The organism is Pseudorhodoplanes sp. (genome assembly GCF_059499825.1).
The window spans coordinates 398,554-493,572 of sequence record NZ_JCABZI010000010.1; the positions used below are offsets into that span (position 1 = coordinate 398,554).

General features: G+C 63.9%; 85 protein-coding genes (1 of these 85 only partly in view). 44 read left to right on the forward strand and 41 right to left on the reverse strand.

All coding sequences use genetic code 11. From position 1 onward, the window contains the following. Window positions 1-109: the end of a class C beta-lactamase gene (gene ampC / locus AC5I5I_RS15620; RefSeq protein ID WP_495974622.1), read on the forward strand. 1,061 nt of this gene lie to the left of the window's left edge; only the last 109 of its 1,170 coding nucleotides appear in the window; the start codon falls outside the window, past its left edge; its stop codon occupies window positions 107-109. 47 nt (window positions 110-156) lie between these two features. Here ampC and AC5I5I_RS15625 read toward each other — a convergent pair whose 3' ends face one another. Next, window positions 157-543, reverse strand: a complete 387-nt coding sequence (locus tag AC5I5I_RS15625; RefSeq protein WP_495974624.1) for a carboxymuconolactone decarboxylase family protein — start codon at window positions 541-543, stop codon at window positions 157-159. A gap of 98 nt (window positions 544-641) precedes the next feature. Between AC5I5I_RS15625 and AC5I5I_RS15630 the strand changes: the two genes are divergently transcribed. Next, on the forward strand, window positions 642-1,619 hold the full coding sequence (locus AC5I5I_RS15630; protein WP_495974626.1) for a Gfo/Idh/MocA family protein: 978 nt from the start codon (window positions 642-644) through the stop codon (window positions 1,617-1,619). Window positions 1,620-1,626: 7 nt separating this feature from the next. Here AC5I5I_RS15630 and AC5I5I_RS15635 read toward each other — a convergent pair whose 3' ends face one another. Both AC5I5I_RS15635 and AC5I5I_RS15640 read right to left on the reverse strand, forming a co-directional pair. Next, window positions 1,627-2,595: a Bug family tripartite tricarboxylate transporter substrate binding protein gene (locus tag AC5I5I_RS15635; RefSeq protein WP_495974628.1), complete on the reverse strand. Its 969-nt coding sequence runs from the start codon at window positions 2,593-2,595 to the stop codon at window positions 1,627-1,629. A 33-nt stretch (window positions 2,596-2,628) separates the two neighbouring features. Continuing rightward, complete coding sequence (locus tag AC5I5I_RS15640; RefSeq protein ID WP_495974630.1) at window positions 2,629-3,516, reverse strand: NAD(P)-dependent oxidoreductase; 888 nt, start codon at window positions 3,514-3,516, stop codon at window positions 2,629-2,631. A 139-nt stretch (window positions 3,517-3,655) separates the two neighbouring features. On the opposite strand from AC5I5I_RS15640, the gene AC5I5I_RS15645 reads away from it, so the two are divergent. From AC5I5I_RS15645 to der, 7 genes are all read left to right on the forward strand, one after another. After that, window positions 3,656-5,128, forward strand: a complete 1,473-nt coding sequence (locus AC5I5I_RS15645; protein ID WP_495974632.1) for a sulfatase family protein — start codon at window positions 3,656-3,658, stop codon at window positions 5,126-5,128. Window positions 5,129-5,141: 13 nt separating this feature from the next. Beyond that, window positions 5,142-6,122, forward strand: coding sequence for a Bug family tripartite tricarboxylate transporter substrate binding protein (locus tag AC5I5I_RS15650; RefSeq protein WP_495974634.1), 981 nt, complete (start codon window positions 5,142-5,144; stop codon window positions 6,120-6,122). 146 nt (window positions 6,123-6,268) lie between these two features. Continuing rightward, window positions 6,269-6,436 (forward strand): hypothetical protein, encoded by a 168-nt coding sequence (locus AC5I5I_RS15655; RefSeq protein WP_495974636.1) that lies wholly within the window; start codon window positions 6,269-6,271, stop codon window positions 6,434-6,436. 74 nt (window positions 6,437-6,510) lie between these two features. Further along, window positions 6,511-7,002, forward strand: a complete 492-nt coding sequence (locus tag AC5I5I_RS15660) for a hypothetical protein (protein WP_495974638.1) — start codon at window positions 6,511-6,513, stop codon at window positions 7,000-7,002. 285 nt (window positions 7,003-7,287) lie between these two features. Further along, window positions 7,288-7,881 (forward strand): tetratricopeptide repeat protein, encoded by a 594-nt coding sequence (locus AC5I5I_RS15665; protein ID WP_495974793.1) that lies wholly within the window; start codon window positions 7,288-7,290, stop codon window positions 7,879-7,881. 4 nt (window positions 7,882-7,885) lie between these two features. Beyond that, a complete protein-coding gene (locus AC5I5I_RS15670) occupies window positions 7,886-8,410 on the forward strand; it encodes a hypothetical protein (protein ID WP_495974640.1) in 525 nt (174 codons plus the stop codon). 42 nt (window positions 8,411-8,452) lie between these two features. After that, window positions 8,453-9,829 (forward strand): ribosome biogenesis GTPase Der, encoded by a 1,377-nt coding sequence (der, locus tag AC5I5I_RS15675; RefSeq protein WP_495974642.1) that lies wholly within the window; start codon window positions 8,453-8,455, stop codon window positions 9,827-9,829. 57 nt (window positions 9,830-9,886) lie between these two features. Here the strand turns inward: der and AC5I5I_RS15680 are convergent, their stop codons facing one another. Together AC5I5I_RS15680 and AC5I5I_RS15685 are read right to left on the reverse strand one after the other, a co-directional pair. Further along, the gene (locus AC5I5I_RS15680; RefSeq protein ID WP_495974644.1) at window positions 9,887-10,885 is read right to left on the reverse strand and encodes a methyltransferase; all 999 of its coding nucleotides are present in this window, start codon (window positions 10,883-10,885) and stop codon (window positions 9,887-9,889) included. Between the two features lie 59 nt (window positions 10,886-10,944). Further along, window positions 10,945-11,931: a Bug family tripartite tricarboxylate transporter substrate binding protein gene (locus tag AC5I5I_RS15685; RefSeq protein ID WP_495974646.1), complete on the reverse strand. Its 987-nt coding sequence runs from the start codon at window positions 11,929-11,931 to the stop codon at window positions 10,945-10,947. A gap of 200 nt (window positions 11,932-12,131) precedes the next feature. Between AC5I5I_RS15685 and AC5I5I_RS15690 the strand changes: the two genes are divergently transcribed. After that, on the forward strand, window positions 12,132-13,721 hold the full coding sequence (locus AC5I5I_RS15690) for a winged helix-turn-helix domain-containing protein (protein WP_495974648.1): 1,590 nt from the start codon (window positions 12,132-12,134) through the stop codon (window positions 13,719-13,721). 197 nt (window positions 13,722-13,918) lie between these two features. On the opposite strand, the gene AC5I5I_RS15695 is transcribed toward AC5I5I_RS15690, so the two are convergent. Next, window positions 13,919-14,896, reverse strand: coding sequence for a LysR family transcriptional regulator (locus AC5I5I_RS15695; RefSeq protein ID WP_495974650.1), 978 nt, complete (start codon window positions 14,894-14,896; stop codon window positions 13,919-13,921). A gap of 162 nt (window positions 14,897-15,058) precedes the next feature. On the opposite strand from AC5I5I_RS15695, the gene AC5I5I_RS15700 reads away from it, so the two are divergent. The 5 genes from AC5I5I_RS15700 (at window position 15,059) to AC5I5I_RS15720 (ending at window position 20,695) form a co-directional block, all read left to right on the forward strand. Then, window positions 15,059-15,994, forward strand: coding sequence for a dihydrodipicolinate synthase family protein (locus AC5I5I_RS15700; protein ID WP_495974652.1), 936 nt, complete (start codon window positions 15,059-15,061; stop codon window positions 15,992-15,994). A 113-nt stretch (window positions 15,995-16,107) separates the two neighbouring features. Continuing rightward, a complete protein-coding gene (locus AC5I5I_RS15705) occupies window positions 16,108-17,091 on the forward strand; it encodes a Bug family tripartite tricarboxylate transporter substrate binding protein (protein ID WP_495974654.1) in 984 nt (327 codons plus the stop codon). Window positions 17,092-17,366: 275 nt separating this feature from the next. After that, window positions 17,367-18,359, forward strand: coding sequence for a Bug family tripartite tricarboxylate transporter substrate binding protein (locus tag AC5I5I_RS15710; RefSeq protein ID WP_495974656.1), 993 nt, complete (start codon window positions 17,367-17,369; stop codon window positions 18,357-18,359). A 155-nt stretch (window positions 18,360-18,514) separates the two neighbouring features. Next, window positions 18,515-20,125 (forward strand): N-acyl-D-amino-acid deacylase family protein, encoded by a 1,611-nt coding sequence (locus AC5I5I_RS15715; RefSeq protein WP_495974658.1) that lies wholly within the window; start codon window positions 18,515-18,517, stop codon window positions 20,123-20,125. A 135-nt stretch (window positions 20,126-20,260) separates the two neighbouring features. Then, complete coding sequence (locus AC5I5I_RS15720) at window positions 20,261-20,695, forward strand: response regulator (RefSeq protein ID WP_495974660.1); 435 nt, start codon at window positions 20,261-20,263, stop codon at window positions 20,693-20,695. A 30-nt stretch (window positions 20,696-20,725) separates the two neighbouring features. Here AC5I5I_RS15720 and AC5I5I_RS15725 read toward each other — a convergent pair whose 3' ends face one another. From AC5I5I_RS15725 to AC5I5I_RS15735, 3 genes are read right to left on the reverse strand one after another with little or no spacing between them, the layout of a single operon-like run. Further along, window positions 20,726-21,055 (reverse strand): cupin domain-containing protein, encoded by a 330-nt coding sequence (locus AC5I5I_RS15725; protein ID WP_495974662.1) that lies wholly within the window; start codon window positions 21,053-21,055, stop codon window positions 20,726-20,728. Then, complete coding sequence (locus AC5I5I_RS15730; RefSeq protein ID WP_495974664.1) at window positions 21,052-21,762, reverse strand: ABC transporter substrate-binding protein; 711 nt, start codon at window positions 21,760-21,762, stop codon at window positions 21,052-21,054. Before AC5I5I_RS15730 ends, AC5I5I_RS15725 begins: the two co-directional genes overlap by 4 nt. 11 nt (window positions 21,763-21,773) lie before the next feature. After that, window positions 21,774-22,514, reverse strand: coding sequence for an SDR family NAD(P)-dependent oxidoreductase (locus tag AC5I5I_RS15735; RefSeq protein ID WP_495974666.1), 741 nt, complete (start codon window positions 22,512-22,514; stop codon window positions 21,774-21,776). Between the two features lie 137 nt (window positions 22,515-22,651). On the opposite strand from AC5I5I_RS15735, the gene AC5I5I_RS15740 reads away from it, so the two are divergent. After that, window positions 22,652-23,680, forward strand: coding sequence for an alpha/beta hydrolase (locus AC5I5I_RS15740; protein ID WP_495974668.1), 1,029 nt, complete (start codon window positions 22,652-22,654; stop codon window positions 23,678-23,680). Between the two features lie 4 nt (window positions 23,681-23,684). On the opposite strand, the gene AC5I5I_RS15745 is transcribed toward AC5I5I_RS15740, so the two are convergent. The 4 genes from AC5I5I_RS15745 to AC5I5I_RS15760 form a co-directional block, all read right to left on the reverse strand. Continuing rightward, window positions 23,685-24,344: an FMN-binding negative transcriptional regulator gene (locus AC5I5I_RS15745; protein WP_495974670.1), complete on the reverse strand. Its 660-nt coding sequence runs from the start codon at window positions 24,342-24,344 to the stop codon at window positions 23,685-23,687. A 12-nt stretch (window positions 24,345-24,356) separates the two neighbouring features. Beyond that, the gene (locus AC5I5I_RS15750) at window positions 24,357-24,740 is read right to left on the reverse strand and encodes a response regulator (protein ID WP_495974672.1); all 384 of its coding nucleotides are present in this window, start codon (window positions 24,738-24,740) and stop codon (window positions 24,357-24,359) included. A gap of 157 nt (window positions 24,741-24,897) precedes the next feature. Beyond that, window positions 24,898-26,391, reverse strand: a complete 1,494-nt coding sequence (purF, locus tag AC5I5I_RS15755) for an amidophosphoribosyltransferase (protein WP_495974674.1) — start codon at window positions 26,389-26,391, stop codon at window positions 24,898-24,900. A 27-nt stretch (window positions 26,392-26,418) separates the two neighbouring features. Beyond that, entirely contained in the window at window positions 26,419-27,087 is a 669-nt protein-coding gene (locus AC5I5I_RS15760) for a CvpA family protein (RefSeq protein ID WP_495974676.1), read from the reverse strand. Window positions 27,088-27,319: 232 nt separating this feature from the next. On the opposite strand from AC5I5I_RS15760, the gene AC5I5I_RS15765 reads away from it, so the two are divergent. Continuing rightward, the gene (locus AC5I5I_RS15765) at window positions 27,320-28,666 is read left to right on the forward strand and encodes a serpin family protein (RefSeq protein ID WP_495974678.1); all 1,347 of its coding nucleotides are present in this window, start codon (window positions 27,320-27,322) and stop codon (window positions 28,664-28,666) included. Between the two features lie 153 nt (window positions 28,667-28,819). Here AC5I5I_RS15765 and AC5I5I_RS15770 read toward each other — a convergent pair whose 3' ends face one another. The 3 genes from AC5I5I_RS15770 to radA all read right to left on the reverse strand — a co-directional run bounded on the left by AC5I5I_RS15770 (window position 28,820) and on the right by radA (window position 32,180). Further along, entirely contained in the window at window positions 28,820-29,674 is an 855-nt protein-coding gene (locus tag AC5I5I_RS15770) for an MBL fold metallo-hydrolase (RefSeq protein ID WP_495974680.1), read from the reverse strand. A 9-nt stretch (window positions 29,675-29,683) separates the two neighbouring features. Continuing rightward, window positions 29,684-30,673 carry a Bug family tripartite tricarboxylate transporter substrate binding protein gene (locus AC5I5I_RS15775; RefSeq protein ID WP_495974682.1) on the reverse strand — a complete coding sequence of 330 codons (990 nt, stop codon included), beginning with the start codon at window positions 30,671-30,673 and terminating at the stop codon, window positions 29,684-29,686. Window positions 30,674-30,776: 103 nt separating this feature from the next. Then, complete coding sequence (gene radA, locus AC5I5I_RS15780; RefSeq protein WP_495974684.1) at window positions 30,777-32,180, reverse strand: DNA repair protein RadA; 1,404 nt, start codon at window positions 32,178-32,180, stop codon at window positions 30,777-30,779. 139 nt (window positions 32,181-32,319) lie between these two features. On the opposite strand from radA, the gene AC5I5I_RS15785 reads away from it, so the two are divergent. Continuing rightward, window positions 32,320-33,513: a multidrug effflux MFS transporter gene (locus AC5I5I_RS15785; protein WP_495974686.1), complete on the forward strand. Its 1,194-nt coding sequence runs from the start codon at window positions 32,320-32,322 to the stop codon at window positions 33,511-33,513. A 61-nt stretch (window positions 33,514-33,574) separates the two neighbouring features. On the opposite strand, the gene alr is transcribed toward AC5I5I_RS15785, so the two are convergent. From alr to AC5I5I_RS15800, 3 genes are all read right to left on the reverse strand, one after another. After that, complete coding sequence (gene alr / locus AC5I5I_RS15790; protein ID WP_495974688.1) at window positions 33,575-34,738, reverse strand: alanine racemase; 1,164 nt, start codon at window positions 34,736-34,738, stop codon at window positions 33,575-33,577. Between the two features lie 78 nt (window positions 34,739-34,816). Then, a complete protein-coding gene (locus AC5I5I_RS15795; RefSeq protein ID WP_495974690.1) occupies window positions 34,817-36,319 on the reverse strand; it encodes a replicative DNA helicase in 1,503 nt (500 codons plus the stop codon). Window positions 36,320-36,578: 259 nt separating this feature from the next. Then, window positions 36,579-37,835 carry a cyclopropane fatty acid synthase gene (locus AC5I5I_RS15800; RefSeq protein ID WP_495974692.1) on the reverse strand — a complete coding sequence of 419 codons (1,257 nt, stop codon included), beginning with the start codon at window positions 37,833-37,835 and terminating at the stop codon, window positions 36,579-36,581. 234 nt (window positions 37,836-38,069) lie between these two features. Here AC5I5I_RS15800 and AC5I5I_RS15805 point away from each other — a divergent pair, with 234 nt between their 5' ends. Further along, complete coding sequence (locus tag AC5I5I_RS15805; RefSeq protein WP_495974694.1) at window positions 38,070-38,723, forward strand: hypothetical protein; 654 nt, start codon at window positions 38,070-38,072, stop codon at window positions 38,721-38,723. A 52-nt stretch (window positions 38,724-38,775) separates the two neighbouring features. Here AC5I5I_RS15805 and rplI read toward each other — a convergent pair whose 3' ends face one another. From rplI to rpsF, 4 genes are all read right to left on the reverse strand, one after another. After that, a complete protein-coding gene (gene rplI, locus AC5I5I_RS15810) occupies window positions 38,776-39,396 on the reverse strand; it encodes a 50S ribosomal protein L9 (RefSeq protein ID WP_495974696.1) in 621 nt (206 codons plus the stop codon). Window positions 39,397-39,431: 35 nt separating this feature from the next. Beyond that, complete coding sequence (locus tag AC5I5I_RS15815) at window positions 39,432-40,379, reverse strand: DUF2232 domain-containing protein (RefSeq protein ID WP_495974795.1); 948 nt, start codon at window positions 40,377-40,379, stop codon at window positions 39,432-39,434. 154 nt (window positions 40,380-40,533) lie between these two features. Continuing rightward, window positions 40,534-40,782 carry a 30S ribosomal protein S18 gene (rpsR, locus tag AC5I5I_RS15820; protein WP_495974698.1) on the reverse strand — a complete coding sequence of 83 codons (249 nt, stop codon included), beginning with the start codon at window positions 40,780-40,782 and terminating at the stop codon, window positions 40,534-40,536. Between the two features lie 2 nt (window positions 40,783-40,784). Further along, entirely contained in the window at window positions 40,785-41,282 is a 498-nt protein-coding gene (gene rpsF / locus AC5I5I_RS15825) for a 30S ribosomal protein S6 (protein WP_495974700.1), read from the reverse strand. A gap of 325 nt (window positions 41,283-41,607) precedes the next feature. On the opposite strand from rpsF, the gene fabD reads away from it, so the two are divergent. The 7 genes from fabD to gmk all read left to right on the forward strand — a co-directional run bounded on the left by fabD (window position 41,608) and on the right by gmk (window position 48,516). Next, complete coding sequence (gene fabD, locus AC5I5I_RS15830) at window positions 41,608-42,555, forward strand: ACP S-malonyltransferase (RefSeq protein ID WP_495974702.1); 948 nt, start codon at window positions 41,608-41,610, stop codon at window positions 42,553-42,555. Window positions 42,556-42,616: 61 nt separating this feature from the next. Continuing rightward, window positions 42,617-43,354 carry a 3-oxoacyl-[acyl-carrier-protein] reductase gene (fabG, locus tag AC5I5I_RS15835; RefSeq protein WP_495974704.1) on the forward strand — a complete coding sequence of 246 codons (738 nt, stop codon included), beginning with the start codon at window positions 42,617-42,619 and terminating at the stop codon, window positions 43,352-43,354. A gap of 283 nt (window positions 43,355-43,637) precedes the next feature. Beyond that, window positions 43,638-43,877, forward strand: coding sequence for an acyl carrier protein (locus tag AC5I5I_RS15840; RefSeq protein WP_086090566.1), 240 nt, complete (start codon window positions 43,638-43,640; stop codon window positions 43,875-43,877). A 112-nt stretch (window positions 43,878-43,989) separates the two neighbouring features. Next, the gene (gene fabF, locus AC5I5I_RS15845; protein WP_495974707.1) at window positions 43,990-45,249 is read left to right on the forward strand and encodes a beta-ketoacyl-ACP synthase II; all 1,260 of its coding nucleotides are present in this window, start codon (window positions 43,990-43,992) and stop codon (window positions 45,247-45,249) included. Window positions 45,250-45,624: 375 nt separating this feature from the next. Continuing rightward, window positions 45,625-46,899 carry an endolytic transglycosylase MltG gene (mltG, locus tag AC5I5I_RS15850; RefSeq protein WP_495974709.1) on the forward strand — a complete coding sequence of 425 codons (1,275 nt, stop codon included), beginning with the start codon at window positions 45,625-45,627 and terminating at the stop codon, window positions 46,897-46,899. Between the two features lie 61 nt (window positions 46,900-46,960). After that, window positions 46,961-47,848, forward strand: a complete 888-nt coding sequence (locus AC5I5I_RS15855) for a YicC/YloC family endoribonuclease (RefSeq protein WP_495974711.1) — start codon at window positions 46,961-46,963, stop codon at window positions 47,846-47,848. Further along, window positions 47,845-48,516 (forward strand): guanylate kinase, encoded by a 672-nt coding sequence (gmk, locus tag AC5I5I_RS15860; RefSeq protein ID WP_495974713.1) that lies wholly within the window; start codon window positions 47,845-47,847, stop codon window positions 48,514-48,516. The genes AC5I5I_RS15855 and gmk overlap by 4 nt, the downstream gene beginning before the upstream one ends. 2 nt (window positions 48,517-48,518) lie before the next feature. Here the strand turns inward: gmk and rsmA are convergent, their stop codons facing one another. The 6 genes from rsmA to lptF form a co-directional block, all read right to left on the reverse strand. After that, the gene (gene rsmA / locus AC5I5I_RS15865) at window positions 48,519-49,364 is read right to left on the reverse strand and encodes a 16S rRNA (adenine(1518)-N(6)/adenine(1519)-N(6))-dimethyltransferase RsmA (protein WP_495974715.1); all 846 of its coding nucleotides are present in this window, start codon (window positions 49,362-49,364) and stop codon (window positions 48,519-48,521) included. Then, entirely contained in the window at window positions 49,364-50,383 is a 1,020-nt protein-coding gene (gene pdxA / locus AC5I5I_RS15870) for a 4-hydroxythreonine-4-phosphate dehydrogenase PdxA (RefSeq protein WP_495974717.1), read from the reverse strand. The genes rsmA and pdxA overlap by 1 nt, the downstream gene beginning before the upstream one ends. Before the next feature lies 1 nt (window position 50,384). Beyond that, on the reverse strand, window positions 50,385-51,287 hold the full coding sequence (locus tag AC5I5I_RS15875; protein WP_495974719.1) for a peptidylprolyl isomerase: 903 nt from the start codon (window positions 51,285-51,287) through the stop codon (window positions 50,385-50,387). 144 nt (window positions 51,288-51,431) lie between these two features. After that, window positions 51,432-53,918 (reverse strand): LPS-assembly protein LptD, encoded by a 2,487-nt coding sequence (locus tag AC5I5I_RS15880; RefSeq protein WP_495974721.1) that lies wholly within the window; start codon window positions 53,916-53,918, stop codon window positions 51,432-51,434. Next, complete coding sequence (gene lptG, locus AC5I5I_RS15885; RefSeq protein WP_495974797.1) at window positions 53,918-54,970, reverse strand: LPS export ABC transporter permease LptG; 1,053 nt, start codon at window positions 54,968-54,970, stop codon at window positions 53,918-53,920. Before lptG ends, AC5I5I_RS15880 begins: the two co-directional genes overlap by 1 nt. Before the next feature lie 49 nt (window positions 54,971-55,019). Next, window positions 55,020-56,339 (reverse strand): LPS export ABC transporter permease LptF, encoded by a 1,320-nt coding sequence (gene lptF, locus AC5I5I_RS15890; protein WP_495974723.1) that lies wholly within the window; start codon window positions 56,337-56,339, stop codon window positions 55,020-55,022. Window positions 56,340-56,700: 361 nt separating this feature from the next. Between lptF and AC5I5I_RS15895 the strand changes: the two genes are divergently transcribed. The 5 genes from AC5I5I_RS15895 (at window position 56,701) to AC5I5I_RS15915 (ending at window position 62,096) form a co-directional block, all read left to right on the forward strand. Further along, window positions 56,701-58,197, forward strand: a complete 1,497-nt coding sequence (locus AC5I5I_RS15895; RefSeq protein WP_495974725.1) for a leucyl aminopeptidase — start codon at window positions 56,701-56,703, stop codon at window positions 58,195-58,197. A gap of 21 nt (window positions 58,198-58,218) precedes the next feature. After that, the gene (locus tag AC5I5I_RS15900) at window positions 58,219-59,610 is read left to right on the forward strand and encodes a S10 family peptidase (protein WP_495974727.1); all 1,392 of its coding nucleotides are present in this window, start codon (window positions 58,219-58,221) and stop codon (window positions 59,608-59,610) included. Continuing rightward, window positions 59,607-60,059 carry a DNA polymerase III subunit chi gene (locus tag AC5I5I_RS15905; protein ID WP_495974729.1) on the forward strand — a complete coding sequence of 151 codons (453 nt, stop codon included), beginning with the start codon at window positions 59,607-59,609 and terminating at the stop codon, window positions 60,057-60,059. The genes AC5I5I_RS15900 and AC5I5I_RS15905 overlap by 4 nt, the downstream gene beginning before the upstream one ends. A gap of 416 nt (window positions 60,060-60,475) precedes the next feature. Next, complete coding sequence (locus AC5I5I_RS15910) at window positions 60,476-60,871, forward strand: hypothetical protein (protein WP_495974731.1); 396 nt, start codon at window positions 60,476-60,478, stop codon at window positions 60,869-60,871. 238 nt (window positions 60,872-61,109) lie between these two features. After that, window positions 61,110-62,096, forward strand: a complete 987-nt coding sequence (locus tag AC5I5I_RS15915) for a tripartite tricarboxylate transporter substrate binding protein (protein WP_495974733.1) — start codon at window positions 61,110-61,112, stop codon at window positions 62,094-62,096. Window positions 62,097-62,176: 80 nt separating this feature from the next. Here the strand turns inward: AC5I5I_RS15915 and AC5I5I_RS15920 are convergent, their stop codons facing one another. From AC5I5I_RS15920 to AC5I5I_RS15930, 3 genes are all read right to left on the reverse strand, one after another. Continuing rightward, entirely contained in the window at window positions 62,177-64,054 is a 1,878-nt protein-coding gene (locus AC5I5I_RS15920; protein WP_495974735.1) for an ABC-F family ATP-binding cassette domain-containing protein, read from the reverse strand. Between the two features lie 427 nt (window positions 64,055-64,481). Further along, the gene (locus AC5I5I_RS15925) at window positions 64,482-66,617 is read right to left on the reverse strand and encodes an amidohydrolase (protein WP_495974737.1); all 2,136 of its coding nucleotides are present in this window, start codon (window positions 66,615-66,617) and stop codon (window positions 64,482-64,484) included. 189 nt (window positions 66,618-66,806) lie between these two features. Then, complete coding sequence (locus tag AC5I5I_RS15930; RefSeq protein WP_495974739.1) at window positions 66,807-67,766, reverse strand: Bug family tripartite tricarboxylate transporter substrate binding protein; 960 nt, start codon at window positions 67,764-67,766, stop codon at window positions 66,807-66,809. 155 nt (window positions 67,767-67,921) lie between these two features. On the opposite strand from AC5I5I_RS15930, the gene AC5I5I_RS15935 reads away from it, so the two are divergent. Continuing rightward, window positions 67,922-68,707, forward strand: a complete 786-nt coding sequence (locus tag AC5I5I_RS15935) for a cyclase family protein (protein ID WP_495974741.1) — start codon at window positions 67,922-67,924, stop codon at window positions 68,705-68,707. Between the two features lie 116 nt (window positions 68,708-68,823). Here AC5I5I_RS15935 and AC5I5I_RS15940 read toward each other — a convergent pair whose 3' ends face one another. Then, entirely contained in the window at window positions 68,824-69,048 is a 225-nt protein-coding gene (locus AC5I5I_RS15940) for a hypothetical protein (protein ID WP_495974743.1), read from the reverse strand. 294 nt (window positions 69,049-69,342) lie between these two features. Continuing rightward, window positions 69,343-69,546: a hypothetical protein gene (locus AC5I5I_RS15945; RefSeq protein WP_495974745.1), complete on the reverse strand. Its 204-nt coding sequence runs from the start codon at window positions 69,544-69,546 to the stop codon at window positions 69,343-69,345. 236 nt (window positions 69,547-69,782) lie between these two features. On the opposite strand from AC5I5I_RS15945, the gene ndk reads away from it, so the two are divergent. The 5 genes from ndk (at window position 69,783) to AC5I5I_RS15970 (ending at window position 76,563) form a co-directional block, all read left to right on the forward strand. Beyond that, window positions 69,783-70,205, forward strand: a complete 423-nt coding sequence (gene ndk / locus AC5I5I_RS15950; RefSeq protein WP_495974747.1) for a nucleoside-diphosphate kinase — start codon at window positions 69,783-69,785, stop codon at window positions 70,203-70,205. 119 nt (window positions 70,206-70,324) lie between these two features. Continuing rightward, on the forward strand, window positions 70,325-71,101 hold the full coding sequence (locus tag AC5I5I_RS15955; RefSeq protein WP_495974799.1) for a TerC family protein: 777 nt from the start codon (window positions 70,325-70,327) through the stop codon (window positions 71,099-71,101). Window positions 71,102-71,164: 63 nt separating this feature from the next. After that, complete coding sequence (locus AC5I5I_RS15960; protein ID WP_495974749.1) at window positions 71,165-73,261, forward strand: molybdopterin-containing oxidoreductase family protein; 2,097 nt, start codon at window positions 71,165-71,167, stop codon at window positions 73,259-73,261. A 78-nt stretch (window positions 73,262-73,339) separates the two neighbouring features. Further along, window positions 73,340-76,084 (forward strand): cation-transporting P-type ATPase, encoded by a 2,745-nt coding sequence (locus AC5I5I_RS15965; RefSeq protein ID WP_495974751.1) that lies wholly within the window; start codon window positions 73,340-73,342, stop codon window positions 76,082-76,084. Window positions 76,085-76,359: 275 nt separating this feature from the next. Next, window positions 76,360-76,563, forward strand: a complete 204-nt coding sequence (locus AC5I5I_RS15970) for a cold-shock protein (RefSeq protein WP_495765319.1) — start codon at window positions 76,360-76,362, stop codon at window positions 76,561-76,563. Between the two features lie 66 nt (window positions 76,564-76,629). Here the strand turns inward: AC5I5I_RS15970 and purN are convergent, their stop codons facing one another. Together purN and purM are read right to left on the reverse strand one after the other, a co-directional pair. Further along, window positions 76,630-77,295, reverse strand: a complete 666-nt coding sequence (gene purN, locus AC5I5I_RS15975; protein ID WP_495974753.1) for a phosphoribosylglycinamide formyltransferase — start codon at window positions 77,293-77,295, stop codon at window positions 76,630-76,632. 6 nt (window positions 77,296-77,301) lie between these two features. After that, window positions 77,302-78,375, reverse strand: a complete 1,074-nt coding sequence (gene purM, locus AC5I5I_RS15980) for a phosphoribosylformylglycinamidine cyclo-ligase (RefSeq protein ID WP_495974755.1) — start codon at window positions 78,373-78,375, stop codon at window positions 77,302-77,304. Between the two features lie 143 nt (window positions 78,376-78,518). Here purM and AC5I5I_RS15985 point away from each other — a divergent pair, with 143 nt between their 5' ends. From AC5I5I_RS15985 to ppx, 5 genes are all read left to right on the forward strand, one after another. Beyond that, window positions 78,519-79,064 (forward strand): CDP-alcohol phosphatidyltransferase family protein, encoded by a 546-nt coding sequence (locus AC5I5I_RS15985; protein ID WP_495974757.1) that lies wholly within the window; start codon window positions 78,519-78,521, stop codon window positions 79,062-79,064. A 34-nt stretch (window positions 79,065-79,098) separates the two neighbouring features. Beyond that, complete coding sequence (locus tag AC5I5I_RS15990; protein WP_495974759.1) at window positions 79,099-80,211, forward strand: AI-2E family transporter; 1,113 nt, start codon at window positions 79,099-79,101, stop codon at window positions 80,209-80,211. A gap of 1 nt (window position 80,212) precedes the next feature. Beyond that, on the forward strand, window positions 80,213-80,890 hold the full coding sequence (locus AC5I5I_RS15995; RefSeq protein ID WP_495974761.1) for a P-loop NTPase family protein: 678 nt from the start codon (window positions 80,213-80,215) through the stop codon (window positions 80,888-80,890). Between the two features lie 106 nt (window positions 80,891-80,996). Beyond that, window positions 80,997-83,204, forward strand: a complete 2,208-nt coding sequence (locus AC5I5I_RS16000; protein WP_495974763.1) for an RNA degradosome polyphosphate kinase — start codon at window positions 80,997-80,999, stop codon at window positions 83,202-83,204. Between the two features lie 76 nt (window positions 83,205-83,280). Further along, window positions 83,281-84,795, forward strand: a complete 1,515-nt coding sequence (gene ppx, locus AC5I5I_RS16005; RefSeq protein WP_495974765.1) for an exopolyphosphatase — start codon at window positions 83,281-83,283, stop codon at window positions 84,793-84,795. Between the two features lie 7 nt (window positions 84,796-84,802). Here the strand turns inward: ppx and hpaD are convergent, their stop codons facing one another. From hpaD to AC5I5I_RS16025, 4 genes are all read right to left on the reverse strand, one after another. Beyond that, window positions 84,803-85,651: a 3,4-dihydroxyphenylacetate 2,3-dioxygenase gene (hpaD, locus tag AC5I5I_RS16010; RefSeq protein WP_495974767.1), complete on the reverse strand. Its 849-nt coding sequence runs from the start codon at window positions 85,649-85,651 to the stop codon at window positions 84,803-84,805. A 106-nt stretch (window positions 85,652-85,757) separates the two neighbouring features. Continuing rightward, window positions 85,758-87,824 (reverse strand): S9 family peptidase, encoded by a 2,067-nt coding sequence (locus AC5I5I_RS16015; protein ID WP_495974769.1) that lies wholly within the window; start codon window positions 87,822-87,824, stop codon window positions 85,758-85,760. 16 nt (window positions 87,825-87,840) lie between these two features. Further along, window positions 87,841-88,986 carry a ribonuclease D gene (gene rnd / locus AC5I5I_RS16020; protein WP_495974771.1) on the reverse strand — a complete coding sequence of 382 codons (1,146 nt, stop codon included), beginning with the start codon at window positions 88,984-88,986 and terminating at the stop codon, window positions 87,841-87,843. Window positions 88,987-88,996: 10 nt separating this feature from the next. After that, a complete protein-coding gene (locus AC5I5I_RS16025) occupies window positions 88,997-90,673 on the reverse strand; it encodes a thiamine pyrophosphate-dependent enzyme (RefSeq protein WP_495974773.1) in 1,677 nt (558 codons plus the stop codon). A 149-nt stretch (window positions 90,674-90,822) separates the two neighbouring features. Here AC5I5I_RS16025 and aspS point away from each other — a divergent pair, with 149 nt between their 5' ends. Next, window positions 90,823-92,619, forward strand: a complete 1,797-nt coding sequence (gene aspS / locus AC5I5I_RS16030) for an aspartate--tRNA ligase (protein WP_495974775.1) — start codon at window positions 90,823-90,825, stop codon at window positions 92,617-92,619. 6 nt (window positions 92,620-92,625) lie between these two features. Here aspS and AC5I5I_RS16035 read toward each other — a convergent pair whose 3' ends face one another. Next, on the reverse strand, window positions 92,626-93,891 hold the full coding sequence (locus tag AC5I5I_RS16035) for a DUF2254 domain-containing protein (RefSeq protein ID WP_495974777.1): 1,266 nt from the start codon (window positions 93,889-93,891) through the stop codon (window positions 92,626-92,628). Window positions 93,892-94,003: 112 nt separating this feature from the next. Here AC5I5I_RS16035 and AC5I5I_RS16040 point away from each other — a divergent pair. Continuing rightward, window positions 94,004-95,019, forward strand: a 1,016-nt coding sequence (locus AC5I5I_RS16040) for a malic enzyme-like NAD(P)-binding protein (RefSeq protein ID WP_495974779.1), incomplete at its 3' end; no start/stop codon positions are given.

Genomic DNA, 95,019 nt, shown 5'->3' on the forward strand with positions numbered 1-95,019 from the left:
GCGGGTCGGCATCGTCATTCTGGTGAACAAAAGCATCCCCGCGCCGGCGCGCATCACAGCAGCTCTATCGGTTTTGGACGCGCTGGCGCAGGACCGTAGGGCGCAATAGGCGAAGTGCGTTGCGGCGATCGCATCGGCGTCCGATCGGGGCCTGTGTCAGGTCATAAGCTTGTGTTCGCGCAACACCTCGGCTGCGATCCGGTGGGCTTCATTGGCGGCGGGAATGCCGCAATAGAGCGTCAGCAGCAGCAGCACCTCCTGAATCTCTTCGAGCGAGCAACCGTTCTTCACCGCCCCGTTGAGATGGACGCGCAATTCGTTCATGTGGCCGGACGCCGCCATCATCGCGACCATGACCAGCGACTTCATCTCCGGCTTCAGTGCGGTCCGGCTCCACACGTCACCGTACGAATAGGCGTTGATGATATGTTGCAGCGGCTTGCCCAGTTCGCCGAAGGCCGCCATGCGCTTCTCGACGGCGTCGCGGCCGAACATCTCGGTGCGCAGTTTAAGGCCGCGTTGGTATTGCTCGTCGCCGTCCATGTCCGTTCCTTGCTCGCGGTTGATCCGATCGCCGGACACTGCGTATAGAAAGGCTGCGACTTTTACCACATCCCCGGCGTACCGACGCGAGTCCTGCCATGATCAATGCCGCCATCATCGGCCTCGGACGCTGGGGCCGCAACATCGTCGAGTCCGTTCAGGGGAAAAGTCGGCGGTTGCGGTTCGTGCGTGGCGTCGACAGCAATCCGGATGCCGTTGCCGATTTCGCCAGAGCCAACCGCCTGACCTTGTCGCGCGACTTTGCCGACGTCGTCGGTGACCCCGGCATCGATGCGATTTTTCTCGCCACACCGCATTCGCTTCATGTCGAGCAAGTCGAGGCGGTGGCGGCTGCGGGCAAACCGGTCTGGTCCGAAAAGCCGCTGGCGCTGACCAGGCGCGAGGCCGAGCGCGCAATTTTGGCCTGCTCCAAGGCCGGCGTTCCGTTTGCGCTGGGCAACAACAAGCGCTGCTTTCCCGCCATGCTGGAGCTCAAGACGCTGGTCGCGACCGGCGCGCTGGGCGACGTCCTGCATGTCGAAGGCCATTTCACCAACGAACATTCGACCCGCGTCACCGGCGGATGGCGCGACGATCCGGATGTCTCGCCCGGTGGCGGGATGACCGGCGCCGGACTGCATGTGATCGATGCGCTGGTCAATCTCGCGGGGCCCATCGCCACCGTCGACGCCAAATTATTTTCACGCAAACCGCCGCCGGATCCGCGCGATGTCGCCGCCGCCTTCGTTGAGTTCGAAAGCGGTGCGACCGGACAGGTCGCGACGGTGCGTGCCGGTCCGATGTTCTGGCGCGTTCATGTCTTCGGGACCGGCGGCTGGGCCGAGGCGCGCGGCGAAACGACGATCACCGTCGCGCCGATCGGGCAACAGCCGGTGACCCGAGAGCTTCCGGCAGCCGACTCGCTCGGGGTCCTGATCGAGGCATTTGCCGACACGATCGAGACCGGATCGCCGTTTCCGGTGCCGACCGGAGAGATGCTCGACGTGGCCGGCGCGTTCGAGGCGACTATTCAATCAATCAGGACCGGTGCACCCGTGTCGGTGACCAGAAGCTAGCGCGACGTTACTGTTGCTGAATGCCTGCGGCCTCGCGGGTCTTTGCGAAGCTTTGGTATTGATTGGTCAGGAACGTACCGAACTCCGCCGGTGTCGAGCTTTTGACGACGACGCCCGCGCGTTCGAGCCGTACCTTCACATCCGGATCCGCAAGCGCCTCGTTGAGCACCGCATTCAACTTGGCGACGATTGGGGCAGGGATGCCTTTCGGCCCGAACATGCCGTACCAGGTGGTGACGTCATAGCCGGGCACGAGCCCGGATTCGACCGCGGTCGGCACTTTCGGCATGGCCGGGAAGCGTTCCGCGCCGGTCACGGCCAGGGCTTTGAGCTGGCCGGACTCAACCTGCTGCAACACCGCCGATACCGTATCGAAAAGAATATCGGCATGTTTGCCGACCACGGCATTCATTGCCTCCGGTGTGGTCTTGAACGGCACGTGCAGCAGTTCGACCCCTGCGGCCTGTTTGAACATCTCGCCGGCGAAATGCTGGGTTGCGGCAAAGCCCGGGCTCGCGAAAACCACCTTGTTCGGGTCGGCCTTGGCGACGGCAATCAGCTCCTTCACGTTGTTCGCTGGAAAGTCGGGCCGGGCGACGATGGCAAGGCTCGCGGTCGCGACCATGCCGATCGGCGTGAAGGCGGTCAGAGTGTCATAGCGCATCTGCTTGCGCGTCACCGCGGCGATGACCTGTCCGGCGGTCATCAGGGCGATCGTGTATCCGTCCGGCGCGGCATTCGCGACGAATTCGTTGCCGAGAATGCCTCCGGCGCCCGGCTTGTTCTCGACCACCACCGGCTTGCCAAGCTTCTTCTGCATGTACTCGGCAAGGATGCGTCCGACGATGTCGGTGCCGCCGCCCGGACCGAACGGGATGATCATTTTAATTGGCTGGGTCGGAAAATCCTGCGCAGCCGCGGGCGCGGAAAAACCGAAGACGCACAGCATCGCTGCAAAGAGAGCGCGATTGAGCATGGATCCTCCTCGCGCCTCGTTCCGGTCGAGGGTTTATCCCTTGCTACCGCGACGGCGCACTTCGTTGATGATCGCGCTGTTGTCCATCTCGGCTTCTCCGGCCCGCACGCAGGCTTCGAGAACGCCAGCATGGACTTCCAGCATCGACAATGTTTGCCCGGCGGACGCCGCCTGGTCCAGCATTAAATGGCAGTCCTTCAGCGTCTGTTTCACGCGGCCCTCGGGTGAGAAGTCGCCGCGCAACATCTTTGGTCCCTTCGTCTCCATCACCTGCGAATAGGAGGCCCAACCTTTGGCCACCTCCAGAAACGCTTCGGGATCGAGACCGAGTTTTTCGGCAAAGACCAGGCCCTCGGCCAGTGCAAGCCGATTCAGCCCGAGAATGAGATTGACCGCCAGTTTGGCGCGGCCGCCATCGCCGGCTTTGCCGATATGAAAGCTGCGCGCGAACAGCGCTTCGAGAATGTCGGCGAGAGCGGCAGCGATGTCGGGGTCGCCGCCGATCAGCGCGACGCCGTCGCCCCGCCTGACCTGTTCGCTGGTGCCGGAAACCGGCACGTCGAGAAAGCGGATGCCGTGTTTGGCAACCCGCGCCGCGAGCGCAGCGATGCGATCGGGATCGGCTGTGGTCGTGCAGACGATGGTCACATCCGGTGTCTGCTCGCGGACCGGAAGAATGTACGTGTCGACGACATCCTCGACCTGGTCTGTCGAAAATACAGCGAGCAGGATACAGCGGGATGGCGTGGCCAGCATTGCCGCGATGTTGTCTTCGGAAACGCCGCCGATCTCCTCAAGCCGTGTCCGGCGGGCCGGGTCGATGTCGAAGCCCCGGACCGGAATGCCTGCGGCGATGAGGCGCGCGGCATAGACCTCGCCCATCAGCCCAAAACCGATGATTGAAACGGGGAGGGATGTCATCTGGATGCTTTCCCGAATGCGGCTCTTGCGACCGTGAGTTCTTTAGCGCGGATCGAACGGCGCCGCACTTTCCATTCGTCGTCCAGTTTGATACGCGCTGTGGTGTAGGGATCGCGGTCCCGTGCCGGAGTGGAGAAGCGTGAAGCCCGCCAACACCGTTATCATCATGTCCGATGAGCATCAGGCGCGGGCGATGGGTTGTGCCGGACATCCCTTCGTGCGAACTCCAAATCTGGATCGACTGGCTGCCCGCGGCACGCGCTTTACCAATGCCGTCACGCCGAGCCCGATCTGCGTTCCCGCCCGCGCGGCGTTTGCGACCGGGCAGTACGTGAACCGCACCGGTTACTGGGACAATTCCATCGCCTACGATGGCCGTGTGCGTGGCTGGGGGCACGCGCTCCAGGAAGCGTCAATTCCGGTCGAGTCGATCGGCAAGCTCCATTATCAGAAAGCTGACCTGCCGACAGGATTCGATCGCGAACACATTCCGATGCATCTTTACAAGGGTGTCGGAATGGTCTGGGCATCGATCCGCGACCCGCTGCCGACCAGGCGCCCTACCAACAAGCGAATGCTCGGAGACTATATAGGGCCGGGAGAATCCGATTATACGCGCTACGACGGCGCAGTGACCGATCTCGCGATCGACTGGCTCACGAACAGGGGCGCGACCATGCATCAGCCGTGGTGCCTCTATGTCGGTCTCGTTGCACCGCATTTTCCGCTCGTTGCGCCGCAGGAATTCTTCGATCTCTATCCGCCGGATACCATGCCCGGGGCGAAGCTGCTCCCGCGCAACGGCCATGCGCTTCATCCGTGGATACAGGATCACGAGAGGTTCTGGAGTCAGGACGAGACGTTGAAGGATGACGCGGAGCGGCGCACCGCCATGTCGGCCTATTACGGCCTCGTCTCATGGCTCGATTCGAATGTCGGGCGAGTGATTGGCGCGATCGAGCGAGCCGGGCTGCTGGATGAAACGCGCGTGATCTATGCCTCAGACCACGGCGACAACCTCGGCGCTCGCGGACAATGGGGAAAGTCCAATCTCTATCGCGAATCCGTTGACGTGCCTTTGATCATGGCAGGACCGGGGATTGGTTCTGGCGTCTGCGAGACGCCAGTCAGTCTCATCGATCTGTCGGTGACAATCATCGATTCCGTAGGCCTCAACCCGGCGCAGGCGGTTCCAGACGCTCAGGGCCGCTCGCTATTCCAGATTGCCTCAAAGCCTGCTGATCCCGAACGCGTGGTCTTCAGTGAATATCATGCCGTTGGATCGAACACAGCCGCTTTCATGGTGCGAAAGGGGCGATGGAAGTATCATCATTACGTTCGCCACGCGCCGGAGTTGTTCGATCTCGACACTGATCCGGAGGAGACGACCAATCTCGCGCCGCTGGCTCGATATTCCGAAATCGTTGCGGACATGAAACGGCAGCTAGCTGCGATTTGCGATCCTGATGATGTTGACCGTAGGGCCAAGCGGGATCAAGCTGCCTTGATTGACCGTCTTGGTGGTCCGGACGCTGTGTTCGAACTTGGTAAGGGGGCTGCGAGCGGAACGCCGGCCCCGAATGGCGCAGCGGCTGGTCAACCGCGCGCGTGAGGAGTTGTTGCGTATGAAACGCCGGGATTTTCTGAAAGGCGCCATCGCCGGTTCATCGATCATTGCGTCGCCGGCGCTTCGGTCGCACGCGTTCGCGCAGGAGAGCAATTGGCCGAAAGAACGAACGATCAGATGGCTGATTGGGCTCCCGCCCGCCGGCACGACCGACCCGTTGACGCGAGCGATCGCGGCGCAACTGTCCGAGCGGCTCGGCCAGAAGATCGTGATCGAGAACAAGACCGGTGGTCTGCAAACGATTGCGACACGTGAGGTCACCAATTCGTCCGCGGATGGTTACACACTTCTCAGTCTTGGCGGGCCTCAGGTTTATGCCGACAAGACGGTGCCCGTTATCGGCCGTGGCCTCGATCCGGTCATCAGGATGGTGACGCAGCCGATGATCATTGCGGGAATTGCGAGCCGTCCGACACCTGACCTGAAAGCTGTGATAGCGGCAGCCAAGGCGAAGCCTGAGGATTGGAGCTACGCAACCGCGGGCTACGGTTCATCGCATCATGTGGCGGGGGAACTGCTCAATGCGGTCGCCGGGACCAAGATCCTGCACGTCGCATACCGCGGCGGTGGCGCCGCGATTCAGGATGCGATGGCGGGCCACGTGCCATTAATCGTCATCGGGGCGGGCCCGGTTATCCCGCATATAGCCGCTGGGAAAATGCGGGGTTACGCATTGACCACGTCCAAACGCATATCTTCCCTTCCGGACGTTCCGACGATGCAGGAGTTGGGCTTCGCGGACTTCGACCTCGCGCAATGGCATGGCGTAGCTATCAAGGCGGGCACGCCGCGTGCCATTACCGAACGGTTCAATTCGGAGATGAAGGCGATCCTCGCGACCCCTGAACTGGGAAAGCTGATGGATTCGCTTGGCGCCGAGAATGGGGCCGGTTCGCCCGAAGACTGGGGCGCGTTTTACGCGGCTGACATCGCAAAATACGAAACCCTGATGAAAAAGCTCGATATCAAGATTGAGTAAACTTGAATCGTGCATTTTGCTGTCGCGGCGGGGATGCTCGCCAACTATGGCGCGCGATATCGCCCGACAGCGTTTTGAGCGCGCATCGTGGTGAGATATGCTGGCGGGAATCACAGCATCACGATTCATCCCGTATCCGGACGCCCATGACCTTCATCGCCGATTACATGAAAGCGATCGATATTCTTGCGGTTGTCGCCGTGGTGGCGATCGGTGCGGCGTCGTTCGCGCGGACCGGCGTGGTCTGGCTTTTGGGTACGGCGATCGTTCTGGGGATCTGGTGCGCGAGCCGGATTTTCGGATGGTTTCCGTGATCGGCGACGCGTTGATGCAAGCCGGGCTGTCGTTTCGAGATGATGTGCGACACAAGGAAGTGAGAATGACGACAATGCGAAAAGCTGTACTCGCCGCGGTGGTGTCATCGATTGTCGCTTGCGGATCGACAGCTGCGTCCGCTGCGTTTGTCTGCCCGGTCAAAACACCCGGCGCCAACGCCGCTCAGGATCAGATGATCGCCAAGGCGATACCGGCAGGCGATGCGCTCGACGAGGTGACCAAGCTGAATGCCGCAGTCGGCGACCTGCGTGCGAAGGGCATCTCCAGTGCGATTGTCGTCGACAGCCTGATCGCGTCCTATTGTCCCACGGTCGCGCGCAACACTGCCCTGAGCGATGACCAGAAGCGCGCGCGCGTGGCGCGCTTTGCGTCCCGGATCGTGCGGGTCGTCTATGCCCTCGACAGCGCCGACGCGGTGATCCTCGACGTGCCGTTCCGGCCGGCGGCGATCGATGCGATCAATGCGAAGGCGGCGGCCGAGCGGATCTCCCCGGAAGCCTGGGTGGCGAACGCCATCGATCGCGACCTGAAGGTGGCGCGATAGCGGCCGGGCGGCGGCGGACTTAAGGAGCCGCGCGTTAGACCGGCGAGCATGTGGGGACAGGCCGCTCGGCGGTGCTCCGGCCATGCTCGCGGCCGAGGAACCATGTTTTTACGAAGGTTAACGGCCGGGGCGTGCGGATTTTGCCTTGCCCGCGCCATATCGCTGATTTACGCGACTGCGGTCGAGCCGGTATAGAAGCGGGCTCAATGACGCCCCGGGGGCAAGCGCTTGGCCGATATCTTTAACGAAGTCGATGAGGAAGTCCGCCGCGAACGGATGAAACGGATGTGGGACCAATATGGTCTCTACATCCTCATCCTGGTGGTTTTGTTCGTGGCCGGCATCGCCGGCTGGCGCGGCTGGGAATACTATCAAAATCAAAGGGCTGCGGAGTTCGGCGCACAATTCGAAGCAGCGTCCGCGCTGGCCGAGGCGGGGAAGCTCGCCGAAGCCGAGAAGGATTTCGCCCGGATTTCCGCGGACGGCAACCGCGGCTATCGCGTGCTCGCCCGCCTGCGCGAGGCCGAAGCCATCAGCGCCCGCGACCGCTCCGCCGCCGTCTCCCAATTCGACGCGATTGCCGCCGATACCAGCTTCGATCAGCGGTTCCGCGACCTCGCGGCAATCCGGTCCGGGCTGCTGCTGGTCGACACCGCGTCGCTCCCAGATATGGAAAGGCGTCTCGAAGCCGTCGCTGCAACAGGCCGCCCGTTCCGCCATACCGCGCGTGAATTGCTGGCTCTTTCGGCCTTCCGGGCCGGTGACCCGAAGGCTCTGCAGCGCTGGGCTGACCTGATCGCCGGCGATGCGGAAAGCCCGGCACAGATGCGCGCGCGGGTCGAGTCGCTGACGCTTCTGTCAGGCCTCGCGAAGGGGTAGCGCGATGGCCGCTCCGCGCCGATGCATGCTCGTACTGGCCGCGATCGGTTTCGCGTTCGGCCTGTCCGGCTGTGCGAGTGGCGAGCTGGAACTGGACCCCGCATACTGGTTCCCGGACGGGAAGAAGAAGCTTCCCGGCGAGCGCCGTGAGGTGTTCCCGGGCGGCGTGCCGGGCGTAACGCAAGGCGTTCCGCCGGAATTGATCCGGGGGAATCCCGACAATCCGACCAATCTGCCCGAACAGGCGCTGGCGCCGGCTCAGCAGCAGCAGCCCGCGGCGCAGGAAAAGCCGCGTCCGCAGCCAAAGAAAGTCGCGCGGCCGAGGCCTGTTCCGCCGCCCGAGCCGGAAGCGGACGCACAGCCGGCCCCTCGAACGGCCGCGCCGCGCCCAGCGCAGCAGCCGCAACAACAGCAGCCGTCCGGGGTCTGGCCGGCGCCGCAGGCTCAGCAGCAGCAACCCCAGCAACAACAGGCTCCCGCTGCCGGCGCATGGCCGGCACCGCCGGCCTCGGGGACCTTCACGCGGTAAAGAAAGCGCGCATGCACGTGCGTGCGCCGCTAAGATCGTCCCATGATTCCAAAAGTCGTGATTGTCGGCCGGCCCAATGTCGGCAAATCGACGCTGTTCAACCGGCTGGTCGGGCGGCGGCTCGCGCTCGTCGATGATCAGCCCGGCGTCACCCGCGACCGCCGTGAAGGCCTTGGCCGGCTTGGAGATTTGGACTTCACCCTGGTCGATACCGCGGGCCTGGAAGACGCCGCGCCGCAAAGCCTGTCCGGGCGCATGCAGGCGCAGACCCGCACCGCGATCGCCGAAGCCGACGCGATCCTCTTCATCATCGATTCCCGCGCCGGATTATTGCCGGCGGATCAGGCCTTTGCCGAGGTGGTCCGGCGATCCGGCAAGCCCGCGATCCTGGTCGCCAACAAGGCCGAGGGCAAGGCCGGCGCCGCCGGCGCGCTGGAAGCCTATGAACTCGGCTTCGGCGAACCGGTCGCGGTATCGGCCGAACACGGCGAAGGTCTGTCTGATCTGTACGATGCGCTGCAGACCGTCTTGGATGATTGGCATTCTTCGGCCGGGACGGATGGCGCCGACGCTGACGACGACCAGTCTCTCGCCCGCCCGGTCCGGGTCGCGGTGGTCGGCCGGCCGAATGCCGGCAAGTCGACCCTGGTGAACCGGCTGCTCGGCGAGGAGCGCCTGCTCACCGGACCGGAAGCCGGTATCACCCGCGACACCATCTCTGTGCCTCTCACCTGGGAAGGGCATCACTTTCTTTTTCACGACACCGCCGGCATGCGGCGGAAGTCGCGGATCGACGAGAAGGTCGAGAAGCTCGCGGTGTCCGATGCGCTGGAGGCGATCCGCTTCGCCGAGGTGGTGATCGTGCTGATGGATGCGGAGCGTCCGTTCGAGGAGCAGGACATGCGCATCGCCGACCTGGTCGAGCGCGAGGGCCGCGCGCTGGTCATCGGCATGAACAAGTGGGACCTGAAGGGCGCCGCGCGCGGCTCCGCCGGCAAGCTGCGGTCGGAAGTCGATCATTGGCTGCCGCAGGTGAAGGGCGTGCCGATCGTTGCGCTGTCGGGACAGAGCGGCGAGGGCATCGACCGGCTGATGCGTGCGGTGCTCGATGCGTATGCGGTCTGGAACAAGCGCGTGCCGACCGCCGCGCTCAATCGCTGGTTCGAGGACACCATCGCCTCGCATCCGCCGCCCGCGGTGTCGGGCCGCCGCCTGAAACTCAACTACATCACCCAGACCAAAGCTCGCCCGCCGAGCTTCGTGATCTTCTGCACCCGCGCCGACGCGGTGCCTGAGCAATATCTGCGTTATCTCACCAACGGCCTGCGCGAAGCCTTCGATCTGCCCGGCACGCCGATCCGGATCACGCTGCGCGAGAAGGTCAATCCGTATGCGGGGCGGAAGACACGGCAGAGGTGAGGGGGAAGAAATCTTCGTCGACTTGTTCAGCCGACGCAGAGGCGAGGCTCAGACGGGCTAGTCGCGGTTTATCGTTCCTTCGAGCAAGCAGAACGGAGTCGTTGTCGATGTGACGGAATCCAACCGGAAGCCCGCAGCGGCAAAGATCGATGAGAACTCGTCGCGTGTGCGTTCCCGACCGCCATTCATCACCATCATTGTCAGGTCCATCAACGCTCCGTCCGGCGAGGCTTCGGTATCAAGGACATACTCCGCAACAAGCAGGCGGCTCTCCCGCTTCATCGCCCTGCGGCACGATTTCAGGATCTCAATCGAAGCCGTGTCGCTCCAATCGTGCAGGATCCACTTCAACAGATAGGCATCGCCGCCTTCCGGCACGCTGTTGAAGAAATCGCCCGCCACAAGCTGACATCGGTTTGCTATCTGCGGATCGGGCGGTCCGGAGCGGGCAATAACGTGCGGCTGATCGAAAAGGGTGCCGCGAATTGCCGGATGGCGTTCCAGAATTTTCGTAAGGAAGATGCCGTCACCCCCGCCGACGTCGACGACACGTTCGAAGCGTCCGAAATCGTATGCATCGAGTACGGCTTGAGCGAACCGACCGGTGCCGGATGCCATGGCGCGGTCAAAAACGCCGGCCTCTTCCGGATGCCGGGACCGGTATTCCCAGACGCTGCAGCCGTGCACATGATCGAATGCCGTATCGCCGGTTCGGATGGTATGAAGAAGGTCTCCCCAGGCCTGCCAGACATTCGGCCGGCCGAACAATTCAGCCATCGGTGCGCAGGTCCCGCTAACGTCCCGGCGGAGAAGCTCACCCATCGCGGTCAGCACAAAACGACCTGCACCGGCGTTCTGCACCACACCTATGCTGGCCAGCACGCGCATCAGCCTGCCGAGCGCATCGGGATGGGCTCCGACGGCGCGCGCGATCTCGGCCGTGCCGGCAGGCCGATCGCGAAGCTGATCCGCAAGCCCCAGCGCCGCCGCGACGGAAATCGCCTGGCTGGCTTGGAAACCGTGGATCAGTCGCACGAGTTGGGCTCTGTGGTTCATGGCGGCAATGTTCCCGGGAAGAGGAGCGCCTGCTTTCTCTTCACCTCACTCGGCTCCGGTCAGCGCCCTTCCAGGTCCTTCACCAGCGGCAGCCAAATCGCGCGTTGCTGGTCGACGAACGCGGTTGCCTGCGCCGGCGAAACGATGCTGATCGGCACACCGAGTTCGGCGAAACGTTGCTTCACCGCCGGGGAAGCCAGCGCCTGATTGAGGCTCTCATTCAGCCGCCGCACGATCGGTTCGGGTGTCTTCGCTGGCGCGGCAAGACTCATGAAGCCGATGGCAGTCAAGCCCGGCAGCGTCTCCGCGACGGCTGGCACGTCGGGAAAATCAGGATCGCGCTCCGTGGACATCACGCCGATGAGTTGCAGATCGCCGGATTGCAACGGACCGCGCAGACCGAATGCGGCTTCAATGGTCGCGTTGACGCGGCCACCCATGATATCGCCGACAACCGCCGGCGTACCGCCCTTGTTGTATGGCACGAGTGTGAAAGGCAATCCGCCCTTTTTCTGCAGCAGCAAGCCGGCATAGTGCGGAAGCGTGCCGGCGCCGTTGGTGCCGATCACGATCTCGCCCGGCTTCGATTTCATCCGGGCGACCAATTCCGGGAACGACTTGATGCCGAGCTTGGGCGGCACTGCCAGGAACATCACGCCACGGCCGACGATCATTCCGACATGGGTAAAATCGCGGCCCATATCGAGCGGCAGCTTGTCCATTTGCGCAGGCAGAATCGTAAAGATGCCCGCAGCGCCGCCAAGCAGCGTGTAACCGTCGGCCGGTGCCTCCGCCACCGCCTGCGCTGCAAGCAACCCGCCGGCTCCGGGCCGTGGCTCGACCAGAATCTGTTGGCCGAGACTGCTTGACATCTGATCGGCAATCACACGCGTGACGACATCTAGGGCGGTACCGGGAGGCACCGGCAGGACGATCTTGATCGGTCTGGTGGGATAGTCGGCTTGCGCGGCTGAAGGGTCCGCAGCGAGCGACGTTGCGAGCAGCATTGTGATAACGGCCGTGCCGGCGAGGCGGAGTCTGGTCACGTCTTCCTCCTTCTGAGGACAGCAGGATGATTCTGTTCGCCTTTTTGTTCGTGTACTTGCCGGAGTTGGCTGAGGCCCCGACCTTCAGCCCAATTCAGCATAGCCGGTTTGACTTGACCTGAAGGATGGCTGAAATTTCTCTCAAAAAGTGCCCAAACGAGACGGCATCGACCTTCCAAGCTGTGATCAACGGGAAACCCATGTCCGGGCCGCGCTATACGTTTGACCGATGGACGCTCGATTGCGTTCGCGGAACGCTGGTCGGCGAAGCAGGAGACATCTTTCTACGACCCAAGAGCTTCGAAGTGCTGCGGTATCTGATCGAGAACGCGGGCCGCCTGGTTTCGCGCGAAGACGTGCTCGGTACGGTGTGGGCAGATGTGACCGTGTCCGAAGAGTCGCTGACGCAGTGCGTAAGCGAGGTGCGGCAAGCGCTCGGAGATTCGGACCAACGTGTCATCAAGACCGTGCCAAGGCGTGGCTATTTGTTCGCAATTGCGGTCAATGGCGCCGGTGATGCCGAAGCCGCCAATCAAGGTGCGCCGCCGGAGACCGCGAACGACGCAGTTCTGCCGCCGCGTCCCGGCCATCACATGATCGAAGGGCCGTCTATTGCCGTGCTGCCGTTTGCGAACCTGAGCGGCGACCCGACCCAGGATTATCTGAGCGACGGCATCACCGAGGATGTGATCAGCGGTCTGTCGCGATTTTCCGATCTGTCTGTCATCGCGCGAAATTCGTCGTTCAGCTATAAGGGCCGGCCTGTCGATGTGCGGGAGGCCGGTCGCCAGCTTGGCGTGCGATATCTTGTCGAAGGCAGCGTACGCCGCTTCGATGACCGGATCAGGATCACGGCGCAGCTTGTCGACGCGCAATCCGGCGTGCAGCGGTGGGGCGAACGCTTCGATCGCGCACTCGGTGACGTATTCGCCGTCCAGGACGAAATCACGCGATCGATTGTCGCGATCGTCGTCGCCCATCTCGGCAATGCAGAGATAGATCGGGTCTCGCGCAAGCCAGCCGGTTCGTGGACGGCGTACGATCTGACTTTGCGCGGCGACCAGGCGCAAACCTTGGCAGAACAATATTGGGACGCGAAGTTCGTCTATGAAGCGCGCCGGCTTTATGCGGAAGCCCTCAGAATCGATCCGGAGAATTCCAAGATTTGCGCCAAGCTCGGACATACTTATGTCCGGGCCTATGCCGATCCGACGTCTCCCGATCTGGGCAATCAAAACGACCTCGCGCACGGCGTCGATCTTGCACGCCGGGCTGTCGGTTTCGATCCGAACATGCCGCTTGCACGCGCGCAACTTGGCTGGGCCTATGCCTGGCTGCGCCAGCCGGATGCCGCTATCGCGGAATTCGAGAAGGCGCTCGCTCTCAACTCAAGCTTCGTCGATTATCGTTTCCCGCTCATTCTCACCTTCGCCGGTGAGCCGGAACGAGCGCTGGATGTCACACGCGACTATGTCCGCCTTGACCCGTTTTATGGATCGATGCTTCCGGTCATCCGCGGCATCGCGCTCTACATGCAGGAGCGCTACCCCGAAGCTTTGGCCGCGCTTCGCGAGTGCAGAGGCCGCGCACCCCATGTGCCGGGTCAGGCGGTACTGGCGGCTACGTTGCACAGGCTCGGGCAACATAATCAAGCGAAGGTGGTGGTCGCAGACATCCTGAAACGGCTGCCCCAACTCACCTCTGCGCGCTGGCCGATGTCCTCCGTTTTCAGCAATTCGCGCGACGCAGAGAGTTTGTTCGAACCGTTGCGTCAGAGCGGGTTTCCATAAGAGGCGCAGGGCGAGGTTCGCTTGCGTCGGAGGCGCAGGCTTGGGTGCGTCAAACCCAGACGGCGCCGGCGCCGAGCGCGGCTCCGCGGGCAAGCCTCGGCCGGAAGTCGATCACCATGCGGGGCGGAAAACGAGGCGGTGAGACGGGTCGTGCACGAGCAAGCGTCAGCGCGGACGCGAGCGTCTCGCATCGGACCCTAACGATTACGCGTCCTCGCAGGCCGGCGTGCGCGGACGGCCGGAGCAGTTTTCGCGGATCCGCGCTCTCGCAAATCCGGGACCGTCACGCCCGCGTTCGCAACCTCACGGATCAGTTGCATCACCGTCTGACAGGCGAGCGTGGTCTTGCCGCGGGGAGACATCGCAAGCGCGACATGACGGGTGACGGTCGGCGCGACAATGCGCGACGCCTGCAAGGGCAGGGTGCGCGAAGCGCCGGCAACCGCAAGCGGCCCGAGCAATGCATAGACGCCGCCCTGCGCGACGATGTTCGTCTGCATGCTGAGCGAATCCGCTTCCAGCACCACGTTCAGCGAGACCTGCCGCTCCAGCGCAAGCTCCTCCAGCTGATTGCGCCAAGCGCTCGGGCGGCAGAACGAGACCAGCGGCAATTCGTGCAGCGACGAAAACTCGACGCTGGCCTGCGCCGTCAGCTTGTCGCCAGCGGCGCTGACCAGATAGGTCGGCGCAGCAAACAGATAAGTGTCGCCGTTTTTCGGCACCGGGCTGGTGCGGAAGAGGATGGCGAGATCGACACTGCCTTCGTCGAGCCAGGTTTCGAGTTGCGCGCCCTGACCTTCGCGCACCGCGACCTGGACTTGCGGATATTGCCTTTTCAGCCGGGCGAACACCGTGGTGAGCAAGGGATGCGCGGTGGAGGGCAGGCTGCCGATCCGGACGCGGCCGATCGGCGTTCCCGCGGCCGTGCGAATGTCGCTGGCCAGTTCGTCCGTCGTGGCAATCCATGCGCGGATACGCGGCGCGATGCGCTCGCCCAATTCAGTCAGCTGCACGCCGCGGCCGGTCCGCCGGAACAGGCGGCCGCCGCATTCCTGTTCGAGCTCACCGATGAGTCGGCTGATTTGTGGCTGGCTGGTGCCATACGTCGCCGCGACCTTGCTGAGGCTACCGAACTCGGCCGCATCGATGAAAATCTTCCAGGTCGCCGGGTCCATTGCGCCGCTCCAGAAATACAAAATCAGTATATCTGAAAGAATGGATTTGCGTCTTCTGGAATATCGAATTGGGCCGTAGGGTTTCTTCGCAAGCCGCCGCACGGCCGGGACGGCAACCAGCCCGGTCAAGGCGCCAACCAATTCGCAACAGGAGGAACCGCCATGAAAGCACTCGACCTGAGAGGCCTTGTCCCCGCGCCTGTCACCCCGTTCACCCGCGATGGCGCGGTGGATCATGTCGCGATCAAGCGGCTCGGTGCCTGGCTCGGCAGCTTCAAGGACGTGAAGGGGCTCACTGTTCTCGGCCATGCCGGCGAGGGCACGTTCATGACGCAGGACGAGCAGGCCGCCGTCATCGAGAGCTTTGTCCAGTCCACCAACGGCCGTGTACCGGTGATCGCCGGTATCACGCTCGAAGGCACCAAGGTCGCGGCTGCGGAAGCCAAGCGCGCGGTGAAGGCAGGCGCGCAGGCTGGGCTCGTCTATCCGTCACACGGCTGGCTGCGTTTCGGCTACCAGAAGGGCGCGCCGCAGGATCGCTATCGCGCGATCTATGAAGAGAGCGGCCTTCCTCTGATCCTGTTCCAGTATCCCGACGCCACCAAGGCCACCTACAATCTCGAAACGCAGCTCGATATCGCTGCGCAGCCGGGCGTGTTTGCGATGAAGAACGGCGTGCGCAACATGCGCCGCTGGGATACCGAAATCCCGGTGATCCGCAGGGAGCGTCCGGACCTCCAGATCCTCACCTGCCACGACGAGTATCTGTTGCACACCATGTTCGATGTGGACGGAGCGCTGGTCGGATACGGCAGCCTGACGCCGGAGCCGCTGATCGAGATGATCCATGCGGGCAAGGTCAAAGATTACAAGCGCGCCCGCGCAATCCACGACCAGCTCCTCCCGGTCACCCGCACGGTCTATCATCGAGGATCGCATATGGAGGGTACGGTGGCGCTCAAGCACGGGCTGGTCACGCGCGGCATTCTCGAACACGCGACCGTTCGTTCGCCGTTGCTGCCGCTCGAGCCCGGCGCGGAAATCGAAATCGCCGACGCGCTTCGTTCGGCGGGACTTGTTACCGACAAGGCGGCCTGAAGACGACTCCAAGGCGCCGCAAAGAGCGCCGGTACGGATCTCGCTGGCATGGCGTCCATGGATGCCGTGCCGGCAACTCCGATCCCACAATAATTTTCACAAGGGAGGACAGCATGATTTCACGCCGAAACTTTCTGTGCGCAACCGCAGCTTTCGCCGGCACGACTGCGATCGGCCCGACGGTGCTGGCGCAGCCCGACAAATTTCCAAGCCGCCCGATCCGGATCATCGTTCCGTTCGCCGCGGGTGGAGGCGTCGACGTGTACGCCCGCCTGCTGGCAGAAAAGATGGCGCAGCAGACCGGGGCGGTGTTCGTGATCGACAACCGGCCGGGCGGCAATGCGACCATTGGCGGCAATGCCGTCAAGACCGCAGCGGCCGATGGGTATACCATGCTGTTCTCCGCTGCCACGCATGTGATGGCGCGTCACGTCCTCAAGAATGCTCCGTACGATCCGCTGTCGGATTTTGCCGCGATCGCCCGTGTCGGGGAGGCGCCGATGCTTCTGGTCATGGCACCGGACCGTAAGCCCGCAACCGTCGGCGAACTGATCGCCGCCATCAAGAAAGATCAGCGTCAATGGACCTTCGGCACCGCCAATCTCGGTGCGCCGGGACATCTGGCGACACTCGCCTTCAATCAGTCGGCCGGACTCGACACGCAAATCGTGGCGTATCGCGGAACGGCACCAGCACTTAACGATGTCGCAGGCGGCCATATCCAGCTTCTGATCGATCCGGTGCTGGCGTTGCTGCCGATGGCCCGCGACAAGAAGGTCACCGGTCTTGCGGTGACATCGGGCAAGCGTACGCGGCTCGCTCCGGACATTCCGACGATTGCGGAAAGCGGCCTTGCCGGTTTCGATCACGCTTCATGGTACGGGCTGTGGGGGCCGAAGGACATGCCGCCCGAGCTTGTTGCAACCATCAACCGGATGGCGAACAACGCAGTGAAGCAGCTTGATTCGGACGGGCGTCTCGCGCAACTTGGGATCGAGCCGGTCATCGAGCAGCCACAGCAGTTCGGGGACTATGCCGCGAAGTATGTTGCTAGGAATTCCGAGTTGCTGGCGAAAGCCAGGTTCGAGCCGGTTTGAGCCAAGCCGGCGAAAGCCTATCGTGAGATGCCGGGCCGGGCCGCATGCAGGGCCCGGCCTTTTCATTTCTGGACGCCTTCAATTCCCCAGTCCTTTCACGCGCCGCCTTGCAACCCAAAGTGCGCCTGATCCCGGCACCGCGCGCGGCGCGCCGCGACAATGGTAAGCTTTGCAGGCCGCGTCCCGCATGCGATCATTCGGCCAGACCCGGCGCAGAACCGGGTGCCGGAGGAGCGATCCAGGGCTCAAAACAAAAGAGATCACCGGAGTTACGCATGTCATTTCTGAAGCGCCCGCTTGGCCACAGTCTTCCCATCGCCCTTTCGGCAGCCTTTCTGTTCGGGGCCGCGGCTGCGGGCCCGGCGCTGGCGCAGGGCTATCCGGAGCGCCCGGTGCACCTTTATGTGCCCTATCCGGCGGGCGGCCCGAACGACGTGATCGCACGGCTGCTGGGGCAGGAACTGTCAAAGTCGCTCGGCCAGCAGATCGTCATCGAGAATCGCGCCGGCGGTAGCGGCAATATTGCGATCGAGGCGCTTGGCCGCGCGCCGGCCGACGGCTATGCGATCGCGCTCCCGGCGATGGCCTACGCCACGAATCCGTCGCTGTTCTCGAAAGTCGGTTATTCCTTCGATCAGTTCGCGCCGGTCTCGATCGTCACCAAGGGCCCGCTGGTGCTGGTGGTGCATCCCTCGCTCGGCGTGAAGTCGGTGAAGGAACTGATCGACCTCGCCAAGTCCAAGCCCGGCAAGCTGGACTACGGCTCCGGCGGCAATGGCTCGTCGCTGCATCTGGCGGCGGAAATGTTCAAGCAGCAGGCCGGGGTCGACATCCAGCATATTCCCTACAAGGGCACCAACGACCTGATATCCGATCTGCTCACCGGACGGGTGCCGATCGCATTCATGTCGCCGCTGATTGCGCAGACCCATGTCAAGGACGGCAAATTGCTCGCGCTCGGCGTGACCTCGCCGCAGCGCTCGCCGAGCTGGCCGGATACGCCCACGGTCGCTGAAGCGGGCGTGCCCGGCTATGCGGTCGAGGCGTGGTATGCTGTGATTGCGCCGAAGGATACGCCGAAGGACGTGGTCGAGAAGCTGAGCCAGGAGATCGCCAAGGCGGTGCAATCGCCAGCAGTGAAAGAGAAGTTCGCAGCGCTCGGCAATGAATCCGTCGGCAGCAGCAGTGCCGAGGCGCAGAAATATATCGCCGAGGAAGCCGACCGCTGGGGCAAGGTGCTGAAGGCGGCGGGCATCCGCGCGGACTGATTGCTCATTCCAGCTGGAGACGTATCGCGCCAAATGTGTGATCGCCCGCGAAAGCGGGCGATCCAGTCTATGACGTAGCTTTCACGGCTGACTGGAGGCCCCGCCTTCGCGGGGCATGACCGAAGCCCGGTTTTCTGTTGTGGAGATGATCCGACGTGACTTCCGATATTCTGATCAGGGGCGGCCTGGTATTCGACGGCGCCGACAATCCCGGCGTCAAGGCCGACGTGCTCGTGCGCGACGGCGTCATCGCGAAGATCGCACCCTCGATTGCGGCGAATGCCGCGCGCGTGATCGATGCCGAGGGTCTGGCGGTGGCGCCGGGCTTCATCGACATCAAGACGCATTCGGATTTCACGCTGCCGATCAACCCGAAGGCCGAAAGCAAGCTGCGGCAGGGCGTCACCACCGAGATCATCGGCCATTGCGGATTCTCGGTCGCGCCGGTGCTCCCCGGTAAGGTCGAATTGCTGCGCGACTATTTAAGTCCGTCGGCGCCGTGGCTACCGTTCCGCGAACTCTCGTTTCCCGATTATCTCGATACGTTTCCGGCGACCGCGCTCAATCCCGGCATGCTTGTCGGGCACAACACGTTGCGGTTGATGGTCATGGGCATGGACCAGCGCGCGCCGACGGCTGATGAACTGGCGGCGATGATCGCGCTGCTGGAAGACGGGCTGAAGGCTGGCGCGTTGGGTCTGTCGTCGGGCCTGTTCACGTCGCCCGGATCGTATGCCGCGCCGGACGAGATGATCGCGCTGTGCAACGTGGTGAAGCGCTACAACGGCGGTTACTTCACCCATATCCGCGACGAGTCGAACCATGTGATCGAAGCGGTGGAAGAGGCGATCCACATCGCCGAGACGTGCAAGATCCATGTCGAGATCGTGCATTTCAAATGCTCCGGCATGGACAATTGGGGCAAGGCGCAGCGGTGCCTGCAGATGATCGCCGACGCCAAGGCGCGCGGCGTCGATGTCGATTGCGACTCGCATCCCTATACGGCCGGATCGAACCCGCTGAAAAACCTGATGCCGCAATGGGTGCAGGCTGGCGGCGTCCCGGCGATGCTGGAGCGGCTGCAGCTGAAGGAGACCCGCGACCGCATCCGCGCCGATATCGAGCGCGATGGATTGAACAACTGGGGCCGGATTCCGGACTGGGATTGCGTGCAGATCTCGATCACGCCGAACCTGCCGCAATATGCCGGGCGCACCATCGCCGATCTGGCGAAGGAACGCGGCCACGATCCGATCGACGTGGTCTGCGACTACATGATCGAGGACAAGGGCGCGACCCGCGTGCTGGTGATCTCGATTTCGGAAGACGATATCCGCGCCATCGTGAAATCGCCGCAGGCGTTGGTCGGCTCCGACGGCAATTGCGTCGCCGACTACGGCATTACCAGCCAGGGCATGCCGCATCCGCGCTTCTACGGCACGTTCCCGCGCATCCTGGGGCATTATGTGCACGAACTCGGTGTCATTCCGATCGAGCGCGCGATCCACAAGATGACCGGTCTCACAGCGAAGGCGCTGCGGCTGAAGGATCGCGGCCTGCTGAAGGAAGGCTATCGCGCCGACATCGTGCTGTTCGATCCGGCGGACTTCAAGGATCAGGCGACCTATGCCGATCCGCATCGCTACCCCACCGGCACACGGACCACGGTGCTGGTCAACGGCGAGGTCGTGATCGAGAACACCAAGCATACCGGCGCGCTGCCCGGCAAGGTGTTGCGGCGTGACGAAGCTGGGGCGGTTGGCTGACCGCGTGTCTGCGAGACTGTGATCGGGCGGTAGCGGCGTCCGGCCGGTCCGCCGCAATGCTCGCCTGAAATAATCTGCTAGAAAAAATGACTCGTTCTGTCCGAGGCCAATCGACGCGATCGGCGTTGTCGGGGCATGAGCCAATACGCCTTTTCGAGCGATTCCGCGCTACCGCATTCCGGCACCTCCATTGCGCTGATCGACGATGATGCGCTGCTGCGCAACGCCCTTGCGCGGCTGCTCGAAATGACCGGGATGACGGTCGAGCAATACGAGTCGGGGGAGCAATTTCTCGCTCACGCCGAAACCACCAGTACCGATTGCGTTGTCATCGACGTGCAGCTTGGCGACATGAATGGTATCGAGGTGGCGCGGCACCTTCAGGACGCAGAACCGGATTTTCCGATCGTGTTCATCACCGGCTCGATCGATCCGGTATTCGAGCAGCAGGCCGACGAAATCAACGGCGCCGCGTTTTTGCGCAAGCCCTTCCTGCGCGACACGCTGATCGACGCGATCATGGCGTCTATGGCGGCCCGGCAGAAGGCGGCTCGGGACGGCGGGCTGTAGGCAGCCGGCGCGCTCTCGGCTGGCGCGCGCTCAGTCGGCCAATTCCACATACATCCGCCGCCACGGCTGGTCGTCGATCAACCGCCAGCGATGACCGGTGCCGGTCGTGTCTTCTGCCAGCAGCACATCACCGGGTTTCAGCACGAAGGTTTCGCCGTCGCGGGTGGTGAGTTCCAGCGTGCCGGAAAGGGTGACGACATATTGCCGGCAAGGCGCAACATGCCAGTCGAGGGCTGAGCCCGCAGCGGTTTCCTCGACATGCACAGCCTTTGAAGCCTGCAAGGCGCCTGTTGCCAGCGTGATGGGCTCGACATGGGAGCGGCCGTCCGGACCGGTGAACAGGCGGATGCAACGGATCATGACCCAATCCATTTCTCGATGAGACGTGGGAGCGTCCCGTTCTCGCGCAGCCGCGCCTGAGCGGTGTCGATCGCCTGTCTCAGCGTCTCGTTGCCGAGACCGGTCGCGATCGCGAGATCCTCGCTGGTGATCCCTTTCTGTACCACGCGCAGATGCGGGCGGTCTTTCACAAACCAGTTCATCACCGGCGCCAGCTTCATCACCGCCGCGATCCTGCCGGCATCGAGATCGTCCAGCATGGTTGCGATGTCGTGATAGGCGTAAACCCGCACATCGCCCACGCGGCCTTCATCTTTCAGGCGCTGCGCCACCGGTTGCGACGTGTTCCCGTCCTGCACCGCGAGCACGAGACCGCGGAGATCGTCGATCGAGCGAAGGTGTGGTGTGGCCGCGATGTTGCAGACCAGGCTCTGGCCTGAATGAATGTATGGCTCGCAGAACAGGGCCTTGCGTTCGCGGCCGGGTGTAACGGTCGTGCCTGAGGCGATGCAATCCATGCGCCCGTCGGCGAGGCCATCGAAGATGTCGTTGAAATTGCTCCCTTGAAAGACCACCAGCCGCCATTGCAAGCCGAGCTCCGCGGCGATCGCCTGCATCAGTTCGATATCGAAACCGCTATCCTTGCCGTCGCTGACGAATTCAAACGGCGGGTCCGGCAGGGCCGATCCCACGCGCAGCACCCCTGGTGTAATGGTCGGTGCCGTCATGCCATGGAGCGCTATTGCGGTTCCTGAAAGGTCAGGAACCGCTTCTTCGGATACGCATAAACTTTGCCGCTGTCGGTGCAGGACGGCAGGCAAAGCGCGACGATTTTTTCAGCGACCTGTTCAGGCGTTTCGAGCGACATCGGGTCCTCGCCAGGCATCGCCTGTGCGCGCATCCGGGTGCGGATCGGCCCGGGCGTGAACAGGTTGACGCGAAGATTGGTCTTGACGGTTTCGGCTGCCCAGGTCTGGACCATGGTATTGAGCGCGGCCTTCGACACTGCATAGGGCCCCCAATAGGCGCGCGCCATCCACGACACCCCGGATGAGAGGAACACCGCGCGTCCCGCGTCGCTCTTGAGCAGCAGCGGCTCCATGCAGCGGATCAGGTGCCAGTTGGCGGTGACATTCACCGCCATCACATCGTCCCAAGCCTTCGGCTCGACATGAGAGAGCGGCGACAACGGACCGAGAATGCCGGCATTGCCGACCAGCACATCGAGCGTCTGGAAGCGCTCGAACAGCGCGCCGCCGAGCCGCGCGATGCCCTCGTAATCCTTCAGGTCGAGCGGTACCAGCGTGGCGCTGCCGCCGGCAGTCTTGATCTCGTCGTCGAGCTCTTCCAGTCCGCCGACGGTACGGGCGACCGCGATGACATGCGCGCCGGACTGCGCGAGCGCGAGCGCCACCGCGCGGCCAATGCCGCGCGAGGCGCCGGTGACGAGAGCTGTGCGGCCGGAGAGGGGCGGGGTCAAGGCAGGTTCCGCTATCTGTGGAATTGGGAGGCCGCATCCATAGTAGAGACATTCACAAAACACAAACCAGTGACATGGGAGGACAAGGCGGGCGAGGGCGCTTGTTGCCCCCGCCGCGTTCATGGAGGGGAGCGCCAATGTATGTGACCACCACGGGGACACCGGTCGACGAGTTGCGCAACGGACCCGGTGTGTCGCATATCGATCCCGCAGACCCGGCCGCCCCCTATTACGATCTCCTGAACCGGCTGCGGCACCCGCTGACGCTACGCGAATTGATGATCCAACCGGTTCGCACCGGCTATATCGGCGGCCCCAAGCTCGATCCGGCGACGCTGCCGCCGAGTGCCGCAAGCCTTTATCCGCAGGTCGCCGTGACCGAACGGATGATCCCCTCGGCGATGGGCCCGGTGCGCTGCCAGGTCTATACGCCGCCCCTATCCGGCGCGCCGATGCCGATGTGCCTCTACATCCATGGCGGTGGCTTCACCGTCGGCAGTTCGGATGACACCGCCTACATCACCAGCCGGCTGGCGATGGAGAACGGGCTCGTGGTGCTCAGTGTCAATTACAGGCTGGCGCCTGAATGGCCGTTTCCCGCCGGCCTCGACGATTGCCTCGCCGCGCTCACCTGGATGCAGAGCGATGGCGCTGCGGTCAATGGCGATCCCTCTCGCATCGCGGTGGCCGGCGATTCCGCAGGCGGCAATCTCGCGGCTGCGCTGCCTCTGAAGGCGCGCGACGAAGGCGGTGTGGCGCCGCAGGCGGTCCTGCTGCTATGCCCGATCACCGACTTCGAATGCGAGCAATTCGAGTCCTTCGAACGGCTGGCGCCGCTCGGGATCGTCTATGACACGGCGTTTGTCGGCTATGTCCGCGGGGCCTATGTCGTGTCACGCCGTAACCGCGACCATCCGCATGTCAGCCCCGCACGCGGCGATCTGCAGGGCTATCCGCCGGCACTGATCGTGTCCGGCGATGCCGATCCGATGATCGACGACAACACCGCTTTCGCCGCCAACCTCGCAACGGCCGGGGTCGCGGTCGAGCATCTCATCCGTCCGCGCATGCCGCACGGCTTCTATTTCTTTCCGCATCTGCTGCCGGATGGAGAGATCGCGTTCGAGGCCGCGCGCGCGTTCCTGACGCGGCATTTCGGCGGCTAACGGGCTACCGCGACGCATCGCGGCCTGAAGCATCGTGGTTCTGCATCATAGCGCCGACATCGCGCGCCTGCGGATCGAACGAAGCGGACAGCGCGGCGGCGACTGCGGCGCGGTCGGCCTCGCTGCGGTTCTGGCTCAGTTTCAGCTTGCCTTCAAGCGCTTCGATGCTGAACCGGAGGCCGACGATGCCCTTGAGCTGGCGCTCCATGTAATCGGCCGGCGCGTCGCCGACATGCCAGGGCTCAGGGAAGCCGGCCTCGTGCCGGTCCGACAATTCGCCGACATGTGCATGAAGCGCGTCGCGTTCGTCGAACACCTCGATATGCCCGCGGGCGCAGATCGCGACATAGTTCCAGGTCGGCACCGCCTTGCCGTGCTCCGCCTTGGACGGATACCAGGACGGCGAAACATATGCGTCCGGTCCCATGAAGATGGCGAGCGCGGGTTTCGAGAAGTCGCTGTCGCGCCATTGTGGGTTGGCGCGCGCGACATGGCAGCGCAACTGTCCGAGCGGCCCGGCCGATGTGTCGAGCATGACCGGAACATGGCTGACGATGGGCCCATCTGCGCCGATCGTGGTGAGGCTGCAAAAGCCGATCCGCCGGATTTCGTCCTGCAGGATCGCGGGATCGGTCTCGCGGAAGGCCGGCGGGATGTAGAGCATCGCGTGGCCTGTTCAGTCCATCGTCACGCCCGGCAGGTCGACGCCGAGTCCGGCTGCGACCGCAAAAATCTGCTCGGTGCGGTAAGGTTTCTGGATGAATTCGCTGCGCGGCAGCAATTCCTGACGCTCGGCATTGCCGCTGGCATAAATCACCGGTGCATCCGGCTTCAGCGCCCGCACCTTGCTTGCGAGCGACCACCCGTCCATGCCCGGCAGTCGGATGTCGGTGAACAGCAGATCGAGCACGCCGATATCGTTCAGGCGCAGCAACGCTTCCTCGGCGCTGCCGGCATCGACCACCTGAAAGCCCGACATCTCGAACTCGAACGCGATCATCTCCCGGAGCAGGGCTTCATCCTCGACCACGAGGACAAGTGGGCGGCGGTCCGGACTCATGACATGGTTTGACTCAGGTGAGGGAGGGCTGTGGCGCCCGAGGGAGCAGAGCATACCTCCATTGAGGCAGAGGTGTAAGCCCGGTCACGTGAGAGCGAAGCCCCTGCCGCCGCGGGATTCGCTCGTTCCGGCTTCACGAATTCGTGCGGCCGGGGCGTCAGCTGGCCTCGGCCAGCAGCGACAATTGCCGCGGCGTGTGCGCCGCCGCACTCAAGTCGGTCAGCGGCGTCGGATATTCGCCGGTGAAGCAATGGTCGGTGAATTGCGGTCGCAGTGGATCGCGGCTCTCGTAGCCCATCGAGCGATAAATGCCTTCGACCGACAGGAAGGCGAGCGAATCCGCGCCGATGAACTGACGCATCTCTTCCAGCGTGTGGGTGGCAGCGAGCAGCTTGTCGCGGTCCGGCGTATCGATGCCGTAATAGTCCGGATGCGTGATCGGCGGCGAGGCGATGCGGAAATGCACTTCGATGGCGCCGGCATCGCGCATCATCTGAACGATCTTGGTCGAGGTGGTGCCGCGCACGATCGAATCGTCGACCAGCACGATGCGCTTGCCGGCCACGACCGCGCGGTTCGCATTGTGCTTCAGCCTCACGCCGAGCTGACGGATCTGCTGCGTCGGCTCGATGAAGGTACGGCCGACATAGTGATTGCGGATGATGCCGAGATCGAACGGGATGCCGGATTGCTGCGAATAGCCGAGTGCGGCCGGCACGCCGGAATCCGGGACCGGCACGATCACGTCGGCGTCGGTGGGCGCCTCGCGCGCCAGCTCGCCGCCCATGGTCTTGCGCACTTCATAGACGGACCGGCCACCGATGAAGGAGTCCGGCCGCGAGAAATAGATGTATTCGAAGATACAGGGGCGCGGCGCGGTCGGCGGGAACGGCTTGTGCGAATGCGCGCCCCTGTCGTCGAACACGATGACTTCGCCATTCTCGATGTCGCGGACATACTTGGCGCCGATGATGTCGAGCGCGACCGTCTCCGAGGTGAGGATCGGGCAGCCATCGAGCGTGCCCAGCACCAGCGGCCGGATGCCGAGTGGATCGCGGGCGCCGACCAACTTCTTGTTGGTGAGACCGACGAACGAATAGGCGCCTTCCAGCGCCCGCAGGCCGTCGATGAAACGGTCGACGAAGCGGGCCTTGCGCGAACGTGCCACCAGATGAAGGATCACCTCGGTGTCGGTGGTCGACTGCATGATCGCGCCCTCGTGGACGAGTTCGCGGCGCAGCGTCAGTCCGTTGGTCAGGTTGCCGTTATGGCCGATGGCGAGGCCAAACGGATCGAGTTCGGCGAAAAGCGGCTGCACGTTGCGCAGCAGCGTCTCACCGGTGGTCGAGTAGCGCACATGGCCCACGGCCGACATGCCCGGCAGGCGGTCGATCACGTCCCGCTTCGAGAAATGGTCTCCGACGAGCCCGAGCCGCCGCTCCGAATGGAACCGGTGGCCGTCGAAGGAAACGATACCCGCGGCTTCCTGGCCGCGATGCTGGAGCGCGTGCAGTCCCAGCGCGGTGATGGCAGCGGCGTCGGGATGGCCGAAAATTCCGAACACGCCGCATTCCTCGCGCAGGCGGTCGGCATTCATGTCTAGGGCCAGGGAACGGTCTGGGGCAGGGCCGGTATCCGTTGAGACTGTCATCGCGCGGTCCAAACCCTTCATCTCCCGCTAACGCGCGGGCGCGGCCCTCGTTTCGATCAACTGACGCATGTCCGTACGGTCGGTACGGGCATAGCCTTCCCCGGAATTCCTGGCCGGCCCGGGAACGGTCGAATCGGACTTCTGTCCGGGCGCCGCCGGTTCCTCGCCGCCTTCACCATCCTTGGGACGCTTCAGCCGCTTCAAGATGGTGCTTTCAGGGTCATCCGGCAACATCGACTTAAGCCAATCCCCGGTGCCAGCCAGCATGACCCGCGATTTTGCATCGGTTACCCATGTCGGTTGCGACTTCTGCGGAACCAGCCAGTCGAAAAACAGGTAGGCGACGACCACGATGACCAGTCCACGGCCGAGCCCGAACAGAAAACCCAGCGTCCGGTCGAGCGCACCGATTCGGCTGTCCAGGATCATGTCCGAAATCCGCACAGTGATGATCGACACGATCAGCAGGGTGCCCAGAAACAGGCCGCCGATGACGACGCCGGCGGCGACATACTGGTTGTTGAAATAGCTTTCCGCGAACGGCATCAGCCGCTTGTAGAAATACAGCGTCGCCCCGGCGGCCGCGATCCACGCCGCGATCGACAGGATTTCGCGCATGAAGCCGCGAATCATGGCGAGCAGCCCGGAGATCAGCATCACGGACAGTAAGATGATGTCGAGCAGCGTGATCGGCATGGTTTTGCAGGCTTCTGGTCCGGGGCGGACGGGCGCGCCTGTATAGCCGCCCGCCTGAGCCACGTCACCCGTCTTTCTGCCCCGATTCCGTCATGAACCACAGCGCGTTTTCGCGTCACTGATGAAATGGCGGTGTGTGATTTCGCTTACGCCCCGAGGGTTTCGCGGCCGGGTCGGTTCGGCCACAATGATCGCGGCTCGGGGCTCCGCCCCGGACCGGGTGGAGGATGCGATGACGGGCAGGCATTTGGCAGGCTGGATCGGGGTGTTGCCGGCATTGTCGCTTGCACTCACGGCCGCGCCGGCGGCGTCGCAAGGCGATGTCCGCGCACTCACCCAGGCTTACAACCGGTCGGGTCAGGACCTGTTTCGGGCGCTGGCGGCCACGCCGGGAAATGTCGTGATGTCTCCGCTGTCGATCGGTACGGCGATGGCCATGGTGCTCGCGGGGGCGCGCGGCGAGACCGAGGCGGAGATGCGCCAGGTGCTGCGCCATACGCTCGAGGGCCCGTCCATCGGCGACGCCAATGCGAAGGCGCTCGCAACCTTGCTGGCAACCGGCGCTCCATCCTGCCCGGACGGATTCAAGCTCGACGGGCGGCTGTGCCAGGCACCCGCGCCGAAGGACGAAGGCCAGCCATGTCCGCACGATGCCAGTCGCAACGGGGCACTTTGCGTCACGGATGCCAAAGACCCCAAGGCCACGCTGCGGATCGCCAATGCGCTGATGCTGGTCAATCCGTCAGCGACCGTCGCTGACGCTTTTCGCGAGGCGATCCGGACAAAATTCGCAGCCGAGACTTTTCCGGGCGCCGACCTCGCCACCGTCAATGACTGGGTGAAGGAGAAGACCGCGGGCAAGATCCCGACCATCCTCGACAAGCTCAGTCCGAACGATTCCCATGTGCTGCTGAACGCGGTCTATTTCAACGCGCCCTGGGCGCATGCTTTTGCGAAGACCGCGACGCGTGACCGGGACTTCCACCTGACCGCGACCGAAAAGGTCGATGTGCCGACCATGCTGCAGAGCGCCGCCTTCGCCATCGAAAAAGGCGACGGCTTCCAGGCGATAAGGTTGCCTTACGCGCAGGACGGCCTGTCGATGATCGTGCTGCGGCCGGACGAGATCGACGGGCTCGACAAGGTGATCGCGGGCTTCGATGCAGCAAAGCTCGACGCCCTGATGGAGGGGATGCGCGCGGCTCAGGCGCGGCCTGTCGTGCTGTCGCTGCCGAAGTTCAGGTTTGAATTTTCCGCCGAACTGATTCCGCCTTTCAAGGCGCTCGGCATGCGCAAGGTGTTCGACCCGGCGCACTCCGATCTGTCCGGCCTGACCGGGCTGCCGCGCGACAAGGCGCAATCGACCATCGACCAGATCGCGCATCGCGCTGTGATCGAGGTGGCGGAGGCGGGGACCGAAGCCGCGGCCGCGACGGCCGTCGTTGTCACCACCCGCACCATGGCGCCCACCCAGCAGCAGGAGCGGTTTACGGTCGACCGGCCGTTCATGTTCCTGATTGCCGACGACAAGACCGGCGCGGTCCTGTTCGTGGGGCGGGTCAGCGATCCGCGGAAGTAAGCGCCGTCATCCTGAGGCGCGAGCGAAGCGAGCCACGAAGGATGGACGGCCGACGCGGCGCTTCCTTTGTCGTCGCGTCCTGACCGTTGCCCTTCGAGGGCCGCCTATGCGCGGCCTCCACCATGGTGACGATTCAGAGACAGCGGCTCCGCTTCACGCCACCTCGATCTCCGTCAGATCCTCGCCGATCACGATCCTGCCGGAAAAGTCGCGCGCGACTTCCTCGGCGAGAAGCTGCAACGCGCTCTCGTCCTTGCGCGGCAGATGATGCGTGAGAACGAGCGTCTTCACGCCCGCAGCGGCAGCGACCTTTCCGACGCTGTCGCCCGCAGCCAGCGTGTATTGCGCCACGCGCCGGAAATGCTCGTTCTTGATTTCGGCCGTGGCCATGTAGCAGCACTGCACCAGCACGTCGGCGCCCTGCGCGATGCGCCGGAGGCCCGCACAATCGACCGTGTCTCCCGAAATCGCTATCACCTTGCCTCGGGCCTCGAAGCGGTAGCCGTAGCAGGTCCAGCGCCGCAGGAACGCTTCAGGGAATCCGAGTCCGTTGCCGTGCTCGACCAGATCGGCGCTGACGCGCCAGCGCCCGGTGTCGAGGACGAGCCCGGTGCTCACGTCCTCGGCGATCACCGGCTTCCAGCCGCCGAAGGTCGGCTCGCCCATCGAGCGCCATTGCCAGTCCTTGTCGAACACCTGCGTGAGCATGGCGTCGGAGATGCGCAGCGTATCCGGTGGACCATAAATGTGGAGCGGGCCTTTGCGGCCGTGCATCCAGGTCGCGAGCATCACGTCGTAAAGATCGCCGATGTGGTCGTAATGATGATGCGTGATGAAGACCGGACCCAGCGTGTCGAGCGGCACGCCGGCCTTCACCGCCTGGAGCACCACGCCGCGGCCGGCATCGAAGAGAATATTCTCCTCGCCGAGGCGGATCAGCGTCGTGGTTGCGTTACGCCTCGGATCGGGACGTGGACCACCGGTCCCGAGCAACACCACCTTGAACATGTGCGAACGCTATTGGTCGAGTGAGAAGCCGGTCGATTTGATGATCTCGCCCCAGAGCTTGTAATCGTTGGCGATGACTTTTGCGAATTCCTCGGGGGTATCGGTCACGACCTGAATGTCGAGATTGGTGATCTTCTCCCGGATCTGCGGATTTTTCAGCGCCGCCACGATCTGCGCGTTAAGCTTTGCGATCAGCGGCGCCGGCGTTTTGCCCGGCGCGAGGAAGCCGTACCAGAGTTCGGCATCTTCCATCGGGCCGAGATTGAGGTTCAGTTCCTTGAAGGTCGGCACGTCCGGCAGCGAGGGAGAACGCGCACTGCCGGTGACGGCGAGCAGGTTGATCTTGCCGCCCTTGAACAACTCCATGGTCGCGACGGTGGTGTTGAAGGTCGCCTGGATCTGTCCGGCCTGCAGGTCGATATTCACGGGTGCCGAGCCCTTGTAGGGGATATGCTGCATGTCGGTGCCAGTGGCGCGGTTGAACATCTCACCGAGGAAATGCGAGGGCGTACCGGCCGACAGCGAGCCGTAATTCACCTTGCCCGGATTGGCGCGCACCCAGGCGATGAAATCCTTCACCGATTTCGCCGGAACATCGTTGTTGGTCGCGAGTGCAAACTGGAAATTGCCGAGCCGGGTGATCGGCGCGAGATCCTTCATCGGATCGAAATTCAGCTTCTTGTAGACGAAGGGTGTGAACGCGGTGGTGACGATCGGTGCCGACAGGATGGTCTTGCCGTCGGGCTCCGCCTTGGCGACATATTCGGCGGCAATGCGCCCACCGCCGCCGGGGCGATTGTCGACAACGATGGGCATGCCGGTGTCGACGCGCACCTGTTCGGCGATAAGCCGCGTCAGCACATCAAGGCCTGAGCCAGCCGGAAAGCCAATCACGATTTTCAGTGGCTCCTGCGCTTGCGCAGCCGTGACGTGTGCGATCCCGAGCGACAGTGCGAGAGTCAGCGGGGCGAGAAGCCGGGCGCGGCGGAAGCGGATCATCGCTTGCTCCATGGTTGCAATTCGCAAATAACAATGAAAGGCGATGATCCGTAAGTAAAGCCGCAACGGGGTGCAGCCCCGGCGGACTGAGGCTAGTTTTACGTCAGGCCTCGCGCTTCAGGCGATTGCCGTTGCCGCGCGCGGCGATGTCGGCGACCAGCGACGCAAGGTTGCCGTGGGTGCTGAGCGCAAGCCCCGCATCGGCCGGGGCATCGGCGCGGCCGGGATCGGGCAGGAAGGCGCGTTGGAAGCCGAGCTTGGCGGCTTCCTTCATCCGCGCCGGGCCCTGCGCCACCGGACGCAACGCGCCAGACAGCGAGACTTCGCCGAAATAGACCGCATCGGCGGGCAGGGGAGCGCCCGCGAGCGACGATACCAGCGCCGCAGCTGCAGCGAGATCGGCGGCGGGTTCGTTGATGCGAAGTCCGCCGGCGACGTTGAGATAGACGTCGTGGGTGCCGAGTCGGACGCCGCAATGCGCTTCCAGCACCGCGATCACCATGGAGAGGCGGCTCGGATCCCAGCCGACCACTGCGCGGCGCGGGGTGCCGAGCGATGTCGGTGCGACCAGCGCCTGGATTTCGACCAACACCGGACGCGTCCCCTCGATGCCCGCGAACACCGCGGTGCCGGGCGAGCCGAGGTCGCGTTCTGAGAGAAATAACTCGGACGGGTTCTGCACTTCGCGAAGACCCAGACCCGTCATCTCGAACACGCCGATCTCATCGGTCGGGCCGAAACGATTCTTCACCGCGCGCAGGATGCGAAATTGGTGCGAGCCTTCGCCCTCGAACGACATCACCGCATCGACCATGTGCTCGACCACGCGGGGGCCGGCGATCTGGCCGTCCTTGGTGACGTGCCCGACCAGGATCACGCAGGCGCCCGAGCGCTTGGCAAAACGGATCAGCATCTGCGCGGAGGCGCGCACCTGCGTCACCGAGCCTGGCGCGGATTCGACGCTGTTGGTCCACATGGTCTGGATCGAGTCGATCACCACCAGGCGGGGCAATTCGCCCTGCGACAGCGTCGCGATGATGTCCTCGACCGACGTCTCCGAGGCGAGTTCGACCGCGGCATCGGACAGCGCCAGCCGCTCCGCGCGCAGCCGCACCTGCGCCACCGCCTCTTCGCCCGAAATATAGACCGAGCGGTGCTTGAGGCGCGCCATCGCGGCTGCGACCTGAACCAAAAGGGTGGATTTGCCGATGCCCGGATCGCCGCCAACGAGCAGGACCGAACCGCGCACGAGCCCGCCGCCAGTGACACGGTCAAACTCGCCAATGCCGGTCGCAAGCCGCGGTGCGTCATCGCTCGCGCCTGACAGCGGCTGCAGTTGGAAGGCGCGTCCGCGGCCGGACAGCCGTGCGCCGGCCTTGCCGACGGGAGCCTCGGCGGATTCCTCGGCGATGGTATTCCACTCGCCGCAGGACTCGCACTTGCCCTGCCAGCGCGAATAGGCCGCGCCGCAATTCTGGCAGATGAAGGAGAGGCCCTTGCGACTCATGAGGACTATCGGTGGCGGCAGGGCCCGCGCATGTCAACCGGACAGCCGGGACAGAACGATTTGACCGCGGCCGCGCAGTCCATCACAGGAAGCGGCCCACCACCGTAGCGCCGGTAATGTAAATAGGCTTCGAATTGCCATGACTGTCTCCGATCGGACGTCGCCCAGTCTCGTTTTCATTCTGGGCTCCCTGAGCGCGATTCCGCCTCTGGCAATCGACATGTATCTCCCGGCGCTGCCGGTCATCGCCCGCGGTCTCGGCTCCGACGAAGGTGCGATCCAGTTCAGCCTGATGGCGTTTTTTGCGGGACTGATGCTCGGACAGCTTTTCTACGGACCGCTGGCCGACAGGTACGGCCGCAAGCCGCTGCTTTACTTCGGCCTGACGGTATTCGTGGCTGCCTCTTTGGGGTGCAGCTTCGCTGCCAACGCGCGCGAGTTCACCATGCTGCGGTTCGTTCAGGGCCTGGGCGGGTCCGTCGGCATGGTCATGGCCTTCGCGATCGTCCGCGACCTCTACACCGGCTTGAAGGCGAGCCATCTGCTATCGCTCGTCGTCATGGTGCTCGGCGTCACCCCGATCGTCGCGCCGCTGTTCGGCAGCGCGATCATTGCGATTGCCTCCTGGCAGGTCATCTTCCTTGTGCAGGGCGCATTGGCCGCGATCCTGATGGTGTTCGTGTCGCGCCATCTGCCGGAAACCCGGTCTGTCGAATTGCGCCAGAATGCCCATCCGGCGTCCACGTTGCGAAACTACGCATCGCTCCTGGTCAACAGGCGCTATATCCCTTTCGTCCTCGTCGTCAGCATCGCGCAGGCCGGTTTCTTTGCTTATCTGTCGGCGTCCGCGCCGCTCTTTATCGAAACCTTCGGACTATCGCCCTTCGCATACAGTGTCGCCTTCGCGCTGAATGCTTTCGGCATGATGGCGGGTGCGCGCGCGAGTGCGTTCGCGGCGCGAAAGGTCCGCGCCGAGCATGTCGTTCGCATCGCGCTCGCGGTCTACCTCATGTCTGCGCTGCTGCTGCTTGGAATGAGCGTGGCAGGGATCGCATCGCTGATTCCGTCGGCAGCGGCCCTGTTCGTCATTATCACGATGCTTGGATTCCTCATGCCGCTCACCGGCATGCTGGCCATGGAATCGGTGGGTGCGATTGCGGGAACCGCCGCGGCGCTGATGGGCGCCTTTCAGTTCGGAGCCGGCGCCGTGTCGAGTGCGGCCATGGGCGCGCTCTCGGACGGTTCCACATTGCCGCTGGCGCTCTGCATTTTCGTGTGCGGGCTTGTTGCAACCTTGCTTTCGCTGCTGGCTTTCCCGAAACATCCAGCCTGAAAGGATGCCGGATAAGAACGCGGCACAGGTTCGCCGGCTCGAAACCAAGAAGCGGGACTATTCACCCGCCCTTGTAGACGCGCGCATAGCGCCGTCCGAGGCCGGTCAGCACCTCGTAGCCGATGGTGCCCAGCATCTCGCCGACAGCGTCGACGTCGCGCCTCTCGCCGATGACGCTTGCGAAATCGCCGCGCTTGACGCTACCGGCCGGCAGGTCCGTGACGTCGAGTGCGATCAGATCCATCGAGATGCGGCCGACGATCGGGCAGGGCTTCCCATTGACGAGCAAGCTACCGCCGGCCTTCTGGTCGCTGCCGCTTTGGCCGCGCGAGAAGCCGTCGGCATAGCCCATGGTTACGATCGCAATGCGCGAGGGCCTGCGCGCGGTCCAGGTCGCGTCATAGCCCACGGTCTCGCCGAAGCCGATATCGCGCAGCTTGACGATTCGGACCTTCAGGTCGACCACCGGCTTCATCGGATTGGATTTGCCGGGTGTCGGATTGACGCCGTACAGCGCCGCGCCTGGCCGCACCAGGTCGAGATGCGCGGAGCCGCCCAGGAAAATCCCGGACGAATTCGCGATCGAGGCCGGGATGCCGCGGAACAGCGCGCGCACATTGCGGAAGGCCAGCATCTGCTCGGCATTGCGCTGGCTCTCGACGAATTGCGCCGCCACGAAGTGGCTCATGATGAGCTTGATGCCGTGGTGTTCGGTGTTGATGCGCGGCGCGATCGCCGCGGCTTCCTCCACCGATATGCCAAGCCGGTTCATGCCGGTATCGACATGGAGCGCGAATCCGCCCTCCCACCGGGCATTGCCGGAGAAGGCATCCCACTCGGCAAGTTCCGCGGTCGAGCCGATGACGGGACGGAGATTATGGTCGGCGAAGACCTGCCCGGTGCCCTGCGGCAATCCGTTGAGAATGTAGATGGTTGCCCGCGGCGCGGCCTTGCGCAGCCGTTTGCCCTCGGCCAGATCGGCGACGAAAAAGGTGTGACAGCCTACGTCCACAAGCTGCTTCGCGACGGGCTCGAGGCCCAGCCCGTAGCCGTCGGCCTTCACCACCGCCGCACATTCAGCCGGCACCGCGGTCGATCGCAGCGTCTTGTAGTTTGCCGCGAGCGCCGACAGGTCGACGGTCAGGATGCCGCCGGCCTCATCGGCGGGCGGTCCCGCAGTGATGACCGGGTCGGACAGCTGGGACGCGGGCGTCGGTGACAGCATCGGGTCGTTCTGCCGCAAGTTGTGGAATCTGGCTGAGGTCAATAAGCCAGCACGCCCGCGAAAGCAAAATTATGGCAATCAGTCCCCGATACGATCGGGCAGCCGGTCCTCCGGCGCGAGATCGCTGAAGCGGGTGACGCTGCCGTCGAATTGCAGTTGTACGGTTCCGGTCGGGCCGTGGCGCTGCTTGCCGATGATCACCTCGGCCTTACCGTGCATCATCTGCATTTCGACCATCCACTTGGCGTGCTCTTCGGTGCCCGGCCGTGGCTCCTTGTTCTGCAGATAATATTCCTCGCGGTAGACGAACAGCACGACGTCGGCGTCCTGTTCGATCGAGCCGGATTCACGCAGGTCCGACAGTTGCGGCCGCTTGTCGTCGCGGCTTTCGACCTGTCGCGACAATTGCGAAAGCGCGATCACCGGCACGCTCAGCTCTTTGGCGAGGGCCTTCAGGCTGGTGGTGATCTCGGTGATTTCCTGGACACGATTTTCCTGTCCGCGCTTGCCCGAGCCCTGCAGCAGCTGGATGTAGTCGATCACCAGCAGGTCGAGGCCGCGCTGGCGCTTCAGCCGGCGTGCGCGAGCGACCAGTTGCGCGATCGACAGGCCGCCGGTCTCGTCGACGAAAAACTTCATGTTTTGCAATTCGAGCGAGACGTCGCGGATGACCTCGAAATCCTGCTCGCTGATGCCGCCGCGCCGGATCGTGCTGGACGGAATGCCGGTGCGCTCGGCGATGATACGGGTGGCGAGCTGTTCGGCCGACATTTCCAGCGAGAAGAAGCCGACGATGCCGCCATTGACGGTGGTGATATGGCCGTCCGGCCGCACCTCGCCCTGCCAGGCCTTGGCGACGTTATAGGCGATGTTGGTCGCGAGCGCGGTCTTGCCCATGCCGGGACGGCCGGCGACGATGATCAGGTCGGAATGCTGCAGGCCGCCCATCTTGGCGTCGAGGTCATTCATCCCGGTGGCGATGCCCGACAATTTCCCGTCACGCTGATAGGCCTTCGCGGCCATGTCGACGGCGGTGGTCAGCGCCTGTGAAAAGGCCTGGAAGCCACCCTCGTAGCGGCCGCTTTCGGCGACTTCGTAGAGCCGGCGTTCGGCCTCCTCGATCTGCTTGGCGGGCTCGAAGTCGACGGGCGCGTCATAGGCCTCGTTGACCATGTCCTCGCCGATCACGATCAGCGCGCGCCGCACCGACAGATCGTAGATCGTGCGTCCGTAATCCTGTGCGTTGATGACCGTGGTCGCTTCGGCGGCGAGGCGTGCGAGATACTGGCTGACGGTGAGCCCACCGATATCGACGTCACCCGGCAGGAACGTCTTCAGCGTAACCGGGCTTGCGACCTTTCCGGCGCGCACCAGTTGCGACGACAGGTCGTAGATTTTCTGATGGACCGGCTCGTAGAAGTGCCGCGCCTCCAGAAAGTCCGAGACGCGATAAAACGCTTCGTTGTTGACGAGGATCGCGCCCAGCAAAGCCTGCTCGGCCTCGAGATTGTGCGGGGCGGCGCGATAGAGCGGTGTCTGATCCGTGGCCAGTCGGCGCGCGGTCGAATCCAAAGGTGCCATCGGTCCAGCAAGGGTTTGTTATCAGTGAGTCTTTTTAGTCGGCCCAAATTTCGGCACGCATCGCAACGAACACACGCTTATGCACTGCTCTACTATACGCGGCACCTCCGAGATTGCAGCGAACCCCGACGGCATTGCTGTAGCACCGTGCTTGCGGCGCGTCTGCGGCAATTGCGGATGTCCCCATAACTCACCTGCGGCGGCGCGTCGGAGTCAAAATCTCTTGACGGGGCGGTCGGGACTGCGCAGCGGCATACCGTCATTCGCCGGCCATGCGCAGGGGCGGCAGACTCTTTCGCTCGCGCCCACGCAGGCGTTCTTCCTCGCGCTCGATATAGTTGCGGGTGATCGGAACTGCATCGATGCGTTTTCCGAGCTGGATCTGGAACACCGTCAACCCCTGATGGCGGAACGCCATCTCGGAGGCGGCCAGGTAGAATTCCCACATCCTGACGAAGCGGTCGTCGTAGAGCCGCCTGGCTTCCTCGGCGCGGGCCATGAACCGTTCCCGCCAGTGCCTGAGGGTCTCGGCGTAATGCAGGCGCAGAATTTCGATGTCGCTCACGATCAGCCCGGCTCGCTCGATCGCGGGCAGGACCTCCGACAAGGCCGGGATATAGCCGCCGGGAAATATATATTTGTCGATCCAGGGATTGGTGACGTTCGGGCCCTCCGACCGCCCGATCGAGTGCAGCACCATGATTCCGTCATCCGAGAGCAGCTTCGCGCACTGATTGAAGAAGGTACGATAATGTCCGATGCCGACATGCTCGAACATGCCGACCGAGACGATTCGGTCGAAGCGCTCGGACAGGTCGCGATAATCCTGTAAACGAAACTCAACCAGATCCGCCAGCCGCGCTTCGGCGGCGCGGCCCTGCGCGAGCTTGAGCTGCTCCTGCGACAAGGTCACGCCGGTGACCCTGGCGCCGCAATGTTCGGCGAGGTAGAGGCCAAGCCCACCCCAGCCGGACCCGATATCGAGCACCCGGTGGCCGTCCTCGATCAGGAGTTTCGCAGCGAGGTGCCGCTTCTTGGCGAGCTGCGCATCGTCGAGCGGCTGGTTGGGGGTCTCGAAATAGGCGCAGCTGTATTGCCGGTCGGCGTCGAGGAACAGCGAATAGAGCCGGCCGTCGAGGTCGTAGTGATGCGCGACATTCTGCCTCGCGCGCCGGCGATGGTTGAACTGCTTCAGCCGCCGGCGGCTGTAACGCAGGGCGGCCTGGGGCCGCACGAAATAGGGGGTGGCTGAGTGCGGCGTTTGCGACATCAGCAGCGAGAGCAGGTCGGCGATAGTGCCATCCTCCAGCACGAAACCGCCGTCCATATAGGCTTCGCCGAGCCGCAATTCCGGATCGAGAAAGATCTTGGTCAGCGTACGGGGGCTCTCGAACCGCAGCGCGATTAGCTTTCCCGTGCCATCGCCGAACTGTAACGATTTTCCGCCGCGGACAGACAGGCGCAGGTTGCCGGTGCGCAGGAACCGTGTCAGAGCAATTTGAAGCAACCGTTCCATCGGCCGCCTCCATCCATGTTGACGAAGCCGTCCTTTCGACCGGCTATATCCCCGGGAACCTTTCGATTAGACCAAAGTCTGGCCGCTCTCGCAATGCGGTGATAACTGTTCGCCGCGCAGGGCATCCGCTTCGAAAATGGGCCACATTCCCCTATTAAGCGCCCGGTATTCCCTGTTCGGGTTCAGTCTGTGCGTGGGTGGCATGGCTGGTGTACGGCCGGCGGCGGCGGGAGCATGATGTTGCGACAGAGGGGCTGGCTGATTGGATTTGCTGCGCTGCTGGTGGTGGCCATGGCGCCTGGCGCCGTCGCCCAGCAGCGCGGAGCGCCAGTGCGCCCTGCGGCTCAGGGACCGGCCCTGCCGCCGACTGGACACCAGAGCGAGCCCGTCGATCTGAACGAAGGCAAGTCGCCGGCCGAATTATTCAATGCCGGCTGCGCGGTCTGCCATCAAAGCGCTGTCGGACTGGCGAAGGGCATGCGGGAACGCGAACTCGCCAACTTCCTGCGGCAGCATTACACGTCCAGCATGCAGCACGCCGGCGCGCTCGCGAATTTTCTTGCTGCGCGGGGTGGTCCGGCTGCGGCGCCATCGCGGCCGGCCGCAGTGGAGCGGCCGCAGGCTCCTGTGGGCCGGCGTCCGCCGGATGAGGACCGCAAGCCGCAGGAAGCCGCGCGGCCTCCCGAGCGTGAACCTGCCAGCAAGCGCAAACCGCCGGCGGCCGCCGCCGCCCCCGCCCGTACGCAACCGTCGCCGGCCCCTGCGGCGGCTGCCGCTTCAGCGGAGCCGGCTGTCGAGGCCGCCGCCGATGCCGCCGCGGACGCCAGCGCCCCGGCCAGCCCTGCGCCGGTCGAGGAAAAGCCGGCCGCGCCCCAGATCCCGCTCTGAATATCCTTCATGCCCGGCGGAATGCCGGGCATGATTCGTTCGAACCGGCGACTCAGGCCTTCTGGCCGGCTTCCGTCTCCGCGCCCTCGTCGGCGCTTTCCTCTTCGGCGTCGAGCGCCTCCGGATCGAAAAAGGACTGTGCCGCAACCAATGCCTGTTCGCGCTCGACTTCGGCATCCTCGCGCCGCACCGTCACGTCCTCACCGCGCTTGATCCGCTCGGCTTCCTCGGGATTACGCGCGACGATGATCGTGACCTTGACCTCGACCTCCGGATGCAGCGAGATCTCGACCTTGTGCTGGCCGATCATCTTGATCGGGGCATTGAGCGCGACCTGACTGCGCGCAACCGAGAAGCCGCCCTCGGTGACGAGCTCGGCAACGTCGCGGGCCGAGACCGAGCCGTAAAGCTGACCGCCTTCGGAAGCCTGGCGGATCGCGGTGAAGGTCTGGCCGTCGAGCTTGTCGGCGATCTTCTGGGCCTCGCCGCGGTTAGCCAGATTCTGGGTCTCCAGCTCCTTGCGCATGCCTTCGAAGCGTTCCTTGTTGGCCTTGGTGGCGCGCAGGGCCTTGCCTTTGGGCAACAGGAAATTGCGGGCGAAGCCGTCCTTCACGCGCACCGTCTCGCCCATCTGGCCAAGCTTTGCGACGCGTTCGAGCAGGATCACTTCCATGTCAGTCACTCCTTCAAGGGTTTTTCGGTTGTTACTCAGATGACGGCCGGGGGCGTGCCGCCGGGGGCGGACTTCCGGAAATCGAAGATGGAATCGGCGACGCCGAAGACCGCGAGCAGCACGCTGGCGGGCCAGAAAACCATCAGGATCAGGTAGATTGCGGACAGGATGAAAACGCGGTCACCAAGCGATCGCGTGACATCGTGCAGGATCGCGAGGCCCAGCAGGGCGTAGGCGATGATGAGCGCGCCGGAGACGATGCCGCCGATCATGCCGATCGCACCCGGCATGAACCAGACAAGCAGTGCGATCGCAAAAGCGGTGGGGGTGTGTTTCGGGAAGCGCAAAGCGGGCAGGTCGGGCCATGGCCGTTTCAGGCGGCCGGACACCATCGCGACGCGGCCCGCGATGTAGAGGTTCAGCGCATAGGCCATGGTGATCATGGCCGCAGAGAGCGGCGGCACGAAGCTCATGATCAATTCGCCGGCACGCTTGACGTCGATCTTGGTGAAATCGGGCGCGGCGCTTCCGTATTCCTTCGCCATGCGATCGAGCGTGAGCTTGAGCGCGGCCTCGAATTGCTGCTCGTCGATGCGGACATTCCACATCACGATCGCAACGATCACCGAGGCGACAATTGTGCACCAGACGACGAGCCGGCCAGCCGGGTACCATTCGACGCTGCCGTCTTCGTTGCCGCGCGCGAGCAAGGCGAGGTAGCCGAGCCACCAGGCCGGAAGACCCGCGCCGACCAGATAGATCGGAATCCAGAGCGGTTCGCCGAAGGCCAAAGCCAGCGCTGCTGCGGCCATGGCCACGGCGACCAGCGCGGTCCAGTGCGACCAGCCGAGCGCCGCAATCATCACCGGCAGCGGCGCGAGCAGCACCAGCAGGAGCGACAGCGGCGAGCGCGAAGCCATGGTCGCCATCAGCAATGCTGACGCCGCACCCGCTCCAAGACCCATCAAGGCTGTCGGTACCATCACGAGCTGTCCCGCTTGTTCAGCGGTTAGAGGCAAGTCACTCGTCGTGAGTTCGGCTTGCCCCAACCATCGGCGCCCGGATCGCTCCGGCCGCCTCGTTCATCGCTTGGCGTCGTTCCTATTTGAGCGGGAACGAGTGCCAGTCTTCAAAGACTTACTTGATCACGTAAGGCAGCAGGCCGAGGAAGCGCGCGCGCTTGATCGCCTGGGCGAGTTCGCGCTGCTTCTTGGCCGACACCGCAGTGATGCGGCTCGGCACGATCTTGCCGCGCTCGGAGACGTAACGCTGCAACAGCTTCACGTCCTTGTAGTCGATCTTCGGCGCGTTGGCGCCGGTGAACGGGCAGGTCTTGCGACGACGGAAGAAGGGGCGGCGTCCACCGCCGGAATTTTGCATCGACATGATTATTGCTCCGTCGCAGCAGGAGTTTCGCTGGCGTCGCGCGGGGCGCGATCGTCGCGGTCACGGCGCGGGCCACGGTCACGATCGCCGAAGCGTCCACCGCCTCCGCCACCACCGCCGAAGCCGCCACCAAAGCCACCGCCGAAGCCGCGGCCGTCGCGTTCACGATCATCGCGCTCGACCTTGCGCATCATCGCCGACGGGCCTTCCTCGTGTTCGTCGACGCGGATGGTGATGTAGCGCAGCACTTCTTCCGACAGGCGTTCCTGCCGCTCGATCTCTGCGATCGCCGCCGGCGGCGCTTCGAGATTCATCAGCGTGAAATGCGCCTTGCGGTTCTTGTTCATGCGATAGGACAGGGACTTCACGCCCCAATACTCGGTCTTCGCAACCTTGCCGCCGGCGCCTTCGACGATCGCCTTGAACTGGTTGGTGAGGTCGTCGACCTGCTGGCTGCTCGCGTCCTGACGCGCGAGAAATACGTGCTCGTATAACGGCATCATGCCTTCCTTCTGTTGGCGCTGTCCGGCGCAAAGCCCAAACGAGACTTCGAAAAGGTGCGGACCTTGAGGGGACGACCTTCGGAAAGCTCGATGCTCTGGTTGGCGGGGACACGGGACGACGGACCGACTGGTCCTGCCGCAGGCTCCCAGGGGGGCGCGCGGCCGTCCGTTCAGCCCCCGGCCGGGACGAGCGGAAGCGGGGGTTATAGGGGTTTTGGGCCGGATGGCAAGGCGGCTGTCCCCGCCCACGCTTGACTTGCCTGTCCTTGCATTGTCTTTCGGCCCGGATTTCGGGCGGGCGGGCCCGCGGAGGGAGCTTTTCGTGGCAGCGGCATTCGTATTTCCGGGGCAGGGCAGCCAGGCTGTCGGTATGGGAAAGGCGCTGGCGGACGGGTTTCCGGCGGCACGCGCCGTGTTCGACGAGGTCGATGCCGCGCTGAACGAAAAGCTGTCGGCGGTGATCTGGGAAGGGCCGGCCGAGCGGCTGACGCTGACCGAGAATGCGCAGCCGGCGCTGATGGCGGTGTCGCTCGCGGCCATGCGGGTGCTGGAGACCGAGGCCGGGCTCGATCTGGGCCGTGACGCCGCATTTGTCGCCGGTCATTCGCTTGGCGAATATTCCGCGCTTGCCGCTGCCGGCGCCTTCACCATCGGTGATGCGGCCCGGCTGCTGCGGATCCGCGGCAATGCCATGCAGAAGGCGGTTCCGGTCGGCGAGGGGGCGATGGCGGCCCTGCTGGGACTGTCTTTCGAGGAGGCGACGGCTGCGGCCGCCGAAGCGGCGCAAGGCCAGGTCTGCCAGACCGCCAACGACAATGGCGGCGGGCAGGTCGTGGTGTCGGGCAACAAGGCGGCGGTCGAGCGCGCGATCGAGATCGCCAAGGCCAAGGGCGCCAAGCGCGCGATGCTGCTGCCGGTCTCCGCTCCGTTCCATTGCGCGCTGATGCAGCCGGCCGCGGACGCCATGGCCGAGGCGCTGGCCAGCATCGAGGTGAAGAAGCCGGTGGTGCCGGTGGTGGCCAATGTGCTTGCCGCACCGATCGACGATCCGGCAGAGATCAAGCGCCGGCTGGTCGAGCAGGTGACCGGCACGGTGCGCTGGCGCGAATGCGTGGAGGCGATGGCCGCATCCGGAGTCACGCAGTTCTACGAAGTCGGCGCCGGCAAGGTGCTGACCGGATTGTTGAAGCGGATCGCTTCCGGGGCCACCGGTTCCGCCATCGGAACGCCGGACGATGTGGAAGCGTTCAAGGCCGCGCGTCGGAGCTGAACGATCAGTGAGCGCCGATTTTCGAATCGGGCATGCGACAACGAAAGACGAGAGGTTCACAATGTTCGACCTGACCGGGAAGACCGCTCTGGTGACTGGCGCGACCGGCGGAATCGGCGGCGCGGTTGCGCGCGCGCTGCACAAACAGGGCGCGACGGTCGCCATCTCAGGCACCCGCAGGGAGGTCCTCGATCAGATCGCGGGCGAGATGAAAGAGCGCGTGCAGGTGCTGCCGTGCGATCTTTCCGACAAGGACCAGGTCGAGGCGCTGGTGCCGCAGGCCGAAGAGGCGATGGGCAAGCTCGATATCCTGGTCGCCAATGCCGGCATCACCCGCGACAATCTTTTCGTGCAGTTGCGCGACGAAGACTGGGACACCGTCATCAACGTCAACCTGACCGCGACCTTCCGGCTGTCGCGCGCGGCGATCAAGACCATGATGCGCCGCCGGTTCGGGCGGATCGTCGGCATCACCTCGGTTGTGGGCGTCACCGGCAATCCGGGCCAGGGTAATTACACCGCCGCCAAGGCCGGCATGATCGGCATGATGAAATCGATCGGCAAGGAATATGCGAGGCGCGGCGTCACCGCCAATTGCGTCGCGCCCGGCTTTATCGCCACGCCGATGACCGACAAGCTGAACGAGAAGCAGCGCGAGTCGATCCTGCAAATGGTGCCGTCCGGCCGGCTCGGAACGCCGGACGATATCGCGGCTGCGGTGGTCTATCTGGCGTCGGACGAAGCGTCCTATGTCACCGGCCAGACCCTGCACGTGAATGGTGGAATGGCGATGATCTAAGTGGCGCTACGCACAGGATTTTCGCCGCGGCCGGGGCCTGCTGGCCTTGGCATTTGAAGTATGGTAGCCCGTTTGGGCCGGGGTTGGGGGCAGCTTCCGGGTGTGGGCTTGACGCAAAGTCTGCGACCCAATACACGCCGCCGTCATCTTGGTTTAGGGAATGGCCATGGGGGGCCTCGCGCTTGAGATGATCAAGCCGCTTGATCCGGTCAAGGGGTCGTGCCACGACACCTTCGATCGCGCCGCCGATTGAGCCCATCATTGGAAGCAAAGGTTCGAACAGATGAGTGACATCTCCGAGCGAGTGAAGAAGATCGTGGTGGAGCACCTCGGCGTCGAGCCGGACAAGGTCACCGAGCAGGCCAGCTTCATCGACGATCTCGGGGCCGACTCCCTCGACACGGTCGAACTCGTGATGGCGTTCGAAGAGGAATTCGGCTGCGAAATTCCCGACGACGCGGCCGAGACGATCCTCACCGTCGGCGACGCGGTGAAGTTCCTCGAAAAGAACGCCAAGAGCTGATCGCGGTCCGTCCGAATGTCCTGCGGCGCCGTCCGATGAGGACCGTGCGCCGAAGCGGCCGAAGTCTCACCAAGCCGGGACGGGGCAGAGCGGACGCGGCAGGAGCCGGATCATGAGGCGTGTCGTTGTCACAGGCATGGGAATGGTGACGCCGCTTGGTTGCGGCGTCGACGTCTCGTGGCAGCGTATCCTCGAAGGCCGCAGTGGGGCTCGCCAGATCGACACATTCGAAACGTCTGACCTTCCGTGCAGGATTGCCTGCATGGTCCCGCGAGGCGACGGCTCCGACGGCACCTTCAATCCCGATCAGTGGATGGAGCCGAAGGAGCAGCGCAAGGTCGACCCTTTCATCATGTACGCGCTGAGCGCTGCACGGCAGGCGCTCGACGATGCCGGCTGGAAGCCGTCGACGCCGGACGAGCAATTCGCGACTGGGGTGATGATCGGCTCAGGCATCGGCGGTGTCGGCGGCATCGCCGAGGGCGCGATCCTGGTCAAGGAGCGCGGGCCGCGCAAGCTGTCGCCATTCTTCATTCCCGGCCGCATCATCAATCTCGCCTCCGGCTATGTGTCGATCGAGTTCGGCCTTAAAGGCCCGAATTCTGCGGTGGTCACGGCATGCTCCACCGGCTCGCATGCGATCGGCGATGCGGGGCGCATGATCGCGCTGGGCGACGCCGATGTGATGGTCGCCGGCGGCGCGGAATCTCCGGTGGACCGGCTGTCGCTCGCGGGCTTTGCCGCCTGCCGCGCGCTGTCGACATCCTTCAACGACACGCCAACACGCGCCTCGCGTCCCTATGACCGTGACCGCGACGGCTTCGTGATGGGCGAGGGCGCCGGCGCGCTCGTGCTCGAGGAATACGAACATGCCAAACGGCGCGGCGCCAGGATCTATGCCGAGCTGATCGGCTATGGAATGTCCGGCGACGCCTTTCACATCACCGCGCCGTCTCCCGATGGCGAAGGCGCATTCCGCTGCATGAGCGCGGCGATCAAGCGCGCGGGCATTTCGCCGGGCGACATCGACTACATCAACGCGCATGGCACCTCGACCATGGCGGATGGGATCGAGCTTGCCGCGGTCGAGCGGGTCGTCGGCAATGCCGGCGCCAAGATTTCGATGTCGTCCACCAAGTCGTCGATCGGCCATCTGCTCGGAGCCGCCGGCGCTGTGGAAGCGATATTCTCGATCCTTGCGATCCGCGATCAGATCGCGCCGCCGACGATCAACCTGGACAATCCGGCGGTGGAAACGCCGATTGACCTGGTTCCGCATCAGCCCCGCAAGCGCGAGATCAAGGTTGCGCTGTCCAACTCGTTCGGCTTCGGCGGCACAAATGCATCGCTGGTGATGCGCGCGGTCGATTGAACCGCCTGGTTGCGGGCCTTCCCGGCATTGTCGGCCGAAAAGCGGGCAGAGGCTAACGTGCCCGCATGCCCCGCCGCGGACATGCGGCACCTCGCCGCCTTCATGACGCTATGGAGTTTTTTCACTATGGCGGGCCGCTTTGCCGTGCCACAGCAACGCCATACCGCGGGTATAACGAATCGCCGATAAGCTAGGGAAATGCATGCCCCGTGTCTGGACACCCGCCACCGCCGCCGAATAGTGATACGTTGCTGACTGGCTTTCGCGGAACAGGATCGGTCCTCGGTGCCAGCGTCTGCAATGTTTCAGACGGCCGCGCCGGTCCCGATAGACTTCGTCGGACGCACCTCACCACAATTCCGGACGTCGACTGCGATGGATGAGAACAGGCCAGCCCCGCGTTCAGCCCGCGCCGCCCTCGAGCCGGAGCGGCTTGCAACTCCGAAATCGCGTTCGCGCCGCGCGCGTCATCCGATCGTCATTGTCGGCAATGCGATCTTCACCTTCGTGCTGCTGCTCGCGGTCGTCCTCGGAGCTGCGGCCTATTGGGGCAACCTGCGGTTCCAGGAGCCGGGACCGCTGACCGAAGAAAAGCTGGTCAACATTCCGCGCGGGGCGGGAATTCGTGACATCGGAGAGATTCTGGCCCGCGAAGGCGTGATCCGCGATCCCTGGATCTTCATCGCCGGCGCCGCGGCAATGAAGGCGCGCGGCGCCGATCTCAAGTTCGGCGAATATCAGTTCGCGAAGGGCGCGAGCCCGCGCGACGTCGCCGAGACCCTTATCGAAGGCAAGGTGGTGCAACACCAGTTCACCGTCGCCGAGGGGCTGACCTCGGAGCAGATCGTTGCGCGTCTTCTGGAGAACGACAAGCTCATCGGCAATGTCCGCGAAGTACCGCGTGAAGGTTCGTTGCTGCCCGACGGGTATCGCTTCACGCGCGGGACTGCGCGCGACGACATCATCAAACGGATGCAGGCGGCCCAGGCGCGCGTGCTGAAGGAAGCTTGGGACCGCCGCGCGTCCGATTTGCCCGTCAACAGCCCCGAACAACTGCTGGTGCTTGCCTCGATCATCGAGAAGGAAACCGGAAAGTCGGAAGAACGCACCCGCGTCGCGGCGGTCTTCGTCAACCGGCTGAAGAGCAAGATGAAGCTGCAATCCGATCCGACCATTATTTACGGTCTGGTCGGCGGCAAGGGATCGCTTGGCCGGGGCATTCTCAAGAGCGAAATTACTCAGCCGACGCCCTACAACACCTATGTGATCGAGGGGCTCCCGCCCGGACCGATCGCCAACCCGGGACGCGCCTCGATTGAGGCTGCCGCCAACCCGGCGCGGACGCGGGAATTGTTCTTCGTCGCCGACGGCACCGGCGGGCACGCGTTTTCGGAGACCTACGACCAGCACCAGAAGCACGTCGCAAAATTGCGTGGTATCGAAAGGGATGCGCGCGAGGCCTCCGGGGCGGCTGCGAATCCTGCCGCGCAGAGCCCGGCGCCGACAAACGCGCCGGCCGCCCAACGTCCGGCGGCGGCTCCGCCTTCACCTCGGCCGGGTCCCACCGCGCAGCCGCAACGAAATCCCCAACAAGGGGCTGCGCAGCGCGGGCAGGCCGCGCCTGTCCCCAACACTCCGCGGACGCAATAGCGCGGCCGCGCCCGGCCTTGTAAGGTCTGGCGACCCGATTCCACCGCGCCCAAGAGTTCCGATGACGCTGTCGAGCATGACCGGATTCGCCCGCAGCCATGGCGCGAGCGGCAGCTATGCCTGGTCGTGGGAAATCAAGTCGGTCAATGCCAAGGGGCTCGAATTGAGGCTGCGTCTGCCGCCGGGTTTCGACGCGGTGGAGATTCCAGTCCGCACGCGGGGAGCGGAGACGCTCTCGCGCGGTAACGTCTACGCCACGCTCACTGTCAACCGGGAAGGCATAGCCCCGGTGGTGCGCATCAACGAACCGGTGCTGAACGCCATCATCAATGCGGTCGGTGCCCTGTCCGGAAAGGTCGATGCGGAAAAGCCGCGGCTCGACGGGCTGCTCGGGCTGCGCGGCGTGATCGACGTCGCCGATGCCGAAGAGTCCGAGGAAGAGAAGGCGGCGGCTGAAGACGCGATCGTCAAGGGCTTCGTGCAGGCGCTCAAGGGCCTTACCGAAATGCGCAGGCATGAGGGCGACGCGATCGGGCGCGTTCTGTCTGCGCGGCTCGACGAGATGGCGGCGCTCTCCGCACGCGCCGAGGCGGCACCTGGCCGCCAGCCCGAGGCGGTGAAGAAGAAGCTCGCCGATCAGATTGCCGTGCTGCTAGATGCGTCGAGCCGCTTCGATCCAGATCGTCTGCACCAGGAGGCAGTCCTGCTCGCCGGCAAGGCCGATATTCGCGAGGAACTCGACCGGCTTGCGGCCCATATCGCGCAGGCGCGAAAACTGATGGCCGGCGGCGGCGCGATCGGACGAAGGCTTGATTTCCTGTCGCAGGAGCTCAACCGCGAGACCAATACGTTGTGTGCGAAATCGAACGACGTGGAACTGACCAATATCGGGCTCGAACTGAAGAGCGTGGTCGAACAGTTCCGCGAACAGGTGCAGAATCTCGAATGAGCGAGAACATCGAGATTGCCCGCCGCGGCATCATGCTGATCGTGTCCTCGCCCTCCGGTGCGGGCAAGACAACGCTGACGCGTAACCTGCTCGCCGAAGAGAACAAGGAAAAGAAAGACAGCGTTACGCTGTCAGTTTCCGTGACGACGCGTACGCGCCGCCCCAGCGAAATCGATGGTGTCCACTACAAATTTGTAAGCCGTCGTCAATTCGAACTGATGCGTGACGGCAGCGAGTTGCTGGAATGGGCTGAAGTGCACGGCAACTTCTACGGCACCCCGCGGGAGCCGGTGGAGACGGCTCTGAACGAGGGCCGCGACGTTCTGTTCGACATCGACTGGCAGGGAACGCAGCAGCTTTATGCCTCGATGCGCTCCGACGTGGTGAGCGTGTTCGTGCTGCCTCCCACCGCCGAGGAACTGAAGCTCAGGCTGGAGCGGCGGGCCGAAGACAATCCCGATATCATTTCGCGGCGGCTGAAGAATGCCGCCGAGGAAATCCCGCATTGGGAGGAATACGATTACGTGCTCGTCAATCGCGATCTCGACAAGAGTTTCATGCGGCTGCGCGGCATCCTCACCGCCGAACGGCTGAAGCGCGTGCACCGAGACGATATCCAGGGCTTCGTCGATACGCTGCTGTCGGACCTGAAAGCCCTTACGCCGTAGGACTACGCCTGCGCGGAATAGGCCCGCGCCAGCCGCACGAAGCCCTCGACCGGAATATCCTCGGCGCGATCGGTCGGCGCAATGCCAGCCGCTTCCAGCACCGGCAGGGGATCGGGGACCAGCGATTTCAGACTTTGGCGCAGCATCTTGCGCCGCTGGCCGAACGCTGCCTCGGCAACCCGCCGCAATGCGATCCGGTCACAGGGGTCGGGCTCGCTGCGCGGGATCAGTTCGACCACCGACGACGTGACCTTCGGCGGCGGCACAAAGGCGGAGGGGGCAATGTCGAACAGGATTCTCGGCTGCGTTCGCCATTGTGCGAGCACCGACAGGCGCCCATAGGCCTTGGTGTTCGGTGCCGCGACGATCCGCTCGGCGACCTCGCGCTGGAACATCAGAACCAGGCGATCGTAGAAGGGCGGCCAATCCTCGATTTCGAGCCAGCCCGTCAGCAGCACGGTGGCGATATTGTAGGGAAGGTTGGCGACGATGCGGACCGGACCTTGACCGATATGAGGGCGTGGGTCGAAGGCAAGCGCGTCGGCTTCGACTGCTACCAGCCGGCCTGGGTAATGCGCGGCGATTTCCTGCAATGCGCCGATGGCCCGTGCGTCACGTTCGATCGCGATCACACGGGCGGCGTCGTGGTCCAGAAGGGCGCGTGTCAGCCCGCCCGGCCCGGGCCCGATCTCGATGACCGTCACGCCCGCGAGCGGCCCCGCCGCGCGCGCGATCCGGCCCGTTAAGTTGAGATCCAGAAGGAAATTCTGGCCGAGCGATTTCTTGGCGGTCAGGTCGTATTTGCGAATGACGTCGCGGAGCGGCGGCAGTCCGTCGATCGCGATCATCATGCGGCCGAGAGCGAAGCGGGCTGATGCGCCGCAAGCCGTGCCGCGAGTGTGAGCGCCCCCATCAGGCTTTCAGGATTGGCGCGTCCTGTCCCTGCAATGTCGAACGCGGTGCCGTGGTCGGGCGAGGTGCGCACGAAAGGCAGTCCCAGCGTCACGTTCACGGCCTCGTCGAAGGCGAGTGTCTTGATCGCTACAAGGGCCTGATCGTGGTACATGCACAACGCCGCGTCATAGCCGCGGCGCGCCGCCGCGTGGAAGAGCGTATCCGCAGGCAGCGGGCCGCGTGCATCGATTCCCAGTTCGACGAGCCGTTCGATCGCCGGGCGGATGGTCCGCTTTTCCTCGTCACCGATCAGTCCGTCTTCGCCGGCATGCGGATTGAGGCCGGCGATCGCGAGGCGCGGCGCCTTTATGGCGAAGCGATGGATCAGATCGTGCGCCACGATCCGGCCGGTCTCCACGATCAGGTCCGTCGTCAGCAGGTCGGGAACCGCGCGCAACGGCACATGGATCGTTACCGGAACCACGGCCAGGTCTTGGCACCAGAGCATCATCACCGGGGTCGCGACGACGCCCATCATCTCGTTGGCGAGCCGGGCCAGATACTCGGTGTGGCCGGGATCCGGGAAGCCCGCCCGGTAGAGCACCGCTTTTGCAATCGGATTGGTCACGATGGCCGAGGCGCGTCCGTCGATCACGTCCCGCACAGCCCGCCGTATCGAGGCGAGCGAAACCGTTGCGCTGGTATCGTCGGGCCGGCCGGGGAGCGCCGTGGCGCGTTGCTCGAGCGGCACCACCGGCAAGGCGGTGTCGAAACGAGCATGGGCCTGCTCCGGAGTGACGGTTTCCAGCGGAACCGTGATCCCGATCTGTTGGGCCCTCGCTGCGACATGATCGGGGTCGGCGATCAGGTAGAAGGCGGGGAGATTGTGCTCGCGCCGCATCGTCCAGGCGGCGAGCGCGATGTCGCAGCCGATGCCGGCCGGCTCGCCGATGGTCAGCGCAAGTGCGCGCATCTCAATCTTGCTTGTATTCGATCATGGCCTGCGACCGTAATTCTTTCAGATAGGCATCGGCGCGGCTCTGAAATCGCTGCTGAAAGATTTCGTCGCGCACCTTCCGTTTGGTCGGGGAGTCCGAATTGGTCTCCTTCTTCTGACACAAAGCGAAAACCTCGACGCCGCCTTCGGTAACCTCGGGCGGTGTCACCTTGCCGACCTCGACTTTGGCGAGAACCTCGCGCAGGGCCGGGCTCAGATCCGCGGAGTTGCGCCGCACCGGTGCCCTCACCACGACCTCGCGCAAGGCGCGCGCGAAAGAAAGTCCGGTATTGCAGGCCTGGAAGCGCTGCCGCAGCGCTTCAGCCTCTCGCCTGCGCGCTTCGACTACACCGGCGGGCGAGCCACGCGGGACCACAAAGGTGATGGGGTGCAAGGTGTATTCGACTCCGGCTTCCTTCTGGTCGCTCTTCATTTCCGCTTCGAAGATATCCTTCTCCGACGGGTTGAGCGACTTTCCGAACCTGCCACGCACCATCTGGCTCCATGTCATGTCGGCCTTCAGCCGCGCCTTGAGCGTGTTCGGATTGACACCGCGGCCTTCCAGCATCTTGCTGAATTGTTCGGTGGTGGTTCCGGCATTGCGCGCGATACCGGCGTAAGCGGTGTCCACCTCGGCTTGACTCATTTCAAAATTGAAGCGCTTGGCCGCCGAGACCTTGATCCGGTCGTCGATCAGTTCGTCGATGACCTCCTTGCGGGATTTGGGCTTGCCGCCGAGGCCAATCAGCTTGCTGCGTTGTTCGATATCGTAAGCTGTAATCGGCTGACCCGTGACATAGAGGACGATCTGCGCCTGTGCAGGTGCCGGGATCGCGATCGTGAGGGCCGTCGCCACCAGCGCGCCCAGGATCGCATGCACGGCCACTGGTCTTGCTTGTCTGTTTTGCATCATCGAATCGTCCAGGTTAATCGCGGCGCGCTCCGTCGCGCCCCAGCTGGTGTCCCGAATCCGAAGACCGCTCCAATCAGCGGTCCATTGTGAGCGGACGCCGGAGCCGGACCCTTACAGCCCGCCGACGCCCGGAACCCCGGTCGAGCCCGCGGTGGTTCCGAGGGTTCGCAGGCTCAGTTGCAGCATCAGCTTATGGTCCTTCGTCGGATTGCCGCTGTATGTGTAACTCGTGATGTAATTCAGGGCCAAGATAAGGCAATCGTCGATATAACCCAGTCCAAGGCGGGTCTGGTCGAAACTGGAAGCGTCAATGTCGTAGCGCGCGGCCGCCAGCACGGCCCAATTCTGGTTGAGCTTATAGGACACGCCGCCGAGGATTCCCTCGCGCCGCGTCAGGAAGCCGAGCTCTGGCTGCTTGTCGTAATTTCCGTACAGCGCCTGGAGCGACAGCCGGTCGAAGTTGGCGCGACCTTCCAGCTCGAAGCGACGCATTTCGAAATTCTGCTCGTCGAAGCGGTACCGCGTCGTGAAGGTGAAGATGCGGTCGGGCTGATAGGCGATGCGTGCCACATAATCCGAGCGGCGGGTGTCGAGGCCGCTGTTCAGGCCGGTATTGGTCGCGTCACCGACCGCGAAGGAATTGGTGCCGAACAGCTGGTAGGACTGGCCGAACAGGATGTTGACGTAGCCGCCCTGATTGAACTGGGTGGTGGTCTGCACACCGTAATTGACGCGACCGCCGCCTTCGACGCGATCCCAGCCCGAAAACTTGTCGACCCGGAACAGGTTGCCGTCGTCGAATACGAAGCTCTGTGCGTCCTCGTTGGGAAGCTTTCCGATTTTGCTTTCGTCCGGCCGCGCGATCACCTGCGCAATCGGCTCGACGATCGTCGTACCCCAGGATTGCACGTTGATGAGCGGATAGCGGTATTCCAAACCGGCAACCGGCATGCCGCGGAATTGACCGGTGTCGTTGGTCTGGATGAAGTTGGACACGCCCGGCTCATTCGAGAGATTGACCGAAGCCAGGTCGGCGCGCAGCGAGAAGAACGGCGTGAAGACCTGCCCGAACGGGTCGGTGATCGACCGCTTCCAGTTGGCTTCAGCCGAGAAGCGCGAGTAGCTGCCGGGCGCTCCACGCAACACGCAGTTATTGGTGTTCTTGATGGCGGGGTCCGCCGTGTTGAAGCCGCAATAGCCCAGCTCCGAAGCTTTCGTATTGATCGGATCGAAATCGGCGGTCTCGCGGGACACGCTGGTGAAGTTGAACCGGAAGCCGAGTTCGCCTCCGAGCACCGGTTGAGCGACCGTGTACTTGTAATCGATCACCGGATGGATGATCGGCAATTGCTTCTGATTGTCGAATTCGGAGAAGCCGTAATAGTAGATGGTGCGCGCGTCGAAATAGGAACGATTGCCGCGACCGACCAGGTAGAGTTGCGACACGCCTTCCATCTGGTTGTTCTGGAACGGACTGCGCGCATCCTTGGTAAACGTCTGGACCTGATAGTCCTGATAGAAAGTCTTGTCCGAGATCAGCAGCGCATCCCAGCCCCAGACCCAGCGCCGGTTGAGGCCGAACTGGCCATTCGATTCGATCGCGCCGCGCCAGTCGCGATACCCGGGCGTCGGCTCGCCATTGGTGTGGATGAACTCGTCCTTGTCGAACTGCCGGATGCCGGCAGCGCGGATCGCGTAGGCGCCGTTCATCAGCCGATGTCGGAATTCGGCCTGCATGAACGGACCCTGCTTGGTCGACACGCTTGGGATGAGCGTCAGGTCGTAGTTCGGCGCCAGCGCCCAGAAATAGGGAGCCTCCATCACGAAGCCGAGCTTGGTCGTGGTGGAGAATACCGGCATCAGCCAGCCGCTCTTGCGCTTCACCGTCGGGTCGGGGGTCGAGAAATAGGGGAAATAGGCGATCGGGGTTCCGAGCAACTCGAATGAGCCTTGCTCGAAATGGATCATCTTCTCCTGCTCGTCATGGATGATGCGAGCGCCCTTGACCTGCCAGAGCGGCGGCTTGCGCGGGTCGGTCTTGCAGGCTTCGCAGGCGGTGTAGACGCCGCTCTGCAGAACCGAATAACGCCCCTCGCTGCGGTCGACGCGGGCGGCGGCAAAACGCGTCTGATCGGGTGTCTCCACCCGCAGCGAATCGACGAAGCCATCGCGGTAGTCGTCGTTCAGTTCGAGAATTTCGCCATAGGTGATGTTACCGCCCGGTTCGGTGAGGCGCACATTGCCTTCGGCCCGCAGCCGCTTGGTCCTCTGATTATAGATGACCTTGTCGGCTTCGACGGTCGAGCCACCGTAGTAGATCTGCACGTTGCCGATCGCGTTCACACGCTCATTGACGTGGTCGTACTGGACCTCGGTGGCCTGCACCATCATCTGCTTGTCGCCCGCCGCTTTCGGAGCGGTGATCGGGGACGGCTTTTTTGCGGACTGCGGACGCGGCTCGAACCGGAAAAAGTCCGTTTGTGCCGACGCAGGCAGAACCGTCGCGGACCCGATCAGGGCCACGGCAATAGTTATCGACGCCGCGGCAAGCATGGCGCGGCCGAACGATCCGGGACGGGGCGGATTACGCAACGCCATCACCCGTCTTCCTGATAAAGCAGCACCAAAAACCCCGTCAGACCCCCAACCAGAACTGGCGCCCAAGCCGCCGTCACCGGCGACAATAGCTCAGTCTTGGTCATGTCCTCGGTGATTTTCGAGAGAACATAAAGGAAAAAACCTGACAGCACGCCGCCCAGCACCATTTTTTGTACGCCGCCCATACGGGCAAAGCGAAGACTGAATGCGGCGGCCAAAAGCACCATCGACGCGAGCAGGAAGGGCCGAGACAGCAACTTTTGGTATTGCAGCCGGTAACCTGCCGCAGCGAGGCCGGCATTCTCCGCGAGTCGGATATATTCCGGCAACTCCCAAACCGTCAAAGTTTCCGGTGTTGCGAAATTCTCACGCACCTGTTCGCGCGAAATATTGGTCTTGAGCGCGTAACTCTCGTGCACCGTCGGGGGTGCGTTGCTCGGATAGACGCGCGCCGCGCTCAGATCCCATGCGCCATCGCGCAGGACCGCGGAGCGTGCCTCGATCCGGTCCTGATAGCGGCCCTGGTCGTCGAAGGTAAAAATCGTGACGCCTTCAAGCCGCAAGCCCTGTTCCCGACTCTTCTGCGCATTGATGATGGACTGACCGTCCGAACTCTTCTGACGGACCCAGAAACCGGATTCCTGCAGCCCGAACTCGCGTTGACCGAAGATTTCGACCTCGTAGCGCTTCGATCGCTCCTGGAGGTTCGCGGCGACCGGGTTGTAGACCATGGTGGCAAACACCCCGAGCAGAAGTGCCACAACCACCGCGGGGGCGGTGAATTCCCAGGCCGAAACGCCCGCCGCCCGCGCCACCACGAGTTCGTTACGCCGCGACAGGCTGAGGTAGCAGGACATCGCGCCGATCAGGACGCAGAACGGCATGATGCGCTCGGCGATGATCGGCACCCGGAAGAACGACAGCTTGATGACCGCGAATGCGGTGGCGTTCTCATTGTTCGCGGTGCGGCGCATCAGTTCGACCGAATCGAGCAGGGCGACCAGAAAGATCACGCCGCCGAAGACGGCGAGTGCGGTGACCAGGAACCGCATCCCGAAATAGCGCCCGAGTGTCAGCGAAACGCGCACAGCCAGGCCCCCGTCAGGTTGCCGGCGAAGCGGATCGGCCAAGGCGCGAGAATTTCTCGCCAATGGCGCTGATCGCATCGGTGACGAAGGCGGGCGGCTCGATCTCGAGCCCGCGGTGGATCGCATACAGCCCCAGTCCGGTCGCTATGGCCAAAAGCAGGTACTGAAGTGCCAGGACCCAAGGGTAGCGCACGCACAGGACGATCGCGACGAAGCCCATCAGCCGAATTACGGCGATGACGATCGAGGCGCCGGCTACCGACATGGCGCGGCCCTGCCGGGTGGTTCTCGGCGCGCCAAGATAGGCAAAGGTGATGATGGTGAAGACGATCGGATAGATCGGAGCGAAGATCCGGTCGTGTAACTCGGCGCGGACCTGGCCCGGCTGCAGTTTGGACTGCTCGGGATCGTTATTGAGCAATTCCCAGAAGAAACGGTCTCTCGCGGAGGTGCGCTGGACTGGCTGGCCGCTATTGCTCTGCTCGAGGTCGAGCGCATAACGCTCGAATTTCACGATGGTCGGATCTTTCTGTGGGGGCGGGCCCTTTTGCCCTTTCTGGCGCTGAACGATTTCCAGTCTCTGCACGCTGCCGGTTTCCAGCACGAGGAAGGTGCCGCGGTCGTCCTTCACGATGGTTCCCTGCTCGGCAAGGAAGGTCGCGCGTTCCTTGGGATTGCGGCGATCGTCGACGAAAACACCCAGCAGAACGCCGTTCGCCTGGCGTTCGCGGACGTGGAAAACCAGCCCACGCTCGAACCCGTTGAAGCGGCCCGGCTGCACCACGTTAGTGACGAGATCGGCACGGACTTCGTTTGCCCAGCTGTTCAGAGTCTGCAGCCCGAGCGGCCCGAGCCAGCTTCCGATCACCGTCATGACCGCGCTGACCCCGACCGCCATGATGAGGAAGGGCCGAAACAGCGCCCACGGGGACATGCCCGCGGCATTCATGACGATCAGTTCCGAATCGTTTGAAAGCCGGCCGATGGAATGCATGACGGCGATCATCAGCGCGATCGGCGCGATGACCAGCACCAGCATCGGAATCACTAGGCCGGTAATCCCGAGAAAGACCAGGACGGTCTGGCCGCGGCTGGTCATGAGGTCGATGTCGCGCAGCGCCTGCGTGATCCAGATCACGGAGGTGAGGCTGAAGAGGACGATAGCGAAAGCGCCGAATGTGGTGCTGAAAATGTAGCGATTGATCGCGCCGAAGCCCGGTATTTGCGGCAGGCCGACGCTAAAACGCGGCCAGCCGACCGGCATACGCGGCAAGCGCGGCCGGAACGGCAGCCTCAGCAATCCAGACCCAAGCGAAGCCATGCGCTCCGACATTCCCCCTGATACCGTCCGCGGGTCCGGCTGGACCTTTGGCGCCTGCGGCGAACGGCTTCCCCCGCCATTCCCCGCAGAACTTTCATGATCGATTCATAAAGTGGCCCAGCCAAGGCAAAGCTGTTGAAAATGCATCGAAAAAAGTTAACCCGGCAGCAAGATTTACGCTCCTGTGGCTTCCGTATCACGATCCTTCTGCGGTCAGGTTCCGTTATGGTTAAGGACCCCTGACCGGGGCCGCCCGGCCGCGGGGGTCCGATCGGTCCGAGGCCGGGACGGTGGCCACGAATTTCATTTCCTGAGTCCCGGTTCGGGGTCATAAAGATGGCCCGCTCGAACCAGATGACAGGACACGAAAGCTATGGCCGGCGCCCTCAAGACCGGATTTTCGTCTTACGCAGCGCCGGACAAGGGCGTGCTGATCGTTTTCGCCGGCCCCGACCTGAAATTCGGCCCGGAAACCCGCCGACTTCTCGCGCCGGCCGGGGATCTGGTTGCGCGTGCCGCCGCGACCGACGGCTTCAAGGGCAAGAGCGGCTCAGCGCTCGACCTGATCGCGCCCGCCGGACTGAAGGTTTCGCGGCTTCTGGTCATCGGAGTGGGCGCCAAGTCCGACGAAAAGACCGAGGATATGGTGAAAATCGGCGGCGGAGCGTTCGGGCGCGCGCCTGGCTCGGCGGCCGAGGTCGCGATTCTGGCCGAGTTTCCGGACGGGTCGCTTTCCGCGGACCAGGCGGCCGATCTGGCGCTCGGGGCGACGCTGCGGTCCTATTCGTTCGACCGCTACAAGACGAAAAAGAAGGATGGCGATGATGCCCCGAAGCAGCGGCGGCTCACCATCGAGACGGCTTCGCCGGACAAGGCCCGCAAGGCGTTTGCGGCACGCGAGGCCATCGCCGACGGCGTGATGATGGCTCGGGACCTCGTCAACGAGCCCGCCAACATCCTGTTTCCGGAGGAATTCGCGAGGCGCGCCAGTGCCTTGCGCAAGGTCGGGTGTGAGGTCGAGATTCTCGGCGAGAAGGAGCTGGCCCGGCTGAAGATGAACGCGCTGCTTGGCGTCGGCCAGGGATCGATCCGTGAAAGCCGGGTCGTGATCATGCGCTGGAACGGCGGCAAGAAGGGCGCCAAGCCATTGGCATTCATAGGGAAAGGCGTGACCTTCGACACCGGCGGCATCTCCATCAAGCCGGCGGCCGGCATGGAGGACATGAAGGGCGATATGGCCGGGGCCGCCTGCGTGGTCGGCCTGATGCATGCGCTGGCCGCGCGCAAGGCCAAGGTGAACGCCATCGGCGCCATCGGTCTGGTCGAGAACATGCCCGACGGCAACGCCCAAAGGCCGGGCGATATCGTTACCTCGATGTCGGGCCAAACCATTGAAATCATTAACACAGATGCCGAAGGCCGGCTCGTTCTGGCCGATGTGCTCTGGTATGTCGGAAAGACCTACAAGCCCGAATTCATGGTCGACCTGGCGACGCTGACGGGCGCCATCATCGTCTCGCTCGGGCACGAATATGCCGGGCTGTTCTCCAACAACGACAAGCTCGCGGAAAGGCTCGTAGAAGCCGGGAAGCTCAGCGGCGAGCGTCTGTGGAGGATGCCGCTCGGGCCGGAATACGACAAGCAGATCGATTCGAAGTTCGCCGACATGAAGAATACCGGCGGCCGCATGGGCGGCGCGATCACCGCCGCGCAATTCCTGCAGCGCTTCGTCGACAAGACGCCCTGGGCGCATCTCGACATCGCCGGCACGGGGATGGGGTCGCCGCAAAGCGACATCAACAAGAGCTGGGGATCCGGCTTCGGCGTGCGGCTGCTCGATCGGCTGGTGGCCGATTCCTACGAGAAATAGCCGCATGCGGATCGCGCCGCGATGAGGTTGGCAGCCGCGGCCGTCGCTGTGACTTTGGCGCTGCCGCTGCCGCTGCCGTTGCAGGCGCAGCCCGCCGAACCGCCGGTCACGGAGCGGATCGCCGTGCGCGGCGAGAATGGACGCGTCGATGCGGAGACCGGCGTCGTCGCCTTCACGCGCGCACCGATGCAGGGCAGCGTTCGTCCGGTGGCTTTCGTCATCGGTGGCGGACCCGGCACCTCGTCGGCCTATCTCAATCTCGGCGCGCTCGGTCCGTCGCGGATCGCATTCGAGGGCGCGGCGTCCGCATTGCGGCCGCTGCTCGCCAACGATGAAAGCTGGCTCGCCTTTACCGATCTGGTCTTCCTCGATCCACCCGGCGCCGGCCAGGGGCGCCTCGTTCGCAACGACGCCAAAACAAAGGAACGCGTATGGTCGGTTGACGGCGACATCGAGCTTTTGTCCGACGCGATCGCGACCTGGCTGCGCCAGCACGATCGCGCCAATGCGCCGAAGGTCATTGTCGGCCAGAGCTATGGCGGCCTGCGGGCGCCGCGCATTGCCGACGCCTTGCATCGCAGGCATGGCGTCGCGCTCAATGGGCTGATCCTGGTGTCGCCGGTGCTGGATTATGGCTGGCGCTATCATGCGCGCGGGTCGCCGGTGTCGTACATGACGCTGTTGCCGTCGTTTGCGGCGGCGCGCATGGAAAGCGAAGGTGCATTCGACGCGCAGAAGCTTAGCGCCGTACAGGATTATGCGAGAACCGCGTTCGTCGACGATTATCTCAAGGGCCCGCGCGACCGCGAGGCGCTACAGCGCATGGTCATTCGCGTCACCGCGATTACCGGGTTGCCGAAAGCGGTGGTTGAAGCCGCAAGGGGACGGATCGACGAAACCCTGTTCGTGCGCGAGGCGGCGCGGCGCGACGGCAAGGTCATCTCGTCCTACGATCCGGCGGTTGCCGCCGACGATCCCGATCCATCGACGCCGCGTCCCGATTTTGCCGATCCGTTTCTCGCGGCATTAAAGCCGCCGTTGACCACGGCCATGGGAAATCTGCTTCGCAACAACGGCAAGCCGCCGCCGCTCCCTTATGTCGTGTCGAACGATGTCGTCTTCGAGAACTGGCGCTGGAGCGACGGGCACGGCATGCCGGAAGCCGTCACCGCGTTGCGCAGGATGCTGTCGCTGGACCGGGGCCTGCGCGTTCTGGTGGCGCACGGCTATTCCGATCTGCAGACGCCGTATTTCGAAAGCATGCTGATCCTCGCGCAGCTTCCGGATTTCGGCGGACGCATCGAGCAGCGCAACTATCGTGGCGGGCATATGTTCTACAGCCGCGACGAGTCCCGCATCCAGTTCAGGCGCGACGCGGAATCGTTCTTCGGCCATATGCTGAAACAGCCATGACTGAAATCCGGTTTTATCATCTGCTCGAGCAGCGGCTGGAACGGGTGCTGCCGCAACTGCTCGAAATTTCGATCGAGCGCGGATGGCGCGTCGTGGTGCAGGCCACGTCCGGTGAGCGTATCGAGGCGCTTGACGCGCATCTGTGGACGTATCGCGACGACAGCTTTCTGCCGCATGGCGTGTCGGGCAATCCCGATGCCGCCGATCAGCCGGTTCTGCTCACCGCCGACGAGAGCAACTTGAACAACGCCACCGTCCGTTTCCTGATCGACGGCGCGCCTCTGCCCGCCGATCTGTCGCAATACGAACGGCTGGTGCTGATCTTCGACGGCACCGACGACGATCTGGTCGCGCGCGCGCGCGAGCAATGGACGCAGGCCAAGGCCGGCGGCCATGACGCCAGCTATTGGCAACCCGACGACAGCGGCCGCTGGGTGCAGAAGGCGTGAGGGGGCAGCCCATTTCCGCGTGGCCGGAGCCGACATCCCCGGTTGCCGCACTGCGAACCAAGCGGCTCTGTAAGTCATTATAAAAGTTACGGTTTTCGAAGAGAAAATCGGGCCGGACGGCGGCCAAGTTAACGAGCCCGGCAGGTTTTCGGCGCCGGTGCGTTGATCATCGCCATGTTGCTGACTAACAATCCGGGTTCGGTCGATTGGGGATGATCCTGAGCCGGGGGCCTGTTGTGCGAGATGGCGTGAGAACAAGGCGTGTGGCGTGGACGGCGGTGCCGTTTGCAGCGCTGCTGCTGCTGTCCGCCTGTGCGAGTACTGAGGCCCCGCAACCCACCGCAAAGGTGTCTGATGTATTCGCGACGCCCGAATGGGCGAAGGGGAACCAGGCGCGGGCCCGGACCTCACGCGCTGTGACCCAGAACGATCTGATCAATCCGGATGGATCCTGTGCCCTTGCGGCCGCGACCGACGGTGTAGCTCCGCCGGCAGATGCGGGTGAGGCGCTGGCCGGGCAGGGGCCGTTGCCGGCGGTTCAGGGCGGTGTCGCGCTCGGGATGACCGAATGCGAGATCCTGCAGCGGACCGGCGCACCCGATACGTTCAATATCTCCGCCGAGGGTACCGACCGCGTCACCACGGTGACGGTCATGCGCGGCTCCTGGCCCGGACTGTACCGTTTCCGCGGCGGACGCCTGGTCTCGATCGAACGCGTCGATGTGCCGGCGGCGAAACCGGTGCGATCGTCCAGACCGAAAAAAGCGTCCTCTACGTCGCAGCAGATGCCGCTTCGCGGCGCGCAGCAATAACCTCGTCACGTTGCATCCTGCGCTGCAGGCACAACCTGTGGCAGTGCCGGCGGTTCGAATGCCGCCAGATCGTTCCTATCGATAATCACGTCGCGCTTACTCTTGCGAGACGCTTGATGTCAGGCCCGGATACCGGCCTACTGCTTCTCGCCATGCGACAGCGATATCGGCCATGGCCCGGGACTTGCTTTTGTGCTCTGCATAATTCTTGCGACTGCCGCGTCTGAAAGGAATTGAGATGAAGTCGATCTTGCGTGCTGCATTCATCGCGACCGCGTTGCTGTTAGCCAGCGCCGCCGGCGCGCAAAGTCAGGGCGGCAGCACGCCCGACGGCAATTACCCCAACCGTCCGGTGAAGATCCTGCTGCCGTTTCCTCCGGGCGGTGTTGCGGACGTCGTCGGTCGCTTGCTGGCGCAGAAACTGTCGGAGAATACCGGGCAGAATTTCTTCGTCGAGAATCGCGGCGGGGCGGCCGGAAATATCGGCGCCGCCATGGTGCAGGGGACTGCGCCCGACGGCTATACGATCCTGCTCACCAGTTCGAGCTTCCTGATCAATCCTGGTTTGCAGAAGGTCCCGTACGATCCGGTCGGAGGCTTCGAACCGATCACCATCATCAGCGCGTCGCCGAGCATTCTTGCGGTCCATCCCGGACAGCCGATCACGTCGGTGAAGGATCTGATCGAACTGGTCAAAAAGGAGCCGGGCAAGCATAGCTACGCGTCCGCCGGGGTCGGTTCGACCCCGCATCTGCAAGGCGAGATGTTCAAGCAAGCCTACGGACTCGACATGGTGCATGTGCCGTTCGCCGGCGGTGGGCCCGCGCTGCAATCCGCAGTCGGCGGTCACACGCCGATCGTGTTTGCGGCGCTGCCGCCCGCCATTCCGCTGGTCAAGGGCGGAAGCCTGCGCGCGCTCGCGATCGTCGGCCCGAAGCGAACGTCGGAATTGCCGGACGTGCCGACCATGACGGAAGCTGGTCTGCCCGGTCAGGAGGCGGAAACCATTCTTCTCGCTCTTGCCCCGGCCGGCACGCCGAAGCCGATCGTCGACATGCTGCAGCGAGAGATCGTCAAGGCGGTGCAGAACCCGGAAGTGGTGCAAAAGCTCGACGCTTTCGGCTTTTCTCCGCTCGGGACCACGCCGGCTGAAGCCAAAGCGCGGATTGGCGCCGAACTGGACATGTGGGCCAAGGTCATCAAGGACGCGAAAATCCAGCAATAGGTCTCAGCGCCACGCGTTGGGCCAAGCCCTGAACCTGAGCTGGACGGCATTGGAATGGCGTGCCTTCGGCACGCCATTCGTCACAGCGAGGCCGTTTCGAGTTCCGCGCTGGCGTTCAGCCATTCCTCCTCGGCGGCAGCAAGTTGCGCTGCTGCCTCGGTGCGGGTCTTCGCAAGCTGCGCCGCCTTGACCGGATCGCTCGCGAACAGATCGGCGAGCTTCGCGTCCATGGTCTCGATGTCCCTGGACAGTTTCTTCGTCAGTTGCTCGGCCGCGGAAATCCGCTTGCGCAACGCCGCAAGCTCGGCGCGCTTCTCCCCCGACGCCTTGCGAATCTCGGCGCCGGGCTTCTGGCCGCCGGCAGCGGACGCATTGTTGCGCGTGTCGCTGGACTTTCCGGACAGGATCAGCCGGCGATAATCGTCGAGATCGCCGTCGTAACTCGCGACGCCGCCATTCTGCACGATCCAGAGCCGGTCGACGCTGGCTTCCAGCAGATAGCGGTCGTGCGACACCAGGATCACCGCGCCCGGATAATCGTTGATGGCTTCGATCAACGCCGCGCGGCTGTCGATATCGAGATGGTTGGTGGGCTCGTCGAGAATGATCAGATGCGGCCCGCCGAACGTGGCCAGCCCCAGCATCAGCCGCGCCTTCTCGCCGCCGGACAGGGTTTCGACTGCCGCATCCGCTCGCTGGGCTGAGAAGCCGATGGCGCCCGCCTTGGCCCGCACCTTCGCTTCCGGATCGTCGGGCATCAGCCGGCGGACGTGATCGTAGACACTGTCCTTGGGCCGCAATTCGTCGAGCTGGTGCTGGGCGAAATAGGCGATCCGCAGCTTGTCGGCGCGGGTGATGCGGCCGTTCATCGGGGCCAGGCGATTGGCCAGCAGCTTGACCAGCGTCGACTTGCCGTTGCCGTTGGCGCCGAGCAGCGCGATGCGGTCGTCGTCGTCGATGCGCAGCGACAGGTTGCGCAGCACCGGCTTGCCCGGCTCGTAACCGACCGACACGCTGTCGAGCGCGAGGATCGGCGGCGACAGCGTTTTTTCCGGCGCCGGCAACACGATCGGGCGCACGTCGTCGTTCACCATGGCGGCCGGCGGCTCGAGCCGCGCCAGCATCTTCAGCCGCGACTGCGCCTGCCGCGCCTTGGTGGCCTTGGCGCGGAAACGGTCGACGAACGCCTGCAGGTGCTTCCTCTGCGCTTCCTGCTTCTTGGCGAATTTCGCGTCCTGCATCTGGCGCTCGCGGCGCTGCCGCTCGAACGACGAATAGCCGCCGCGGTAGAAGGTGAGCTTGCCGTTCTCCAGATGCAGGATGGAATCCACCGCATTGTCCAGCAGGTCGCGGTCATGGCTGATGACGATGACGGTGTGCGGGTAGCGGGCAAGGTGGTCTTCGAGCCAGAGCGTGCCTTCGAGATCGAGATAGTTGGTTGGCTCGTCGAGCAGGAGGAGATCGGGGGCGGCGAACAACGTGGCGGCGAGGGCGACCCGCATCCGCCAGCCGCCGGAAAATTCCGAGACAGCGCGGGCCTGGTCCGCGGTCGAGAAGCCCAGACCGGACAGGATCGCCGCCGCCCGCGCCGGGGCAGAATGCGCATCGATATCGGCGAGCCGGGTGTGGATCTCGGCAATGCGGTCCGGATCGGTGGCGTGTTCGGCCTCGGCCAGCAGCGCAGACCGCTCCAGGTCTGCGGCCAGCACGACATCGATCAGGCTGTCCGGGCCGCTCGGCGCTTCCTGCAGCAGGCGACCGACCCGGGCGCGCTGGCGCACGGTCAGGCTGCCGGATTCAGGTGCCAGGTCGCCGGTGATGACGTTGAAGAGCGTGGTCTTGCCGGTGCCGTTGCGGCCGACAAGGCCGGTGCGGCTGCCGGCGGGGACCCGCACCGTGGCTTCGTCGATCAGTAGGCGCCCGGCGACGCGGACGGAAAGGTTTTCGATGGTCAGCATGCTGCGCGCCTTGTGGCGAATACCCGGCGAGAGATCAACGGGTCAGCAGGCGGCCGCCGGCGGCCGGTGGGATGGCCGGTTCGCGGCGATTCCCGTCACGGTCCATGCCAAAACGCCATTTCGATGAGGAAAAGAAATGCGGGGATGACTCAAGACATATCGATGACAGTGACTCTTTTCGCGAATCACTGGAGATTGCTGCGGGGCTAGCCCTCCGGCTGCTCGAGTGGCGTATCACCTCAAACCGAAAGAGGACGCTATGGCGAAAAAGGCCAAGAAGAAAAAAGCTGCGAAGAAGAAAAAGAAGTAACCGTCTACTTCAGAGTTTTACATCGGCCCGGGCAGACACACTCTTCCCGGGCCGAATGCTGTCTAGGGCTTCGAGATCTGCTGCCGTCGCCGCCGGACGTTGCCGGCGGGCCCCAAATCACAGCGGCGGCAAGGTCCAGTCCGGCTTGACGGTCTCTGACGTCAGCATCGTGCGGCCGGCGGTGATGGTGGCGATCACCCTGACGTCCTTGATGGTCCTGGCGCTGACCTCCTGCGGGTCCTTGTCGAGGACCACGAAGTCGGCAAACTTGCCGGCCTCAATGCTGCCGACGCGGTCGTCGACGCCGAGCGTATAGGCCGCGTCGATCGTCACCATCCGCATCGCGCGCTCGACATTGCGTACCCGCTCGGCCGGCGCATGAACTTTTCCCGACAATTCGCCGATCCGGTTCACCGCGGTCCAGACCTCATAGAGCGGACTGGGCACGCCGACCGGGGTGTCGGAATGCAGCGACAGGACGATATTTTCCTTGAGGACGGTGTTCATCCGCGCGGCCAGGGAGGCGCGATCGGTGCCGATATAGTCGGCATTCAGATCGGCGCGCTCCGACACGTAATAGGGATTGGTCGAGATCACTGCGCCCAGCGCCTTGACCTGGCGAACCTGTGCGGTGCTCGAAATCCCGAAATGCTCGAACGAGAAGCGGTGGTCGAAGCGCGGGGTCTCGGCCTGCAGGGCGGCCAGCGCATCGAGCGTGATCTGGTTGCCGCCGGAGCCGTTGGAATGGACGTGGATCTGGAAGCCGGCATTCCACCACGGCCGCATCGCGTTCAGGAACGCCTCTTTCGAGGAATACATGAACAGGCCCTTGAACCGGTCGTTGTTGATGTAACCGGGATATTGCAGCTCCATGCCCAGCGAGACGAAGGCATCGTCGGCGTAGAATTTCACGCCGTTGAAGATCAGCCGCTCGTTGCTGGTATAGCGCAGCTTGGTGACTTCCTCGACGGCTCGGTCGCCGAACAATTCCTGGAAAGTGGCGCCGTCGGCGACATGCACGATCCGGGCGATGGAATTGGGCCGGCCGAAATAGTCCCGGGTCAGCATGTTCTCCAGTTCGAGATTAACGCCGCCATAGAACAGGTCGCCGGTGGTGGTGATGCCCGCCTGCTGCATCAGCGCACCGAGATAGCGCAGCCGGCGCATGCCTTCTTCCGGGGTGAGAACCTCGGCCAGCGGCTTCAGCATGATGATCTTGGCGGCCTCGGTGCCGAGGAACTGCCCGTTCGAGGAGCCGTCCGGATTTTTTCCGGCGCCGATGGTCTTGGCCACCAGTTCGTTGGTGATGCCGTATTTCTCGATCGCCGGAGTGTTGGCGAAGACGTAATGCTCCGACGCATCCCAGACGATGATCGGCTGGGTCTTGGAAATCGCGTCGAGCTGGTCGCGATCGGGCATCTCGCCGCCCATCGCCACCACGTCATAGCCCCAGGTCAGCACCGTCGAGCCGGGCTTGGCCTCCTTGACGTATTTTCGGAGCGCCTTGATTGCGTCGTCGCGGGTCTTCACGCCCGGAAAATCCGGTCCGTAAGGATTGCGCAGCGGAAAATAGGTCAGCGGCGGCAGGCTGATCGCGACCGAGCCCATCACCGGATGGCCGTGCGCCTCGACGAAGCCCGGATAGATCACCTGCTTGGCGAAGCGCTTGTCGATCTCATACGGGAAGCGCTTCATCCAGGGCTGCATGTCGTCCAGCGTGCCGACCGACAGGATGCGGCCGTCCTTCACCGCCACCGCGGTGGCGGTCGGCCAGCCCGGATCCATGGTGACGATCTTGCGCGCGACAAAGATCGTCATCTTCTCGGTGGTTTCCTGCGGCTTGGCCGATAGCGAGGGCGGCAGCGGCTGCAGCAGCGGGATGTTCGACGGCTGCGGCGTCACCTTCTGGGCGGGCACCGGAAACATCGGTTTGATATTCACACTGCCTGCGGGCTGGCTTTTTGCGGCCACGGGCGCGCTCGAATTTACGGCAGGAGTCAAAGCCGGAGCCATTGCAGGCGGCGTCGACTGGTTCGCCTGCGCCAGTTGAATCGCTTCCCGGAACAGCGGCGCAAGTTCGGTGATGCAATAGGTGCCCCAGGTCTCGGGCGCGCCGCTCGGGGTCTTGTGGCTTGCGCCAATGCGCGGACGGTGATGCGTGCCGTGGGCGTCGGCAGTAGACCGAATGTCGCTCAGCAGCATGGCCATGCAGGCAAGTGCGGCGACAAGGCCGAGCTTCGGTTTGTTCGGCACGGACATGCTCCCTGCAAGACCTCGCGGTACGTGACAGGGGTAGCCTGATTCTTGAGGGGAGATCATACGCGGGGCCTGTCCGTCCGTGCTGCGTGTTGCCGCATGTCCGGAGAGGCACGGGACAGCAATGGCCGCCCGCAATGCGTCGTTATCCAAGCGAGACGTCGGCGCGTGGAACGATGTCTGTTTCTATTTCTGCGTCGCCTTGACGATATCTTCCCACGCCTTCACCTCGGCGCGGACGAAGACTGGGAATTCATCCTTGCGCATCGGGGAGATGTCGAGCCCAAGTCTGTCCAGCCGGACTTTCAGGTCAGGATCGGTCAGCGCCTCGAGCACCGCGGTTTCGAGCTTCTGTTCGATCTCGGGCGGCGTGCCCTTGCGTACGAAAATCCCCATCCATGACTTCAGATTGAAGTCCTTGAAGCCGGCTTCGGCGATGGTCGGGAGGTCCGGTTGCGATGACGGGCGTTTGGACGAGAAGGCCGCGAGCGCGATCGCCTGCTTGGCATCGAGGAATGGTGTCGCGGCGCCGAGACCGGATGCGATGACCTGCACTTCACCCGCGACCAGGGCTGCGTAAGCCGGTGCCGCGCCCTTGTAGGGCACGGCGACGATGTCGATGCCCGCATTGCGCTTGAACCATTCCATCTTGAAGAAGTGCGGACTGCCCGGTCCGAGATGGCCGTAATTCAGTTTGCCCGGATTGGCTTTTGCATATTTGACGAATTCATCGACGCTGCGGGCCGGCACCGACGGGTGCACCATCAGAGCGAAGGGTAGCTCGATCACCCGAGCGATAGGCGAAATGTCGCGATCGAGATCGAACCGGCGGTTGGGGACGAGGGTCTCGTTGATCGCGATCGCATTCGACAAAATGCCGATGGTCTGCCCGTCCGGTTCCGAACGCGCGATGGCTTCGGTAACGATCATTTCCGACCCGCCGGGGCGGTTGTCGATCACGACCGGACGGCCGATGCGTTCCTGCAGTTTCTGACCAATAAGACGGGCGACGATGTCGGCGCTGCCACCCGCCGCGTAGGGGACGAGGAACGTCACATTGCCGGTGGGCCAGGACTGAGCGAAGCCCGGGACGATGCCGAGCGCCAGCATCCACAAGGTCACGACGGAACGACGGATGATGAGCATCGCTTTCCTCTGTTCTGTCCGGAGCAACGATACTTTTGAGTATCGCCTGACGCAAGCAGGATAGGCTTGTCATCCCCCGCGGCGGGCGCGATCCTGAGACGTGCCAATCAGGAGCGGAGCCAATGTGCGTTCCAGGATGTGAGGAAGCGGTGCGTGTGGCGTTGACCCGCCGCGGATTTTTCGCGGGCGCGGCGGTGACGGCTTTTGCCGCAACAGCAGTTGTGCCTTCGCCCGCGCTGGCGCAGGAGCGCAAGTTCAGCCGCGCGATCGACCTCACGCACACGATGTCGCCCGCTTTCCCGACTTTCTTCGGGGTGCCCGGCATCGAAATGAAGCGGCAGGCGGAGCTGAAGAAGGACGGCTTCAACTCGTATGTATGGCAGCTCATGGAGCATGCCGGCACGCATCTCGATGCGCCGATTCACTTTTCGGAGAATGGCGCGACCGCCGACCGCATCGACATCGCATCCCTTGTGGTGCCGCTCGCGGTGGTTGATGTATCGGAACAGGCGGCGAAGCACGCCGATTACCAGATGACGCGCGACGACCTGGAGGCTTATGAGAAAAAGCACGGCCGCATTCCCGACAATGCCTGCGTCGCGATGCATTCCGGCTGGGCGCGATACGTCACCGATGAGGCGAAGTTCACCGGCAAGGACGCGGCGGGCAGCTTTCATTTTCCTGGCGTGTCGCCCGATGCCGCGCAATGGCTGATGACCGAGCGCAAGGCGGCGGGGCTCGCAGTCGACACGCTGTCGCTCGACCATGGCGCGTCAAAGGATTTCAAAACGCATTATCTGTGGCTGCCGTCCGGCAGATGGGGACTGGAAAATGTCGCCGGTCTCGATCAGGTGCCCGCCGCCGGAGCGACGCTGGTTGTCGGTGCGCCGAAGGTGAAGGATGCGACCGGCGGACCGGTGCGGCTGATCGCACTGGTGTGAATGTTCTGCTCCACGTTCGCTGCGACCTGCGCAAGCGTTGCGAAGAAGAAGCCCCGGTCCCGTTCAGGGATCCGGGGCTCTCTGCCTCCCGGCAGGATCGTCCGAACTGAGCGTGATCAGTAGCAGACGTTGATGCGCTTCCAGAACCCGCCGTGATAGGTGTTGACCCACACGCGGCGCCAGCAGCTGTGATAGACCGGGCGGACGTGAATGTGATGGCCATGCCAGTGGCGATGATGCGGGCCCTTCCAGCCGTGAGCTTCGGCCGAGGACGGAGTCGCGAGCGAGGCAATGCCGACGGTGGCAAGAGCGGCGAGCGCGATGGCGGTGGTGCGAAGCATTGTGTTCTCTCCTTTGGGATGGATGCTTGATTGCATCCCGTGAAGATCAGTCGCGCGCGGAGAGAGCTGCGTTCGGCCGTGCCGATTAAACTTGCGCAATGATGACTGCGACATGTTGTGCAAGGTGGACGTCAGGGCGGGCAGGGTGCGTTGGCGGCGTGCGTCGCTTTCGCATGCAAGCCCGTTGCTCTTACGTGACGCGTTCTCAAAAGCGGTCGTCGTCAGCGAGAGAAACAAAAAAACCCGGCCTCGCATGGAGGCCGGGTCAGCACGGCGCCACGAGGCGCGTCGTGCTTAGTAGTAACGGTAGTACGAACGATAGCCGTAGTACGGCTTGTACGAACGATAGCCGTAATAGGGCTTGTAGTAGTTGTTGTAGCCGCCGTAATAGCCGTAGCTCTTGTAGCCGTAATAGTGGGCGGACGCGGCAGTCGGGGCGAGCGCGGCAGTCACGAGCGCGGCACCGGCAGCCAGTCCAAGGATGGTCTTGCGGAACATGGGGGTCTCTCCTGTGATGGATGTGTTGTCACATCCTGATCGTCAGTCGCGCCCTGTCCGGAAAAGGTTCGAAGCCGGTCCTGCGGTGGAAAGCGCCGCGAATTCATAGGCTTGCGCCGCGTCCCGGTGCGGCCGCTCGCCGCAGACCCCGCCTTGCCGTGGCACAGAGGCATGGCTATAAGCCGCTCGCGCCCATTCCGGGCTTCATTTTCCAGTATCCTTAGAGGACGTCATCCATGGCGATCGAGCGCACCTTTTCGATTCTCAAGCCGGACGCCACTGCGCGCAACCTGACCGGCGCGATCAACGCCGTGATCGAGAAGGCGGGTCTGCGCATCATTGCGCAAAAGCGCATCCGGATGTCGAAGACCGAGGCCGAGACCTTCTACGGTGTGCATCGCGCGCGGCCGTTCTTCGGCGAGCTGGTCGAATTCATGACCTCGGCGCCGGTGGTGGTGCAGGTGCTGGAAGGCGACAACGCCATCGCGAAATACCGTGAGATCATGGGCGCGACCGATCCGGCCAAGGCGGCCGACGGCACCATCCGCAAGCTATTCGCGAAGTCGGTGGGCGAGAATTCGGTTCACGGTTCGGACGCGGCGGACACTGCCGCCCAGGAAATCGCCCAGTTCTTCTCCGGAAACGAGATCGTCGGCTGATAGGAGTTTCCTATCGGTCGAGACGACACAGGGAGTTGCCCTCGTAGATATACAGTCGTAGATACCCACAAGCTCGTTTTCGCAAAAGGGGTATCTGGGTGGGATCGCTGTGGGCGGACATGCTGTCGCCGGCCTTCTGGGTGGCCGCAGGACAGATCATCGGAATCAACATCATTCTGTCGGGCGACAACGCGGTGGTGATCGCGCTCGCCTGCCGGATGCTGCCGCCGAAAGAGCGGTTCTGGGGCATGGTCCTCGGCGCCGGCGTCGCGGTGCTGCTGCGCATTGTCTTCACCCTCGTGGTGGCGCAGGCGATGGGCTACCCGTTCCTCAAACTCGTGGGCGGCATCCTGCTGGTCTGGGTCGCGGTCAAGCTGGTGGTTCCGGAGGAGGATCACGGTGACGGCAAGATCGCCGCGGCCGACAATCTCTGGCGCGCGGTACGGATCGTGGCCATCGCCGATATCGTGATGAGCCTCGACAACGTGATCGCGATCGCGGCAGCGGCGGAAACCGCCGGCATCCGGGTCGACCCGGCGCATGCCGAGCAGATCAAGACCGCGCTGATCATTTTCGGTCTGGTGACCTCGGTCCCGCTTATCGTCGCGGGTTCGGCCTTGCTGATGTCACTGCTCGACCGGTTCCCGATCCTGGTCTGGGCCGGCGCCGCCTTGCTGGGCTGGGTCGCGGGCGACATCATGGCCAAGGATCCCGCGCTGGAGCGCATTCTGACACCGGACCAGATGCACAGCCTGCATTACTGGGCGGCGGCGACAGGTGCCCTGTTCGTGCTCGCGTTCGGTTACTGGCTGCGCCAATACCAGCACAAGAGGCTGCTGGAGGCACCGCTGGTGGTCGACCCGCCCGGGCCGGAGGAGTTTCCGCACAAGCGTTAGTCAACCGATGGCGCGCAATCGGTTTTGATAAAACGCGCGCATTAAACTAGAACGAGAGGCAGGATGAACATTCACCCTGCCTCTCTTGCTGTCCGGGCTTCGGCCTGTCCGCACGACTGCCCGTCGACCTGCGCGCTGGAGGTCGAGGTGCATGACGGCGCGCGCATCGGACGCGTGCGCGGCGCCGACGAGAATGCCTACACCGCCGGCGTCATCTGCGCGAAGGTCGCGCGCTATGCCGACCGCATCCATCATCCCGACCGGTTGACCAGGCCGCTGCGCCGGAAGGGTGCGAAAGGCGAGGGCGCATTTGAGCCGATCGGCTGGGACGACGCGCTCGACATAACCGCCGAGCAATTCCTGAAGGCGGAGGCGCGCTACGGCTCCGAGACCGTGTGGCCGTATTTCTATGCCGGCACCATGGGTCTTGTGATGCGCGACGGCATCAACCGGCTGCGCCACGCCAAGAAATATTCCGGCTTCCAGACCACGATCTGCGTCAACCCGGCCTGGACCGGGTTCATCGCCGGCACCGGCAGACTCGCAGGCGCCGATCCGCGCGAGATGGCAAAGTCCGACCTGATCGTGATCTGGGGCACCAATCCGGTGTCCACGCAGGTCAACGTGATGACGCATGCGACGCGGGCGCGCAAAGAGCGCGGCGCCAAGATCGTCGCCATCGACATCTACATGAACGGCACCATGGAGCAGGCCGACCTGCCGGTGCTGGTGAAGCCCGGCACCGACGGCGCGCTCGCCTGCGCGATCATGCATTGCCTGTTCCGCGATGGAGCGGCCGACTGGGATTATCTGAACCGCTACAGCGACGCACCGCGCGAACTGCAAGCGCATGTGAAGACGCGCACGCCGCAATGGGCGTCGGAAATCACCGGCTGTCCGGTCGAGACCATCGAGGAATTCGCGCGGCTGGTGAAGGAGAACAGGCGGGCGTTCTTCCGGCTCGGCTACGGCTTCTCGCGTTCGCGCAACGGCGCGGTCAACATGCACGCGGCGAGCTGCATTCCGGTGGTGACCGGCGCCTGGCAATACGAGGGCGGCGGCGCGTTCCACAATAACGGCGCGATCTATCACTGGAACAAGGACATGATCGAGGCGCCGGAGCTCACCGATCCGTCGGTGCGCATGCTCGATCAGTCGAAGATCGGCGCGATCCTCGACGGCGAACCCGATGCGCTGTTCGGCGGCCCGCCGGTGACGGCGCTGCTCATCCAGAACACCAATCCGGTCTCGGTCGCGCCCGACCAGAATGTGGTCAAGCGCGGGTTTGCGCGCGACGACCTGTTCACCTGCGTGCACGAGCAGTTCATGACCGAGACCGCGGCGATGGCCGACATCGTGCTGCCGGCGACCATGTTCATGGAGCACGACGACGTCTACCAGGCCGGCGGCAGCCAATACATCCTGCTCGGTCCGAAGCTGGTCGATGCGCCGGGCGAATGCCGCAGCAACCATGACGTCATCACCGGACTGGCGCAGCGGCTGGGCGTCACGCATCAAGGCTTCGATCTCACGCCGCGCGAGATCATCGACTGGACGCTGAAGAAGTCCGGCTGGGGCGATCTCGAAAAGCTGGAGCGCGAGCGCTGGATCGATTGCCAGCCGCCATTCGAGAAGGCGCATTATCTGGATGGCTTCAAATGGCCGGACGGCAAGTTCCGCTTCAAGCCGGACTGGCCGACGGTGCCGTTCAAGTCGCCCTGGACCGCGGGGCCGGTGGCGCAGATGCCGGTACTCCCGGATCACTGGGAGGTGACGGAGAGCGCGGATGCCGAGCATCCGTTCCGGCTCGCGACGTCGCCGGCGCGGCAGTTCCTCAACTCGACCTTCAACGAGACGCCGGTGTCGGTGAAGCGGGAAGGGCGGCCGACGCTGATGATGCATCCTGACGATGCCGCGGCTCATGGCATCGCCGATGGCGACAAGATCGCGGTGGGCAACAGGCGGGGCACCGTCAAGCTGCACGCGAAACTGTTCGAGGGCGTGCGGCGCGGCGTGGTGATTGCGGAATCGATCTGGCCGAATACGGCCTACGAAGACGGCTGCGGCATCAACTCGCTGACCGGCGCGGATTCGATCGCGCCCTATGGCGGCGCCGCGTTCCACGACAACAAGGTGTGGGTTCGTTTGTCGCAGGCCTGATTTGAGGCGCATCAATCCGCCACTGTGAGGAGCCAATAAAGGCACGGTTCATGACCCGGACAGTTTCCCCGAGGATCGATGACCGAAACCTCCGAGATCAAACCGCATAATATGTCTGTTCCGTCCAAACAGGACGGGTCATTCGCGTGGCATGCCGCGTCGGCCGAGGATTGTCTGCGCCGTCTGGATGCACAGGCCGACGGGCTGACATCGGCTGAAGCCGCCAGGCGGCTGGCGGCATTCGGGCGCAACCGGTTGCCGACCTCGAAGCCGCGCTCGGCGTTGATGCGCTTGCTGGCGCAATTCCACAATCTCCTGATCTACGTCCTCATGGCCGCCGGTGTCATGGCGGGGCTGCTCGGCCATTGGGTCGATGCCGCTGTCATCTTCGCTGTGGTGTTGCTGAACGCGGCAATCGGATTCGTGCAGGAGGGGCGCGCCGAACAGGCGCTCGACGCCATCCGCGCGATGATCATGGCGCACGCCTCCGTGCTGCGTGATGGAAATCGCACCACGGTCAGCGCCGAAGACATCGTCCCGGGCGACATCGTGCTGATCGAGGCCGGAGACCGTGTCCCGGCGGATATCCGGCTGATCCGTGCGCGCAATCTGACGGTGGAAGAGGCGATCCTGACCGGCGAGTCGGTCCCAGTGGAGAAAAGCGTGGCGCCAGTCGATGCCAATGCCACGCTGGGGGACCGGACGCCGATAGGCTATTCCGGCACGTTCGTTGCCGCAGGGCAGGGCCTCGGCGTAATCATTGCAACGGGATTGCAGACCGAACTCGGCCGCATCAGCGCCATGCTCGGCGCGGTCGAAACCCTGACCACGCCGCTGGTGCGGCAGATGGACCAGTTCGCGCGGCAACTGACCGCCGTCATCCTGGCGGTGTCCGCGATCATGTTCGTGTTCGCGGTTTACGTTCGCGGCTACGCCTGGGCCGACGCCTTCATGGCGATGGTGGGCCTCGCGGTCGCGGCCATTCCCGAAGGCCTGCCGGCGGTGATGACGATCACGCTGGCCATCGGCGTGCAGCGCATGGCGGCGCGCAACGCCATCATCCGCCAGTTGCCAGCGGTCGAGACGCTCGGCTCGGTGTCGATCATCTGCTCCGACAAGACCGGCACGCTCACGCGCAACGAGATGATGGTGCAATCGGTCGTCACCGCGTCCGGCGAAGTCGATGTGACCGGAAATGGCTATGAGCCAAAGGGCGCGTTCGCGCACGAGGGGAAGGAGATCGATCCGCAGGACGACATAGTCCTGAACGAACTCGCGCGCGCAGCCTTGCTGTGCAACGACGCGACGCTGCGCCGGGGCGAGAGCGCCTGGATCGTCGACGGCGATCCGATGGAAGGCGCGTTTGTCAGCTTCGCCGCCAAGGCCGGATACGACGTGCCGCTGACGCGCAAGCAATATCCGCGCACCGACGAAATTCCGTTCGATGCGCGCCATCGCTTCATGGCGACGTTGCATCACGGCCATGAGGGCGGCGCCGTCCTGTATCTCAAGGGTGCGCCGGAGAGCGTGATCGGCATGTGCAAGCGCGTGCTGGGCGCGCGGGGGACAGAGCCAGTCGACATTGACCAATGGCTCGCGCGGGTTGAGATGCTGGCGTCGCGCGGGCAGCGCGTACTCGCGCTGGCGATGAAAGCGATGCCGGACGGCAGTCGCGATCTCACCTTCAAGGATGTCGAGGACGGGCTCGTCCTGCTCGGCATCACTGGCCTGATCGATCCGCCGCGAGAGGAAGCGATCGCGGCGATCGGCGAATGCGTCAATGCCGGTATTTCCGTCAAAGTCATTACCGGAGACCACGCGGCCACAGCTCGCGCCATTGCCGGGCAACTCGGTCTGCCCAACCACCGCGCGGTGATGACCGGCGAGGTGCTCGAGCGTCTCGACGAGCTGCACTTTCGCGAGGCGGCGCGTAGTACCACGGTGTTTGCGCGCGCAACCCCCGAACACAAGCTGCATCTGGTCGAGGCGCTGCAGGCGGACGGCGCCGTCATTGCAATGACCGGAGACGGGGTCAACGATGCGCCTGCGCTCAAGCGCGCCGATGTCGGCATCGCGATGGGCCGCAAGGGCACGGAAGCGGCGAAGGAAGCGGCCGAAATCGTGCTCGCCGATGACAATTTCGCGTCGATCGTGGCTGCCGTGCGCGAAGGCCGCACGGTCTACGACAATCTGACCAAGGTGATCGGCTGGACGCTCCCCACCAATGGCGGCGAGGCCATGGCGATCGTCGTCGCGATCCTGTTCGGCGTTGCGCTGCCGATAACGCCGGTGCAGATCCTGTGGATCAACATGGTGACCGCGGTCGCGCTTGGGCTGACGCTCGCCTTCGAGCCTACCGAGCCGGATGCGATGCGGCGTCCGCCGCGTGCGCCCGGCCAGCCGTTTCTTTCGGGTCTGTTGATCTGGCGGGTGGCGCTCGTTTCGGTGCTGTTCGTGATCGGCGCCTTCGGCATGTTCTTCTGGGCCCAGGCGCGCGGTCTGCCGATCGAAGAAGCGCGCACCATCGTGGTCAATACGATCGTGGTGATGGAAATCTTCTATCTGTTCAGCGTGCGTTACCTGCATGCGACCTCGGTGACGTGGACCGGTATCCTTGGTACGCCCGCGGTCCTGATCGGCGTCGCGCTGGTGACGGTTGCCCAAATGGTATTCACCTATGCGCCGTTCATGCAGACGGTGTTCACCACGCGGCCGGTTTCATTTGCCGACGGTGTTTCCGTCGTGCTGATCGGCGCTGTCTTTTTAGGGATTCTGGAGATCGAAAAGCTGGTGCGGCGGCGCTTCCGGATTCTGCCCGACTAACATCGCGGGTGGCGCCGCGCCGAACGCAATTTTCCGACAGTTTCGTTCAAATCGTCCGCAGACCGTGCGTGCAGCCGTCCGCGGGGGCGCATCACGCGTCTTGCTTCAGCCGCATTTTCCGCGTTCGATTGCCATGCAATCTGACTTTGGTTCCTTCGCTTCCCGCTCCGCCTCGTCGCGACGTGATCGCTCGGATTCCCCAAAAGATTAGGTTGTGGCGCCGATGCGAAGGCGATGCGGGCGTCATCTTTGACTGACAGACCAGGAGACAGACGATGCCGAAGGGTACCGTCAAATGGTTCAACCCGACCAAAGGCTACGGGTTCATCCAGCCGAGTGGCGGCGACAAGGACGTGTTCGTGCACATTTCGGCTGTCGAGCGGGCAGGGCTCTCGACCCTGAACGAGGGACAGACCGTGGAGTTCGAACTCGTCACAAACCGCGGCAAGGCGTCCGCGGAAAATCTGAAGGTGGGTTAGTCTATCCGAAACGTGAGACGCTCTCGCCGACCTGTTGTGAAGCCCCGGGCCGTCCCCCGGGGTTTTTTAATGCGCCGTGATATGACCCGGTAGGTACGCCGCGTCGTCTGCATCGACCGGACCGTCGACCACGCACTCACCGCCGACCACGCGCACGCGATTCGCTGCCACGAGCTTCAGCGCCAGCGGATAGATCCGATGCTCGACGCTCAGAACGCGCGCGGCGAGCGTCGCTTCCGTCTCATCCGGCAGCACCGGAACTGCGCCCTGCGCGATGACGGGACCTGAATCCATTTCCGGCACGACAAAGTGGACGGTGGCGCCGTGCTCCGTCACACCGGCCTCGATGGCGCGCCGATGCGTATCAAGTCCCTTGAAGGCTGGCAGCAGCGCCGGATGGATATTCAGCATCCGGTTCGGCCATTGGCCGACGAACCACGCCATCAGCAGCCGCATGAAGCCGGCGAGGCAGACGATCTCGATGCGGTGCTGCAGCAGCACGTCCTGCAAGGCGCGCTCGAAGGCTTCCCGGTCCTTGCGGTAACGCGTGTGATCGACCACCGCGGTCGCGATGCCGGCGTCCGCCGCGCGCTGAAGTCCGGCCGCGTCCGGCCGGTTCGAAACGACGAGGCAGATCTGCGCAGGATAATGTTCGTCGCGGGCCGCTTCGATCAGCGCAGTCATGTTGGAGCCGCGACCCGAGATCAGAATGGCGGTCCGCTTGCGATCCATGGAGTTCTACAGCGACAGATCGAGCGTGCCGCGATAGCTCACGCGCTCGCCGCCATCGGCCGGCACCACGTCTCCGATCCGCATCGCCCGCTCGCCCTGGTCGCGCAACACAGAAAGCAACGCATCGGCCTTGTCCGACGCAACGATCGCGATCATGCCGATCCCGCAATTGAAGGTGCGCAGCATTTCCGGCACGGCGACGTCCCCGGTCTGCGCCAGCCAGCGGAAGACCGGCAGGGCGTCGACCGCGGACAGATCGACGGTCACGCCCAGCGATTTCGGCAGGGCGCGCGGGATATTGTCGGTAAATCCGCCGCCGGTGATATGCGCCAGCGCCTTCACCGCACCGGTCTGCCGGATCGCGGCAAGGCATGACTTCACGTAGAGCCGGGTCGGCGTCAGCAGCGCCTCGCCGAGACTTTTGCCCGGCTCGAACGGCGCCGGCGCCTCGAAGCCGAGCCCGGACCGCTCCACGATTTTTCGCACCAGCGAGAAGCCGTTGGAGTGGACACCCGACGAGGCGATCCCGACCAGGACATCGCCCGCGGCAATATCGGCGCGCGGCAGGATCGTCCCGCGCTCGGCCGCCCCGACCGCAAATCCGGCAAGATCGTAATCGCCGGGTTGATACAGTCCCGGCATCTCGGCGGTCTCCCCGCCGATCAGCGCACAGCCGGACAGCCGGCAGCCTTCCGCTATACCGGACACCACCTGCGCCCCGGTCTCGGGATCGAGCTTGGAGCAGGCGAAGTAATCGAGAAAGAACAGGGGTTCGGCGCCCTGGACGACCAGGTCATTGACCGACATCGCGACCAGATCGATCCCAATCGTGTCGTGCCGGCCGGTTTCGATCGCGATCTTGACCTTGGTGCCGACGCCGTCCGTTGCAGCGATGAGAACCGGATCCTTGAACCCGGCCCGGGCGAGATCGAACAGCCCGCCGAAGCCGCCGATTTCGGCATCTGCTCCCGGACGCGCGGTGGCGCGGACAAGCGGCTTGATCATGTCCACCATCCGGTTCCCGGCATCGATATCGACCCCGGCATCGCCATAGGTCAAACCGCGTTTCTCGCCGGACATGATGACTGAGCCCTCGTCACGCCGTTGCGGCGCGTCTGGCCGCGTGGTAGCGCGGAAATCGCATTAGGTGCAATGCCTTGTGCGCGGTTATACTCTATTGGCTGGCCGGCAGAACCGGCCGATTCTGCCGGGACTCTTACACCTTGAATCTGCCCAATCTGATTACCACCGCGCGCATTCTCTGCGTGCCCCTGATCGTATGGGCGATCACGGCCGGTCACATGTTGCCGGCCTTTCTGCTGTTTCTGGTGGCCGGGATCAGCGACGCGGTGGACGGTTTCCTCGCCAAGCGCTTCAACATGGCGACCGAGCTCGGGGCGCTTCTGGACCCGATCGCCGACAAGGCGTTGATCGTGTCGATCTACGTGGCGCTCGGCTTTACCGAGGCGGTGCCCCGCTGGCTGGTGATTCTTGTGGTGTCCCGGGACATCCTGATCGTGGGCGGCTTCCTCGTGGCGATGCTGATGGCCCGGCCGATGCCGGTCCGGCCGCATCCGGTGTCGAAGCTGAATACGGTGGCGCAGATCGTGCTGGCGGGCACGGTCCTGGGGTCGCTCGGGCTGAATTTCGACGCCGGCTGGGCCTTGCCCGCGCTGATCGGGCTTGTCACGATCTTGACCTTGCTTTCGATCGGCTTCTATGTCGCGGAATGGATCCGCCATTTCGGCACCAACGGGGCCGCGCATTAGCGGACAGGGCAGGGACGGCAATCGTATGAACACCATGACGACGGGTCCGGCCGATGGTCCGCCGCTACCGGTCACGCCGCTATCGTTGCGCCGCCAGCTCATCTTCTGGACCGGCGCACTGGTGGTTTTCGTCGCGCTGCTGTGGCTGCTCGGCGACGTGCTGCTGCCATTCGTGGCCGGCATGGTGCTCGCGTATCTGCTCGATCCGATCGTGCGCAAACTCCAGAAACTTGGGCTAAGCCGGCCGATCGCGTCGGTCCTGATCGTGGTGATTGCGATCGCGGTGATCGCGTTTGCGCTGATCACGCTGCTGCCGCTCCTCGGGGAGCAGATATCGGGCTTTATTCAGCGCCTGCCGGAATATGTCGAGCGCATCCGTCAGTTGATCCAGGAGCAAAGCAACGGCTGGCTGGGCCGGGTGATCGGCGAGCGGCTGCCCGATGCGGAAAAGCAATTGGGCGGCGTGGCCGCCGGCGCCGCGGGCTGGGCCGCGGGTTTTCTTGGATCGCTGGCTTCGGGCGGGAAGGCGCTGATTTCCGTCCTGTCCATTTTCGTGATCGCGCCGATCGTCGCCTTCTATCTCCTGCTCGACTGGGAGCGGATGATCGAAGCCGTCGATTCATGGGTGCCGGTGCCCTATCGCGAGACCGTGCGCGGCCTCGCGCGCGAAATGAATGCGGCTATTTCGGGCTTCGTTCGCGGCCAGGCGATCGTGTGCCTGATCCTCGGCACCTTCTATTCCATCGCGCTGATCGCGATCGGGCTTCACTTCGGATTGCTCGTCGGTATCGTCGCGGCGGTGCTCGGTTTCGCGCCCTATGTCGGCACCATCACCGGCTTCATGCTGGCGGTCGGCATTGCCATCGCGCAGTTCTGGCCGGACTGGACCATGCCGGCGCTCGCTGCCGCCATCTTCCTCACCGGGCAGTTCGTCGAGGGCAACATCCTGCAGCCGTTCCTTGTCGGCAAGGAGGTCGGATTGCATCCGGTCTGGCTGATGTTCGCGCTACTCGCCTTCGCCTATCTGTTCGGCTTTGTCGGATTGCTGGTGGCGGTGCCGACCGCGGCTGCGATCGGCGTGCTGGTGCGCTTCCTGCTGCGCCAATATCTTGCCAGCTCTTATTACACGGGCGGCCAGCCGGGCTGAGATGGCGTCTCCGCCGCGGCAGCTTGCCCTTGCGCTCGATCACGCCGAGAAGCTGTCGCGTGAGGATTTTCTGCCGGGGCCGTCGAACGAGGCGGCATTGTCCATGGTCGAGCGCTGGCCGGACTGGCCGTCGCATACGATCGCGATAACCGGCCCCGAGGGCAGCGGCAAAAGCCACCTCGCATCGATCTGGGCACAGAATTCCGGCGCACGGGTGCTGTCGGCCCGCGCCCTGAACACCGCGATGCTACCTGAGGCGCTGACGACCGGTGCGCTGGTCCTCGAGAATTGCGGCGAAGGTGCGCTCGACGAGCGCGCGTTTTTTCATCTGCTCAATCTGGTGCGCGAGCAGGAGGCCCATCTTCTCCTGACCGCACGATCGGCTCCGGTGCTGTGGGGCGTGGCGCTGCCTGATCTGGAATCGCGGCTACGCGCGGTGCCAGCCATCGCCCTGTCGATGCCCGACGATGCGCTGCTGCGTGCGGTGACGGTGAAACTGTTCGCGGACCGGCAGCTTGCGGTCGACGAGAATCTGGTGACGTACCTGCTGGCCCGGGTTGGCCGGTCTTTCGCGGCGTTGCAGGAGGCGGTGCGGACGCTCGACCGCGAAGCACTGCAACGCAAAAGACCGGTGAACCGTGCACTGGCCTCCGAATTGTTTCGGGACGGCCCGGCGTAAAGCGTCGGTTCGGACTTGTCCCGCCGGGGATTGAGGTCAATTCTCCGGTGTCCGTCACGGGCTGGTCACGAATTTGTCGTACGGTCTGACTTTCTGGAACAATACCATGCAAGATCGTGCCGAAGCCGTTGTTTTAAAAGAAGAAAGTTCGGGGGCTGGGCGGTCTCAGGAGACCCGTCAGCCGAACCTGATGGACAGCCCGGAACGCTTCATCAACCGCGAATTATCGTGGCTGCATTTCAACCGGCGGGTTCTAGACGAGTCCGCGAACCCGAACCATCCGCTGCTGGAGAGGCTGCGGTTCCTGTCGATCTCCGCGAACAATCTCGACGAATTCTTCATGGTGCGCGTGGCCGCGCTCAAGGGTCAGGTGCGCGAAGGCGTCACCGATCGTTCCCCAGACGGATTGACCCCGTCCGAGCAACTGGCCCGGATTGCCGAAGTGGTCGCAGTGCTGGCGAGTGACCAGCAGGCGCGGTGGCGCGAACTTCGCGCTGCGCTTGGCACGAACGATATCGTCATTGTCGACGCGCAAGGCGTGACCAAGCAGGAACATGACTGGCTGGAAGAGCAATTCCTGTCCGCCATTTTTCCGGTGCTGACCCCGCTCGCCATCGATCCGGCGCATCCGTTTCCGTTCATTCCCAATCTGGGCTTCACGCTCGCGTTGCAATTGTCGCGCATCAGCGACGGCAAGGCGATGAATGCGCTCATCCGCGTGCCGCACAAGATCGAACGTTTCGTGCATCTGCCGCGCGGCGCCGACGGCGCGCGTCGCCTGATCATGCTCGAACAGGTCGCGTGCCTGTATATCGGCCAGTTGTTCCCCGGCTATGCGATGAACGGGGTCGGCGCCTTTCGTGTGATCCGCGATTCCGAAATCGAAATCGAGGAAGAATCCGAAGATCTGGTTCGCTCGTTCGAGAGCGTGCTGAAGCGGCGCCGCCGCGGTTCGGTGATCCGCCTCGAACTCGAACAGGCAATGCCCGAAGACCTCCGCCGGTTCGTGCGACGGGCGATGGCGGTGAGCGAAGACGAGACATTTCTCGTCGACGGCATGCTTGCGCTCAACGACCTGAAGGAAGTGGTGTCGATCGATCGTCCCGACCTTTTGTTCGCGCCCTACAATCCCCGCTTTCCGGAACGCATTCGCGATCATGGCGGCGACTGCTTCGCGGCGATCCGCCAGAAGGACTTCGTGGTCCAGCATCCCTATGAATCGTTCGACGTCGTGGTGCAGTTCCTGCAGCAGGCGGCGCGCGATCCGGACGTGATCGCGATCAAGCAGACGCTGTACCGGACCTCGGCGGAATCGCCGATCGTCAAGGCGCTGGCGGAAGCGGCGGAAGCCGGAAAGTCCGTCACCGCGCTGGTCGAACTGAAGGCGCGTTTCGACGAAGAGGCCAATATCCGCTGGGCGCGCGATCTCGAACGCGCGGGCGTGCAGGTGGTGTTCGGCTTCATCGAACTGAAGACCCACGGCAAGCTCTCGCTTGTGGTGCGGCGCGAGAGCGGCAAGCTCGCGACTTATGTCCATGTCGCGACCGGCAATTATCATCCGATCACGGCGCGCATCTATACCGACCTGTCCTATTTCACTGATGACCCGGTGATCGCGCGCGACGCAGGACGCATCTTCAACTTCATCACCGGCTACGCCGAGCCTGCCGAACTCGAAGTGATGGCGGTGTCGCCGGTGTCACTGCGCAAGCGGCTGGTCGAACACATCGATGCCGAGATCGAGCATGCCAAGGCTGGGCGGCCCGCGGCGATCTGGCTGAAAATGAACTCGCTGGTCGATCCGGGGATTATTGACAAGCTGTATCAGGCCTCGCAGGCCGGAGTTTCCATCGACATCGTGGTCCGTGGTATTTGCTGCCTGCGGCCGGAACTTCCGGGCCTCTCGGACAATATCCGGGTCAAGTCGATCGTCGGCCGGTTCCTCGAACATTCGCGCATCTATTGCTTCGGCGCCGGACACGGCCTGCCGCATCCGAAGGCGGTCGTTTACATCTCGTCGGCCGACATGATGCCGCGCAATCTGGACCGCCGGGTCGAGGTTTTGTGCCCGATTACCAATCCGACCGTCCACGAGCAGGTGCTCGACCAGATCATGGTGGTTAATTTCAACGATAACGAACAAAGCTGGAAAGTCTTGCCTGACGGCACCGCAACCCGCATAAGGCCCGCGAAAGGCGAGGAGCCTTTCAACGCGCAGAATTACTTCATGACCAATCCGAGCCTGTCGGGACGTGGGAAATCGCTCAAAGAATCAACGCCGCGCCGCCTCAGCCGCCGTCAGGACCGCAGATAGCGGGCGCATCGATTCAATCGGCACCAAGAGCCGCAAAACCGGGCGCAAACCGTCAGGATCAAGTGTCGGGAAAGCGATGCCGCCGGAGGCAGCGCAGGGCCGCCTCGATCACGGGCCTGCGGTGGCAGTCATCGATATCGGTTCCAACTCGGTGCGCCTCGTGGTCTATGAGGGCCAGACGCGCAGTCCGACGCCGATTTTCAACGAGAAGGTCCTCGCCGGGCTCGGCCGCGAAGTTCAGTCCACCGGTCTTCTCGCGCCCGACGCCGTGACCGAGGCTTTGCTGGCGCTGCGGCGCTTCCGCGCGCTGTGCGACAACCTTCAGGTCGGCCACGTCTTCGGTATTGCGACCGCCGCCTGCCGGGACGCAGAAAACGGACCCGCCTTCATTGCGGAGGCCCAGCGCATCTGCCGGGTCAAGATCGATGTTCTGTCCGGCCGCCGCGAAGCGGAACTGGCCGCGCTCGGTGTGGTGTCTGGCATTTATGAGCCGGATGGAATTGCCGGAGACCTTGGCGGCGGATCGCTGGAACTCATCGATGTGCGTGGCAGCAAGATTCGGCGCGGCGTCACCGTTCCGCTGGGCGGTCTGACGCTGAAAGATGCCGCCGACCAGTCGCTGAAGCGCGCCGACCGGATTGCCGACAAGGAATTGTCGGATGTGCCGTTCCTGAAGGCGGGCAAGGGCCGCACTTTCTACGCCGTCGGGGGTGCCTGGCGCTCGCTGGCCAGTCTGCACATGGCGCAAACCGGTTATCCGCTCCACGTCATGCATGGCTATACGCTGCAGGCGCGCGAGGCGCTCGAATTCTGCGAACTGGTTCAGCGCGTCGATCCCGAGACGCTGTCGAATATCGAAGTGGTATCGGCGGCGCGCCGTCCGCTCCTGGGCTACGCCGCGGTGGTACTCGGCCGGCTGATCCGCAAGATCCGGCCTGAGACCGTGGTGATCTCGGCGCTCGGCGTGCGCGAGGGGCTGCTTTATTCGATGCTGAGCGAGCGCGAACGCAAGAAGGATGCGCTGATCGCCGCCGCCCGAAATCTCAATCTGCTGCGTTCGCGCTCGCCGCAACATGGCGAGCAACTGGTGGACTGGACCGACCGCCTGATGGATTCGAGCGGCATCGACGAGAGTGCTGCGGAACGAAGATTGCGCCATGCCGCGTGCCTGGTGGCGGATGTGGGATGGCGGACCCATCCGGACTATCGCGGCGAACAGTCGCTGAACTTGATCGCGCATGCCGATTTCGTGTCGCTCGACCATGCCGGCCGCGCCTATCTCGCGCTGGCGGTCTATTTCCGGCATGTCGGGGTCACGCATGACGACGATCTGTCGCCGCGGCTGCGCGAACTTGCGTCGACACGCATGCTGGATCGCGCGCGCATCCTGGGCGCGGCCATGCGCGTCGCCTACATGGTCTCTGCTTCGATGCCGGGGGTGCTGCCGAAGACTCCGCTCCGCGTCGAGCGCGGTAAGCTGGTGCTGCGCCTGCCCGGCGCGCAGGCGGCGCTGAACGGCGAGCGCGTCATGAACCGCATGCGAACTCTGGCGCGGCTGATCGGACGCGAAGCGGTTGTGATGGAGGAATAGGGCGGCGTCAGGCCAGGTGAAATTCGACGGCAACCTGGCCGCTGCCGCTCGAAGGGAAATACTCGCAGAGTTGTTCGGCCTTGCCCTTGAACCCGTCCCAGCCGAGCGCGCCGAACAGCATCACGGTATCGACCATCAGCGCTTCACCGCTGCACTTGCGGGTATAATCCGGAAGCATCGCACAGAATTCCGCGAACCGTCCCTCGCGCCATAATTCCAGAACGCGCAGATCCATTTGCCGGTTGAACTCGGTCGAGATCCTGTTCCAGGCGTCCGGTCCGAGCTTGGAATTTTCGAACAGCTGATGCGACAGCGAGCCGCTCGCTAGGATCGCGGCCTTGTGGCCGGAGCGCGTGATGGCACGATGCACGGCGGCACCGAACCGGCGATTCTCGTCGACGGAGGCGAAGACCGGAGAGGCGATCGGCACCACCGACATCGCCTTGTCGCCATTCATGTAATGCATCGGGACGATGGTGCCGTATTCGACCGGCATGGTCTTGACCCGATGCGCCAGCGCCAGCGGCCCGTCCTTTGCGGTCTCCTCGGCAATGAGATCGGCCAGATCGGGATTGCCCGGGAAGTCATAGGTCACGTCGTTGATCATGTGCGGCGCTTCGGGGCTCGTATAAGTGCCGCGATGCCAGACATTGGCGTTGATGTGGAAGCCGAAATTCGAAATCCAGTGGGTGTCGAAGACGACGAAGGTATCGGCCCCGCGCTCCCGCGCGCGCTGGCCGATCAGCTTCAGGGCGTTGATCGGGCCGTCGCGCGTGCCTTTCAGCGGTTCGATATGCTCGGAGAGCATGAGCGAGGGCACATGCGTGATCTTGGCAGCCAGAACCAGTTCGCCCATGTGGCGGCGCTCCCCGAAGGCAAATTTCGCGGGAGCTTAGGAAGCGTGGTCGCCCACACTCTTGCGCTAGGTCAAAGGCAGACGATGAGAACGCGGTGGGCCGCGTTCAGGACGAAGTGCTGGCTTTGTCCGGAACCTGCGTGAGGAAAAAAACGAATTCCTCCGCGGCCTCCTCCAGCGCGGTGTAGCGGCCGGATTTGCCGCCGTGGCCGGCACCCATATTGGTCTTGAGCAGGAGGATATTGTCGTCGGTCCGGGTGGCACGAAGCTTCGCCACCCACTTGGCCGGCTCCCAATAGGTGACGCGCGGATCGTTCAGTCCGGCGGTGACCAGCATGGCCGGGCAGGCTTGCGCGCGCACATTGTCGTAGGGGCTGTAGCTCAGGATGTATTCGAACGCCGCCTTGTCGGTGATCGGATTGCCCCATTCCGACCATTCACCGGGGGTGAGCGGCAGCGTGTCGTCGAGCATGGTGTTCAGCACGTCGACGAACGGCACATGCGCGGCAATGGCGCCGTAGAGCTCCGGCGCTTCGTTGACGATCGCGCCCATCAATTCGCCGCCCGCAGAGCCGCCGGCTGCGGTGACGCGGCCCTCCGAGGCGAAGCCCTGGGCCACCAGATAGCGGGTCACGTCGACGAAATCGTTGAAGGTATTGGTGCGCTTGAACAGCTTGCCGTCGAGATACCACTGGTATCCGAGATCGTCGCCGCCACGGATATGCGCGATCGCGCAGGCAAAGCCGCGATCGAGCAGCGACAGCCGGTTGGTCGAGAAGCCGGGCGGAATGGCGTGTCCGTAGGCGCCATAGCCATAGACATGCAGGCGGCCCTTGCCGTTCTTGATGAAGTCGCGGCGATAGACCACCGACACCGGCACCATGACGCCGTCGCGGGCGGGCGCCACCAGCCGCTCGGTGACATATTGAGACGCGTCGTACCCGCTCGGGATTTCGCGGACCTTCAATATCTCCAGCCGGCCATCGGCGAGGTGATAGTCATAGACCGTGTTGGGCGTGACCATCGATTGATAGTTGAGGCGCAGCCGGTCGACCTCGTATTCGCGATTGCCGCCGAGGCCGGCGACATAGCTCGCCTCCGGGAAGCCGATGTAATGCTCGGCGCCGTCGGCATAGTCGCGCAGCCGGATTTGCGACAGGCCGTCGATGCGCTCCTCGATCACCATGAGATTGCGGAAAGTGGTGAGGCCGAGGATGTAATGTCGGTCGCTGCCGGCGATGATTTCGCTCCATCGCCCGGGAGCGGAGACCGGCGCGGTCACCACGCGGAAGTTCAGATGGTTGTCGTTGGTGCGGATGTAGAGGACGCCTTCGCGCTCATCGAGATCGTAAAGCCGATCGGTGACGCGCGGCGAGACCAGCACGGGCTCCGAAGAGAAGTCGGAAAGCGGGACGAGATAGATTTCGTTGGTGGAGTGATCGCCGGTCGAGAACGTCGCGAAGCGCCGCGATTGCGTGCGGCCGAGACTCACGCCGAATTTCGGATCGTGCTCGCGATAGATTTCCCGGTCGGCGCTCTGCGGATCGCCGAGCCGGTGGTGCCACACCGCTTTCGACCGCCAGTTCTCGTCCGCATCGGTATACAGGAAGCTTTTTGAATCCGCGGCCCAGATCAGCCCGTAACGCCAGTTCTCGATCACGTCAGGCAGGTCCGCGCCGGTCGCAAGCTCTCGCACCTTGAGCACGAAACGCTCCGACCCGTCGGTGTCGACCGCATAGGCCAGGAGCCGCCCGTCCGGGCTGACCGCATGACCGCCGAGCCGGAAATAATCGTGGCCGGCAGCCAGAGCCGGTTCGTCGAGGACGACGTCGTCACGGCCGCCGGTGATGCTGCGGCGATACCATTTCGGATATTCGGCGCCGGAGTCGTAGGCGTACCAGTAAAGCCAGTCGCCATCCTGTTGCGGCACGCTCGAATCGTCGTCCTTGATGCGCCCCTTCATCTCCGCGACGATGGTATCGAGCAGGGCGCGATGCGGTGTCATCGCGGCTTCGAAGTAAGCGTTCTCCGCGTTGAGATAGCCGAGAATGTCGGCGTCCTTGACCTCGGGATAGCCGGGGTCGCGGAGCCAGGCATAGGGATCTTCGACGGTGATGCCGTGATGGGTGACGGCGTGCGGCACGCGCTTGGCGACGGGGGGCGTATTGGTCATCTGATTGCGCCTGTCGCTACCGCTCGATCGCCGAGACTCGACCCTTCTCGATCGCGAGCGCAAGCTTGCCGGACTTCAACGCGAGCGCCTTCTCGCCGAACAATTCCCGGCGCCAGCCGCGCAGCGCCGGAATATCGGCGTGATCGTCGCCTGCGATGCGTTCGAGATCGTCGACGGTCGCGATCACCTTGGCGGCAACGGCGTGTTTCTCGGCGGTCATGCGCAGCAGGACCTTGAGCAATTCGACGATTGCCGACCCGTTCTGCATCGGCTTGACCCGCTCGATCGACGGCAGCGTCTTCGGGTCGCGCTCGAGTCCGCGCTTCACCACGTCCGGGATTTCGAGGCCCCAGCGCGAGCGTTCGAAGCCCTTCGGCAGGGAGCGGAGCGAGGACAGCCGCTCGATCGTGGTCGGCGCCTGGATCGCAATGTCGGCGACGAGATCGTCCTTCAGCACGCGGCCGCGCGGCACGTCGCGCGCCTTGGCTTCGCGTTCACGCCATGCCGCAACCTCGATCAGGACCGCCAGCTCCTTCGGCTTGCGCACCCGGGTGCGCAGCCGCTGCCAGGCGTTGTCCGGATCCATGCGGTAGGTTTCGGGCGAGGTCAGGACGCTCATCTCCTCGCTCAGCCATTCGGTGCGACCGCGCTTTTCGAGGTCGCCCTTGAGCTTGCGATAGACGTCGCGCAAATGGGTCACGTCGGAGATCGCGTATTCGACCTGCGACTTGCTCAACGGGCGGCGGGTCCAGTCGGTGAAGCGTGAGGATTTGTCGAGGGTATCGCCGGTGATGCGCTGCACCAACTGGTCGTAGGACACTGAATCGCCGTGACCCAGCACCATGGCTGCGATCTGGGTATCGAAGATCGGATTGGGGATCAGGTTGGCGCGATGCCAGACGATTTCGATATCCTGGCGGGCGGCGTGGAAAACCTTCACCACCTTCTCATTGCCCATCAGGTCGAAGAATGGCTGCAAGTCGATGCCGGGGGCCAGCGCATCCACCACCACGGCTTCGTCCGAACTCGCAAGCTGCGCGACGCAGAGCTGCGGATAATAGGTCGACTCGCGCAGGAATTCGGTATCGACGGTGACAAAGGGATGCGCGGCGAGACGTTCGCAGGCATCGACGAGATCATTGGTGGTTGTAATCAAATCCATGGTGCGTGGATCAACCTCGCACGCGTGGCATCATGATGAATTCCCAGGGGCTGGGCATGGCCTCGACCGGCATGTCGATCAGGGTCGGGCCGCCTCTGCGCTTGAAGCCGCGCTTGAGCGCGGCGCGCAACTCCGCCGGTGTCTCGACGCGTTCCGCTGCTGCGCCGAAGGCCTCGGCGAATTTCACGAAATCCGGATTGGTCAGGTCGCTGGCGATCGTGCGCCCGCCATACCATTCCTGCTGAATGAGCTTCACATTTCCGAACGACTTGTTGTTGAAAACGACGCTGACCAGCGGGATCTTGTGGCGGACTGCGGAGGCCATCTCGTTTGCGGTGTAGAGAAAGCCGCCGTCGCCGGAAATCGACAGCACCGGCTTGTCGCGCATCGCGTCTTGGACGCCGAGCGCGGTGGCAAATCCCCAGCCGAGATTGTCCTGATAGCCCGGCGAGATGAAGGTGCGGGGCTTGTAGACCGGCATCGCAAGTCTTGCGGCAAAGCCGATCTGCGTCACTTCGTCGACGAAAATGCCGTCCTCCGGCAATTCGGCGCGGATCGCGTCGAGAATGGCCATCTGCGGCACCAGCTTGGCCATGCGCTTTGCAAGCCTGGCCTGGCGTTCTTCCATTTCCGCCTTGCGCGACTTCCGCTTGGCATTGTGTGCGGGCAGGGCGGCGAGCAATTTGCGCAGCACCGGTGCGGAGTCGCCCAGCAGCGCGACATCGGGCTTGCCGGCGCGCTCGGGCTCGTCCGGATCGGCCTCGACCCGGATCACCTTCAGGTCCTTGTCCGAACCCCAGACGGTCAGCTGCTGAAGCAGGCGGGTGCCGATCCCGATCACCACGTCGACCTCGCGCCACATGTCGTGCGCCAGCGGTAGGGTGATCGAGAGCGGATCGCGGCTGTCGAGGATGCCGCGGCCGCGCCGATAACCCAGCACCGGCGCCTGCAGCATGGCCGACAGGCGCTGCACCTCCTTGGAGGCCTCCTGCGCGCCGCCGCCGCAGACGATCATCGGGTTTTTCGCCGCTCCCAGGAGCTTGGCCGCAGCAGTGATGGCATCGTCGTCGATCGGCGGCTCGAAGGCTGCGAGTGGGGCGTGGTCGATCACTGGCTCGCTGCGGCCCCAGACATCCATCGCGCATTCCAGCGCGGCCGGACCCGGCCGATCCGCAAACATGGACTGGACCGCTTGAGCGACCATGCGCGGGGCATCGGCGGCGCGGGGAATGCGGGCCGAATGATCCACCAGCCGCTCGATGATGCCGGCCTGGTCGCGGATTTCGTGCAACTGGCCGAGATCGCGGCGGATGGTGCTCTGTGGGATCTGGCCGATCAGGGCCAGCACCGGGGCATTCATCGAATAGGCGGTCAGAAGCGCCGCCCCGGTATTCAGGAGCCCCGGTCCCGGGACCACGCAATAGGTCTGCGGCTTGCCGGTCGCGAGCGCCGCGCCCAGCGCCATATAGGCGCAACCCTGCTCATGGCGGGTATGAACCACCCGCACCCGGTTTCCGGCCTTGTAGAGGGCGTCGAAGAAATGGTCGTTATGGACCCCCGGCAGCGCGTAAACGGTATCGATCCCGTGTCCGAGCAAGGCATTGACCACGGCCTGCCCGGTGGTCATCCGGACGGCCTGAGCGCTGGACTTGCCGTTCGCGGCGGCCTTTTTCGATTGTTTTGGCATTGATTCCGTCGACGATGTTTCCACCCCCAGAATGCAGATCGAGGCGGCTCTGTCGAGGCATTCCCTTGCCTTGACAAAGCACGACCCCCATGCGCTTTTCCCGCGCTTCCAGCCCACTTTTTACGAATCCGCCCAGCGAAAGACCCGCCATGCATCGTTATCGCTCCCACACCTGCGGTGCTCTCCGCGAGAGCGACATCGGCGCCGAAGTGCGCCTGTCTGGGTGGGTCCACCGGGTCCGCGACCATGGCGGGGTGCTGTTCATCGATCTGCGCGACCATTACGGGCTGACCCAGGTCGTCGCCGATCCCGACAGCCCCGCCTTCAAGGACGCCGAAAAGCTGCGCTCCGAATGGGTGGTGCGGGTGGACGGCAAGGTCCGCAAGCGGCCGGCCGGGACCGAGAATCCGGACCTGCCCACCGGCATGGTCGAGGTATTCGCGACCGAGATCGAGGTGCTGGGCCCGGCGGGCGAACTGCCGATGCCGGTGTTCGGCGACCAGGAATATCCGGAGGATATTCGCCTCCGTTACCGCTTCCTCGATCTGCGCCGCGAGCGACTGCACGCCAACATCATGAAGCGCGGCGCGATCATCGATTCGATCCGCAGCCGGATGAAGGCGGGTGGCTTCTTCGAATTCCAGACCCCGATCCTGACCGCATCATCGCCGGAAGGCGCGCGCGACTATCTCGTGCCCTCGCGCATCCATCCCGGCAAGTTCTACGCGCTGCCGCAGGCGCCACAGCAATTCAAACAGCTGATCATGGTGTCGGGCTTCGACCGCTATTTCCAGATCGCGGCCTGTTTCCGCGACGAGGATGCGCGCGCCGATCGTTCGCCCGGCGAGTTCTACCAGCTCGATATAGAGATGAGCTTCGTCACCCAGGACGATGTCTTCAATGCGGTCGAACCGGTGCTGCGCGGCGTGTTCGAGGAATTCGGCGGCGGCAAGCCGGTGACGCAGAAATTTCCGCACATCGCCTATGCCGATGCGATGCGGCTCTACGGTTCGGACAAGCCGGACCTGCGCAACCCGATCAAGATGGCGAATGTCACCGACGCGTTCCGCGGTTCGGGCTTCAAGATTTTCGCCAACATGATCGCGAACGATCCCACGGTCGAAGTGTGGGCGATCCCGGCGAAGACCGGCGGTAACCGTGCTTTCGCGGATCGGATGAATTCCTGGGCGCAAAGCGAGGGCCAGCCGGGCCTCGGTTATATCTTCTGGCGTGAAGGCGAGGAGGGCGGAGCCGGTCCGCTCGCCAAAAATATTGGTCCGGAACGTACCAAGCAGATTGCGGATCAGCTTTCGCTTGGCGTCGGCGATGCCTGCTTCTTCGTCGCCGGCAAGCCTAAGGACTTCGCCAAATTCGCCGGGCTTGCGCGCACCCGCGTCGGCGAAGAGCTGAAGCTGATTGACACCGATCGTTTCGAGTTCTGCTGGATCGTCGACTTCCCGATGTATGAATGGAGCGAGGAAGAGAAGAAGATCGACTTCTCACACAATCCGTTCTCGATGCCGAACATGCCGGTCGAGGAATTCCTGGCGCTCGATCCGAACGATCACGAGAAGATCCTCGGCATGAAGGCATTCCAGTACGACATCGTCTGCAACGGCACCGAGCTCTCTTCGGGTGCGATCCGGAACCATCGTCCCGATGTGATGAGGAAGGCGTTCGCGCTCGCCGGCTATGACGAGAGCGTGCTGGAAGCGAAGTTCGGCGGCATGCTGCGCGCGCTCTCGCTCGGCGCACCTCCGCATGGCGGCATCGCGCCCGGCATCGATCGCATCGTCATGTTGCTTTGCGGGGAGGACAATCTCCGCGAGGTGGTGCTGTTCCCAATGAACCAGCGCGCAGAGGATCTGTTGATGGGCGCGCCGTCCGAGGTAACGCCGAAGCAGCTCAAGGAGCTGCACATCCGGTTGAATTTGCCGCAGAAATAACTCGCGTCAGCCGCGTGCGGCTTGCGGGATGCGGCTTTCGAGTGCCGCGAGGTCGTCCGGCTCCGGCAACGACCGTCGGCCGGCGCGCAGGATCATGTCGAGATGGCGGCGGATGTGCTTGCGCTGTTGCTCGTCGGCCAGCGCGTCAAGGTCGCTCAGCCGCTCGGCGAGGCGGATCAGCACAGCGGCGCTGCCGTCGCCATATTGCCGGAGCATGTTGAAGCTGGCGTCGAGCAGGCCGTCGAAATGCGAGTTCGGCATGATCAGCCGCAACCGGCCTTCCTCGTCGCACCATTGCTCCTGCGGCGCGCCCCGCTCCATGATCCGCGCAAGGGAGAGAGACAGGCGGTCGATCGTCACCAGCGCCGTATAGGGATCGTTGACGCCCGGCGACAACGCGCGCACCCCGATCTCGACCATCTGCCGGATCGAGAATTCCAGGTCCTGCACGGGTGTCCGCTCGCTGCCCACGATGAGCCCGCCCTCGACCTCTTTCATGAATGATCCGGTCGCGGCCTCCGCCGGCCAGACACGTCCGGCCGCGATCCCGGCGATCATCAAATGACCGGATCGCGCGCTGAGTTCGATCACGGCGTCCGCCTCGCAGGCCGTCTTCACGATGCGCGCGTGATCGACGGCCTGAATGTAACCCTCGCATTTGAGGATCAGTTCGCGTCCCGGTCCCGCAGGCCGCGCCGCGTCGGAGGGCGCGCCGTCATCCTTCCGGGGAAGCAGCCTGCGCGCGCCGCCGTCGATCTCGGCGCCGACATCGTCGATCACATTGTCGGCGATGATCGAGCGGGCCAGATGGTGGACGAACAGCAGCAGGACGATGATGCTCAGAAGCACGAGCGTCGTGCCGATGGTCACCGCCAGATTGGGCACGCTGTCGCCATAGACGCTGCGCATCACCAGCACGAGATAGACCACCGTTGCCACGAACAGACCGAGCATGATCTGGGTGCGCAGGTCGCTCATGAAGAGGCGAATCAGGCGCGGCCCGAGTTGCTGCGCGGCCAGTGTCAGCACGACCATCGTGATGGAAATTGCGAGCGTCGCCAGCGTGATCGTGGCGGTCACCAGATTGGACAGGAAGCCCGGCGCGTCCTTGGCCTCGCCGCTATACAGAAACCAGACCGGGTCCTTTCCGACTTCGATCGAAATTCCGGTTGCGGAAACGGCCGCCACGGCTGCGATCGCCATCATGGCGAGCGGGAGGGCCCAAAGGCTGGTGCGGACATTTTCCCAGATCGTCAAGAGGCGCGGCAGCATGGTATCTCTCCCGCTGAATCGCAGCGTCCCAACTAACATTCGCATTCGCGGGATAAGTTCCATAGAAAGTTCGTGGGCGCCCCATTGCGTCGGGACGCCGGAGGAATTCTGAATGCCGTCCGTGATGTCCAACCTGTCCGATGACCTCAAGAATCAGGCGCTCGCCTATCACCGCTTTCCGAAGCCCGGAAAGCTGGAGATCGCCGCCACCAAGCCGCTCGGTACCCAGCACGATCTGGCGCTGGCCTATTCGCCGGGCGTCGCCGCGGCCTGCGAGGCGATCGCCGCCGATCCTCGGGAGGCCGCCGAACTCACCGCCCGGCAGAATCTGGTGGCCGTGATTTCCAACGGCAGCGCGGTGCTGGGCCTCGGAAATATCGGGCCGCTGGCTTCGAAGCCGGTGATGGAAGGCAAGGCGGTCCTGTTCAAGAAATTTGCCGGCATCGATGTGTTCGACATCGAGATCGATGCGCCGGACGTCGCGCGCATGGTCGACGTGGTGTCGGCGCTGGAGCCGACCTTCGGCGGCATCAACCTGGAGGACATCAAGGCGCCGGAATGCTTCGACGTCGAAGCGCAGCTGAAAGAGCAGATGAAAATCCCGGTCTTTCACGACGACCAGCACGGCACCGCCATCATCGTCGCGGCCGCCGTGACGAACGCGCTCTATCTGGCGAAAAAGAAAATCGGCGACGTGAAGATCGTTGCGTCCGGCGCCGGCGCCGCGGCGCTGGCCTGTCTCAATCTGCTGGTCGAACTCGGCGCCAGGCGCGAGAACATCTTCATCTCCGACATCGAAGGCGTGGTCTACAAGGGCCGTCCCAAGCTGATGGACCGCTGGAAAGACGTTTACGCGCAGGACACCGATGCGCGGACGCTCGGCGACATCATTGGCGGCGCCGATATCTTCCTCGGCGTATCGGCGGGCGGTGTGCTGAAGCCAGACATGGTCAAGCGCATGGCCGACCGGCCTCTCATCATGGCGCTCGCCAATCCGACCCCGGAAATCATGCCGGACGAGGCGAGGGCGGTGCGGCCCGATGCCATGATCTGTACCGGACGCTCGGACTATCCGAACCAGGTCAACAACGTCCTGTGTTTCCCCTACATCTTCCGTGGCGCGCTGGA

Coding starts and splice junctions, on each gene's coding strand:
- alr (WP_495974688.1), bottom strand. CDS start 34,738: ATGCTGTCACCGACGCCCGCGTCCCAGCTGTCCGACCCGGTCATCACT.
- AC5I5I_RS16025 (WP_495974773.1), bottom strand. CDS start 90,673: ATGCCAAAACAATCGAAAAAGGCCGCCGCGAACGGCAAGTCCAGCGCT.
- AC5I5I_RS15770 (WP_495974680.1), bottom strand. CDS start 29,674: ATGTTCAAGGTGGTGTTGCTCGGGACCGGTGGTCCACGTCCCGATCCG.
- AC5I5I_RS15680 (WP_495974644.1), bottom strand. CDS start 10,885: ATGAACCACAGAGCCCAACTCGTGCGACTGATCCACGGTTTCCAAGCC.
- AC5I5I_RS15655 (WP_495974636.1), top strand. CDS start 6,269: ATGACCTTCATCGCCGATTACATGAAAGCGATCGATATTCTTGCGGTT.
- AC5I5I_RS15705 (WP_495974654.1), top strand. CDS start 16,108: ATGATTTCACGCCGAAACTTTCTGTGCGCAACCGCAGCTTTCGCCGGC.
- AC5I5I_RS15815 (WP_495974795.1), bottom strand. CDS start 40,379: ATGGTACCGACAGCCTTGATGGGTCTTGGAGCGGGTGCGGCGTCAGCA.
- rpsR (WP_495974698.1), bottom strand. CDS start 40,782: ATGTCGATGCAAAATTCCGGCGGTGGACGCCGCCCCTTCTTCCGTCGT.
- AC5I5I_RS15965 (WP_495974751.1), top strand. CDS start 73,340: ATGACCGAAACCTCCGAGATCAAACCGCATAATATGTCTGTTCCGTCC.
- AC5I5I_RS15795 (WP_495974690.1), bottom strand. CDS start 36,319: ATGGCACCTTTGGATTCGACCGCGCGCCGACTGGCCACGGATCAGACA.
- fabF (WP_495974707.1), top strand. CDS start 43,990: ATGAGGCGTGTCGTTGTCACAGGCATGGGAATGGTGACGCCGCTTGGT.
- AC5I5I_RS15700 (WP_495974652.1), top strand. CDS start 15,059: ATGAAAGCACTCGACCTGAGAGGCCTTGTCCCCGCGCCTGTCACCCCG.
- AC5I5I_RS15740 (WP_495974668.1), top strand. CDS start 22,652: ATGTATGTGACCACCACGGGGACACCGGTCGACGAGTTGCGCAACGGA.
- AC5I5I_RS15990 (WP_495974759.1), top strand. CDS start 79,099: ATGACGACGGGTCCGGCCGATGGTCCGCCGCTACCGGTCACGCCGCTA.
- gmk (WP_495974713.1), top strand. CDS start 47,845: ATGAGCGAGAACATCGAGATTGCCCGCCGCGGCATCATGCTGATCGTG.
- AC5I5I_RS15660 (WP_495974638.1), top strand. CDS start 6,511: ATGCGAAAAGCTGTACTCGCCGCGGTGGTGTCATCGATTGTCGCTTGC.
- rpsF (WP_495974700.1), bottom strand. CDS start 41,282: ATGCCGTTATACGAGCACGTATTTCTCGCGCGTCAGGACGCGAGCAGC.
- AC5I5I_RS15725 (WP_495974662.1), bottom strand. CDS start 21,055: ATGATCCGTTGCATCCGCCTGTTCACCGGTCCGGACGGCCGCTCCCAT.
- ppx (WP_495974765.1), top strand. CDS start 83,281: ATGCCGCCGGAGGCAGCGCAGGGCCGCCTCGATCACGGGCCTGCGGTG.
- purF (WP_495974674.1), bottom strand. CDS start 26,391: ATGACAGTCTCAACGGATACCGGCCCTGCCCCAGACCGTTCCCTGGCC.
- lptG (WP_495974797.1), bottom strand. CDS start 54,970: ATGCGGTTCCTGGTCACCGCACTCGCCGTCTTCGGCGGCGTGATCTTT.
- AC5I5I_RS15895 (WP_495974725.1), top strand. CDS start 56,701: ATGGCCGGCGCCCTCAAGACCGGATTTTCGTCTTACGCAGCGCCGGAC.
- AC5I5I_RS16000 (WP_495974763.1), top strand. CDS start 80,997: ATGCAAGATCGTGCCGAAGCCGTTGTTTTAAAAGAAGAAAGTTCGGGG.
- AC5I5I_RS15745 (WP_495974670.1), bottom strand. CDS start 24,344: ATGCTCTACATCCCGCCGGCCTTCCGCGAGACCGATCCCGCGATCCTG.
- AC5I5I_RS15900 (WP_495974727.1), top strand. CDS start 58,219: ATGAGGTTGGCAGCCGCGGCCGTCGCTGTGACTTTGGCGCTGCCGCTG.
- AC5I5I_RS15970 (WP_495765319.1), top strand. CDS start 76,360: ATGCCGAAGGGTACCGTCAAATGGTTCAACCCGACCAAAGGCTACGGG.
- AC5I5I_RS15880 (WP_495974721.1), bottom strand. CDS start 53,918: ATGGCGTTGCGTAATCCGCCCCGTCCCGGATCGTTCGGCCGCGCCATG.
- AC5I5I_RS15670 (WP_495974640.1), top strand. CDS start 7,886: ATGGCCGCTCCGCGCCGATGCATGCTCGTACTGGCCGCGATCGGTTTC.
- AC5I5I_RS15625 (WP_495974624.1), bottom strand. CDS start 543: ATGGACGGCGACGAGCAATACCAACGCGGCCTTAAACTGCGCACCGAG.
- AC5I5I_RS15650 (WP_495974634.1), top strand. CDS start 5,142: ATGAAACGCCGGGATTTTCTGAAAGGCGCCATCGCCGGTTCATCGATC.
- AC5I5I_RS15720 (WP_495974660.1), top strand. CDS start 20,261: ATGAGCCAATACGCCTTTTCGAGCGATTCCGCGCTACCGCATTCCGGC.
- AC5I5I_RS15905 (WP_495974729.1), top strand. CDS start 59,607: ATGACTGAAATCCGGTTTTATCATCTGCTCGAGCAGCGGCTGGAACGG.
- AC5I5I_RS15730 (WP_495974664.1), bottom strand. CDS start 21,762: ATGACGGCACCGACCATTACACCAGGGGTGCTGCGCGTGGGATCGGCC.
- AC5I5I_RS15930 (WP_495974739.1), bottom strand. CDS start 67,766: ATGCTCATCATCCGTCGTTCCGTCGTGACCTTGTGGATGCTGGCGCTC.
- AC5I5I_RS15955 (WP_495974799.1), top strand. CDS start 70,325: ATGCTGTCGCCGGCCTTCTGGGTGGCCGCAGGACAGATCATCGGAATC.
- rsmA (WP_495974715.1), bottom strand. CDS start 49,364: ATGATCGCGATCGACGGACTGCCGCCGCTCCGCGACGTCATTCGCAAA.
- pdxA (WP_495974717.1), bottom strand. CDS start 50,383: ATGCGCGCACTTGCGCTGACCATCGGCGAGCCGGCCGGCATCGGCTGC.
- AC5I5I_RS15665 (WP_495974793.1), top strand. CDS start 7,288: ATGTGGGACCAATATGGTCTCTACATCCTCATCCTGGTGGTTTTGTTC.
- der (WP_495974642.1), top strand. CDS start 8,453: ATGATTCCAAAAGTCGTGATTGTCGGCCGGCCCAATGTCGGCAAATCG.
- AC5I5I_RS15855 (WP_495974711.1), top strand. CDS start 46,961: ATGACGCTGTCGAGCATGACCGGATTCGCCCGCAGCCATGGCGCGAGC.
- rnd (WP_495974771.1), bottom strand. CDS start 88,986: ATGGATTTGATTACAACCACCAATGATCTCGTCGATGCCTGCGAACGT.
- rplI (WP_495974696.1), bottom strand. CDS start 39,396: ATGGAAGTGATCCTGCTCGAACGCGTCGCAAAGCTTGGCCAGATGGGC.
- AC5I5I_RS15785 (WP_495974686.1), top strand. CDS start 32,320: ATGACTGTCTCCGATCGGACGTCGCCCAGTCTCGTTTTCATTCTGGGC.
- fabG (WP_495974704.1), top strand. CDS start 42,617: ATGTTCGACCTGACCGGGAAGACCGCTCTGGTGACTGGCGCGACCGGC.
- AC5I5I_RS15805 (WP_495974694.1), top strand. CDS start 38,070: ATGATGTTGCGACAGAGGGGCTGGCTGATTGGATTTGCTGCGCTGCTG.
- aspS (WP_495974775.1), top strand. CDS start 90,823: ATGCATCGTTATCGCTCCCACACCTGCGGTGCTCTCCGCGAGAGCGAC.
- ndk (WP_495974747.1), top strand. CDS start 69,783: ATGGCGATCGAGCGCACCTTTTCGATTCTCAAGCCGGACGCCACTGCG.
- AC5I5I_RS15915 (WP_495974733.1), top strand. CDS start 61,110: ATGAAGTCGATCTTGCGTGCTGCATTCATCGCGACCGCGTTGCTGTTA.
- AC5I5I_RS15690 (WP_495974648.1), top strand. CDS start 12,132: ATGTCCGGGCCGCGCTATACGTTTGACCGATGGACGCTCGATTGCGTT.
- AC5I5I_RS15765 (WP_495974678.1), top strand. CDS start 27,320: ATGACGGGCAGGCATTTGGCAGGCTGGATCGGGGTGTTGCCGGCATTG.
- AC5I5I_RS15695 (WP_495974650.1), bottom strand. CDS start 14,896: ATGGACCCGGCGACCTGGAAGATTTTCATCGATGCGGCCGAGTTCGGT.
- AC5I5I_RS15775 (WP_495974682.1), bottom strand. CDS start 30,673: ATGATCCGCTTCCGCCGCGCCCGGCTTCTCGCCCCGCTGACTCTCGCA.
- lptF (WP_495974723.1), bottom strand. CDS start 56,339: ATGTCGGAGCGCATGGCTTCGCTTGGGTCTGGATTGCTGAGGCTGCCG.
- hpaD (WP_495974767.1), bottom strand. CDS start 85,651: ATGGGCGAACTGGTTCTGGCTGCCAAGATCACGCATGTGCCCTCGCTC.
- AC5I5I_RS15840 (WP_086090566.1), top strand. CDS start 43,638: ATGAGTGACATCTCCGAGCGAGTGAAGAAGATCGTGGTGGAGCACCTC.
- AC5I5I_RS15920 (WP_495974735.1), bottom strand. CDS start 64,054: ATGCTGACCATCGAAAACCTTTCCGTCCGCGTCGCCGGGCGCCTACTG.
- AC5I5I_RS15940 (WP_495974743.1), bottom strand. CDS start 69,048: ATGCTTCGCACCACCGCCATCGCGCTCGCCGCTCTTGCCACCGTCGGC.
- AC5I5I_RS15640 (WP_495974630.1), bottom strand. CDS start 3,516: ATGACATCCCTCCCCGTTTCAATCATCGGTTTTGGGCTGATGGGCGAG.
- AC5I5I_RS15635 (WP_495974628.1), bottom strand. CDS start 2,595: ATGCTCAATCGCGCTCTCTTTGCAGCGATGCTGTGCGTCTTCGGTTTT.
- AC5I5I_RS15960 (WP_495974749.1), top strand. CDS start 71,165: ATGAACATTCACCCTGCCTCTCTTGCTGTCCGGGCTTCGGCCTGTCCG.
- AC5I5I_RS16015 (WP_495974769.1), bottom strand. CDS start 87,824: ATGACCAATACGCCCCCCGTCGCCAAGCGCGTGCCGCACGCCGTCACC.
- radA (WP_495974684.1), bottom strand. CDS start 32,180: ATGAGTCGCAAGGGCCTCTCCTTCATCTGCCAGAATTGCGGCGCGGCC.
- purN (WP_495974753.1), bottom strand. CDS start 77,295: ATGGATCGCAAGCGGACCGCCATTCTGATCTCGGGTCGCGGCTCCAAC.
- AC5I5I_RS15750 (WP_495974672.1), bottom strand. CDS start 24,740: ATGAGTCCGGACCGCCGCCCACTTGTCCTCGTGGTCGAGGATGAAGCC.
- AC5I5I_RS15995 (WP_495974761.1), top strand. CDS start 80,213: ATGGCGTCTCCGCCGCGGCAGCTTGCCCTTGCGCTCGATCACGCCGAG.
- mltG (WP_495974709.1), top strand. CDS start 45,625: ATGGATGAGAACAGGCCAGCCCCGCGTTCAGCCCGCGCCGCCCTCGAG.
- AC5I5I_RS15710 (WP_495974656.1), top strand. CDS start 17,367: ATGTCATTTCTGAAGCGCCCGCTTGGCCACAGTCTTCCCATCGCCCTT.
- AC5I5I_RS16035 (WP_495974777.1), bottom strand. CDS start 93,891: ATGCTGCCGCGCCTCTTGACGATCTGGGAAAATGTCCGCACCAGCCTT.
- AC5I5I_RS15945 (WP_495974745.1), bottom strand. CDS start 69,546: ATGTTCCGCAAGACCATCCTTGGACTGGCTGCCGGTGCCGCGCTCGTG.
- AC5I5I_RS15800 (WP_495974692.1), bottom strand. CDS start 37,835: ATGGAACGGTTGCTTCAAATTGCTCTGACACGGTTCCTGCGCACCGGC.
- purM (WP_495974755.1), bottom strand. CDS start 78,375: ATGTCCGGCGAGAAACGCGGTTTGACCTATGGCGATGCCGGGGTCGAT.
- AC5I5I_RS15760 (WP_495974676.1), bottom strand. CDS start 27,087: ATGCCGATCACGCTGCTCGACATCATCTTACTGTCCGTGATGCTGATC.
- AC5I5I_RS15630 (WP_495974626.1), top strand. CDS start 642: ATGATCAATGCCGCCATCATCGGCCTCGGACGCTGGGGCCGCAACATC.